The sequence below is a fragment of the Bradyrhizobium sp. HKCCYLRH1034 genome (assembly GCF_051168375.1).
Lineage (GTDB): Bacteria > Pseudomonadota > Alphaproteobacteria > Rhizobiales > Xanthobacteraceae > Bradyrhizobium.
This window is the reverse complement of the sequence record NZ_JBNPUW010000001.1, coordinates 228,613-340,633: the sequence shown is the minus strand read 5'-3', so window position 1 is coordinate 340,633 and position 112,021 is coordinate 228,613. Positions and strand designations below refer to the sequence as shown.

Below are 112,021 nucleotides of genomic sequence, written 5' to 3'. Positions count from 1 at the left end.
TCGACCGCGAGATCACGATCTACTCGCCGATCACCGGTACGGTCGTGCAGCGCAAGGTCGGCCCCGGACAATATGTCAACTCCGGCGCGAGCGACCCGGTCTTCGTGATCGGCGATCTCTCCACCGTCTGGCTCACGGCGTTCGTCCGCGAGAGCGACGCGGCGCTTGTGAACATCGGCGAGGAGATTCTCGTCAACGTGCTGGCGCTGCCCGGCCGACCGCTCAAGGCCAGCATCAACTACGTCGCCGCTTCGATCGATCCGGCGAGCCGCAGGCTGCTCGTCCGCGCGACCATCGACAACAAGGATGGCCTGCTGAAGCCCGAGATGTTCGCCAATGTGACGATCTATTCGCCGGGCGAACAGCCCGCGGTCGCGGTGCCCCGCCAGGCACTGATCTACGAAGGCAATCAGGTCCGCGTCTGGGTCGCCCGTCCCGACAAGTCGATCGAGCTGCGCAAGATCAAGACCGGTTTGATCAACGGCGACCAGGTCGCGGTCGAAAGCAATCTGAGCGCGGGCGAGCAGATCGTCACCAAGGGCAGCCTGTTCATCGATCGCGCAGCCTCGGGCAGCTGAGATGCGCTTCTCCTGCATGCCTTCCTGAAAGTGCCGATCTGAATGGACCGTCTCGTCGCCATCGCCGTTCAGCGGCGCTTCCTGATGGTCGGAATGTTCGTCGCCGTCCTGATCGGGGGTCTGATCGCATTCCGCCAGCTCAACATCGAGGCCTATCCCGATCCGACCCCGCCGATGGTCGACATCGTGACGCAGAGCCCCGGCCTCTCGGCCGAGGAGATCGAGCGTTACATCACGATCCCGATCGAGACCCAGGTCGCCGGCATCAAGAACCTGCGCACCATTCGGACGATCTCGCTGTACGGCCTGTCCGACGTCAAGCTGCAGTTCTCGTTCGACTACACCTACGACGAGGCCCTGCAGCAGGTGCTGAACCGCCTGTCGCAATTGTCGCCGCTGCCCGGCAACGTCACGCCGCAAATCTCGCCCTTGAGCGCGGTCGGCGAGATCTATCGCTACCGGCTGCGCGGTCCGCCCGGCTACAGCGTGCTCGACCTCAAGACCTTGCAGGACTGGGTGCTGCAGCGGCGCTTCCGCGCCGTGCCGGGTGTCATCGACGTTACCGGCTGGGGCGGCAAGACCAAGACCTATGAGATCCAGGTCGACTTCAACAAGCTGGTCGCCAACGGCCTGACCCTGCCGCAGCTCCTGCAGGCGGTCGGCAACTCCAACATCAATGTCGGCGGCAACACGGTCGAGATCGGCACGCAGTCGGCGGTCGTGCGCGGCGTCGGCCTGATCCGCTCGATGGAGGACCTTGCCAGCACCATGGTGTCGCAGAGCGGCGGCAATCCGGTGCTGGTGAAGGACGTCGCCAATGTCACGGTGGCGGAGAAGCCACGGCTCGGTATCGCCGGCCTCAACAACAACGACGACATCGTCCAGGGCATCGTGCTGATGCGGCGCGGCGAGCAGAGCTCGCCGACCATCGCGCGGGTCGAGCAACTGGTCGACCAGATCAACAGCTCCAGCATCCTGCCGCCCGGCGTGCGGATCGAGCGCATCTACGACCGCAAGGACCTGATCGATACCACGACGCACACTGTGCTCCACAACATGGTGGTCGGCATCGGCCTGATCGTGCTGCTGCAGTGGGTGTTTCTCGGCAATCTGCGCAGCGCGCTGATCGTCGGCGCCACGATTCCGTTTGCGTTGTTCTTCGCCGTCATCATCCTGGTGCTGCGCGGCGAGTCCGCCAACCTGCTGTCGGTCGGCGCGATCGATTTCGGCCTGATCGTCGATGCCACCGTCATCATGGTCGAGGCGATCTTCCGCCGGCTGACGCAAACCACGCCATTGTCCGAGGCCGAGGAGAGCCACATCTCGCCGGAGACGATGATGGGCATGAAGAGCCACGCGATCCTGTCGGCGGCTGCCGACGTGTCGCGCTCGATCTTCTTTGCCGCGGCGATCATCATCGCCGCCTTCCTGCCGCTGTTCACCCTGAGCGGCGTCGAGGGCAACATCTTCGGGCCGATGGCGCGCACCTATGCCTATGCGCTCGCCGGCGGTCTGCTTGCGACCTTCACCGTGACGCCGGCGCTGAGCGCGATCATCCTGCCGGCACATGTCGAGGAGACCGAGACCCGGCTGATGCGGCTGCTGCACGCGATCTATTCGCCGGTGCTGCGCTGGGCGGTGGGCAACCGCAATCTGGTGATGACCGGCGCGATCGGTCTCGTGCTGCTGACCGCGGTGGTCGGCCGGCTGCTCGGGCTCGAATTCCTGCCCAAGCTGGAGGAGGGCAATCTCTGGATCCGCGCGACCCTGCCGCCGACGATCTCGCTGCAGGAGGGCAATGCCTATGTCAACGAGATGCGCAAGATCATCCGCGCGCGGCCCGAGGTCGAGGCGGTGGTCTCGCAGCACGGCCGTCCCGACGATGGCACGGACGCGGCCGGCTTCTTCAATGCCGAGTTCTTCGCGCCGCTGAAGCCGGTCAAGGACTGGCCCGGCACCAAGGACAAGGACCAGCTCACCGCGGAGCTCTTGAAGCAGCTCGACGACCGCTTTCCCGGCGTCGAGTTCAACTTCTCGCAATATCTGCAGGACAACGTCTCGGAAGCCGTGTCCGGCGTGAAGGGCGAGAACTCGATCAAGCTCTATGGCAATGATCTGCAGGCGCTGACGGACACCGCCAACAAGATCAAGCAGGTGCTGTCGACGGTGCAGGGCGTCACCGATCTTGCGGTGTTCACCTCGCTCGGCCAGCCGACGGTGCAGATCGACATCGATCGGGCCAAGGCTGCGCGCTACGGGCTGGCGCCCGGTGACATCAACGCCACCATCAAGGTGGCGATCGGCGGCGACACTGCGGGCGATCTCTACGAGCCCGGCTCCGACCGGCATTTCCCGATCATCGTTCGTCTGGCGCCGGAATATCGCAAGAGCGCGGAGGCGATCGAGAATTTGCGCATCGGCGCGCAGGGGCCGAACGGCATCACCCAGATTCCTCTGAGCGAGGTCGCGACCATCAAGCTGGTCTCGGGCGCAGCCTATATCTATCGCGAGCAGCAGGAGCGCTATCTGCCGATCAAGTTCTCGGTGCGCGAGCGCGACCTCGGCAGCGCGATCCAGGAGGCGCAGCAGAAGGTCGCCGAGCAGGTGCAGCTGCCGCCGGGCTCGCGCGTCGAGTGGGTCGGCGAGTTCGGCAATCTCCAGGACGCGATCAAACGGCTGTCGATCGTGGTGCCGATCAGCCTCGCGCTGATCGGCGTGCTCCTGTGGTTCAATTTCGGCTCGATGGCCGACACCTTGCTCGCCATGAGCGTGATCCCGATGGCGATCTTCGGTGGCGTGGTCGGCCTCGTTTTGACCGGCATTCCGTTCAGCGTGTCCGCGGCGATCGGCTTCATCGCGCTGTTCGGCATCGCCGTGATGGACGGCATCATCATCCTTTCGCAGTTCAACCAGCTGATCGACGAGGGCGTCGACCGCATCGAGGCGGTCATCCGCACCGGCGAATTGCAGCTGCGTCCGGTGCTGATGACCTGCGTCGTCGCCGGCATCGGGCTGATGCCGGCCGCGGTGTCGACCGGCATCGGCTCGCAGGTGCAGAAGCCGCTCGCGATCGTCGTGGTCACCGGCATGATGCTGGCGCCGGTGGTCATCCTCATCACGTTGCCGGTCCTGATCTCGCTGTTCTCGCGGCGACGGGTCCGCTAGATGCGCATGTGCTCGTCGATGCGCGCGGCGGAGTCACGATCGACCGCGGCGGCATCGACGATCTCGCCGCGCTTGAACACGAGGTATCTGTCGCTGATCGAGAGCGCGAATGGCAGATGCTGCTCGACCACGATCATGGAAGATGCCGATCTCGCGCCGGACGCGCACCAGCGCCTCGGACAGCCGGTCGACGACGGACGGCTGCAGACCTTCCGTGACCTCGTCGAGCAGCAGCACGTCGGGCTTCGCCATCAGCGCGCGCCACGATCAGCATCTTCTGCTCGCCGCCGGACAGCGTGCCGGCCCGCTGGCTCAGCCGCTTGGTCAGCACCGGAAACCAGCCGCCGACCTGCTCGAAACGCGCGGTCATGTCATCGTCCGTGAGCACGCCAAGTCTGAGATTGTCGCGGACCGACAGGTCCTGGAACAGCGCATGTTCCTGGGGAACATAGACCAGCCCCATCTTCCGCTTCAGATGCGACGCTATTCGCGTCACGTCCTTGCCTGCAAGTTTCACTCGGCCGCGCCAGGCCGGCAGGAAGCCGACGATGGCCTTGAGCAGCGAGGTCTTGCCCATGCCGTTCTTGCCGACGATGGCGAGGGTTTCGGCTTTGCCGAGCGCAGAACCGACATTGCTGATCACCTCCCACGAGCCGTAGCCGCTTGCCAGCTCGTCGACGTCCAGAACGCTGCTCATTTGCTGAGTTTCAGAAGCAGTTTATTTTTCGCGCAGGCTCTTGAAATCGGCGTTGTTGCTGGAACGGCAGACAAAATCGGCATTCTGGAGCATGTTTTCGCCAGCAACATCGCGTCGTGGCAGGGGCCAAAGCCGAATTCGAACGTTGACCATCTCGCGACCAGGCGGCAAACCGTCCGCCGTGGAGGAAGGAACGGTCCAACTCACGGTCCCGGTCCGATAGGAAAGCCAGATGCGTAGCCTCGAAGACCGAGCCCTGCTTCTCTTGCTCGTCGCGATATCGCTGATGTTCGGGTGGATCCTGCTGCCGTTCTACGGCGCGGTTCTGTGGGGCGTCATCGGCGTCATCGTCTTCGTTCCGCTGCACCGCTGGCTGTCGCGATCGATGCACGGCCGACACGGCCTGGCAGCGGCCGTCGTGGTGTTGATCTTCGTCGTGATCGTCATCCTTCCGCTGTCACTGATCGGGGCGTCGCTGGCGCAGGAGGCCTCCGGAGTCTACAAACAGATGCAGTCCGGTCAGCTCGACATCGGACAGTACTTTCGGAAGATGCTGGCCGCGCTTCCGACATGGGTGGTCGATCTGCTCAACCGCTTCGGGCTCGGCAGCCTCGCCGGAATGAAGGACAAGCTGTCAGCCGGCCTGCTGAAGGGCAGCGAGGTCATTGCGAGCCAGGCGCTCGTGATCGGACAGGGGACGTTCGAGGTCTTCGTCAATCTGTTCATCATGGTCTATCTGCTGTTCTTCCTGCTGCGTGACGAAGAGACGCTATCGGAGCGCATCAAGAGCGCCATTCCCCTGCGCCCGGAGCAACGCGATGCTCTGCTGCGCAAATTCACGGTGGTCATCCGCGCGACGGTTAAGGGCAGCCTGCTCGTCGCTCTGGCGCAAGGCGCGCTGGGCGGCCTGATGTTCTGGTTCCTCGGCATCAACGCGCCCCTGCTGTGGGCGGTCGTGATGGCCTTCCTGTCCCTGCTTCCGGCAGTGGGAGCGGGCCTCGTCTGGTTTCCGGTCGCGCTCTATCTCCTGGCCACCGGATCGATCTGGCAGGGCGTAGTCCTGATCGCCTATGGCGCCCTCGTCATCGGCCTCGTCGACAATGTCCTGCGTCCGATCCTGGTCGGACAGGACACCAAGATGCCCGACTATGTGGTGCTGATTTCGACATTGGGCGGGATCGAGGCATTCGGCCTCAACGGGTTCGTCATCGGGCCCGTGATCGCGGCAATGTTTATCGCAATCTGGGACATTTTCTCCACCTCGCGTCGCGAGGGCGCCGTGGCGCAGGATGCCTCGCGCGGGACGGGGTGAGGGGAACGCGGTGCACAATCGAAGCGGCATTTCACCGGGCGGATTAACGGATCGTAACCCGTCCTCTCCTAGCAATGAGGCGTTCGACGGGTTAAGTTTCATTGATCCGCCGCACGCGCTCTTTACCCGTCTCCTGACGGGCGTCCGCATCCCAGACTTTCTCGTCCAGAGCGGTTCATCGCCGGGCGCACGATGAACCATTTGGCTTCGACGGCGGTTAAACCGACGAAAGCTCGTGATTTCGAACTCCTGCAGCCCGTTCGGCGCTGCGCAGAGGTCCATTTGGCCGCGGTCGCGCCATGCGCGATCGCCAAGAACACAAGGTGGAGACGACATTGCAGTTCGATCAGCCAGTCGCGATGGCGACTGTGCCGCCCAAGGACCGCGCCACGCTGCGCGCCGGCGACGACGAGGGCCGCGCGGCGGCCGACGCCCGCTACTGGATGCAGATTCTCAGCAGCTATCGCACGCCAAACCGCGTCCGCAGCGTCACCGAGCTGGTGATCACGGCGGTGCCGCTGGTGGCGCTGTGGGCGGCAGCCTGGTTCGCATTCTCGCTCGGCCATGCCTGGGCGTCGTTGCTCATCGCGATTCCTGCTGGCGCCTTCCTGGTGCGCCTGTTCATGATCCAGCACGATTGCGGCCACGGCACCTTCTTCGCCGGGCGTCAGGCGAACGACTGGGTCGGCCGCGTCCTCGGCGTGCTGACCCTGACACCTTACGACTGGTGGCGGCGCACCCACGCGATCCACCACGCCAGCAGCGGCAACCTCGACCGGCGCGGCATCGGCGACATCGATACGTTGACGGTGCGGGAATATCAGGCGCGATCGACCTGGGGCCGTCTGCGCTACCGGCTGTACCGCCACCCGCTGGTCATGTTCGTCGCCGGACCCGCCTACCTGTTCTTCCTGCAGCACCGCCTGCCGTTCGGCCTCATGCGCGCCGGCTGGTCGCCCTGGGTCAGCACGATGGCGACCAATTTCGGCATCGCCCTGATCGTCGCCGGGTTGGTGTGGCTGATCGGCATCCAGGCGTTCCTGGTCGTGCATCTCCCGATCATGCTGCTCGCCGCCATGGCCGGGGTGTGGCTGTTCTATGTCCAGCATCAGTTCGAGCACACCGTCTGGGAGCGGAGCGAGCGCTGGACGCAGCAGCAGGCCGCGCTCTACGGCAGCTCACATTATGACCTGCCGGCATGGCTGCACTGGCTCACCGCCAATATCGGCATCCACCACGTCCACCATCTCTCGAGCCGGATTCCCTATTACAGGCTGCCGGTGGTGCTGCGCGATCATCCCGAGCTGCGCGAGATCGGCCGCATCACGCTGCCCGAGAGCCTGCGCTGCGTCCGGCTGGTGCTGTGGGACGAGTCGCAGCGCCGGCTGGTGTCGTTCCGCGAAGCCGGAGCGGGAGCATTGGAGCTTCGGACAACGACACCGAAGCTCGCTGGGCCACAACCATAGTACGTAGATCAGGCAGAGGCGCGCGAACGACCTGCCCACATACAAGTTCTGAGCCGGCGGATTGAGCCGTCAGATGGAAACCCAGGCGCGACCGCGCGCGTCTCAGGCCGCGCCGCTTTGTTTGGCCGGTGCCTGTCGTTGGGCCGCCGACCAGGATGCGTGGAACCAGCCGCCGAGGCCCCAGGGGTGAGTCCGTTCCAACCAGATGAACGGTCCCATCGGCGTTTCAAACTTGCCGGGCTGGGGCCCGACCACACCCCGACCATGCAGCAACTCGCCCTGCCAGCCTTCGTTCTTGGAGCCTTCCGCGCCGACATGAAGCCGGTAGGCCCAGGGCTCGGTGTCCATGATGACGTTGCCCTGCGCCGTCTTCATCCAGGCGATGGTGTCGGCGTGGATCGCACCAAAGGGATGGAAAGGACGGTCCTCGGGGACGCCGACGAACACGCCGACGCCGGTCTTGACCGTCGCGCCGGCGGCGATCGTCACGGGCTCGCCTTTCTGATCGTACAGCACGCCGTGCCAGTTCTGCGATTTCGTGCCCGGCGCAGTGACGATGATCTGGTAGGCGAGGCGCGGCTCGTCGAGGAGCGGCTTTTGTGACATGATCGTCTCCCATCCATGCGGGCCGGGCGTGACCGCCGGGACACGTGCGGCCCTATGCTGACGCAGTATCGGCACGGCGCTAGATCGGGCGTTGATCTGAATCAACCATCACGAGTGGAATGCAATTTCAGATTGAGTAAAGGCTGGTGCGGAGTGTCAGCGGACGCACCGTGCCCACCGCCCGTCGGTCGTAGTAATCGACCTCATAGTAGGACGGCGGGCACGCATCTCCCTTCACTCTGTCGAGCGAAGGCAGATGCCTTGTCCGTCCTGCGGGCTAAAGGCTCAATCCCTCACCACGCGCACGGCGCCCTTCGCGGCGCCTGAGGCGAACGCGGCGTAGGCCTTCAGGGCGGCGTAGCATCGTGCGGCGGGTTACGCTGCGCTAACCCGCCCTACGGACTAACAACGCCATCAAAACCCGTACAGCTTCGCCGGATTATCGACCAGGATCTTCTTGCGGACCGCGGCGTCCGGCGCCCAGACCGGGAGCTGGTTCATCAGGCGGCCGTCGTCGATCGGATAGAAGGGCCTGATATCCGTGACCTTCAGTTCGGGATGCGGCGACGAATCCGGGTGGGGCCAGTCGGTGCCCCAGACGATGCGGTCCGGGTTGGCTTCGATCAGGGCCTTCGCGAACGGGATCACATCGGTGTAGTCGGGACCGCGGGTCGAGGCGCGGTAGGCGCCGGAGATCTTCACATAGGCCTTGCCGCTGCGGACGAGCTCGACCAGATCGGCAAAACCCGGCTGCCCGAGGCCGAGATCGGCCTGCGCGCCGCCGAAATGGTCGAACACGGCCGGCACGGGCGATTGCATCACGAGGTCCTTGATGGCCGCGATCATCGCCGTGTTGGTGTAGAGCTGGACGTGCCAGCCCCGCGCCTTCATCCGCTCGACCGCGGCCTGGAAGCGGGCGCGGCCGACATTGGGGTCATTGATGCCACCGGTCGCGAGATTGAGGCGGATGCCGCGGAAGCCCTCGGCATGCATGGCATCCAATTGCGCCTCGGTGGTCTTGTCGTCGATGACGGCGACGCCGCGCGCGTCATTGCCGCGCGCCTTCATCCCGTACAGCGTCGCGGAGTTGTCGGTGCCGTAGACGCTTGGCGTCACGATCACCACGCGCTGGATGTGCAGGGCCTTGTGCAGCGCCGCCATCTCCTCGGGCAGGGCCGGCTCCGGCGTGTAGACGCGGTTCGCTGCAAACGGGAATTGTTTCGGATCACCGTGGATATGGGTGTGGCAGTCGCAGGCTTGCGCCGGCACGTCGAAATCGACCGGGGTCGAAGGTTGCGCCGGCTTGGCGCGGGCGGCTGTCGTGGTCATCGTCACTCCGGCGGCAAGCGAGGCGAGCAGCAGGCTGCGGCGGTTCAGCATGGCGATCCTTCCCAGGGCCTGGCGCGTGCATTGTGGCTGACGCGCTCATTGTCGATGAAGGGAGCCTGAACCCGCTGTCGTCAGTGGGCAACAACGAAGTGCGGCATGGCTGTTCGCAGGACGAGAGCGAGACGAGGAAGTCTATGGTGAGGCCGCGGCCGCCGGCCGCAGCAACCGGTCGGAAAGGACCGGTGCTGCCGACCGAACAGATCGGTCTTACTCCTTGACGATCCGCACCGCGCCCTTGGCGGCGCTCGACGCGAACGCGGCGTAGGCCTTCAGCGCGGTCGAGACCTTGCGGGCGCGCGTCTTCGGCTTCCAGGCTTGATCGCCCCTCGCCTCCATCGCGGCGCGGCGGTTGGCGAGCTCCTCGTCGGACACTGCGAGATGAATGGTGCGGCTGGGAATGTCGATCTCGATGCGGTCGCCGTCCTGCACCAGGCCGATCAGGCCGCCCTCGGCGGCTTCCGGCGAGACGTGGCCGATCGACAGCCCCGAGGTGCCGCCGGAGAAGCGGCCGTCGGTGATCAGGGCACAGGCCTTGCCGAGGCCCTTCGACTTCAGATAGCTGGTCGGATACAGCATCTCCTGCATGCCCGGGCCGCCGCGCGGGCCCTCATAGATGATGACGACGACGTCGCCGGCCTTGATCTTGTTGGTCAGGATCGCTTCGACCGCCGCGTCCTGGCTCTCCATCACGCGCGCAGGACCCGAGAACTTCAGGATCGAGGCATCGACGCCCGCGGTCTTCACGATGCAGCCGTCGCGCGCGATGTTGCCGGTCAGCACCGCGAGGCCGCCATCCTTGGAATAGGCATGCGCGAGGTCGCGGATGCAGCCCTTCTCGCGATCGAGATCGAGCTCCTGATAGCGGCGGTCCTGGCTGAACGCGACCTGCGTCGGCACGCCGCCGGGGGCGGCCATGTAGAAGTTCTTCACGCTCTCGCTCGACGTTTGGCGGATGTCCCAGCGCTCCAGCGCCGATGCCAGCGAGGCCGAATGCACGCTCGGCAATTCGGTGTGCAGCAGGCCGGCGCGGGCGAGCTCGCCGAGGATGCCCATCACGCCGCCGGCGCGATGCACGTCCTCCATGTGCACGTCGGCCACGGCCGGCGCGACCTTGCACAGGCAGGGGACCTTGCGCGAGAGGCGATCGATGTCGGTCATGGTGAACGGGATCTCGCCCTCATGGGCGGCGGCGAGCAGATGCAGCACGGTGTTGGTCGAGCCGCCCATCGCGATGTCCATGCTCATCGCGTTCTCGAACGCCTTGAAGTTGGCGATGTTGCGGGGGAGCACGGACGCATCGTCCTGCTCGTAATAGCGGCGGGCGAGGTCGACGACGAGATGACCGGCCTCGACGAACAGGCCGCGGCGGTCGGCATGGGTCGCCAGCACCGAGCCGTTGCCGGGCAGCGACAGGCCGAGCGCCTCGGTCAGGCAGTTCATCGAATTCGCCGTGAACATGCCCGAGCAGGAGCCGCAGGTCGGGCAGGCCGAGCGCTCCATCACCTCGACATCGGCATCCGACACCTTGTCGTCGGCGGCCACGATCATCGCGTCGATCAGGTCGACCTTGCGCAGCTTGCCTTCGATGTTGACCTTGCCGGCCTCCATCGGGCCGCCGGAGACGAATACCGCGGGGATGTTGAGGCGCATCGCGGCCATCAGCATGCCGGGCGTGATCTTGTCGCAGTTGGAGATGCAGACCATGGCGTCGGCGCAGTGCGCGTTGACCATGTATTCGACGCTGTCGGCGATCAGCTCGCGCGACGGCAGGCTGTAGAGCATGCCGTCATGGCCCATCGCGATGCCGTCGTCGACGGCGATCGTGTTGAACTCCTTGGCGACGCCGCCGGCCTTCTCGATCTCGCGGGCGACCAGCTGGCCGAGGTCCTTGAGGTGAACATGGCCGGGCACGAACTGGGTGAAGGAGTTGACGACGGCAATGATCGGCTTGCCGAAATCCTCGTTGGTCATGCCGGTGGCGCGCCACAGGCCGCGGGCGCCGGCCATGTTGCGGCCATGGGTGGAGGTGCGGGAGCGATAGGCGGGCATGACGGTTTCCTTAGGCGTTCCTCGGGATCAGGCAATGTTGGTCCGCGGGCGGAAGGGTCCCGACAACCGACGGACGGCAATGATGCGGCGAGGCATACAGCGAAGTGCTTGATGATTCGACCCTAAATTTCGCTGTTCCGGGATGCCCTGCGGGCAGGGCCGGGGCCACGTGCCGCTGCCGGAGGGGCCGGCCGGCCCCGGTCACGCGTTTGTGGCTACGTGGGGAACAGGAAGGTCGCTTAGATTAGAACGGTCGAGTTTTGTTCGCCCCGATCCAGCCCGAACGTTCCTGCCGCAGCCTCCGCCGCCCGCGCGTCCCATGCCGTCCGTCATCCGCTTCCGCCACCTGCCGACCCTTGCCGCGCTGCTTCTGGGCGTTCCCGGCGCCGCCTCGGCCCACGCCATCATCGTCTCGTCGCAGCCCGCGGCGGGTGGCACCATCGAGACGCAGACGACAATGATCCGGCTGCGCTTCAACAGCCGCATCGATCACGCCCGCTCGCGGCTGAAGCTGCGCGCGCCCGACGGTGCCGAGCAGGCGCTTTCTCCGGCAGTCGATGCGCCGGCCGACGAGATCGACGCCGAGGCCAAGGCGCTCAGCCCCGGCGCCTGGCACCTGCAATGGCAGGTGCTCAGCGTCGATGGCCACATCACCCGCGGCGACATTCCTTTCAACGTGCGCTAGCCGTGTCGCTGTTGCTCGACATCTTCGGCTATCTCTCGGTGGTGCTGCGCGGCCTGACCCTGCTGGCACAGTCCTTCACCATCGGCGGCTTGGCATTTCTGCTGTTGCTGCTGCGCCCGCTACGGCAAAGGCTGTCCGCTGACGCGATCGTGGTCGGGAAGCGCGGCCAGCGCTTCCTGCGCCGAAGCGCATTCGGCTGGTTCGCGGTCGTGCTGGCTTCGCTCGCAGTCAACATGGGCGCGCTGATCGGGACGCTCGATCTGTCGCTCGGCGCGGCGGCGAGCGCGGATTTCGCACGCTCCGGCCTGGCTGTTGCCGCGTGCGCGCTCGGCATCGCCGTGCTCGCCCGGACCGGCAGCTGGGCCGCCTGGCGCGTCCTGACGCTGACCGTGCTGGCCGTCTCAGCGCTGCTGCTGCAGCTCAACCTGACGCACGCGGCGAGCCGGCTCGAGGTGCGCTGGCCGCTGCTCGCCGCCGACTTCCTTCACATGCTCGGCGCCGGCGTCTGGATCGGCGGCCTGCCGTATTTCATGATGGCGCTGAACGGCTGCAAGGCGGATGACGATCAGCGCAGAATCGGACGGCGCTACTCGTTGATGTCGATGGTCTCGGTGGCGGCGATCGTGCTCGGCGGCATCGTGATGGCGATCGCCTATCTCGGCTCGTTCGCGGCGATCTACGGTACGGCCTATGGTGTGATGACCTCGGCCAAGGTCGCGATGCTGCTGATGCTGCTCGCGCTCGGGGCGGGCAATTTCCTGGCTGTGGAGCGCCTGCGCCGCCGTGATCCCGCAGCGCCGCTGCTGCGGATGAAGCGCTTCGTCGAGGTCGAGCTCGGCATCGGGTTGACGGTGCTCCTGACGGCGGGCTCGCTGACGTCGCTGCCGCCGGGCATCGACCTCAGCCAGGACCGCCTGAACTGGGCCGAGATCGTCGAGCGCGCCGCGCCGCAACGGCCGCGGCTGACCAGCCCCTCGGTCGACCAGCTCACGATCTCGCAGTTGCAGGCGAGGATCGACGCCGCCGACGCGCAGCGCGTGACGGCGCCGCAAGCCTACGTGCCGGGCGAGGGCGTGATCCTGCCGCGCAGCGCCGCCGACATCGCCTGGTCGGAATACAACCACCATTGGGCCGGCATCTTCGTCGTGCTGATCGGCCTGCTGGCGCTGATCGAACGCTTCGCGTGGGGCGGCTTCGCGCGGCACTGGCCGTTGCTGTTCCTGGTGATGGCGGCGTTCCTGTTTCTCCGCGCCGACGAGATGGCCTGGCCGCTCGGCCCGATCGGCTTCTTCGCGTCGCTGCGCGATCCCGAAGTGGCGCAGCACCGGCTGTTCGTGGTGCTGATCGTCCTGTTCGGCCTGTTCGAATGGCGGGTGCGGCTGCGCGGGCAACAGGCGGGGCGGGCGGCGCTGGTGTTTCCGCTGACGGTCGCCGCCGGCGGCGCGCTGCTGCTGACCCATTCGCACGCCATCGCCAACATCAAGGATCAGCTCCTGATCGAGATGAGCCACACGCCGCTGGCGCTGTGCGGCATCATCGCCGGCTGGGCGCGCTGGCTCGAGCTGCGCCTGGACGGCCGCATCAGCCGCGCCGCCGCCTGGGTCTGGCCGGTGGCCTTCGTGCTGGTCGGGCTGATCCTGCTGGATTATCGCGAGGCGTGAGCAGCCTTACTGCTTCTGCAGGAACACGTAGTCCGCGGAATAGGCCACGCTGCGGAGTTGCCCGGCGGTCTCGCAGGCGCCCTCCAGCTTGCCGCCCGACGTGTTGATCCGCTGCACGGTGGTGACGTCCGACAGCACGCCCTTGCTGCCGCGGTGGGAGACGACGGCGAGCTTCAGCCAGGGGATGTCGTTGTCGGTGGCCCCGATGGCGGTGCCCTGGACGCGGCCGCCGACGATCGAGCCGTCCTGGTGCTCCCAGCTCGGGCCGGCGTAGTGCCGACCGACAGTCTTGCCGTCCTCGAACAGACTGGCGATCGGTTCGCGAAAGGTCCAGGCGAGCTTGCCGTCCTTGTCGGTCTTGCAGTCGTAGACCTGCGCGCCTTCGGCATGCAGCGTCAGCACGGCCTTTTCGCCGGCGGCGATCAGCGCGTCGGGAATCGTGGTCTCTGCAGCGTAGGAGGAGCCGATCTGGGCCCCGAGCAACAGCAGGGCGAGCGATGAGGTCAAGCGCATGATCAGGTTCCTCGACAGCAGGAGTGAAACAGAAACGGGCCACGCTTGTAGCGCGGCCCGTTGATAGGTGACGAAACCAGAAGGCGAAAGTGGGGAAACTTACGCCGCCATCGCCTTGGTTAGGTTCTCGGCGATCTTGTCGAGGAAGCCGGTGGTCGAGAGCCAGCGCTGATCGGCGCCGACCAGGAGCGCGAGGTCCTTGGTCATGTAGCCGGACTCGACGGTGTCGACGCAGACCTTCTCCAGCGTGGCGGCGAACTTCGCCAGTTCGGCGTTGTTGTCGAGCTTGGCGCGGTGCGACAGGCCGCGGGTCCAGGCGAAGATCGAGGCGATCGAGTTGGTCGAGGTCTCCTTGCCCTTCTGGTGCTCGCGGAAGTGGCGGGTCACCGTGCCGTGGGCCGCCTCGGCCTCGACGGTCTGGCCGTCCGGGGTCATCAGCACCGAGGTCATCAGGCCGAGCGAGCCGTAGCCCTGCGCCACGGTGTCGGACTGCACGTCGCCGTCATAGTTCTTGCAGGCCCAGACATAGCCGCCCGACCACTTCAGCGCCGCGGCGACCATGTCGTCGATCAGGCGGTGCTCATAGGTGATCTTCTTGGCCTCGAACTTGTCCTTGAACTCCTTCTCGTACACCTCCTGGAAGATGTCCTTGAAGCGGCCGTCATAGACCTTCAGGATGGTGTTCTTGGTCGACAGGTAGACCGAGTAGTTCTTGGCGAGGCCCATGTTGAGCGAGGCGCGGGCGAAGTCGTAGATCGACTCGTCGAGGTTGTACATCTCCATCGCGACGCCGGCGCCGGGCGCCTTGAAGACCTCCTTCTCGATCACGGTGCCGTCGTCGCCGACGAACTTCATCGTCAGCACGCCCTTGCCGGGGAACTTGAAGTCGGTGGCGCGGTACTGGTCGCCATAGGCGTGGCGGCCGATGATGATCGGCTTGGTCCAGCCGGGAACGAGGCGCGGCACGTTCTTGCAGATGATCGGCTCGCGGAACACGACGCCGCCGAGGATGTTGCGGATGGTGCCGTTCGGCGACTTCCACATCTCCTTGAGGCCGAACTCCTTCACCCGGGCCTCGTCCGGGGTGATGGTGGCGCACTTCACGCCGACGCCGACCTTCTTGATGGCGTTGGCCGCATCGATCGTGATCTGGTCGTTGGTCTTGTCGCGGCTTTCCATCCCCAGGTCGAAATACATCAGGTCGATATCAAGGAAGGGGTTGATCAGCTTGTCCTTGATGTACTGCCAGATGATCCGGGTCATCTCGTCGCCGTCGAGCTCGACGACCGGGTTGGTCACCTTGATTTTTGCCATGATCGATGGGGCCTTCTTGGGAACAGCGCGCCAGGAATGGAAAGCGCTTGTGAAATCAAGCGCGTCATAGCACTGCTGCACCGCGGGCGGAAGCGCACCCGGTATGCGTCCGGTGCTGATTTTCGCAGCCCGCTCATGCGGTGGGCAACGGCAGGCCGCGGGCCGGCCTGCCGTTTCGCGCAAACTGCAAAATTCAGGCGTAAGCCGATTATTTTGCTTGAGAATTCTCATCGGCCGGGCCAACGAGCGGGCAGGGCGCGATCGGCGCTTCAACCGGATCTGGAAGTCGAGGATTGAGCGTGTCGGGCACCGACAAGACGAAGGCGGGCGTGGAGATCGCAGGGCCAGTGGTGATCCTGGTCGAGCCGCAGCTCGGCGAGAACATCGGCATGGCCGCGCGCGCCATGGGCAATTTTGCGTTGTCGGAGCTGCGACTGGTCAACCCGCGCGACGGCTGGCCGAACATCGCCGCCCAGCGGGCGGCGGCCGGGGCCGACCACATCATCGATCATGTCCGGCTGTTCGACACCCTGCCGGAGGCGATCGCCGACCTCGACCTGGTGTTCGCGACCACCGCCCGAGCCCACGACCAGGCCAAGCCGGTGATGGGACCAGAGGCGGCCGCCCGCGAGATGCAGGGCCAGATCGCCGGCGGCGGCCGGGCCGGCATCCTGTTCGGCCGCGAGCGGGCGGGGCTCACCAACGAGGAGGTCGCCCGCGCCAACCGCATCATCACCTACCCGGTCAACCCCGGCTTTGCCTCGCTGAACCTCGCCCAGGCGGTGCTGCTGATGGGCTATGAATGGTTCAAGCTGGTGACATCGGGCGCGCTGCCCTTCGCCATGCCCGAACGCTCGGAGCGCGCCAGCCAGGGACAGATGGAGGCGTTCTTCGAGAACCTGGTGCGCGAGCTCGACCGGGTCGAATTCCTGCGGCCCGCCGAGAAGCGCGAGACCATGCTGGTCAACCTGCGCAACATCTTCTTCCGCATGGAGCCGTCGCGGCAGGACATCCACACCCTGCACGGCGTGGTCATGGCGATCGCCGAGGGGCGCAAGGGGCCGGCCAAGGGCGGCGTGCTCGACAGCGAGCAGGCGACGCGGCTGCGGGCGCTGATCGCCGAGCAGGGCACGGTGGCCAACCTGCCGGATTCGCGCGGCTCGCTGCGCGGGCTGGCGCGGCTGCTCCGCCGCAACCCGACCGACGCCGAGCGCGCGCTGTGGCACGCGCTGTCGCGCGACCGCCGCTTCGCCGGCCAGTTCAAGCGCCAGACCCCGGTCGGCCGCCACATCCCCGACTTCGTCTCCTTCATCCACCGCCTCGCGATCGAGCTGGTCGGCCCGGACGAGAGCGAAGGCGTGGTGGCGGATCGCAGCGCAAGGCGGGCGTGGCTGGAAAGCCGCGACTACCGCGTCACCGAGGTGAAGGCGGCGGATGTCGAGGCGAATCTGGAGGCCGAGCTGGTGCGGCTGCAGGCGGTGATCGCCGCAGCCAAGTAGTCGCCGACGGTCGCATCGCGAGCCGCGTGGCGGCTATCAATGGCTTCGCGCGTCCGTTCATCACGCGCAAGCGTCGATTGAGTTGCCGCGTGGCATGCGCGGCCCTCGCAACTCATCCGCGCCCGGCAGGCCCCGAGTCTGCGATCTCGTTTACACCGGCTGAACGATGATTTGTGAACGCAATTCCAGATTGTGGTTCTCCCAATCGGTTCTGGTTAGATCGCAGCACCAAGAGCAAGACCTAAGGGGGCATTCATGGCTACGCGACGATGGCGCTCGATTCTGTGTTGTGCGTTGATCATCGGCTCGATCTTCGGCTTGTCGGCAAGCGCCGAACCGGCGGCACCGAAGCGGTGCACGACGGCGGCCGATCTCGGTGCCGACGAGCGCATCGCCGGCTGCACTGTCGTGATCGAGCGCGGCAAGCCGGCGACGCCGCAGGTGATCGAAGCCCGTTTCGCACGCGCCGGCGCCTACTTCCACAAGGGAGACGTCGAGCATGCGATCGACGACTACAAGATCGTCATCGAGCAGTCCTCGGCTGGTCTTCTTGCCGCATTCGATCGCGCCGCTCCTGATCTGCGCGAGAGCGAGCCGCAGCCGGGGTCGGGTTTCGGGCGGGCGTTCGGTCGCAACGGCTACCGCGCGCAGGCCTATCGCGCGCTGGGGATCGCAAGCTTCCAGGCCGGTCTCCTGGAGGAGGCGCAGGACGATTTCAGATGGCTCAGCGAGATCGATCCCCACAATGCCGAGGCGGCCTTGTGGCTGGATCTGGCGCGCCGCCGTGCCGGGCTGGGGAGCGAGCTCGCCGACCACGCGAAGCGGCTCGACATGGGTAAATGGCCGGCCCCGATCGTCCGTCTCTTCCTCGGGCAGGAAACGCCAGAGGCTGTGCTTGCGGCGGCCGACCGCGGTGCTCCCGTCACGCGCCGGGCACGGCGTTGCGAGGCGAGCTTCTTCGCCGCCGAGCTGATGCTCGACCAGAGTCGTGAGCGCGACGCCATGCAACTGATCGACCGGGCTCTCGCCGAGTGTCCGTTGACATCGCGCGAACGCTCGGTCGCCGAGGCGGAGGCGCGCGCGCTCCGCATCATGCCGTAAAAGTCATGCGGAGAGGCACGGCAATCCCGCAGCGAGCTGTTCTCCGGCCGCATGCTTAACGCGCGCGTGCGCATTTGAGTGAAAATGCCCGGTCAAATCCGCACGCGGCGGGTTACGGAACGCTCGGGTTCGAACGGTATGGTCTGCGCATTGCCCTTTCATCGTTGCAACTGTGCGGCCTTTCATCATGAACGAAACCAGATCCGTGTTGCGGGACCTCGAGGATGCGATTGCGCGGGGGACCGCGGACAGCCGCGAGCGCGCGCTGTGGCATGCGACCGACCTGCTGATCGCGGGGCGCTACTGCGAGGAGGAGATCGCCACCTTCGGCGAGGTGATCGGCCGGCTCGCCGACGAGATCGAGATCGAAGCGCGCGCCAAGCTCGCGGATCGCCTCGCCAGGATCGAATATTCGCCGGCCAGCGTCATCCGCAAGCTCGCCTTCGACGACGAGATCTGGGTCGCCGGCCCGGTGTTGCGCGAATCCGAGCGGCTCGATGACGCCACGCTGGTCGAGAACGCCAGCACCAAGAGCCAGGACCATCTGCTCGCGATCGCCGAACGAAAGACGTTGAGCCCGGCCGTGACCGACGTGCTGGCGACGCGCGGCGACCGTGCCGTCGCCACGGCGGTGGCGCGCAATCAGGGCGCCCAGTTCTCCGGCGCCGGATTCCTGCACATGGTCAAGCGGGCCGAGAACGACTCGATTCTCGCCGAGCATCTCGGCCGCCGGCTCGACATCCCCCGCCATCTGTTCCAGCAACTCATCGCCAAGGCCTCGGACGATGTCGGCAAGCGGCTGGCCAGCGAGCGCCCCGAACTGCTCGGCGAGATCAACAGCTCGGTCGCCAACATCGCCGGCGACCTGCAGTCGAAGTTCGGACCCGGCTCGCGCAACTACTTCGTCGCCAAGCGGACCGTGACGATCCAGCACCGCCTCGGCAATCTGCACGAGAGCACCATCGCCGGCTATGCGACCGCGCACAAGGTCGAGGAGGTGACGATCGGCCTCGCGCTGCTGTCGGGACTGCCGGTCGACGTCGTCGAGCGTGCCTTGTTCGACCGCAACCGCGAGATGCTGCTGATGCTCGCCAAGGCGCTTGGCTTTACCTGGGATACGATGATGGCGCTCGCGTTCCTCGGCGCCCGCGACCACCGCATCACGGCCGGCGAGTTGCAGGAGCTGGAGCGTGACTATGCCAAGCTCCAGTCGCTGACATCGCGCAGCGTGCTCGAATTCTATCAGTCCCGCAAGAATCCAGGCAAAGGCGGCAAGGCATCCGCGCCGCGCGCCGTGGCCTATTGAACCTGCAGCGACGGATGGAGGTGATCGCGGATGAAGGGTATGGGACTTCCTCTTCGCAGAGAGCAACGGCTCGGCCATCGCGAGGCGCCTGCGGACCGCGCGGCGGTCGATGCGGCCTGGCACGTGCTCGAAGCGGCCAACGAGCTCGGCGATGAGGCTGCGGTGGCCGCCTGCCGCCGCGTCATCGATGCCAGCCTCAACGGCGCGGGCGCAGACCAGGCGGACCTGAAGCTGGTGACGGAGTATTTCCGCTAGTTCTGTCGCTCGGTTCGCGGGGCAGGGCGGCTCAGACCGCAGCGAGCTGGGGGCCCGCCGCCTTGCTGTTGCGCTGGCCCGCCTTCAGCTTCGCCGGTTCGATCAGCGCCTTCGCCGCCAGCCCGGCGGTGTCCGCGACCTCGGGATTGCGCGACACCATCGCCGCCACGATCGCGCCGTCGATCAGCAGTGCAAGCTGATGCGAGAAGCTCTCCGGCTCGGCAGCGCCCATCTCACGGGCGAGCTTCTCGATATGCGCCAGCACCACTTTCTTGTGGCGCATTGCGATGGTGCGAAACTGCTTCTGGTCCTTGTCGTGCTCGCCGACCGCATTGATGAAGGGGCAGCCGTAGAAGCGCTCCTCGCCGAACCAGCTCTTCAGCGCCGGAAAGATGCGTGCCAGCTTGGTCTCGGCGTCACCGCCGCCGCTCTCCATTTCCGCGATGAACCATTCGCGCCACTGCTTGCCTTCGCTTTCCAGCACGGCGGTGACCAGCGCGGTCTTCGATCCGAACAGCTTGTAGAGTGTGGTCTTCGCGGTGCCGGCCTCGCTGATGATCGCATCGATCCCGGTGGCATTGATGCCGTTCTTGCAGAACAGCCGCGTGGCGGCGCCGAGCAGGCGGCCGCGCGCGGATTCGTCATCGCCGGCCGAGATCGTCCTCGCGATCGCCTGCTTCTTGCCGGTTTGTTTGCCCGCAACTGACTTTGCCATGCGCGCAAGCTTAATCGCTGTGCGCGTGACTCAGCAAGACTGCTGATGTGCTCGAGGCAGCATTGCGCTCAATTTGATCTCCGAAGGCGGCATTCTGCACTGCGCTTGGGCAGCGGAGGTGACGCAACGGCTCGCCACTTGCCGCGATGATCGCGTAAGCCGCGAGGATCACTCCGGCTTTTGATTTTCGGCCTCTCTGGCACGCTTCGTGCAGGATACAGACCGTTCGGTATCCTCATCCCAGGGAGAGAAATGAGATGACCGCTGTGGTTCAGAAGACGGCGCTGACGGGCTGCCTCGCACCCATCGACAAGAACGGGCTTGAACAGCTCATCGTCAACGGCAAGGCCAACCCCAAGGTCATCAAGACCCTGAAGTGCAAGACCGTCGCCGAGGGCAAGTTTCGTCACGCCAACTACATCCGCAACCTCGCGCCCTACATCGTCGACGAGCCGCCGGGGCTGCTCGGTGACGACACCGCGCCAAATCCGTCGGAAGCCTCGCTCGCCGCGCTCGGCTCCTGCCTGGCCGTCGGCCTGCATGCCAATGCGGTGCATCGCGGCTGGATCGTCAACAAGCTCGAGCTGGAGCTCGAGGGCGATCTCAACATCACCGCAGTCTGGGGCACCGGCGACGTCAGCGAGAAGCCGGTCGGCTTCACCGACGTCCGCGTCAAGGTCGACATGGAGTGCGAGGGCATTCCGCAGGAGGAGGTCAAGGCGCTGATCGACCACGTCAAGAAGTGGTCGCCGGTCGCCAACACCTTCACGCGTCCGGTCAATCTCGAGGTCGGGATCTGAGGCGGCCCTCGAGGTCGGCGTAGCGGAGGACGTCATGAACTCAGTAGTCTCGGGTTCACTCGGACAGCATCTGGCGGTCGATGGCGCGGGCGTCATGCCCATACCGTCGACCGTGGAGCAGGTCACGGCGATCGCGCGCAAGGAACTCGCGCCGCTGGCCGCTGGCATCGACGCCGGGACGGTGTACCCGGCCGACGTGCTCCGCCGCTTCGGCAAGGTCGGCGCGTGGAGCAGCCACGTGCCGGAAAATGGCGCGGCGGATCTCAACTGCGCGATCGACACCATCGGCGCGATCGGTGAGGTCTGCGGCGCCTCTGCCTTCATGGCGTGGTGCCAGAACACGCTGGTCTGGTACATCGCCAACTCGCCCAACAAGGCGCTCGTCGGCCGTCTTCTCGACGACGCCGCCAGCGGCCGGTTGCTCGGTGGCACCGGCTTGTCCAATCCGATGAAGAGCTTCTTCGGCATCGAGAAGCTCAAGCTCAGGGGTCGCAAGGTCGAGGGCGGCTACGTCGTGCGCGGCGTGCTGCCCTGGGTCTCGAACCTCGGGCCGGACCACATGTTCGGTACGATCTTCGAGCGTGAGGACGCGCCCGGCGAGATCGTGATGTTCATCGCCGACTGTGCCGATCCGGCGGTGACCCTGCAGCCATGCCAGCCGTTCCTGGCGATGGACGGCACCGGCACCTACGGCATCCAGTTTCGCGACCTGTTCGTGCCGGACGAACTGATCCTGGCCGATCCCGCCGGTCCCTTCGTCAAGAAGATCCGTGCCGGATTCATCATGTTGCAGGCCGGCATGGCGCTCGGCCTGATCAAGGACTGCATCAAGATCATGCAGGAGGTCGAGGCGCCGCTCGGCCACGTCAACCGCTATCTGCCGCAGCAGCCGGTCGATTTCAGCGCGCTCGCCGATGAACTCGCGAAGGAGACGGCAGAACTCGCCAGCGATCCGTTCAACCCCGACGAGACCTATTGGCGCAAGGTCGTGGCGCTGCGCCTGCGTGCCGGCGAGGCCAGCGTCGCTGCCGCTCATGCCGCGATGCTCCATTGCGGAGCCCGCGGCTACCTCAAGGGCAATCGCGCCGAACGTCGCCTGCGCGAGGCCTATTTCGTCGCGATCGTGACTCCCGCGACCAAGCAGCTCCGCAAGATGCTCGCCGACGGCTGACGCCGGCGAGAACGGCAAACCAACAAATCCCAACCAGGAGAGGCCTGCCATGACGGACGTTCTGATTACAGCCGGCGAACTCGCTGAGTTCATCAAGACCGAGCCGTGTGTCGTGATCGACACCCGCAATCCCGATGCCTACGCCGCGGGACATCTTCCCGGCGCCGTCAACGTCCACGAGATATTCACCTATCTCGCGACGTCCACACCGGAAGGCATGGAGGAATTGAAGACGAAGTTTGCGGACGCGTTCGGCGCCGCCGGCCTTTCGGGCGCCGAGACCGCCGTCGTCTACGAACAGTCGATGAACTCCGGCTTCGGCCAGTCGTGCCGCGGCTATTTCCTGCTCACGATGCTCGGCTATCCCAAGGTCAAGGTGCTGCATGGCGGCTACGATGCCTGGGTGGCCGCCGGCATGCCGGTGACGACCGACGTGCCGTCGCCGGCCAAGGCCTCGTTCGCCATCGTGCCGGAGGCGGGCAGCATCCTGATCGACGCCAAGGCGATGCTGGCGGCGGTTGGCAATCCCGCTATCGCGATCCTCGACGTCCGCGATGTCGATGAGTGGATCGGCGATTCCTCCTCGCCCTACGGCAAGGATTTCTGTCCGCGCAAAGGCCGCATCCCCGGCGCCGTCTGGCTCGAATGGTACCGCATGATGAAGCCGACCGCCGAAGGCCCGCGCTTCAAGTCGAAGGACGAGATCCTCGCCGAATGCGCCACCGTCGGCATCACGGTCGACACGCCGGTTTATCTCTACTGCTTCAAGGGCGCGCGGGCCTCGAACACCTTCCTGGCGCTGAAGAACGCCGGCGTGAAGGATGTGCGGATGTACTTCGGCTCGTGGAACGAGTGGTCGCGCGACCCGTCGCTGCCGATCGAGGAAGGACTTCCGATGCCGGCGATGACCAGCAAGGCGGCATAGAAGCTGCATGTTAAGCACGTCCGGCCGCTGAAAAATGCGGCCGGACGAGCAGTTCGAAGGCGCTGACAGCGCAGGTGTGACAAAGGGGCGCAGCACATGTCGATTTTCGATGATCCGTTCGATGCCGATTCACGCGTGAATGCCGGTTGTATCTGCGGCCAGCATCGCAGCCCGGCCGAACATGAGCACGCCGCGCTGGCGCTGCGCTGCGAGCCCGTGGCGGACTCCACCGAGAAGCGCTACGAGAACGTGGTCGCGTCAGCCGTGCTGCGCGCGGTGTTTCCGCAAGCTGCCACCCGCCGCGCGTTTCTGAAGTCGGTCGGCGCCGCCACCGCGCTCGCCGCAGTGTCCCAGTTCTTCCCGCTGAAGACCGCGACCGAGGCGTTCGCCGAAGCGGGCGCGCCCGAGAAGAAGGATCTCAAGGTCGGCTTCATCCCGATCACCTGCGCGACCCCGATCATCATGGCGGCGCCGCTCGGCTTCTATGCCAAGGCCGGGCTGAACGTCGAGGTCGTCAAGACCGCCGGCTGGGCCGTCATCCGCGACAAGACCATCAACAAGGAATACGACGCCTCGCACATGCTGGCGCCGATGCCGATCGTGATCTCGCTCGGCCTCGGTGCGCAGCCGATCCCGTTCACCGTGCCCGCGATCGAGAACATCAACGGGCAGGGCATTACGCTTGCGATGAAGCACAAGGACAAGCGCAATCCGAAGGACTGGAAGGGCATGAAGCTCGCCATTCCGTTCGACTATTCGATGCACAACTATCTCCTGCGCTATTATCTCGCCGAGCACGGCATCGATCCCGACACCGACGTGCAGCTGCGCTCGGTGCCGCCGCCGGAGATGGTCGCGAACCTGCGCGCCGACAACATCGACGGCTTCCTCGCGCCCGACAACATCTGCCAGCGCGCGATCTTTGACGGCGTCGGCTTCCTGCACATCCTGTCGAAGGAGATCTGGGACGGTCACCCCTGCTGCAGCTTCGCGGCGAGCCGCGAGTTCATCACCACGGCGCCGAACAGCTTTGCCGCTCTCACCCGCGCCATCGTCGATGCCACCGCGTACGCGTCGAAGGCTGAGAACCGCAAGCAGATCGCGGAGGCGATCGCTCCGGCGAACTACATCAACGCGCCGGTGACCGTGATGGAGCAGGTCTTGACCGGCACCTACGCCGATGGCCTCGGCAGCGTGAAGACCGATCCGAAGCGCGTCGATTTCGATCCGTTCCCGTGGCAGTCCTTCGCGGTGTGGATGCTGACGCAGATGAAGCGCTGGGGCCAGATCAAGGGCGACGTCGACTACAAGGCGGTCGCGGAGCAGATCTATCTCGCCACCGACACCCGCAAGGTCATGACCGACATGGGCCTGACGCCGCCGAAGGACTCCTACAAATCGTTCTCGGTGATGGGCAAGCCGTTCGATCCGACCAAGCCGGACGACTACGTCGCCAGCTTCAAGATCAAGAAGGCGTCGTGATGGGGGGAATGGGCGCGGCGCTGCTGGCCGCGACAATCGCGATGGACACGACGCTGCCGATCAAATCATCGGTGTCGTCCCCGCGAACGCGGGGACCCATACGCCGTGAACTCGCTTGTGGCAGGAATGGCGACGACGATCTTTTTTACCAAGTCTGGACGGTGGTTATGGGTCCCTGCGTTCGCAGGGACGACACCGTGAGTGGAGCGCCGGCATGACCGCCTCTCTTCGCCTCCGCGCCGCCGTGGTTTCCATCGTGCTGCTGGCCGTGTTCCTCGGCGCCTGGCATATCGCGACGCGCAGCACGGGCGCCGCGGCCAACATGAGCCCGGAATACGCCAAGCTGATGGGCATGACGGCCACGCAGGGCAAGTCGGCGATGCCCGGGCCGCTCGATGTCGGTGCCAAGCTGTGGGAGCATCTGCGGCGGCCGTTCTACGACAATGGTCCGAACGACAAGGGGCTCGGCATCCAGCTCGCCTTCTCGCTCGGGCGGGTCATGCTCGGCTATTTGATCGCAGTCGCGGTCGCGATCCCGCTCGGCTTCCTGATCGGCATGTCGCCCTTGATGAGCAAGGCGCTCGATCCGTTCATCCAGATTCTCAAGCCCATCTCGCCGCTCGCCTGGATGCCGCTCGCGCTCTACACCATCAAGGATTCCAGCCTGTCGGCGATCTTCGTGATCTTCATCTGCTCGGTGTGGCCGATGCTCATCAACACCGCCTTCGGCGTCGCCAGCGTGCGCAAGGAATGGATCAACGTCGCCCGCACGCTCGAGGTCGGGAATTTCCGCCGGGCCTTCACGGTCATCCTGCCGGCTGCGGCGCCGACGATCCTCACCGGCATGCGGATCTCGATCGGCATCGCCTGGCTCGTCATCGTCGCCGCCGAGATGCTCGTCGGGGGCACCGGCATCGGCTACTTCGTCTGGAACGAGTGGAACAACCTCTCGATCACCAACGTGATCATCGCGATCCTGCTGATCGGCCTGGTCGGCATGGTGCTGGATCAGATCCTGGCCCGCGTGTCGCGGCTCGTGACGTTTCCGGAGTAGGGCATGATCAGGCGAACGGCTGCAAGGTGCGCAACTCCGTTCCCCTCCCCCTTGCGGGGAGGGGTTAGGGGTGGGGGTGCCCCACGCGCGAGTCTTCGTGGGGGACCCCCCTCCCTGACCCTCCCCCACAAGGGGGGAGGGAACGGAAAGACCTTCCTATGACCGACAAGTTCATCTCCATCGAAGGGATCGCCAAGCGCTATGATGGGGCGCGCAGCACGACGATCTTCGAGAATCTCTGGCTCGCGATGGCGCGCGGCGAGTTCGTCTGCGTGATCGGGCATTCCGGCTGCGGCAAGACCACGGTGCTGAATGTTCTTGCCGGCCTCGACGTGCCGAGCGAAGGCGCCGTCATCGTCGACGGCCAGGCCATCGAAGGTCCGAGTCTCGACCGCGCGGTCATCTTCCAGAGCCATGCGCTGCTGCCGTGGCGAACGGTGCTCGGCAACGTCGCCTATGCCGTCTCGTCGAAATGGCGCAAATGGGACCGCGCCAAGGTCAAGGCGCATGCGCTGAAATACATCGAGCTCGTCGGCCTGTCCGGCTCCGAGCACAAGCGGCCGTCGGAGCTGTCCGGCGGCATGAAGCAGCGCGTCGGGATTGCCCGCGCGCTCTCGATCACGCCGAAGATCATGCTGATGGACGAGCCGTTCTCCGCGCTCGATGCGCTGACGCGCGGCACCCTGCAGGACGAGGTCCGCCGCATCTGCGTCGAGACCGGGCAGACCGTGTTCATGATCACCCACGACGTGGACGAAGCGATCTATCTCGCCGACAAGATCGTGCTGATGACCAACGGACCCGGCGCGGTGCTCGCGGAGATCGTCGAGAACCCGCTGCCGAAGGACCGGCTGCGCGGCGACCTGCATCGCCATCCGCTGTACTACGCGCTGCGCAACCACATCATCGACTTCCTGGTCAGCCGCAGCAAGACCTTCACCGCCGAGACGCCCGATTACGACCCGCGCAAGGTGCCGGTGGTGAAGATCGGGCGCAGCGAGCCGACGATCGTCGCGTCCAACCCGGTCGAGAACGACGCGCCGCAGGCGATCGCCCGCTGACGCCCAGCCGGAAGAAACCCATCAACGAAGACTTTCAAGGGAGACCAAGCATGAAGCGATCCGACCTCACCGAGAAGCTGCTCGATATCAAGCGCGAGAAAGGATGGAGCTGGAAGTACATCTGCGAACAGATCGGCGGCTATTCCGAGGTGCTGATCGTCGGCGCCGTTCTCGGCCAGATGAAGCTGACCAAGCCGCAGGCGGCGAACGCCGGCGAGCTGTTCGGCCTGTCCAAATCCGAGATCGCGATGCTGAACGAGACGCCGATGCGCGGCGAGGGCGTGCAGATGCCCCCGACCGATCCCTTGATCTACCGCTTCTACGAACTCGTGATGATCAACGGCCCGGCGTGGAAGGAGCTGATCCAGGAGGAATTCGGCGACGGCATCATGTCGGCGATCGATTTCGACATGGTGATGGAGCGCCTGCCCAATGCCAAGGGAGACCGCGTCAAGATCACGATGTCGGGCAAGTTCCTGCCTTACAAATATTACGGCGCCAGCGGCAACGTGCCGGAATACGGCTTCAAGGAGGAATAGGGGAGGGGCGAGTCGTGAATAGGGAGTAGCGAATAGGGATCTCAGCTATTCGCTACTCGCCATTCACTCTCGTCTCGGATATCTCAAGCCGTGATGGGCCCATATCGGCGGAGACTCGGCGTGAGCGTCATGGAGACCAACTTCCTATTTTCTTATGGCACGCTTCAGCTCGAAAGCGTCCAACTGAAATCTTTCGGTCGACGGCTTGTCGGTCGTCCGGATTCGATGCCGGGCTTCAGAAAGAGCTTCATCGAGATCACGGATCCGGACGTGCTCGCTAGCAGTGGTGAGCGGTTTCACCCTATCGTCGTGCCGAGCCACGATCCTGACGACGCTGTCGACGGGACTGTGTTTGAAATCACGTCAGATGAATTGCGTGCAGCCGACCAGTACGAAGTCGCCGATTACAAGCGCATCGATGTTGTGTTGCGCTCCGGCACGCGGGCGTGGGTGTACGTCAAAGCAGCCGAGTAGCGAATAGGGAGTAGCGAATACGGGAAGGACATCGCTGCCCGCCACTCCCTATTCGCTATTCGCCCACTCGCTATTCGCTTCTTCTCACTGTCCCGCCTTGACCTGCGCCACGGCGGTCACCAGCAGCTCGCTCATCTTCGCGCGCACGTCGGCCTCGGTGACGGCCGCGCCCTTGGCGGTGAGGTCTCCCAGCACCTTGCGCAGCACGTCGGCATCGCCCGCTTCCTCGAAATCGGCCGCGACGACCTCCTTGGCGTAGGCGTCGGCGTCAGCGCCGGACTTGCCGAGCTTTTCGGCTGCCCACAGGCCGAGCAGCTTGTTGCGGCGGGCTTCTGCCTTGAACTTCAATTCCTCGTCATGGGCGAATTGCTTCTCGAAGGCGTCCTCGCGCTTGTCGAACGTGGTCATGGTCGGAACTTCCAGTGTTGCCGAAGAGGGTTAACCGCGCAGGCGGTTGCGGGGCGGTGGCCGCACGCCTAAATAATTGGAACATCTTGCCAATACAACGGGTACGAGGCCGCAGGGAAGGGCGGTAAAACTCCGCTCCCGAGGCCCGGATCGATTGTGCTCGGGACACCAATGAGATAGGTTTCCCACAGGCCCGGTTCTCGTTCTGTTTCCGTCCGTCCGGGCCCTCGCGGCAGCTCCGTCGTGGTCCTGTCCAAAGTCATCCGGAGCCCACCATTTCATGGATTTCAACAAAACACGGTACATCCCAATGAGCCGTCGGCGTCGCATTTATGAAGGCAAGGCCAAGGTCCTGTATGAAGGCCCCGAGCCGGGCACCCTGATCCAGCACTTCAAGGACGACGCCACCGCCTTCAATGCCAAGAAGCACCAGGTGATTGAAGGCAAGGGCGTCCTCAACAACCGGATCTCGGAGTACCTGTTTCAGCACCTCAACGACATCGGGGTTCCGACTCACTTCATCCGCCGGCTCAACATGCGCGAGCAGTTGATTCGCGAGGTCGAGATCGTGCCGCTCGAGGTCGTCGTCCGCAATGTGGCGGCGGGCTCGCTGTCGCAGCGCCTCGGCATCGAGGAAGGCACCCAGCTGCCGCGTTCGATCATCGAATTCTATTACAAGAACGACCAGCTCAACGACCCCATGGTGTCGGAGGAGCACATCACCGCGTTCGGCTGGGCGACGCCCCAGGAAATCGACGACATCATGGCGCTTGCCATTCGCGTCAACGACTTCCTGACCGGGCTTTTCCTCGGCATCGGCATCCGCCTGGTCGACTTCAAGATGGAATGCGGCCGGCTGTTCGAGAACGAGATGATGCGCATCATCGTCGCCGACGAGATTTCCCCCGATTCCTGCCGGCTGTGGGACATCAAGTCGAACGAGAAGCTCGACAAGGACCGCTTCCGTCGTGATCTTGGCGGCCTTCTGGAGGCCTATACCGAGGTCGCCAAGCGGCTCGGCATCCTCATCGAGAACGAGCGCCCGGCGGGCTCCGGCCCGGTCCTGGTCAAGAGCTAAAAGGGAACAAGACGTGAAAGCGCGTGTCACGGTGACGCTGAAAGCCGGCATCCTCGATCCGCAGGGCAAGGCGATCGAGGGCGCCCTGAAATCGCTCGGCGTCGACGGCGTCGCCAGCGTGCGGCAGGGCAAGGTGTTCGACATCGAGCTCGCCGGTGCCGACAAGGCCAAGGCGGAGGCCGCCCTGAAGGCGGCCGCCGACAAGCTGCTGGCGAATACGGTGATCGAGAATTACCGGGTGGAGTTGCTGGGGTAGGGAATGGCCGTGATCGACCGCGAGATCTACGAGCTTCTGCTGGAAATCCCGCGTGATCAGGTCCGTGTCGAACATTCTGTCGATGAGCTGCTTGCTGGTGCGCGAGCGTTGAACAGAGAGCTCTCGTCGGACTCACACACTCTCGCGACGCTGCGAGGGGATCATTATCGAGCAAACACGTAGCATCATGAAATCCGCCGTCCTCGTCTTCCCCGGCATCAACCGCGAACGCGACATGGCCCGCGCGCTGCGCATGATCTCCGGCCATGAGCCTGCGATGGTCTGGCACGCCGAGACGTCGCTGCCGAAGGGCACCGACCTCGTCGTGGTGCCCGGCGGCTTCTCCTATGGCGACTATCTGCGCTGTGGCGCGATCGCGGCACGGGCCCCGGTGATGGACGCAGTACGCGATTTCGCCGCCAAGGGCGGCTTGGTGCTCGGCGTCTGCAACGGCTTCCAGATCCTGTGCGAGTCCGGCCTGCTGCCGGGCGTGCTGATGCGCAACGATAAGCTGAAGTTCATCTGCAAGGACGTGCATCTGCGGGTCGAGCGCTCCGATTCGCCGTTCACCCGCGGCTACAATGCGGGTCAGGTCATCCGCGTGCCGGTCGCTCACGGCGAGGGCAATTATGCGGCCGACGAGGAGACCTTGAAGCGGCTCAATGGCGATGGGCGCGTGCTCTATCGTTACTGCTCAGCCGATGGCGAGGTCGGCGACCTCAGCAACATCAATGGCGCTGCGCATTCCATCGCCGGCATCGTCAACGAGAACGGGAATGTGCTCGGCATGATGCCGCATCCCGAGAATCACGTCGAGGACATCATGGGCTGCACCGACGGCCGTGGCCTGTTCGCCGGCCTCGTCGCCCATCTCGACCGCGCGGCCTGATCGGCGGGCTGCGCCCGTGACGTTTCCGTCGGGCCGCTCGCCCGGCCCGACCCACAAACGACCGATTGGTGATCGAGGTTGCGGGACGTCCTCCATCTCCCGGATCGTCCCTGACGTCCGTCCTGCCTGCCACTTCCTCGATCCCGACGGTGCCTTGATGTCGACGCTGCCTCTCACTCAGCGCGCCCTGCGCTGGCTTCTCCTGTCCGTGTCGCTCTCGCTCGTCACGGGCGTTGGCGCCGCTCGGGCCGAGACCCCGTCGACGACGCCGTCGGTCGCCACACCGCCTCTGCCGTTCACCGTGGGCGGCTGGAAACCGCAGCGGCCGAACGGCACCGATGTGACCTTCTTCCTGTGCGACGATGCGAAATGCGGCCCTGGCTCGAAGGTGAGCTACCGGCTCTACGGACCCAACACGACGATGACGATCGAGCAATTCCGCGCCTCCCAGGACCAGACCGTCAAGCTGCTCGACCAGCGCGTGCCGGGTCAGAGCACGACGATTCTGGGCGTCGAGGGCGGCAAGGGCAGCGGGCTGCCGCGCATGTTCTATGCACGGCGCCTGAAAGTGTCGCCAGGCGGAGAGAAGGAATATCAAGTGAGCGGCATGCTGTTCGGCGCGAGAGGCAGTGCCAGCCTGATCAGCTCCGCGACTGGCGAGGCGAACAGCACGGCCAACTTCAAGCAATTCGCGGTCCCGGTCATGCTTCTGCTCGCGCCACGGTCAAAATGATCGCGTGACGGCGCGCCGAAGCCGTTCATCAAAATCGTTCCGGAGTTTTTTCTCGCGCCGTCCGGCAACGCCGGGCGGCTGTTTGCGTTGTCCGCCAGCGAATGGGGCAGGGATCCAAGGAGGTTCTCATATGACGACGAAACATTGGCTGGGAACGGCCGCGATCATCCTGGCGATCGGCACGGCATCAGGTGCATCGGCGCAAGGCGACATGAAGCGCGAGGGAGGCCCGGCCGCTGCGACGGCGCACGAGGCCACGCGTCCGGCTGCCGAGGCGAAGGGAGAGGCAAAGGGCGGCGCCGTCGCGGCGGAACGTGCCGGCGCCGAGGCAAAGCAGAGCGCGCAGGAGCAGCGCCGTGGCGAGCCTTCATCCGCAGCAGGACGCGAGCAGGCTCAGGAAAGGTCCTCCGAGCGGTCGGCACATGATGCCAAGCAGAGCGCCGATAGCAAGGGCGGTGCGGCCGCCGAGCGTGGCCGCGAGGCCAAGGAGAGCGCCGAGTCGAAGTCGTCGACTGACAGCAAGCAGGCCGACAAGCAGTCTGACAGCAAGAGCAAGGCTGAGTCGAAGCAACAGCAGGGGCGCGCCGACGAGCCGCGCAAGGGCGAGGATCGCGCCGCCGAGAGTAAGTCGGGGGCGACGGACCGGAAGTCCGACCGTGAGGCCGATCGCAATGATCACGATAAGGACAAGACCCGGCAGAGCCAGGACGAGCGCAAGACCGGCACGTCCGACGAGGCCGCGGACAAGCAGACCGGCGACCGCAACAAGCAGGCCAACCAGCCGAACGCGGCCGACAGCAAGAACACGACCGCGCAGCAGAACCAGCCGACCGGCGCCGGTCAGCGTGATCAGACCGGGCAGGCCAACAATCAGACCCAGCCCAATGGCAGCCGCTCCAGCACGCAGGTGTCGGTCAACGAGCAGCAGAAGACCCGCGTGGTCGATCAGCTCAAGCGCGATCACGACTTCGATCAGGCGCGCACCAATCTCAACATCAACATCAATGTCGGCGAGCGCCTGCCGGAGCGCGTGCGGCCGCGTCCGCTGCCGTCGGACATCGTGACGATCGTGCCGGAATATCGCGGCTACGAGTACACCGTGATCCATGACGAGATCGCGATCGTCGACCCGCGCAGCCGCGAGATCGTCGACGTAATCCCGCAGAACGGCATGCGCGCGGACCGCGGCTATGATCGCGGCGGCTATGGCGTCGGCTCGACCCGGATCGTGCTGTCGGACGATCAGCGCCAGATTCTGCGCCGCGCCGCCACCGAGACGGGCACTGTGGGCTCGACGACATCGTCGTCGTCCTCGTCCGGATCGAGCTGCCTGAGCCTGCGCCGCGTGCCCGATGAGCTCGCGCGCAGCAATCCGGAGCTGGCCAACTACCAGTATCTGGCGATCGGCGAGCAGGTCGTGCTGGTCGACCCGCGCGATCAGAAGGTGGTGCAGGTCATCGACCAGCAGCAGTAGGGCCGAGGCGCGGCTGCGCCTTGTCTCATCGATGACCTCCCTTGCCGCTGCGGCATGGGAGGCCATCGAAAGATTGATTTGGACATAGCACGTCCGGCTCTGCTTCAGTTCGCTCACAACGGGGAACGAGATTCCATCTCGTCCACAAGGGGAGCGAAACGAGCCATGGCGATCACCCGCCAGCTGTATGTCCAAGTCCTGATCGCGATCCTGCTCGCGATCGCCGTCGGCCTGCTGGCGCCAGAGGCGGCCGTTCAGATGAAGCCGCTCGGCGATGCGTTCATCGCACTTCTGCGCATGATGCTCGGGCCGATCATCTTCTGCTCGGTGGTGCTCGGGCTGACGCATGTCCGCGATATGAGGCAGCTCGGCCGGCTCGCGTTCAAGTCGCTGCTGTATTTCGAGATCCTGACCACGCTCGGCATGGTCGTCGGCTTCATCGCGGTCAACGTGTTCCAGCCCGGCGACGGGCTCCATGCCGGCAACCTCGCGCTCAATGACAGCGTGACGCGCATCTCCAACGCCGCGAGCAATTTCACGGCTATCGGCTTCTTCCTCAGCATCATCCCGACCACGATCGTCGACGCCTTCGCCAAGGGCGAGATTCTCCAGATCCTGTTCATCTCGGTGATGGTGGGCGCGGCGCTGAGCGTCGGCCTGAAGACGGAGTCGGCGATCCTGCGCGGCATCGAGGAGGGGCAGGACGTGCTGTTCCGCATGCTGGGTTTCATCATGAAGCTGGCGCCACTCGGGGCGTTCGGCGCCATGGCGGCGGCGATCGGCACGCATGGCGGCGCCACGCTGCTCTATCTCGGCAAGGTCGTGCTGCTGTACTGGATCACGGCGGTCGTCTTCGTCGCAGTCGTGCTCGGCGGCGTGTGCGCCATCATGCGGCTGTCGCTGCTCAAGCTGCTGCGGCTGATCCGCGAGGAGCTGCTGCTGGTGCTCGGGACCGCGTCCGGCGAGGTTGCGCTGCCGCGGCTGATGCAGAAGCTCGAGCAGGCCGGCTGCGACGGCGCCATCGTCGGTTTCGTGCTGCCGGCCGGCTACAGCTTCAATCTCGACGGCACGGGCATCTACATGGCGATTGCCGTCGGCTTCATCGCCCAGGCCACCGACACGCCATTCAGCTACGGCCAGCAGCTGGCGGTGCTCGCGGTCATGCTGCTGACCTCGAAGGGCGGCACCACCGTCGCGGGCGGCGCCTTCATCAAGCTCGCGGCGACCCTGCAATCCGTCCGCGTGCTCCCGCTCAACGGCCTCGGCCTGCTGTTCGGCATCGACCGCCTGATGGCGACCTGCACCGCGCTCACCAACGTCGTCGGCAACACCGTTGCCGTGTTCGTCATCGCGCGCTGGGAAAATGCGCTGGATGCCGCCAGGCTCGATGCCTATCTCGCGGGTGGCGCCGCGTCGACGGCCGCGGAGGCGGCCGTCGACGAGGGCCACGCTGCAATCGCCGGTGCGGGCGAATGAGCTCAGCGCACGTAGTCGCCGATGATCTTGGCGCCGGGCCAGGCGCCGTCCGCCACGCTCTGCGCGATCACCTCGCGCATCAGCGCCAGCAGCTCGTCGGCCAGCCAGGTCGGCTGGCGTTCCCGCGGCATGCCGATCGAGACGGTCGAGATCAGCGGCGGCCGCTCGATCGACCGCACGGTGAGCTCGCCGCGCTTCGCCTCGGCAACGACCGCGGCATGGGCGAGGATCGTTGCGCCGAGACCGCGCCGAACCATGGCCTTCGTCATGCTCACGCTGTCGACCTCGAAGGCGACGTTGAGCCGCGTGCCGTTCTGGATCGCCGCCTGCTCGATCAGCCGCCGGTTGCTGTGCGGAAGACTCGGCAGGATCAGCGACAGCCCGGCCAGCTCGCGCCAGCCGATCGTCTCGGCCACGGTGTCGCCGCGCTTGGCCGGCGGCAGGGCGACGACCATCCGCTCGTGCAGGATGGGGGCCAGCGCGATGCCGTCGAGCGGCGGGGGATTGTAGAGCACGGCGATGTCGAGCCGGCGGTCCAGCAGCCATTCCTCCAGCGACGAGCTGATGCCCTCGCGGACCTGCACGGAGGCCTGCGGCCAGCGCCGGCGCAGTTCGACCACCACGGACGGCGCGATGCGCAGGCCCGCGACCGGCGGCACCCCGAGCGCGATGTGACCGGCGAAGCTCGAATCCGGCGAGCGCACCGCGCCCGGCATCTGGTCGATCTGCAGCAGCACGGCATGGGCGTGCTCGAGGAACGTCGTGCCGGCGCGGGTCAGGCGGACGCCGCGGCCGTGCCGCACCAGCAGCGCGACGCCAAGCTCGTCCTCCAGCTTCATCAGCTGCCGGCTGAGCGCGGATTGCGCGACATTAAGCAATGCCGATGCCCGGCTCAGGCTACCGGCGCGCGCCACCTGCACGAAGTAACGAAGCTCGCGGATGTCGATGGCCGTGTCCTCCGCGCCGCTGCCCGCCGCAGTTTATTGCAAGCGGCCCAGGGCGAGTCAAACCGCGCGCCGACAACGATGAGACGGGCGCCTCGCCGATGAACTTCATCCATCTCGACGGCTTGACGCTGCGCTATGAGCTGCGCGGCGGTGGCGCGAGGACGCTGGTGTTGCTGCATGAGCTCGGCGGCAGCATCGAAAGCTTCGATGCCTTGATGCTCGAGCTGCCCGACGACCTGCGGGTGCTGCGCTATGATCTGCGCGGCGCCGGCCTGTCGGAAAAGCCGCGCGCGCCGTTCGGCTTCGCCGATCACGTCGGCGACCTCGACCGGCTGCTGCGGGCGCTCGGCACCGACGGACCGGTCGATATCGCCGGCGTCGCCGCCGGTGCGGCGCTCGCCGTCAGCTTCGCGCTGGCGCATCCGCAGCGCGTGGGCGCGCTGGCGCTGTGCGCGCCGGCCCTCAGCGTCGATGCTGGTCGCGTGCAGTATCTGGCGGCGCGCTCCGCGCTCTGCATGCGCGCCGGCATGCGCGCTGTGGCGGCTGATACGCTCGATCGTTCCTATCCGCCGGTGCTGCGAACCGACCGCAATGCCTACCTCGCTTATCTCGGCCGCTTCCTCGGCAACGATCCGGTCGGATATGCCCATAACAACCTGGCGTTCGCCGAGGTCGATCTGCGCGAACGGCTCGCGGAGGTTCGGCAGCGCTGTCTGCTGCTTGCCGGCGCGCATGATCTGTTGCGGCCGCAGGCGCAGGTCGAGGCGCTCGCCCGTCTCATTCCCGGCGCGGCGTTCGCGACCGTCGACACGGCCGGTCATCTGATGCAGGTGCAGGCCCCGGCCGAGCTGGCGGGGCGGCTGACGGCTTTTCTTGCCACGCCCGCGGCACAGCCGATTCCTCGCGCCTCGTGACCAGGAGCATCGCATGCGCATCGAGGACCTTGCCCTGGCCGAGATGGACGAGACGCAGCGCGCGGTGGCCGAAGAGGCCATCGCCGGCCGGCGCGGCCGGATCCCGGCGCCGCTGCGGGCCTGGCTGCACAGTCCCGAGCTCGGACGCCGGGCCCAGAAGCTCGGCGAGTTCGCCCGCTACGAGACGTCATTGCCGCCTGCGCTGTCCGAGCTCGCGATCCTCGTGACGGCGCGGCACTGGACCTCGCATGTCGAATGGTATGCCCACAAGCGGGATGGGCTCGCGGCGGGCATCGCCCCGTCGGTCATCGACGCGATCGCGCAACGGCGTGATCCAGAGTTCACCGATCCGGCCGCGAAGCTCGTTCACGACTACACCCGGCAGCTGCTCGCCAGCGGCCGCGTGCCGGACGATCTGCACGCGCTGGCGGCCGCAACCCTCGGCACGCGCGGCGTCGTCGATCTCGTCGGCATCATCGGCTATTACGGGCTGGTGGCGCTGACCCTCAACGCGTTCGACATCGGCCTGCCCGATGGCGAGACGCCGGAGCTGGAGCCATGACCATGACGAAGCGCCTGGAGGGCAAGGTCGCGATCATCACCGGGGCCGGCTGCGTCGGTCCGGGCTGGGGCAACGGCCGCGCCGCGGCGGTCATCTTCGCGCGCGAGGGCGCCAGGGTCCTCGCCGTCGACCGCGATGGCAGCCGCATGGACGAGACGCTGGCGCGCGCCCTGGACCACGGCGGCGTCATCCAGGCCCACCGCTGCGACGTCACCGATGCGGCGGATGTCGCCGCGATGGTCGACGCCTGTATCGCAGCGTTCGGCCGCGTCGATATTCTGGTCAACAATGTCGGTGGCTCGGCGCCGGGAGGCCCGGTCGAGCTGAGCGAGCAGGGCTGGGACGCGCAGCTCGATCTCAACGTGAAGAGCGTCTTCCTCACCTGCAAGGCGGTGCTGCCGCACATGGCGGCGCAGGGCGGCGGGGCCATCGTCAACACGGCCTCCACCTCGGGCATCCGCTGGACCGGATCGGCGCAGGTCGGCTACGCCTCGGCCAAGGCCGCGGTGATCCAGTTCTCGCGCGTCGTTGCCGTGCAGTATGCCCCGCAGCGCGTGCGCGTGAACACGGTGGTGCCTGGCCAGATGCACACGCCGATGGTCGAGGCGCGCCTCGCCGGGCAGCGCGCCGGCGGCGATGTCGCGGCGCTGCTGCGGACGCGGCAGGCTCGCATCCCGCTCGGCTTCATGGGCGACGGCCGCGACACCGCCCACGCCGCGCTGTTCCTCGCCTCCGACGAGGCGCGCTTCGTTACCGGCACCGAGATCGTTGTCGATGGCGGCATGAGCGCCCGCTGTGACTGAACCCATGAGCACGGGCATGGCTGCCGTTTCCCGCGCATGGCCGGCGGGGGCCTGCGATGCGCATTGTCACATCTTCGGTCCGTTCGACCGCTTTCCGCTGCCCGACGATCGCAGCTTCACGCCGCCGGAGGCGCCGGAAACGGCGCTGCGCCGTTTGCACGATCGGCTGGGCATCGATCGCGCGGTCATCGTCCACAGCCAGGGTCATGGCCGCGACCATCGCCCGCTGCTCGATGCGCTGGCCGTGGGAGAAGGCCGCTACCGCGGCGTCGCCGTGCTCGGAGCGGAGGTCACGGCTGCGGAGGTCGCGCGCCTCGATAAAGCCGGCGTCTGCGGTGCCCGCTTCAACTTCCTGGCGCATCTCGGCGGCGCGCCGTCGGCGGAGCGCATGCGGGCCGTGCTCGCGCTGGTGAGGCCGTTCGACTGGCATGTCGCCATTCATGTCACGGCCGCCGATCTCATCCGCTATGCCGAGCTGATCGCGGCCATCGAGCTGCGCATGGTGATCGACCACATGGCCCGGCCGGACCTCGGCCGGAATCTCGGCGCCTGTCAGGCGATCCTGTGTCGCTTGCTCGACAGCGGGCGGGTCTGGATCAAGCTCAGCGGTGCCGATCGCATCTCGCGCGAGGGCGCGCCCTATCATGACGTTGTGCCGTTCGCCCGAAGCGTTGCCGCGCACGCCCCTGAGCGCGTGCTGTGGGGCAGCGACTGGCCGCACGTCAACATCACGGGACAAATGCCGGACGATGCGGTGCTGGCCGACCTCGTGGCCGAGATCGCGCCGTCGGAGACGGCGCGACAGCGGCTTCTGGTCGACAATCCCTCGGCGTTCTTTCGCTTCGATGAATCTCGCCGGGGCCCCGTGGGAGCTTAGCTACGAGCGTCGCGGAGGCCGCCGCCACAGGCGTGCGTCCATTGAACCTGCTGTGGCCGTGATGCGTCAAAACGGGATCGTCCGCAACGGCCTGCGTGAGCGCGGGATTGTCCGGGCTGGCCGGCCACGCTATCAACGTCGGCGTGTAAAATCTCGCCGAGTTGGGGATCTGCCGTGCCTATCGCGCTCGTCGTACTGCTGCTCGACATTTCGCTGATCTACCATGCGTCGCGGACTGGCCGTCTGCAGCCCTGGGCCTTCATCATCCTGATGGTGCCGATGATCGGCGCGCTCGCCTACATCGTCGTCGAGCTGGTGCCGGAATGGCTGGGCAGCCACGACGTCCAGAAGGCGCGCAAGCGCGTCGCCAACAAGCTGGACCCCGAGAAAGACTACCGCGAGTTGTCCGATCGTGTCGCGATCACGGACACGATCGCCAACCGCGCGGCGCTGGCCGAGGAATGCGTCGCGGTCGGGCGTTATGAGGAGGCCGAGCAGCATTACGATCACATCCTGAGCCTGCCGATGGGCCACGAGCCGCTGTTCGCGCTCGGCAAGGCCAAGGCGCAGTTCGCGCGCCGCCGCCCAGGGGATGCGCTGGCGACGCTCGACGAGCTGCAGAAGAGCTGGCCGGACTACAATTCGGCCGAGGCGCATCTGCTCTATGCGCGGGCTTTGCAGGAAGCCGGCCGCACCGACGAGGCCATCGAGGAGTACCAGGCGCTGCTGGACTATGCGCCGGGCAGCGAGGCGAAGGTCCGCTACGGCACGCTGCTCAAGCTGGTCGGCCGGATCGATGAGGCCAAGGTCGTGTTCACCGAGCTGCTGATCCAGATGAAGCGCGCACCACGGCATGTGCGCAAGGCGCAGGCCGAGTGGATCGCCCTCGCCGAGAAGCAGCTCGCGGGGTAGCTCCGCAACGGCAGGGTACATCTTCTCCGCGCGTCATTCCGGGGCGCGCGGAGCGCGAGCCCGGAATCCATAACCACGCATGTCTTGGGAGGCGGGATGCGCGTGGCGCAGTTCTTCGACCATTTTGCGGCTGTGGTTATGGATTCCGGGCTCATTCGCGCTGCTTCAAAATGGCTACGCCATTTTGCGCGCGAATGCCCCGGAATGACGGAGAGAGTTGAGCGCGATCCCCCTTGCTCCGTCCCTACGGCGAGTTCGCCGCCTCCGGTGTCCGCCGCCTGATGCGCTTGATGGTGCCGGAAAACGAGAACAGCGGCTTTGGGCCGGAATGCAGCATGCCGCGCAGGAAGATCAGCGAGGCGCCGGCGCGGGTGACCTCGCCGGTAGCCTCGATCAGTTCGCCCTCACGCGCGGCATCGAGGAACTCGGACGAGAACGACACCGTGACACCCGGGCCCTGCATGATCGGCGCGGCGAAGGCGAACAGGCAGTAGTCGGCGAAGGTCATCAGGCAGCCGCCGTGGACGTTACCGCCGCCGTTGAGGTGCTTCTTCTCGACCCGGAAGGCGCAGCGGATCGAGCCATCGTCCTCCATCCGGTGCCAGAATGGCCCGGTGTGGGATTCGTAGCTGTCGCGCATCCAGGTCCGCCAGCCGGCGAACTCGCCGTCGGTCGCGATGTGGATGCCAGGGCGGTTCTCGAAGGCGGAACGGGACAGGTCGTGCACGTGTCAGGGCCTTTAACTGTTGATTTACCGTCTTAAATCCGATTGGTCGCCAATCTGCAAATATCCCTTCTGGCGGTCCGGGCCAAAGCTCTGGACAGGGCGGAATAGGGCCGTAAAAGGCCTTTTCCCGCCCTGGCGATCTTTCTATGAAGCAGGCTTCAAGGGACCAGCGGCCCACGGGCAAAGGCATTTCTCCATGCGCAATGAACCGCAGATCACCCCCGAGCTCGTCGCCGCCCACGGGCTGAAGCCCGATGAATATGAGCGCATCCTGAAGCTGATCGGGCGAGTGCCGACCTTCACCGAGCTCGGCATCTTCTCGGCGATGTGGAACGAGCACTGCTCGTACAAGTCGTCCCGCATCCATCTCAAGGGACTGCCGACCAAGGCGCCCTGGGTGATCCAGGGCCCCGGCGAAAACGCCGGCGTGATCGACATCGGCGACGGCCAGGCCGTCGTGTTCAAGATGGAGAGCCACAACCACCCGAGCTACATCGAGCCGTATCAGGGTGCGACCACCGGCGTCGGCGGCATCCTGCGCGACGTGTTCACCATGGGCGCACGCCCGATCGCGTGCCTGAACGCGCTGTCGTTCGGCGCGCCGGAGCATCCCAAGACCCGGCATCTGGTGTCCGGGGTGGTGGCCGGCATCGGCGGCTATGGCAACTCGTTTGGCGTTCCGACGGTCGGCGGCCAGACCCGCTTCCACACCCGCTATGACGGCAATATCCTGGTCAACGCCATGGCGGTCGGCCTCGCCGACGCCGACAAGATCTTCTATGCGGCGGCTTCCGGCGTGAACATGCCGATCGTCTATCTCGGCTCCAAGACCGGCCGCGACGGCATCCACGGCGCCTCGATGGCCTCGGCCGAGTTCGACGATTCCTCGGAGGAGAAGCGCCCGACGGTGCAGGTCGGCGACCCCTTCGCCGAGAAGCTGCTGCTGGAGGCGTGCCTGGAGATCATGGCCGCCGATTGCGTGATCGCGATCCAGGACATGGGTGCGGCCGGCCTGACCTGCTCGGCGGTCGAGATGGGCGCCAAGGGCGACCTCGGCGTCGATCTCGATCTCGATGCCGTGCCGACCCGCGAGATCGGCATGAGCGCCTACGAGATGATGCTCTCCGAGAGCCAGGAGCGCATGCTCATGGTGCTGAAGCCGGAGAAGGAGAAGGAGGCGGAAGCGATCTTCCGCAAATGGGGGCTCGATTTCGCGGTGGTCGGCTACACCACGCCGAGCAAGCGGTTCGTGGTGAAGCATGGCGGCGACGTCATGGCCGACCTGCCGATCAAGGAGCTCGGCGACGAGGCGCCGCTGTACGACCGCCCGCACGTGGCCTCGTCGGCGCTGCCGGTGATCCATGCCCGCGAGGTCAAGCCGCCCCTGGACATCATCCCGGCCCTGGAGAAGCTCGTCGCAACGCCCGATCTGTGCTCCAAGCGCTGGATCTGGGAGCAGTACGACCATGTGATCCTCGGCAACACCGTGCAGCGCCCAGGCGGCGATGCCGCCGTGGTGCGCGTGCAGGATGGCCCGAAGGGGCTTGCGCTCACCGTCGACGTAACGCCCCGCTATTGCGAGGCCGATCCTTTCGAGGGTGGCAAGCAGGCCGTCGCCGAAGCCTGGCGCAACATCACCGCGGTCGGTGGCCGGCCGCTTGCGATCACCGACAATCTCAATTTCGGCAACCCGGAGCGGCCCGAGATCATGGGCCAGTTCGTCGGCTGCCTGAAAGGCATTTCGGAGGCCTGCCGCGCGCTCGACTTCCCCGTCGTCTCCGGGAACGTCTCGCTCTACAACGAGACCAACGGCCGCGCGATCCTGCCGACGCCCTCGATCGGCGGCGTCGGCCTGCTCGATGATTTCACCAAGTCGGCGAGCATCGCCTTCAAGGCCGAGGGCGAGGCGATCCTGTTGATCGGCGAGACCCATGGCTGGCTCGGCCAGTCGGTCTACTTGCGCGACGTCTGCGGCCGGGAGGAGGGCGCTCCGCCGCCTGTCGACCTCGCCGCCGAGAAGCGCATCGGCGATGTCGTCCGCGGCATGATCCATGCGGGCACGGCGACAGCTGCGCATGATCTGGCCGACGGTGGTCTGCTCGTCGCGCTCGCCGAGATGGCAATGGCCTCCGGCATCGGCGCGCGGCTGCTGGCCGCGCCTGCCTCGATCGTGCCGCATGCCTACTGGTTCGGCGAGGACCAGGCGCGCTATCTCGTGACGGTGCCGGAGACCGAGGCTGGCCGCGTGCTGGCCAAGATGCGCGGCGCCGGCGTGCCGTGCACGCGCATCGGCACGACAGGCGGCACTGCGCTGGCGATCGCCGGCGATGGTGCCGTCGAGGTCGCCGCGCTCAAGACGGGATTCGAAAGCTGGCTGCCCAAATACATGGGCGGGTCAGCCGCCTGACCCCGGACGCACGCCGCGGCTGTCACAGTCAGGCACGCTGGCAAACGACGACGGAGTTCGTCGTGAGAGCGTTGGCCTCGCCCAGCGTCATTGCGGGCGCAGCGTAGCAATCCAGGACCGCCATCCGCGGATGCGGTCTGGATTGCGTCGTCGCTGCGCTCCTCGCAATGACGGAGGAGGCAGGACCGTCCTACAACACGTTCTTCGCCCCCGGAATCTGCCTGAGCACCCAGGTCGCGCCCCAGCTCAGCAGCATGCTGCCGACAAAGGCGATCGTCGCCTTGGCGATGGCTGGCAGGCCGAAGTCGAACAGCCAGTACTGGATCCACAGCACGATCGGATAGTGTACCAGGAACATGCCATAGGCATCGGCCTGCATGCGATCGAGCACGGAGAATTCCGAGCGGCGGTTGTTCAGGAAGTAGGACAGGATCGCAAACAGGATCGCGGCGCTGAAGATGACGAACAAGAAGCCATAGGCCGCCTCGTACCATTGCGGCAACACGGGCGGATTGCCCAGCACTTGGCGCTTGATCGTGATGAGCACCCAGAGCAGCGCATAGGGCACGAGCGTGACCACGATCCAGGCCCCGAGTCCGCGCTGCGACATCTGCCCTTCTGCGGCCAGCAGGCCGCGTTCGAAATTGGCCGAGCCGATGCCAGCCCCGACGTAGAAATAGGCGGCGTAGAGCAAGACGCGGCTGGCCTGCACCGAGAGCGGCCCTGCCTCGAACCACAACGTCGGGCCGAAATAGAGCCGGGACGGGATGTAGAGCCCGCCCGTGATCAGCAGGAAGACGAAGAAGAAGTCGCGCGGATGCTCGAAGGCGCGCTGCGACAGCCGATTGATCGGATCCAGCAGGCGCGGCGAGACGCGGTACAAAAGGGCTGCCGAGGTGTCGAACGCCAGCAGCACCCAGATGAACCAGATCGGCCCGCTCGGCCATGGGCCGACCGTGACCGTCTTCCACCAGAAGGCAGCGAAGCGGGCGTCGGGATTGGCGCGCAGCTCGATCGCGTAATAGGCAAGCGGAATGACGGTCAGGGCCGCGATGGCGAAGGGCAGGCCAAGGCGCAATAGCCGGTCACGCAGGAACTGCAGCGTCGACTTGTGGGCAAGGCCCGACCACACGAACAGGCCCGACAGAAAGAAGAACATGGCCATGAAGAAGCTGTCGGTGGCCAGCACGATGGCGTCGAAACCGAGGAAGGACGTCGGATCGGTGTGCCCGAAATAGGTATAGGGAATCACGGCGTGGTGGAGCAGCACCACCAGCGTCAGGAATGTCCGGGCGTGATCGAGCGCGGCGTTGCGTGCCCGAGCGCGCGGGCGGGCCTGAAGCTCGACCTTTGCGGCCGCCGCCGATTGTGTAACCGATATGACCATACGCCCCCCCCGGCGTCGCTGCTGCCCGGCCCGTGCAGCGGATGTGACGTTCGCATCCTCCTTCGCCGCGGGGCGTCATGCAAACGTCGTCCAAGGCTGCGCGAGCTGGAATGAGTGGATGAGCTCGTGTGACCCTGTGGCACCGCCATTCGCTGGAGTCGCCCAAAAGCGAGCGAATGACGGCGCCGGACTACCAGATGTCGTCGTTGGTGCTGCAAATCAGCAAGTGCCGCGGTCCGCAAGCCGGTTTCTCACACACTCTGCCGATTTCCGCTCCGGATATCCTTACGAACCGACGACCTACGAAGTTACGGCCGGGACTGTCGTGGGTTGCGCATTTCTTCGGCACCGGGACCGATGGCCGAAGGAACCGGTTCCCCGCGTCATCGTTAGTGAGGCGCCGCGCCGGCGCGGCGCAGAACCGGAGGACCATACCGTGACTATTCTCAAATGGGCGCTGCTGTTCTTCGTGATCTCGGTGGTGGCCGGTATTCTCGGCTTCACCGGCATCTCGGCAGCTTCCGCCGACATTGCGCGGATCCTGTTCTATATCTTCCTGGTGATCTTCCTCGTGCTGCTGATTCTCGGGCTTACGATTTTCAGAGTGTAGCACGCCATCAGGTCAGTGACCGAAACGACCGCCGCGCCGGTATGGGCCTCGTGCCGGCCGCGCGGCGGGCTGTCACCGCAGTTCAATCAGCTGCGACCTCCTCGATCCGCACCTTGTCCGGATAGAACGCCAGGTGGCCCGAGATCTCGGTCATCGCCGGGAAGGGCGCCTCGTAGCTCCAGATCGCATTGTCCAATGTCTTGCCGTTGGCGATGACGCTGAAATAGCTCGCATCCCCCTTGTACGGACAATGGGTGACACGATCAGTCTTCTGCAGGGCCGCCATGTTGGCGTCGGCCCGCGGCACGTATTGAACCGCGGGGTAGCTCGCTTCCTTCAGCGTCAACGCGCGGGTGGTGTCGGCAATCACGACGCCGTCGGCGATCACCCGTACGCGTTTCGGATTGGGGGTGACGGTGATCGGATGATCCGGTCCTGGAAGCTTCATGTCGTCGTCCTCGCGATTCGGCCTTTTGGGTGCGTCACCCAGTCCGACACATCTCGTCTGATCCCGGTATATAGTGGTTCCGCGCGTGACCTCGAGAGCGGTTCGCGCTAGATTTCGCCATCACGGTCCCGCGAGAACGCCTTGATTCGCCGTGCTCGGCGGGCCACTGATGGGAGTGCAGCCAAGCCGCGGGCCCTGCGGGCTACATCGTCCACGGGATGCGGCGCCTGCCCGACACAAGGAGATGCACCGGGATGCCCATGGATGCCCACGATATCGAGCAGATGATCAAGTCTGCCATCCCTGACGCACAGGTGACGATTCGCGATCTCGCTGGCGACGGCGACCATTACGCCGCGACGGTGATCTCGGAATCGTTCCGCGGCAAATCCCGCGTTCAGCAGCATCAGCTCGTCTATCAATCGCTGCGCGGCCAGATGGGTGACGTGCTGCATGCTCTGGCCCTGCAGACCGGGGTGCCGGACCAGCGCTGACTGCTTAGGGGGAGATCGCGCATCCGGGGGAGATGGCGGTGGACAATCCGCGTGGTGCGCTGTTTCGCGTCATCGAGCCGAACCGGCACAGCCGGGTCACGTTCGTCGAGCTGTTCTTCGATCTCGTCTTCGTCTACGCGGTCACGCAGATCTCGCACTATCTGATCGGCCATTTCTCGCCGCTCGGCGCCGCCCAGACGGCCGTTCTGTTTCTCGCGGTCTGGTGGGTGTGGGTCTACACCGCCTGGGTTACCAACTGGCTCGATCCCGAGAAGGCGCTGGTCCGAGGTCTCTTGTTCGCGCTGATGCTGGCGGGCCTCGTTCTGTCGATGTCGATCCCGCGGGCGTTCGAGGACCGCGGCCTGTGGTTCGCCATGGCCTACGCCGCCATGCAGGTCGGCCGGACCGCGTTCTGGCTGACCGCGACGCCGCCGCAGCGATCTGCCGTCCGCCGCAACGCCGCCCGCATTCTCTCCTGGCTCAGTGCCTCCGCCGTGCTCTGGCTGCTCGGCGGCCTTGCCGAGGGCCCGGCACGGATGGGGCTGTGGGGGGCGGCGCTCACCCTGGAATATGCGTCGCCGGCCGTCCGCTTCTGGGTCCCCGGGCTGGGTGCCTCCACCGTCGAGGACTGGATGGTCGAAGGCGGCCACATGGCGGAGCGCTGTGCGCTGTTCATCATCATCGCGCTCGGCGAATCCATCGTCGTCACCGGCGCGACCTTTGCCGAGCTCGACTGGACCGGAGCCAACATTGCCGCCTTCGCCAGCGCCTTCATCGGCACGGTGGCGATGTGGGCGGTGTACTTCAACCGCGGCGCTGAGGCGGGATCGGAAGTGATTTCGCAGTCGGCGCAATCCGGGCTGATGGCGCGCTCGGCCTACACCTACTTGCACATGCCGATCGTCGCCGGCATCATCGTGTCGGCGGTGTCGGACGAGATCGTCCTGAAGCACCCCCTCGGGCATACCGACCTGAATATGGCGGCGACGACGATCGGCGGTCCGTTCGTGTTTCTGCTCGGGACCATCCTCTTCAAGTTCAACATCCGCGGCTTCCTGCAGTTGTCGCACGGCGCCGGACTGCTCGCACTGATCGGGCTCGGCTGGTTCGCGACCGAACTGTCGCCTCTCGTGCTTTCGGCGCTGACGAGCGCGCTACTGGCGATCGTCGCGCTGTGGGAGACGCTGTCGTTGCGGTCGAAGCCGGAGCCTCACGCCTCGGCGACGAGCGCCTGAACCGAGAACATCTTCTCGGCATCCGTCCACACGGTCTGGACTTTCCAGCCGGATCCGCGGGCCAGCGCGCCGAAGCGCGCGATGCTGTATTTGTAGCTGTTCTCGGTGTGGATGCTCTCGCCGGCCCGGAACGAGATGGTGGTGCCGAGTAGCCGCACCGTTTGCGGCTTCCGCGCCACCAGATGCATCTCGATGCGGTGCTGCTCGCGATTGTAGATCGCGCGGTGGACGAAGGCGGACAGGTCGAAATTGCCGCCGAGTTCGCGGTTGATCCGCAGCAGCAGGTTGAGATTGAAGCGCGCGGTCACGCCGGCCGCGTCGTTGTAGGCGGCGTGCAGCACACGTTCGTCCTTCTCCAGGTCGACGCCGACGATCATCCGTGCGCCGGTCCCCAAGATCTCGCGTGCCGAGCGCAGGAAGCGGCACGCCTCATGCGGCTCGAAATTGCCGATCGTCGATCCCGGAAAGAAGCCGACCTTCGGCTTGCCTTCGATGGCGTCAGGTAGTTTGAACGACGTCGTGAAGTCGGCGACGACCGGGTGCACGGCGAGCTGCGGGAAGTCGCGGCGCAGGCTGTCGGCCTGTGCGGTCAGGAACTCGCCGGAAATATCGACCGGCACGTAGGCCGCGAAGCGGCAGCTTTCCAGCAGCAGCCGCACCTTGGTGGTGGCGCCGGCGCCGAACTCGACCAGGGCGGCATCGTCGGGAATGACTGCCGCGATCTCGGCGCCGCGATCCCTCAAGATGCCGAGCTCGGTCCGCGTCGGATAGTACTCCGGCAGGCGCGTGATCTGCTCGAACAGATCGGATCCGGCGGCATCGTAGAAATATTTCGGCGATAGCTGCTTGGGCTGCTGGGCGAGGCCTGCGACGGCGTCCGTCGCAAAGGCCGACGTCTTGTCGTCGGGGAGATGGGCGTCGAGCAGCGCGTTGACGTGCACGTTCATGATACTCTCCTGGACGCGCACACACGCGCGACTGTCGGGCAACGAATGCTGATAGCTCAGGTGTAGTCGGCGAGCCGGAGCCCGGTGAATTGCCAGCGATGATGCGGATAGAAGAAGTTGCGATAGGTGACACGGCTGTGGCCCACCGGCGTCGCGAGCGATGAGCCGCGCAGCACCAGTTGATTGACCATGAACTTGCCGTTGTACTCGCCGAGCGCACCCTCCATGGCACGATAGCCGGGATAGGGACTGTAGGCGCTGCGGGTCCACTGCCAGACAATGCCGAAGGCATCGTTGAGCTGGTTGCCGCGCGCGGCGACCTCCCATTCCATCTCGGTCGGCAGATGCTTGCCGCGCCAGCGGGCAAAGGCGTCAGCTTCGTAGTAGCTGACGTGGCACGCCGGAGCAGCGGGATCGACCGGCCGCAGTCCGCCCAGCGTCATGATGCGCCATTCGCCCTCGACCTTGTACCAATGCCCGGGAGCCTGCCAGCCCTCGCGGCTGGCGGTGGCGAAGCCGTCCATGAGCCAGAGTGTGGCGGTCCGGTAGCCGCCGTCATCCATGAAGGCGAGCCACTCGGCATTGGTGACGAGATTGCGCGCGATGCCCACCGGCCCGACCAGCGCGCGATGGGCCGGCTCCTCATTGTCGAAATGGTAACCATCGCCGGCGTGCCCAACGGTATGGATGCCCTCGGGGAGGTGAACCCAATCCTCGCCCGTTTCCGTGGGGGCAGGGAAGGTCCAGGAAGGATCGTAGGCCGGGGCCGTCGGGTTCTGCGCGAACGCATGCAGGATATCGGTCAGCATCAGCTCCTGATGCTGCTGCTCATGGTTGAGGCCCACCTCCACGAGCGGCGCCACCGCGGTCAATGTGGCGGTATCGGCGCTGCCCAGGAAGTCCACCATCGCCGCATCGACATGCCGCCGATATGCCGTGACCTCGGCCACGCCCGGGCGGGTGATCAGGCCGCGCTCGCCCCGCGTGTGGCGCGGGCCGGCACTGACGTAATAGGAATTGAACAGGAACGCGTAATCGGCGTGAAAAGGGGTATATCCCGGGCAGTACTCGCCCAGCACGAACTGCTCGAAAAACCAGGTCGTATGGGCGCGATGCCACTTGGCAGGACTGGCGTCCGGCATCGACTGGATGACCTGATCCTCCGGGCTCAGCGGCGCCGCGCGCCGCTCGGTCTCGCCCCGGACGGCGAGGTACGCCTCGGTCAGGCGCCCGGCGAGGGAGCCGGACCTGCTCTGAAGCGCATCAGTAACGGGGATCGGGGCCGTAGCGGAGGCAGAACTGGTCACGAGGGTCTCCGTTTGCCAGCAGAAAACGATGTTCGACGGAACAAGTTCCTTTCGACAGTTCGTCCTAAATAGGGGCTTGGTTACGGGATGAAACCCTCGTGCCGGCTATAATATTGCTGCCGTCAGCCTATGGTCCGGCCGGGGCCTGGGTCGCCGGCCGATCCTCGGCATTTTACTTTGGTTGAACAACGGTTTGCGCTACATATAGAGAAGTGACGGTCGGCTGCGGACGAAATCCGTCCGGTGGCGATCAGCGCGCACCGAGCCCCAGGCGTTCCTTGAGGCGCCCTAGAGGAAGCGAAGATGAGCATTGAGCAATTCATTGACAATGAAGTGAAGTCGAACGACGTCGTCCTGTTCATGAAGGGGACGCCGCAGTTTCCGCAGTGCGGATTTTCCGGCCAGGTCGTGCAGATCCTGGACCATGTCGGCGTCGGCTATAAGGGCCTCAACGTTCTCGAATCCGCCGAGCTGCGCAACGGCATCAAGACGTTCTCGAACTGGCCGACGATTCCGCAGCTCTATGTGAAGGGCGAGTTCGTCGGCGGCTGCGATATCGTGCGCGAGATGTTCCAGAGCGGCGAGCTGCAGCAGCTGTTCACCGACAAGGGCATCCCGGTCGGCACGGCGGCCTCTGTCTGAGCTATCCGGCTGAGCTATCCGGTCCGAAAGGTCGGCGCGACCCGATTCGAGGTCATCGTCGCCGACATCACCAAGCTCGGCGTTGACGCCATCGTCAACGCCGCGAACTCGTCTCTGCTCGGTGGTGGAGGCGTCGACGGTGCGATCCACCGTGCGGCGGGACCGGACCTCGTCATGGAGTGCCGCATGCTCCATGGCTGCAGGACCGGCGAGGCCAAGATCACCAAAGGCTACCGGCTGCCGGCCCGCCACGTGATCCACACCGTTGGCCCGGTCTGGCAGGGCGGCGACCGCGGCGAGCCGGAGCTGCTGGCCTCGTGCTACCGGCGCTCGATCGAGCTGTGTCACAAGCATCGTTTGGACTCGGTCGCGTTCCCCGCGATCTCGACGGGCATCTTCCGCTTCCCTGCGGATCGTGCGGCATCGATAGCGGTCGCCACTTCGATCGAGACCATCAGCGCGGAGACGTCGCTGTCGCAGATCGTGTTCTGCTGCTTTTCCGATGCGAGTGCCGAGTTGCACGATGAGGCGTTGAGCCGGGCCGTCGAGAGCCGCGCTCGCAAGGGATCGCCGCGCTGACAGCGGCGTGCCCTGTGCGGCATTAGGTCTGCCGGGCGCGCGTGCGATGATCCTCATGCCCTGCGTACGATCTCCCTGACGTGGCCGATCGTCTCTTCGATCATGGCGGCTGTCACGTCGAGATGGGTGCAGGCGCGGATGCGGCCGTCCATCATCGCCAGCAGCACGCCGCGCTTGCGCAATTCACTCACCATCGTCTCGCCGGACACGCCGGCGCCGTCCGGCTTGAAGAACACCAGATTGGTCTCCGGCTCCTGGACCTCCACACCCTGGATCTGCGACAGCCCGCGTGCCAGCGCCCGCGCATTGGCATGATCCTCGGCGAGCCGGTCGACGTGATGATCGAGCGCATAGATGCAGGCCGCGGCGACCACGCCGGCCTGGCGCATCGCGCCGCCGAGCCGCTGCTTCCAGCGCCACACCTCGTCGATGAAGGCGGCGCTGCCGGCGAGCACGCCGCCGATCGGCGCGCCCAGCCCCTTGGAGAAATCGATCCAGGCCGAATCCCAGCCCGCGGTCATCTCGGCCGCCGGAATGCCGGTGGCAACCGTCGCGTTGAGCAGCCTTGCGCCGTCCATGTGCGTCGCCATGCCGTTCGCCTTGGCGATCTCGGCGATCTCGTCGAGCGCGGCCTTCTTCCAGATCGTGCCGCCGCCGATATTGGCGGTCTGCTCGACACTGACGACGGTCTGCGGCGGCTGGTAGCGTGAGCGCGGATGCAGCGCGGCGCGGAACGTCTCCGGTGTGAACTGTCCGTCGGGCCCCTTCAATTGCGTCACCTGGAAACCGCCGAGCGCCGCATGCGCGCCGCCCTCGCGCGAGATGATGTGCGCGGTCTCGTGTGCCAGGATCTCGTCACCTGGGCGGCAATGCACCAGCGTTGCCGCGACATTGCACATCGTACCCGACGGCATCAGCACGGCGGCTTCCTTGCCGAGCAGCGCGGCGACGCGGCCGCACAATTCATGCACGGTCGGATCGTCGCCGATCTGCTCGTCGCCGACCTCGGCCCGCGCGATGGCCTCGCGCATCGCGGGCGTCGGGCGGGTCTGCGTGTCCGACAACAGATTGACGCGCACGGGCGGCGCCTTGGGATCACGCGCAGGCGGGGTGTAATACATCGGCGGTCCTCGTTCGGCTTATCACGACCCGGACCTTACCCAACTCGCATCGCCCCCGCAAAACGCCTCCTCGATTACGCCGCGCGCGGCGGGTTGAGCCAGATGTCCGGCCGCCGCAACGGCTTGCTCTCGATCGGCTCGGCGACCAGCGGCGGCGCCTCGGTGCAATCGAACACCCAGGGTTCGAGCGGGCTCTGCCGTGACGGTGAAAGAAGCAGCGCGGCGCCCGGGCGTTGCCGCTTGATGTTCCAGCCCATGTTCACCGCGGCCCAGCCGACCAGCATGGTGTGCCATTCGTCGGCGAGCTCGCGCGAATCGTCGAAACAGTGGAGGAGCTCGAGCGCGTAGGGATCGTGGCGAAGCTGCGCGTCGGCAAAGGTGAGCCCGGTCCCGACATGGCGGATCACATGGGCTGTCGCATCGGACTGGACGTGCCAGCAGGAGCGTTCGAGAATGTCGAAGACGGTCGAGGGATAGAGGCCGTCGTTGAAGCGATAGCGGACGCCGGAGGTCCGTGCGCGTAACGGCGGAGCGCTGAGCGGCGGCGCCCGCAACGGCGGCAGAGGCGGGGCGCCGACCGCATCGGTCGGCAACGCACCGAAGATGATATTGCGCCTGTTGAACTCCATGGCGAACGCCCCGCTACTTTACAACTGCCGACAGTGAATCACGGGTTAGACTCGCTGTCAGCCCAGGTGGGGCGTTTTCGTGGCAAGTGTGGCATTCGGGAATCGGTTCGCCCCATCCGAAAACAAGCTCAAAAAGAAAAGGCCCCGGCGCATGCCAGGGCCTTCGGATTATCAGATGGGGCCGGACCGCGGTCCGGTCAAGCTCAGCGCGAGTAGAACTCGACGATCAGATGCGGCTCCATCTGCACCGCGAACGGCACGTCCGACAGCGCGGGGATGCGGATGAACTTCGCGGTCATCTTGGAGTGATCGGCCTCGATGTAGTCGGGCACGTCACGCTCGGCGAGCTGGGTCGCTTCCAGCACCACGGCGAGCTGCTTGGAGGCTTCCTTGACCTCGATCACGTCGCCCGGCTTGACTTGGTAGCTCGCGATGTTGACCTTGCGGCCGTTCACCTTGATGTGGCCGTGGTTGATGAACTGGCGCGCCGCGAACATGGTCGAGACGAACTTGGCGCGGAACACGACGGTGTCGAGACGGCGCTCGAGAATGCCGATCAGGTTCTCGCCGGTGTCGCCCTTGAGACGGCCGGCCTCGACATAGATGCCGTGGAACTGGCGCTCGGAGATGTTGGCGTAGTAGCCCTTCAGCTTCTGCTTGGCGCGCAGCTGCACGCCGAAGTCCGAGAGCTTGCCCTTGCGGCGCTGGCCGTGCTGGCCGGGGCCGTATTCGCGGCGGTTGACGGGGCTCTTCGGGCGGCCCCAGATGTTCTGGCCCATGCGGCGATCGATCTTGTACTTCGCCTCACTGCGCTTAGTCATCGCGTCCTCTTCGATCAAGTTAGGGTTTGAGGAAACGCGCCCTCCTGTGTGTCCGGGAAACCCGGTCCACCGACAGGCCCATCCCCAAAGCATGAAGGGAGAAGGCCACGGGTCGCGAAACGCAACGCGGGCCGAAAGCGGCCCGCGAGCAGGGCGGTTCTTAAGCGAGAAACCGCTGCCTTGTCAAACCGCAACCGCCCCTTTGCCGGCAAATCACGCCTGTGGCCCGCTCAGGACGGTCATTTTCTGTCGCGCCGCCTCGCATCCCAGGTCGGCCTCCGCCGGCCCGCGCCCGGGAACCGGGCGGGCCCGCAGCTCGGCCGCGATCTCGCCATTCAGCACCTGCTCGAGCCGGATCGCCGTCCTGGCGATCATGGCGCCGTCGGTAACCCGGTGATCCCAGCGGATCAGGATGGGAATCGTCTGGTCCGGCCCGACGACGTCGTAATTGATGATGAACGGTCCCGGGCTCAGGGCAAGGAGCTGGCCGCCGCCGCAGGCCGCGACGCTGGTGACGGAGAAATTGCCGAACCAGTTGGCGCGCTGGCGGCCGAAATTCAGCCCGACCCACCAGGCGAACCGGCGCAGTGGCAACGGCAGCCGGGTCGCCCGCATGATCTTGCGGAACATAGCGACGTCCCCGACCGGCGCCTCCTTGCCCTGCCGGATCACCGCGTCGATCTCGGCCAGCGACATGTCCTCCGGCCCGGAGACGCGCTGCGGCAGCACGCAATCCTCGCCATTCTCGACCCGGGCAATGGTGACGGTGGCGACGCTGCGCGGCAGCTCGTAGAGGCAGCGCCGCGGCCACCCGGTGTAGAGCGTGCGCAGGACCGGCTCGTCGCGGGCGACCAGGGCGAACGCCTTGACGAAGAGCGCGGCGAAACCGGGCGGGCGGACGGCCGCGGCGCGGGCCTCCAGCAGCGGCCCGATCTGGATCGTCCGGGCTAGCGACACGAACGGTACGCCGCGCGAGGCGTGCATCAGATCGATGATCAGACGGCGGTGCAGCGAAATCGGCCTGGTGGTTCCGCGCATCCTGAACCTGTCGCTCCCGTTCGTTCTGCTTGGCCTGGTCCGGCTCCCCGGCGGCGGCTGCTGTTAACACCGCAGGCCGGGTTACGGAAGCGCCGTTCGAGGGCGCCGGCGAGGCGAGCGGCTTGGCCTCAGACCCCGAGGACGGCCGGCGACAGGCCGAAAATCGTCTTCTTCCTCATGGTCTTCTCCCGCAAAGTTGTTTTTCGTTTGAAACATGAAGCGCGGCTCGAAACGGCGCGAATCAGCGCTTGATCCCCTCGAAGCTCGCGGCGATGCCGCGCTGGAACAAGGACCAGTCGAAGCCGAGCGCCAGCGCCACGTAACCGCGTTCGATCATCGCATTGGCCTGATCGGCCGAGCGCGCGGCGCCGCCGATCGGCACGCCTGATCTGAGGATGCCGGCCTCGGCGCGGGCGATCAGGGATTTCACTTCGGGATCATCGAGCTGGCCGCGCTTGTTGATCGAGGTGGCGAGATCGCCCGGGCCGATCACCGCGATGTCGATGCCGGGCGTGGCCATGATCTCGTCGATCCGCTCGACCGCCTCGACATGCTCGATCGTGACCATGCAGACCATGTCGTCGTCGGCGGTGGCCATGTAGTCGGCCATCGACACGTTCCAGCGGAAGGGGGCGTGGAACGGACCCCACAGGCGGTCGCCGCGCGGCGGATAGCGCACGCTGCGCACGGCCTTCTCGGCGTCCGCGCGGCTGGAAATCATCGGGAAGTTGATGCCGAGCGCGCCGAGGTCCATCGGCGCCTTGGCGAGATGCGGCTCGTTGGCGGCGATGCGCACCAGCGGCACGCAGGGCGTGCCTGCGGTGGCCATGATCATCGCGTGCGCGGTGGAGAGATCGATCGGCCCATGCTCGAGGTCGACGATGATCCAGTCGAGCGACTGCGCCATGATGCGCACGGTCTGGATGCTCGGGATGGTGGCGATGGCGCCGAACGTAGGCCTCTTGTCGCGCCAGGCCTGCTTGAGGCGGTTGAGCGGTTTGGGCGCTGCGGCCATCGGCGGTCTCCGTCAGGCCGGGACGCGGCCGCCGAAATAGGGCGTGAGCGCGCGGCCGAGCTGATGTGGCTTGTTCGAGGTGAAGATCATGGTGGCGCCGCCATCGTCGGGGCCGCCAGCCGGGGGGCCCAGCAGGTCGACGACACGGCGCGCGATGGCGGGCGCGGGATCTATCCAGGTCACCGGCCAGGGCGCCAGGCGTTCGAGCCGATCGAGCAGCAGCGGATAATGCGTGCAGGCGAGCACGACGGTGTCGGTCCGGCCCGCGGGATCGGCGGCGTCGCCCACGAAGCAAGGCGCGATCTCGGCGGCAATGGCCGCGTCGCTGACCTGGGTTCCGCTGAGCGCGGCCTCCGCCAGTGACGCGAGTTCCGGCGAGCCGACCAGCGTGACGGCGCAGCCCCGCGCGAAGTCGCGGATGAGGGCGTGGGTGTATTCGCGCTGCACCGTCGCCTTGGTGCCGAGCACGGAGACGCGCTTCGTCAGGGATTGCGCGCAGGCCGGCTTGATCGCCGGCACGGTGCCGACGAACGGCGTCGCGTAGGCCGCGCGCAGCGGCGCCAGCGTCTGCACCGAGGCGGTGTTGCAGGCGATCACGACGAGGTCCGGCTCGTGCGCGGCGATCAGCTCGCCCATCAGCGGCACCACGCGGGCGATCAGCGCCGCCTCGCTGTGATGGCCGTACGGAAAGAACGCGTCGTCGGCGACATAGACGTAGTGGGCATCGGGCCGCGCCCGCACCACCTCGCGCAGCACGGACAGGCCGCCGAGGCCTGAGTCGAAGACGAGAATCGTAGGGCGATGGGTCACGCGGCGAGTCTACCGGATCGGGGAGGCGGATTCAGTCGGTTTTTCTGCGGGATTTGGCGGGAGTGAGGCGCTTGGGTGTGTTCGGGCAGCGGGGGCGAAGGTTCAAAGCTGCGCATTGGGGCCACGGTGGCTGTCAAAATCTCAGTGTCATCCGGCGAACGCCGGGATCCATAACCACCGGCGGGGTTGGGCGTGCGAGCTGGACGCTCCAGCGTGCGTCACACGACCGCTGCGGAGTATGGTCCCGGGGGCGGCGCCGCGCCAACGCTGACGCGTTGCCGCAGCTTGCCCGGGACGACAGTGGAGACGCAGGCGTCATTGCGAGGAGCGTAGCGACGAAGCAATCCAGAGTCGTCGCGGGACTCTGGATTGCTTCGCTTCGCTCGCAATGACGCCGAGACATGAAGAGCGTGAAACATGCGCTCTCATCCTCGCGCCCGCTTTCGCGTCCGAGTTTTGCTCGTCTGATCGCCCTCTCGAGAATGAGGGCGCGGGAAAGGCCGGGTGCCGGTCGCACCCATGGCCCGCCTGCGAAAAAAATGCAGGCGGCAGGAACCACAGGTACGGGCCGGATCATCCCGGCCTTCCCCGCGCAATGGTTTGAACGGCTTATACGTGATCTCCCCGGGGATCGGCTTTCTTGCCCCCGTCGCCAGCGCGCTCGTCGAACTCGCAGCGCCAGCTTGGCATCAGCACCGGGATGCCAGGACCACACGACTTCGCCGTACGCATCGGATCGTTCGTCGGCATGATCGCTCACGCTGCAACCCGACACGCCCACCGCATCCCGCACCCAACGCTCGTGACGATCGCGAAACGCCCCTCAAGTGAGGCGGGACGGCGCGGATCATAGCATGCAATTCCGAAAAACAGAAGAAGAATCTTCGAGGCCGCCGGCCGAAACCGTGATCCCCTTGTAACGATTTGGCAAACCTGATTTTTGCTGCCGGCAATCTCGCCTTGCTCGGATGGGCGGAGGATGTTTCCTCCCAGGCTGGGAGGAGCCTGCGATGATGGGGCAAGCGCTGGTCGAACTCGACCGCACCGTGACCGAGGCCGAGCGCCGCCGCGTCGCGCAGGGCCTGATGCAGGCGCGGCTCGATGTCGCCCGGCTCGGCGTGCTGCGCGACAGCTTCGCCGATCTCGCCGAGCTGCGGCCGCTGGTGGTGCCGCAAGGCGCCACGCCCAACGACGTCGCGCGCATCCGCGCCGCGCTGCAGGCGCAAGCCGCCGAACAGCTGTCGAAGCTCGCCTCCAACCTGCAGCAGATCGCGCAGAAGCGCGCCGAGGCGCAGTCGATCGAGGCCGCGATCGCCAAGATCGACGCCACCTTGCCGTTCCTGCAGGAGACCGCCGACATCCGCCGCAACGCCAAGGAGATCCAGTACGGCAACCAGATCGCCTTCATCGATGCGCAGTCGCGGCTGATCGATCAGCAGAGCGAGCGCGTCGTTCAGACGCGGCGCTTGGCCGAGATCGAGGCCGCGCGATTGGCGCTGGAACAGCAACTGGCGCAGACCCGCTCGGGCTTCGAGCGCCAGGTGCTGTCCGATCTCACTGATGCCGAGAAGAAGACCGACGAGCTGACGCAGGACCTCGTCAAGGCCGAGCGCAAGGTCGCCGAGCAGGTGCTGCGCGCCCCGATCGACGGCACCGTGCAGCAGCTCGCGCTGCACACCGTCGGCGGCGTCGTCACACCGGCGCAACAACTGATGCTCATCGTGCCTGCCGACAGTCAGCTCGAGACTGAGGTCATGATCGCCAACCGCGACATCGGCTTCGTCAATATCGGCCAGCCGGCCGAGATCAAGATCGACACCTTCAACTTCACCCGCTACGGCCTCGTCCACGGCAAGGTACTGAGCGTCTCGCAGGACTCCATCGTCCGCGAGAAGCCGGCCGACAAGCAGAACGGCGGCAAGTTGGCTGGCGCGCTCGCCGAGACCAGCGAGCCGGCGGGGCAGGAGTTCATCTACTCGGCGCGGGTGTCGCTGGACGAGAAGCAGATGCAGGTCGAGGATAAGATGGTGGCGCTGGCGCCAGGCATGGCGGTGACGGTGGAGATCAAGACGGGGACACGGCGGATCATCGAGTATGTGATGTCGCCGCGCTTGAGGTATCGGCACGAGAGCTTGAGGGAACGATGACCGTCTTGATCGACCTCCTTTCGCGTCATTCACCGCGAATGCAGATATCCATCTTAGTAAACGATTGTAGATTCGTCTCAAATCTCGCTGGAAGACAGTTCGCAGAATCGTTGGCTTCTGGAGTGCTAGGATGAGGAGATTTATCGTTGTCCTCCTTGGAATCGGCGCAGGTATTGTGCTGCTGGGCATGAGCTCGCGAGCTCTTTTTGGTGATTCGAGCTTTACCAAGTCGCGCGAGGTGAGAACTCCCGGAGAGGATCGCGCGACCTATTATCGCCTGAAGGTCAAGCTCGCCTACAAGGGCGAGCCTCTCAATTTCGATATCGTGGTCGGCTGTCGCGTAAGCATCACAACGTACAAGGACAATGACCGAACCGTCGAGGTCAGCGTGGCGCCGATGGCCTTCGGGCTCAAGATGAAGGACGGGCACGGCGTAGTAGTGCGGCCGCCGGAGGCTTGTGGTGGTGAGACGACCGACAATGGAAAGGTCCCAAAGAGCCTGCTGCCACTAATTGTGACTTACGAGAGTGCGGACGCACCTTGGTTCGGCGTAGCTTATGCGTCCGAAGATGCTTACGAGAGCCCGCTTTCCGAATTGAAGTTTTTCGGTGCTACGATCAGCAAGGCGACGCGCGAAGAATGGCAGGAATGGCGGGGTACGGAGGCTTCAAAGAATTTCGTAACGTATGGATTGCTAGGTATCAACGAGGTGGATCGCTGGAAGAAAGTACGATGGAAGCCCGGCTATCGTGCGATGGGGTCTATATGTAGCGGCCTTTCGCGCGTGAAACTGCCGGATACAGTGAGCGAAGCGATCCGGCCATTCTGGCCTGCGAGCAGGCCAGATTATTGGTATCCAAACGGCGACGCGCAACGCGCGCTCTATTCTGCTGGCGACTATCATGGAAGGAAGGTGCTGTTCGAAGATAGCCCCCTCTACGAGTTTTTTCCTACGGAATCGACGTTCTTCCCTGGGCTTCCGCGTCATAAGCCAGGGGCGCTGATCTTCTTCACCGGGCACGTTGTCGGCGACGTGTATCCGGCAGCGTCGGATCTATCGTTGAACCGTCTCGATGCTACCGGGCAGTTGCCGGCCGAGATCAAGGCGAAGCCGAGAAAAAGCTATGTCGACGTCAGCGTACGGCCCGAGCTCAAGGGTTTCGCGTTTTGCGATGTCGTCTGGAACATTGATGGCCTGCCATCTGAGATTAGTTCTAACAGCAACCCTAATGCAAATCGAATTAACGGGCAGCCGATCAACGAGGAGCTGCAGCGGCATACCGGTGATTTTGGTTATGCCTTCGAACGCGCTGAATACGTCTATTTCTTCAAGCGCTACTCGCTTGTAAACATCTTCGGGGGAATATAATGAGCAACAATAGTCTTGATCCGGTTCAGTTCGCCGCCGCATTAGCTGAGATTGTTTATCATCGAGCTTCGGATTTACGGTGACAGTGCACTTAATTGACATGCGCCGTCCGAGTGCGCAAGATGGCGCATGGCCCGCCTTGCCCGTGTCGTCGTTCCTGGTCTGCCGCACCACGTCACCCAGCGCGGCAATGGCCGCGCGCGAACATTCTTCGGCGACGACGACTACGCGCTCTACCGCGATCTGCTCGCGACCCATTGCCGGGCGGCTGACGTCGCGGTGTGGGCGTGGTGCCTGATGCCGAACCACGTGCATCTGATCCTGGTGCCGTCGGATGCCGACGGGCTGCGCCGGGCGCTGTCGCGGGTGCATCGCAGCTATGCCGGCGTCATCTAGGCGCGCCGCAAGCGCAGCGGGCATTTCTGGCAGGGGCGGTTCGGCGCCGTGGCGATAGACGAGGCGCATCTGGCGGCGGCGCTGCGCTATGTCAGTCTCAATCCGGTGCGGGCGCGGCTGGCGGCGCGCGCCCAGGACTGGGGCTGGTCGAGCACGCGCGCGCATCTGCGCGGGCGCGACGACGGCCTGACCGCACGTGAGCCGGTGAAGGCAATGTTCCCGGACATTGCCGGACTCCTGACCCGCGCGCCGGAGGACGAGGAGGCTCTGTTCGCGCGTCTGCGCGCCGCCGAGAGCATCGGCCGGCCGATCGGCAGCGACCGCTTCCTCGCCCGCATCGAGAAATTGACCGGGCGCGTGCTCAAGCCGGCCAAACGCGGGCCGAAGCCCGTAGAGGAGGATTGAGCGGGGGGACGCTGAAACCAGGCTTGCGCAGTTTTGTGCACTGTCACCGTAACTCCGTCAATCGGGTCTAATAGTCGTAACCATGAATGGCTCGCAGAGGCTAATAAGGATATTTTTAGCGTTGTATCCGATCCGCGCGCTGAGCGGTTCGATACTGCTGCCCGCTTTGCTCTGCTTCACATCGGTCGGGCTTTCTCAGGAGCTATCGGCCAAGAATCTGTTGCAGAAGGACGTAAGAGGTTGTTGGGCGTTGAGCGTCGACCGCGGGCTAGATTCGAAGCCCTCCTCAAATAGGCGGTGGCTTGTCAGAATTTGCTTGTTCGAAGGCGGCGCGCTTTCGGGATTTGTACTTGAGCCGACGGGTGAGGCAGAATCTATTCAAGGCGTTTGGCGAATGACAGATAGCGGCATTTTGCTGGATGACGAGCACTGTTCAATTGCTGGCGAGTCCGATGGCCGTCGAATCGTGTTGTCGTCTTGCCGATTTGCGGGGCATTGGGATCTCACATGTCGTCAGCCAAAGAGCTTGTTTAAGTGCTCGAATGAATAGATTTGGATTTAAGGTGACAGTGCACTTAATTTGACATGTGCCGTCCGAGTGCGCAAGATGGCGCATGGCCCGCCTTGGAGAGATAGCTCATTAGTTCAAAGTGGGCCATTCTCTTCCGATGCTTAACTGCTAGAGCAGTCGATCAGTTCGCTCCTTAGAATAACATGGGGGTCGTAATGGCCGAAGAAGAAAAACCAAAATACGTTCTCCACATAACGACTGGCCGTCCGGAGGCTGGTTCGACTGAACATTCGACGGATCGTTGGCAGGAAATTCTACAGCGGAGGGCACTTCGGTCGCGCGAGGAGCTGATGCCTGTAGCGCTCCAGCTTGTTCAGGATCAAGCCGTAGTGCGCCAGTTTCGGGCAGTGCACGGATCCGAGAACAAGGAGCTGGCTAGCCAATTTATCGATCAAATAGAACGAAGCGCGCAGACGATCGATCCAGATGTAACGCATGCGGATGCTGCAAGGATAACCGTGATTCTTATGGAAATGCTGACGGATTTACGGTGACAGTGCACTTAATTTGACATGCGCCGTCCGAGTGCGCATGATGCTGCATGGCCCGCCTTGCCCGTGTCGTTATCCCTGGTCTGCCGCACCACGTCACCCAGCGCGGCAATGGTCGGGCGCGGACATTCTTCGGCGACGACGACTACGCGCTGTACCGCGATCTGCTCGCGACCCATTGCCGGGCGGCTGACGTCGCGGTGTGGGCGTGGTGCCTGATGCCGAACCACGTGCATCTGATCCTGGTGCCGTCGGATGCCGACGGTCTGCGCCGGGCGCTGTCGCGGGTGCATCGCAGCTATGCCGGCGTCATCCAGGCGCGCCGCAAGCGCAGCGGGCATTTCTGGCAGGGGCGGTTCGGCGCGGTGGCGATGGACGAGGCGCATCTGGCGGCGGCGCTGCGCTACGTCAGTCTCAATCCGGTGCGGGCGCGGCTGGTGGCTCGCGCCCAGGACTGGGCCTGGTCGAGCACGCGCGCGCATCTGCGCGGGCGCGACGACGGTCTGACCGCACGTGAGCCGGTGAAGACGATGTTCCCGGACATCGCCGGACTCCTGAGCCGCGCGCCGGACGACGAGGATGCGCTGTTCGCGCGTCTGCGCGCCGCCGAGAGCATCGGCCGGCCGATCGGCAGCGACCGCTTCCTCGCCCGCATCGAGAAATTGACCGGGCGCGTGCTCAAGCCCGCCAAACGCGGGCCGAAGCCGGCCGAGGCGGAGGACGGGTGAGCGTCGCGGCCAAGGCGCCGGCGCGGCTGCGAGCCTGAGTGCCTTGTCGTCAAACGCGCAATCAAAACGCCTAAGAAGTTAAGTGCACTGTCACCGAAATGCCCGCGCGCTCGTCGAACTTGCAGCGCCGGCTTGGCATCAGCACCGGGATGCCAGGACCACACGATTTCGCCGTGCGCATCGGATCGTTCGTCGGCATGATCGCTCACGCTGCAACCCGACACGCCCACCGCATCCCGCACCCAACGCTCGTGACGATCGCGAAACGCCCCTCAATCGAGGCGGGACGCGACACCGTAGCATCAAATTCTGAAAAACGGAAGAATAAAAATTCGGATTTTCGAGTGGGCGATTTAGCCGTGGAGGTTGGCTCCCCTTGCCATGGCGAAACGCCAGGCGGTCTTTCCAATAATATTAGTGTTGACTAATTGATTAGCGATTGCTATTGTTTTTTCATGATCCAGCCTGAACCCATCACTGCCGTCATGCGCGCGCTGGCCGATCCGACGCGGCGTGCGGTGTTCGAGCGCATCGTCGAGGCCGACGAGATCACCGTCGTCGAACTCACCCGCGGCAGCACCGTCACGCAGGGCGCGATCTCCCAGCATCTGAAATCCTTGAAACAGGCCGGCTTGGTCTGCGAGCGCCCCGAGGGCCGCAAGGTCTATTACCGCGCGGAGCCACGCGGCCTGGAGCCGCTGGCCGACTGGATGAGCCATTACGGCGCGTTCTGGCGCGACCGCTTTGCCAATCTGAGAAACCTGCTGAAGGACATCGATCCATGAACCAAGCCGTGAACGCGGATACGCGGGCCATTGTCGTCGAGGACATCTTTCCGCATGCGCCGGAGATCATCTGGAAAGCCTTGACCAACGGCGAGCTGATCGGCCGCTGGCTGATGGCGCCCAAGGGCTTTGAGCCGATCATCGGCAATCGGTTCACCTTTCAAACGACGCCGGCCGGCGAATGGGATGGCACCATTCACTGCGAGGTGCTGGAGGTCGTGCCGAACGAGCGGCTGTCCTACGCGTGGAAGGGCGGCCACGACAGCAATGTCGGCTACGGCGCGAAGCTGGAGACGGTGGTCACCTTCAGTCTTTCCAAGGCGGACACGGGCACGCGCCTTCGCCTGGTGCATTCCGGCTTCGTGCTGCCGACCAATGACACCGCCTATCGCAAGATGGGCGAGGGCTGGAAGACGGTCGTCAAGAAGCTCGATCAGATCGCCGCCGAACAGGCGTCATCGCAGCGGCCGCATTGAACAAGGAGAGCGACATGACGAAGTCCTATGCCGGCGGCTGCGCCTGCGGCGCAGTCCGCTACGAGATTACGGGCGAGCCGGCCGTGATGCTGGACTGCCAGTGCCGGCAATGTCAGCGCGACAGCGGCACCGGGCATCAATCGCATTTGACCTTCGTCGCGGCGGAGGTGAAGGTCGACGGCGAGGTGTCGCATTGGCAGAGCATCGGCGACGGCGGCACCGTCAAGCGGCGCGCCTTCTGCCCGACCTGCGGCTCGCACGTTCACCTGACATTTCCCGCGATGCCCGAGGTGTTCATCGTCCCGCCGGCCAGTCTCGACGACCCCGGCCGCTACAAGCCGCAACTGGTGTCGTGGACATCAGCCGGGTACGCCTGGGATCACCTCGATCCGGCGCTGCCGAAATTCGAGAAGATGCCGCCGCGGTGAGTCTTGGTGCTTGGGGCGAACGAGACGAGCATTTCCTGAGAATCGGCAATTGGCCGTGGGATGAGCTCTCGCCGTCTCCAATGCTGTCATGCTCCGCCAAAAGCGGAGCATCCAGTATTCTGCTGCAGAAGATACCGAACCGAAAAACCTCGGCGTACTGGATCGTCCGCCTTCGACGATGACCAGGGTTACGGCCCCGGGGTTACTGTGCACTACACTAACGACGGCGTGCGCGGCGGTGGGGCAGTGGCGACTGCACGCTCTATCTTGCCCCTCCGATGTTGGACCGGCCCTTTCCTCGGTTGCTGCATCGAGCCGGGCCGCGCTGGCAGGCGATAGGATCGACAGGAAGCTCGCGGCATCACCGGTTCCCTGGCGGAACATTGCGCTTGCGCCTTGAATGTCAACGGTGGGCATCCATATGCCATCCATGCACCATCCCAGTGGATGGTGGAATTGGATGCCGCTGTGCCCGACAACGTCCACCCACTCCGCGGGAAAGTTCCGGACACCGAGAAGATCACCGTCAATCTCGGCTACGTCGATCTCGGTCAGGTCGATCTGATGGTGCGGGAAGGGTTCTATTCCAATCGCACCGATTTCATCCGCACCGCGATCCGCAATCAGCTCGACCGGCACGCCGACGTGGTCAGGCAGTCGACGGTGCGCAACAGCCTGGACCTCGGCTTGCGGCATTACAGCCGCGCCGATCTCGAAGCGGCGCAGCGGGCAGGGCAGATGCTGCAAATCAACGTGCTTGGGCTTGCCACCATCGCCGCCGATGTGACGCCCGAGCTGGCCCGCGCCACCGTCGCCTCGGTCTCCGTGCTGGGCGCACTGCATGCCACCCCCGCGGTCAAGGCCGCTCTCGCCGACAGAATGAGGTAGCGCGATGCTGAACCAAGAGATCATGCGCGAAGCGACGCGCCTGACGCGGGCCGGCCAGTTGGGCGAGGCCACGGCGTTGCTGCAACGTATGCTGCGCGGCGATGGCTCGCCGGCGGCAGCGGCCAGTCCAGTGCGATCAGTGCCGGCGCGGCTCGCGCCTCCGACCATCGAGGGACAGGCGACGCGCGTCAGTGAGCGCGACCGGCCGTCCGCGAAGGTTGCCCCGGCGCAAGCGCGCGCCACGCAGGCCAAGCCATCGCACAAGCCATCGCAAGCCAAGCCATGGCAAGCCAAGCCCGCTCAGGCGCGCCAGCGACCCGTCCGGCGCGAAGATCTCGGCGAGCTGCCGGGCTTCGGCCTGCGAGGTCCGCATCTGCGCGCGCCTTCGGCGCGCGACACCACCCCCGAAGGTGCAAGATTCGTCCAGGCCAGCTTCGGCAATGCGGCGGGACGCCGGAGCTACAAGCTGTTGATCCCCAGCAGGGCCGAGGGCCGTCAGCTTCCGCTCGTCGTCATGCTGCATGGCTGCACACAGTCGGCGGACGATTTCGCGGCCGGCACACGGATGAACTTCCTGGGCGAGGAGCAGAGCTGCTTCGTCGTCTATCCGGAGCAGCCGAGCGGTGCCAATCAGTCCAAATGCTGGAACTGGTTTCGCACCGGCGACCAGCAGCGCGAGGGCGGCGAGCCGTCGCTGATCGCGGGCATCACCCGCCAGGTGATGCGCGACCATGCTGTAGATTCCAGGCGCGTCTATGTCGCCGGCCTGTCGGCCGGAGGCGCCACGGCCGCCATCATGGCCGCGACCTATCCCGATCTCTACGCCGCAGCGGGCGTCCATTCCGGTCTCGCCTGCGGGGCCGCGCGCGATCTTCCCTCGGCGTTGATGGCGATGCGCCAAGGCGCCGGCCACGCGGCGGATCGGAGATCGGCTGTGCCGACGATCGTCTTCCATGGCGATCGCGACACGACCGTGCATCCCGCCAACGGCGACCGGGTCGTTGCGCAGGCGACCGGCGCCATGCGCGGGACATCGTCGGTCGTGCACGGGCGGGTGCCCGGTGGCCATGCCTATACGCGGACGATTCTGACGGAGCCGAGCGGGAAGGTGACGTCGGAGCACTGGACCATCCACGGCGCCGCTCACGCCTGGTCCGGCGGCAGTCCGGCCGGGTCCTACACCGATCCGAAAGGACCGGATGCGACGCGGGAGATGCTGCGGTTCTTCCTCGCGCATTCATGCGCAGACTAGCAAGACAACGGCGCCCGTGAAAATGCCGGTGGCGCTGCATTCCGTCTTGCGAGGTCAAGACATCTGCGCATCGCTGCTACCAGCAACCATGATGCATCTCCCCCGTTAAGCGGGCACGAATATCCTGGCGGGTGTCGTCCTCGGGAGGGCGAATGACCATGTCACGACGAACGCGGGTGGTCCGATGTCGCGATTCCTGAACTGGTTCTTCCGCAATCGCGCGACCGGCGAGATCACGATCGCCCAGATGCCGAACCCCGCTCTTTGGATCGTGCTGGCGGGCAGCCTCGTCGGCTGGGTCTGGCATCCGCCGGGTCAGACAGGCGCCAATCTGGATTGTCTGGTCAAAGCCAGTCTCTTCGTCTGGGCGTTCGACGAACTCCTGCGCGGCGTCAACCCCTGGCGCCGCTGCCTCGGCGCAGCCGTGCTGGTGTATGTGATCGCGACCGCGGTCTGATGGGCATCAGCGCGTTGGCCACGGGATGATGTGGCCCGCTTGACATGCATCAACGGATGGCGATGGCTGCCGACCGATGGTCGGGGATGTCATCCGATGTCGAGGATTCAGGCGTGAGACGTCTCGCACGTTCGATGCGGGCCTTTGGTGCAGGAACCGCAGCCCGATGAGTTCGGCCGTCACCAACGACGGGGGCCTTGCCGCGCCTTCTGATCGGCCCGGCGCCGCACCGGTGTTCCGCGCGCGCAAGCTCTCGAAGACCTATCGGATGGGCGAGGTCGAGGTGCATGCGCTGCGCGATGTCGACCTCGACATCTACGAGGGGGAGCTCGTGGTGCTGCTCGGGCCGTCGGGATCGGGCAAGTCGACCCTGCTCAACATCCTCGGCGGATTGGACAGCCCGACGTCGGGCGAAGCGCAATGGCGCGATCATCAACTGGTCGGCGCCGGCGATGCCGAGCTGACGCGCTACCGGCGCGAGCATGTCGGCTTCGTGTTTCAGTTCTACAACCTGATCCCGAGTCTGACGGTCCTCGAGAACGTCGCGCTGGTCACCGAGATCGCCGACAAGCCGCTCGATCCGCTCGAGGTGCTCAAGCTCGTCGGCCTCGAGCGGCGGATCGACCACTTTCCCTCGCAACTGTCCGGCGGCGAGCAGCAGCGCGTCGCGGTGGCCCGCGCCATGGTCAAGGCGCCCGACGTGCTGTTGTGCGACGAGCCGACCGGTGCGCTGGACTATGAGACGGGGAAGGTCGTGCTCGCCGCGATCGCGCGCGCCAACGCGCAGCTCGGGACGACCACCATCATCATCACGCACAATGCGGCGATCGCCGGCATGGCCGATCGCGTGCTCCGGCTCGGCGGCGGGCGCATCGTCGGCGAGACGCGCAATGCGCGGCGCCTCTCGGCCGATGAGGTGCGCTGGTGAGCCTGCTGGACCGCAAGCTGTGGCGCGACGTCGGCGCGATGCGCGGACAGGTGGTCACGATCGCGCTGCTGGTGGCGGCCGGTGTCGCCGTGTTCGTCGGCTCGGTCTCGACCTATTTGTCCCTGCGCGGCGGCTGCGAGCAGTTCTATGCCGACGGCCGGTTTCCGCAGATCTTCGTCACGCTGAAGCGGGCGCCGCTCGCGCTGGTGCCGCGGCTCAATTCCATTCCTGGCGTGGTCGCGGTCGAGCCGCGCATCGTGCGCGAGGTCATCGTCGATTGGCCGGCCGTCTCGCAACCGGTCTCGGCCCGCCTAGTGTCGCTGACCCACGCCGGCGATGAGCCCCTGGCGCGGTTGCATCTGCGCCGCGGCGCCGCGCCCGAGCCGGGTGCCGCCCGCAGCGCCGCGGTCAACGAGGCGTTTGCCGAGGCCAATGGCGTCAGTCCGGGTGACGAAATCCGCGTGCTGCTCAATGGCCGCGTGCAGGGCTTCCGGGTTTCCGGCATCGCGTTGTCGCCGGAATATGTCTACGCGGTGAAGCCGGGATTGCCGATCCCCGACGATCGCCTCTACGCCATCCTGTGGGTCGACCGGAGCGCGGCCGAGGCCGCCTTCGACATGAAAGGGGCGTTCAACGATGCCGTGGTCGCGCTCGCTCCGGGTGTCGATCCCAAGCCCGTGATCGAGGAGCTCGACCGGCTGCTCGAGCCCTATGGCTCGATCGGCGCGATCGCGCGGCGGGACCAGCCGTCGAACCGCTTTCTCGAGGACGAGCTGAACCAGCAGAAGGTGATGTCGATCACCATCCCCATCATCTTCTTCGGTGTCGCCACGTTCCTGCTCAACGGCGCGCTCGGGCGGCTGGTCGCCGCGCAGCGCGAGCAGATCGCGGCGCTGAAGGCGCTCGGCTTTCCGACGCTGCGGCTCACCTTCCACTATCTCAAGCTGATGCTGGTCATCGTGCTGATCGGATCGGTGCTCGGCATCGCCGGCGGCGTCGGCTTCGGCCATGCCATGATCGCGAGCTATCAGGGGTTCTTCCGTCTTCCGGAGCTGCCGTTTCGGCTGGCGCCATGGGCGGCGGTGGCCGGTGTCGCGATCAGCGTCGCGGCGGGCGCCCTCGGTGTCGTCACGGCGCTTCAGGAGGTCGTCGGCCTTGCGCCGGCGGAGGCGATGCGGCCCGCGATGCCGCTGGGGTTCCGCCGCTCCTGGATCGAGCGCATCCTGCCGGGCACGGCGTTCGGCGCGCGGCGGATGATGATGCTGCGCAACGTCGCGGGGCGGCCGTTCCGTTCGCTGTTCACCATCGTCGGCATCGCCTTCGCGGTGCCGATGATGGTGCTCGGGATCTTCTGGCGCGATGCCATCGGCGAGATGATCGAGCTGCAGTTCAATCTGGTCGAGCGCGGCAACGCCACGATCACTTTCATCCATCCGATGGACCGCGCGATCCTGCGTGACCTGGCGCGCCAGCCTGGTGTGCTCGCGATCGAGGGCCAGCGCATCGTTCCGGTGCGCCTGCGCGCCGGGCACCAAAGCTACCTCACCTCGGTGATCGGACTGGCGGCCGCCGACGAGCTGCGCCGACCGCACGATTCCGCGCGCCGTCCGATCGTCGCTGTGCCCGATGGCATCACGCTGACCCGACGCCTCGCCGAGCGCCTGGCGCTGAGCGCAGGGCAGGTCGTGACGGTGGAGGCGATGGAAGGTTACCGCCGGCGGCGCGACCTGCCGGTGAGCGCCATCGTCGACGAGGCGATCGGCATGGCGTCCTACATGGACATCGACACGCTCAACCGCTTCACCGGCGAAGGCGCGGTGATCTCGGCGGCGAGCCTCCATGTCGAGCCGGCGGCGCTGGCTGCGCTCGGCGCGAGATTCAAGAGCATGCCGAAAATCGAATCCGTGACGATGAAGGCCTACACCCTCGCATCCTTCATCGAGAAGATCGCGGGCCTCGTGTTCGTCACCGCCGGCATCCTCACCGGCTTCGCCGCGATCATCACCGCGGGCGTGGTCTACAACAGCGCCCGCATCAGCCTGCAGGAGCGCGCCTGGGAGCTCGCGAGCCTGCGGGTGCTGGGCTTCACTCGCGGCGAGGTCGCGGGCATCCTGTTCGGCGAGTTCGCGCTGGACATCGCGGTCGGGATTCCGCTCGGCCTGTGGCTGTCGCACGCCATCATCGGGCTGATCGCGCGCCTGCATTCCAGCGAGAGCTTCCAGATCCCGGGCGTGATCGCGCCGCAGACCTACCTGATCGCGACAGCGGTGGTCTTGGCCAGCGCCGCGATCAGCGCCATCATCGTCCGCAGGAGGGTGGATCAGCTCGATCTGGTCGCGGCCCTCAAGACCAGGGAATGAGCATGCCACCCGTTTTGCGCCGCGTCGTCATCGTATCGAGCGTTCTGGCGGCGGCCGCCGTCATCGCCTGGATGATGATGCCGGGCCCCGTCCCGGTGGGGACGGCCGCGGTGACGAAAGGGCGGTTCGTTGCCACCGTCGAGGACGACGGCAAGACGCGGGTGCGCCAGCGCTACGTCGTGGCCGCGCCGCTCGCCGGCCGTCTCGGCCGCATCCGCTTCAAGGCCGGCGACCAGGTCAAGGCCGACGACGTGGTCGCCACAATCATGCCGGCGCCGGCGCCGCTGCTCGATCCGCGGGCCCGCCGCGAGGTCGAGGAGCTGCTCGGTGCGGCAGAGGCCAATGTCGAGCGCGCCAAGGAGGTAGTGGCCCGAGCGCAGGCGCAGAGCGCGCAGGCGAGCGCCGATCTGGCGCGTACCACGGCCCTGGCCGCCAGCGGAGCCGCGACGGCGCAGGCGCGGGAGCGCGCCGAGCTCGCGATGCGGATTGCCGAACGTGACCTGCGCGCCGCCGAATATGCCGACCATGCCGCCGAGCACGAGCTCAGCCAGCTCAGGGCGATGCTGGCGCGCTACGGGAGCAAGACCGATGCCGATGCGCCGGCGGATAGCTGGAGCGTGACCGCGCCGGTCGGCGGGCTGGTGCTGAAAGTGATCCAGGAAAGCGAGACGACGGTGCAGCCAGGCGCGGCGCTGCTCGAGCTCGGCGATCCCCGTGATCTCGAAGTGGTCATCGACGTGCTGAGCACCGACGCGGTCGAGATCCGTCCCGGCGCCGAGGTCACGATCGATCGCTGGGGCGGGGCAGGCCGCCTGTCGGGCCGGGTTCGCCGGGTCGAGCCGGCGGCTTTCACGAAGATCTCCACGCTCGGCGTCGAGGAGCAGCGGGTCAACGTGCTGATCGACATCGTCTCGCCGGCCGAGCAATGGCAGCGGCTCGGCGATGCCTATCAGCTCGATGCGCAGATCGTCGTCTTCACGCAGGAGGATGCGACCATCGTTCCGACCGGCGCGCTGTTCAAGCGCGGTGACGACTGGTCGGTGTTCGCGCTGAAGGATGGGCGCGCCGAGTTGCGCACCGTCCGGCTCATCCGGCGCTCGGGCCGGTTCGCCGCCGTGGCCGACGGCGTCGCCAGCGGCGATGTCGTGATCATCTATCCCAGTGACCGGGTCGCCGCCGGCGTCAAGGTGGCGCCGCGCTGACCTGCGGCGGCCGCAGACGCGTTCCTCAGCGCTGCGACGCCAGTTGCCTGAGCCGGGCATGGCGCGCCAGCGCGTGTGCGACCAGGCTGTCCATCAGCGCCGGCTGGGGCAGGCCGGTGGCCTCCCACATCTTCGGGTACATGCTGATGTTGGTGAAGCCCGGCAGGGTGTTCACCTCGTTGACGTAGACCTCCTCGCCGCGGACGAAGAAGTCGACGCGCGCGAGACTCTCGCAGCAGAGCACGCCGAACACCTCGGTGGCCATTTTGCGAATGCGCGCGGCGAGAGCGGGTTCGACCTGCGCCGGGACGTGCAGCGAGGCGCCCTTGGCATCGGTGTATTTGGCCTCATAGGAATAGAAGCCGTGGCTGTCGGCGGGCACGATCTCGCCGAGCTCGGAGGCGGCGACCTCGCCGTCGGCATGCTCCAGCACCGCGCATTCGATCTCGCGCACCGGGCTGATGCAGCGCTCGATCAGGATCTTCAGGTCGAAGCGCAGCGCCAGGCGGCAGGCGGCTTCGAACTCCTCGGCACTGCGCGCCTTGGAGATGCCGACGGAGGAGCCGAGATTGGCCGGCTTGACGAACAGCTCGGATGACCCGACGGCGTCGACCGCCGCCGCATAGGTCACAGGCGACGCTTCCGTCATGGTGACGAACGGCACGATCGGCAGGCCGGCATCGCGCAGCAGGCGCTTGGCGACGTCCTTGTCCATCGCCGCCGCCGATCCCATCACGCGACCGCCGACATAGGCGACATCGGCGAGCTCCAGCGCGCCCTGCACGGTGCCGTCCTCGCCGTTCGGACCGTGCAGCACCGGAAACACGACGTCGAAGGCGAGCTCGCGCGGGGCGCCGTCGCCGATGACCAGCGCGCGGCCCTGGCCGGCCGGCAGCAGCACGATCTGCGGGCCGTCAGCCGGTACGGTCAGCGCCGCGCCTGTGCCGTCATTCGCAGCGTCGGCGAGCACCCAGCGTCCGTCGGTGGTGATGCCGATCAGCGTGACGGCGTAGCGGCCGGCATCGAGCGAGCGGACGATGTTGGCCGCCGAGGCCCGCGAGACGTCGTGCTCCGCCGAGCGCCCGCCGAACAGGATCGCCACGCGCGTCTTTGTCTCCGTCATCGTCCTCATCCAGCCCTGATCTCTGCGATGCGCGACCGTACAGCCAGAGGCCAACGCGTGGCAATTGAGGTGTTGTGTCGGGTGTGGTGGAAGGCGACGTCGTCATGCGGCGGCGCTCACCGCCAGCCGATCCCGCCGTCCGAGCACACCGACGTCGTGCCGCCGGCATGCATGCAGCTCCGATAGAGCGGCGGCGCGATGAAGCGGCCCGACCAGATGCCGCGGCCGGCGCGGCGGGCGGCGCGCTGATCGGCGGTGTAAACGCCGCGCGAATATTGAGGCTCCTCGACCGCAAGCCCGCGCGACACCATGAACTGGCCGAGATCCGTCGCGCCGGCGGCGCAACGCGCGACGATGCGGCCGTAGCGATCGCCATCGACCGGCAGGCAGCGCAGAACCTTGCTGCGCGTGAACGCGTCCAGCGTGTTGGCGGCCAGCGCGCCGCAGCGATATGGCTTGCGGTCGCGGCCGCGGCAGAGCTGCGCGCTTTCGGGTGCGTCGATGCCCCACAGGCGAATCCGTTCGCCGTGAATGTCCAGCGTGTCGCCATCGACGATGCTGACGCGGCCGACGAGCTCAGCGGCTGTGGCGGGGAAAGCGAGGAGAAGCGGCAGAACGAGGCAGGCGAGACGGGGAAGGAGACGTCGCAAGATCGGCACCTGTGGCGCTGAGAGGGGCGTGATCGCTCGCTGCGCGAATCGATCGCGGATCATCCCGATCTATAGCGAATGGGAGTTGCGCGATTGTGTGGCGAGCACCGCGACAGCAGCGGAGCGCAATCGGCGCAGTTCGTCCGGATAGCTTCGCGGTTCAGCGCAGGCTCGCATTCTCTGCGCGCCCATCCCGTGCGCGCGCCGCGTGCTCGACCTCGGCGGCGAGCATGCTCAGATGCTCGGCCAGGCGCGCGAACAGCTCGCGCTTGTCGCGGTCGGTGGCGAGATCACGAATGAGGGCGCATTCCGCTGCGTCGGCCCGCAGCTTGTCCGGCTGGGTCATCAACTCTGACATGTTCCGCTTCCCTGCCGCGCCGGCAAGTTTTCGAAACAACGGATCGTCATGATTGTTCCGGGTGTCCATGCATTTTTTCGAGCGGCGCCGTCAGCGCCTGATCGGAGTACCTCTATGAGGATGCGAGATGACGCGACGCTCGGCATTCGACTGTCTATCGTTCACCGGGCCACCATGTCGAGGCCGGATGCGCGGCCGAGATCTTGGTCTCGCGCAATGCCACCAGCGCGCTGCGCTTGTAGGGACGACCGCGCAGCCGCGAGCAGTCCTGGCAGCGCATGTAGCGCTCGAGTTCATGGATTGGCGTCGTCTTGGCGCGCCTGATGATGTCGAGCGCAACGGTCTGATTGGTGTCGCAGCCGAGGCAGCGCACTTCGAGATAGTAATAGCCCGCGTTGAGCGCGTCACCGAGCAGCGGCGACGGCTGCGCCGGTCCCTTGTAGCCGAGCATCCGCTTGTTCCAGGCGTCGCAGGCCAGACGATCCGCTTCCTTGCGCGCGCGCGCGGCCTGCTCCTGCGCGATGCGGATGCCGGCACCGTAGAGTCTCTCGCGCGATTTCGTCGTCATGACCGCCATGATCGACGCTGCGGCGCTCAGCGGCAAGCCGCTAGGGTTAGCGCAGCAGGAGGCGCTGGATACAAGCTCTCTCGCGTGCAGCGTTCCGATACCGTTGTCTTTCAGTTCATCGGCGCAGCCGGCGACGAGCTCATCATGCAACGTCCAGCATTCGTGCTGCGCCGACGCGACGCGGAGTAGCGCTGATGGTGTCGAGCAGAGGCGCTGCGGGCGCCAGGGGCCATGTAGTCACGCTCGCCGGTGGCGGCGCAGCGGTCGCTTCTCCCACCACGCGGCATGATGCGTTCCGTCTGGCGCAACAGGGCCGTCGAACGCAACGGCGCGGCAAAAGTTCCTAAAATTTTTGCGCCCATGCGGCAGTTGCTTCAGCTTGTTCCAGCAGGCGTCCGGCGATAGACCTTGCGCTCGGGGTCAATCGTGCGCGCGGGTCGGAGTTTCTCAGATTGGATCGTTCGGGGCAGACAGTGGTCGGCGACCACGTTTCTGCTCACCATGCTCGCCGTCGCGATTTCGACCGCGGGCCGGATCGGGCTGGACTATGCCGGCGCGACGCTGCCCTACGCGACGTTCTACCCTGCGGTGGTGTTCGCCGCGCTGCTCGGCGGCATTCCCGCGGCCATTTTTGCCGCCTGGCTGTCTGCCACCGTGGTGCTCGTCGGCTTCACCGATCGTCCGGATCATGCCGAGGCGATCAACCTCGTCGGATTCCTGAGCACCGCGGCGCTGATCATCTGGCTCGGGCATCTCTGTCGCGGCGCGCTGATGGAGCTGAAGCGCAGCGAGCATGCGCGCGAGTTGCTGCTCGGCGAGCTGAGACATCGCGTGAACAATCAGCTCGCGTTGTTTCAGGCGATCGTCAGATCGAGCCTGTCGGGCGAGGATCGCGCCAAAGGGGAAGCGATCGCGCTGCGGCTCGACGCCGTCGCGCGCGCCAACAGTCTCGCCTGGTCGGACCACCGCCTGATGACCTTGCGCATGCTGCTCGACGTCGAGCTGCAGCCGTATCGCGCCTCCGGCGCCGTGACGGTGGACGGCCCGGACATGCCGTTGGGGCCGGAAGCGGTGCGTAATCTCGCGCTGGTGTTCCACGAACTTGCGACCAACGCCGTCAAATACGGCGCGCTGCGCGGTCAGGGCGGACGGCTCGAGATCCAGATTGCGCAGGAAGGTGGTCGCGGCACCGTGGCCTGGCGCGAGCTCGGTCCGCACGCAATCGAGCCGCCTGGGAGCGAGGGATTCGGCACGCGCATGATCCGGGCGAGCCTCGCGGCGATCGGCGGCAGCATCGAGCAGGATTTTCGCGACGAGGGTCTGGTCTGCCGGATCAGGTTCGAAGCGGCGATGTGACGGCGGACCGGCGGTCGCCGCGCGCGGTTCCTCACAGGCTGTCGCATGTCTCGCGGCGCGTGGCATGGCTGCGATGCGAAACGCGCAGCGGCGCTGCTGCGTATGTGTTCGATGGAACGGCGCGACATGCTGCTGCTGGCTGGATTGCTGCTGCTGGCACTCACCATCACCTGGGTTGGCACGGAATATGTGCTGAACCATGTCGTGATCCCGCTGATCGATGACTGAGAGCCGGGGGCCGGACCATCGGATATGCGCGCGTTCGCGTCGTCTGTCCGCCGCGCGGAACGAGGCTCGGCTTGATCGCCGGCACGAAACGCTTCACCATTCCCGGCAGAACAACGAAGCGGCGGCGCCGCGTGGGCGGGAGACATCGGATGCAATGTTACGAGCTGCAGGGGCCCGGCGGAATCGATGCGCTGGCGCTGGTCGACAAGCCCGTGCCGCAGCCGGGGAGGGGCGAGGTGCTGGTGCGGCTGACGGCCGCGAGCATCAACTATCGTGATCTGATCACGGTGAGGGGCGGCTACGGCTCGCGGCAGAAATTTCCACTGGTGCCGCTGTCCGACGGCGCAGGCGTGGTCGAGGCGGTCGGTGAGGGCGCCACAGCATTCGCGGTCGGCGACCGAGTCATCGGCAGCTTCTTCGAGAGCTGGACCGGCGGCGAGCCGAGCGAAGCGAAGATGCGTGCGGCGCTGGGCGGCGCCGTCGACGGCACGTTGACGGAGTATCGGGTGTTTCCCATGCACGCGCTGGTGCGGACGCCGGCGCATCTCACCGACGTCGAGGCCGCGACATTGCCGTGCGCCGGCGTCACCGCCTGGAGCGCGGTGATCAAGCTTGGCGGCATCAGGCCCGGCCACACCGTGCTGACGCAAGGCAGCGGCGGCGTCTCGATCTTTGCGCTGCTGATCGCGAAGATGGCCGGCGCGCGGGTGGTCGCGACGTCGTCGAGCGACGCCAAGATCGCGCGGCTGACGGCGCTCGGCGCCGACGTGGCGCTGAACTACAAGCAGGTGCCGGACTGGGGCAAGAAGGCGCGCGAGATCACCGGGCAGGGCGTCGATCTCGTGGTCGAGGTCGGCGGCGTCGGCACCTTGAACGAGTCGATCCGCGCCACCCGGATCGGCGGCACCATCGCGTTCATCGGCGTGCTCGCCGGTGCGCCGGCCTCGGAGCTGCGGCTGCCGCTGATGGTGATGCAGCAGCAGCGGTTGCAGGGCGTCACGGTCGGCTCGGTCGACGATCTCCAGGCGCTGGCGAACGCGCTGACGCTGCATCAGGTGAAGCCGGTGGTCGACCGCGTGTTTCCGTTCAGCGAGGCGCGCGAGGCGTTCCACTACATGGCGAGCGGCGCGCATCTCGGCAAGGTGACGATCGCGATCGGGGGATGAGTGACCACGCTGCTGTCGGCGACTGCGTCATCGAAGCAGGGCAGCGCTCTTAGCCTCACTCTCTCCGCCGTCATTCCGGGGCGCGTCGCGCAGCGGCGCGAGCCCGGAATCCATAGCCACAGGATGCTGTGCGACGCGAGCTGGCCGGTATGCTCGTCTTCGCCACATGCACAGTCGTGGTTATGGATTCCGGGCTCGTCGCTTCGCGCCGCCCCGGAATGACGGCGAGAGAAACGGGCTGCTAATGACTTGGCGGTTTGCGGTGCTGTTTTGGCAGCTTCAATTGCCAGCGGCCGTTGCTGCGTTCGACAGAGGCCGGGAATGGCTTCATCTCGGTGCCGACCTTGAAGGTGGCGATGAGCTTGACGCGGTCGTCGCCGTCCCAGCCGTCGAACTCGTAGAAGGTGTAGTCGTCGTCAGGGGTGAGATAGGACCAGCCCCCCAGCTTGAGGTCGAACGGCGCGGCAACGATCTCCATCCCGTTGCCGCAGCCGGAGGGACCTTCGCTGGAGCAGACCGAAAACAGCCAGCGGCGGCTTGGCGAGGCGTGCGGCGGCGAATGGATCTTGGTCTCGATGCCGCGATTGAGCCAGAGCAGCATCCATTGCACGCCTTCCCAATAGCCGATCTCGATCAGCAGGAGTTCGTGCTCCGGAAAGTAGCCGACGAGCTTGTACTCGACCGAGTCGTCCTCATGTCCGGGTAGGTCATCCGGAAGTCGGGTCACGTAGCTTCTGGTGGAACCATCCTTGAATGTGATTTCCAGCGACTTGCCGTTGCGCCTGACGACATCCTTCAACTGAGCGAGGCAGGCCTGCTCGTCGCGGTCGAGGTTGGCCTTGCCGGTGTCTCCTTTGCAGCGGCCGTCTTGTGAAGGATGCTCCGATATCGCGTAGGGGATGTCGGCCGAGGCCGCGGCCGGACCAATCGTGGTTGCCAGCGCGACAAGAAGCAAAACGAAGATGCATTGCATTTTATTGATCCAGCGTTGCCGCTTTGGGTTCAAAGCAGCGCTGGGGCGTGCGGTCAACCTTGGATCGGATCGCCTGTCGCCCCCTTGCGCGCGGGCAGCGTCATCGCGATCACACCAATGAGGACACAGGTGAGGCCGATCCAGGCGGTCGGCGCGAGGTGCTCGTCGAGCCCGGCCACGGCGATCGCAACGCCGATCGGCACCCGCAGATAGGATTGCGCGGTGGCGCCGATCGAGCCGAGCGTCTGCACCAGGCGGAAATAGATCACCATCGCGGCCGCAGTCGAGACGGTCGCGAGCGCGGCCAGCGCCAGCACCGAGCGCAGTGACGGTGCCAGCGTCCACGGATGGTCGACGACCAGCGCAAGCGGGATCAGCACCGCGGCGCCCGACAGCAGCGATCCCGCGGCCGGCAACATCGGATCGAGTCCCTTGAAGCTCTTTCCCAAGATCGCCGCACCGGCATAGCAGATGGTGGCGGCGACGATCGCAATCTGCGCCCACAGCTCGCGGCCAAGCCCGCCCAGCGCCTCGGTGCCGACGATGAGGCAGGTGCCGGCGAGTCCGGCGGCGACGCCGACCAGCTTGCGCAGGGTGACAGGCTCGTGGTGCGTCACCAGCGCGGTCAGCAGGAAGGTGAAGATCGGCGAGGTCGCGTTGAGGATCGTCGCAAGACCCGCCTCGACGGTGCGCTCGGCCCAGGCGATCAGCGTGAATGGCACGACGCTGTTGAGACCGGCCTGGATCACGAAGCGACGCCAAATCGTCCGATCACGCGGCCAAGCGAGGCCGCGGCTGCGGATGATCGCGGCCAGCAGCAGCCCCGCAATCAGCGTGCGCGCGGCGATCAGGGTCAGCGGCGGAATGGTTTCGACGCCGATCTTGATGAAGGTGTATGAGGCGCCCCACAAGGTGGACAGAACGAGCAGGAGGGCGAATTCTGTCGTGAGATCGGAGCGGCTCTGCATGGTGCCTCGCGGGCGGGAGAATGGCTTCTCCTAGCCGGGCGGCGGCGCGCGATGTTTCGATACGGGGCGAACTGTTCGTGGAAGGAAGCCGAAGCCATTCCGATCGGTGCATTGCGTCCCTGGATCGCTTCGCTGGCGCTCGCGATGACGGAGCCTGTGGGGCCGGCGATGTCAGCCACACCCGTCATTGCGAGCGGAGCGCGGAGCGAAGCAATCCAGACTGGCGATCCGATGAAGATCCTGGATTGCTTCGTCGCCTACGGCTCCTCGCAATGACGCCGTTGCGAGCTTGCGCGGTCGCTCCGATCAGTTCGCCGGCATGCTCTTCTCGACCAGCTTCACCCAGTACGATGCGCCGGCGCTGAGGATGTTGTCGTTGAAGCGGTAGGCCGGGTGGTGGCATTCGTTGCCGGGGCCCATGCCGAGGAACACGAAGGCGCCCGGGCGCGCCTCCAGCATGAACGCGAAATCCTCGCCGCCCATCAGCGGAATGGCGTGGTCGTTGACACGCTCAGCGCCGGCGACGTCGCGGGCGACGTCGGCGGCGAAAGCCGCCTGCGCAGGGTGATTCATCGTCACCGGATATTTGCGCTCGTAGATCGCCTCGGCCGAGCCGCCATAGGCGCGCGCGGTGGCCTCGGCGACCTCGACGATGCGCCTCTCGACGAGATCGCGGATCTCCGGATCGAGCGTGCGCACGGTGCCCAGCATCTCGACCGTCTCGGGGATCACGTTGAAGGTGGTGCCGCCATGGATCGAGCACACCGAGATCACCGCCGACTTCAACGGATCGACGTTGCGGGCGACGATCGACTGCAGCGCGTTGACGATCTGCGAGGCGATCAGGATGCTGTCGACCGCCCGGTGCGGGCCGGCGCCGCCATGGCCGCCCTTGCCGGTGACCTTGATGTGGATCGCATCAGCCGAGGCCAGCATCGCGCCGGGCGAGATTTCGAAATGGCCTTCGGGCACGCCCGGCATGTTGTGCATGCCGTAGACCTCCTGGATGCCCCAGCGCGTCATCAGCCCGTCATCGACCATCGCCTTGCCGCCGGCGCCGCCTTCCTCGGCCGGCTGGAAGATGACGATGGCGGTGCCGTCGAAATTGCGGGTCTCGGCGAGATATTTCGCAGCGCCCAGCAGCATCGCGGTGTGGCCGTCGTGGCCGCAGGCGTGCATCAGGCCCGGCGTCTTCGAGGCGTAGGGAACGCCAGAGGTTTCCTCGATCGGGAGCGCATCCATGTCGGCGCGCAGGCCGATGGTCTTGCCCGAGGCCGACTTGCGGCCGCGGATCACGCCGACCACGCCGGTGCGGCCGATGCCCGTCACCACCTCGTCGCAGCCGAATGCGCGCAGCTTGTCGGCGACGATGCCGGCGGTGCGATGCACCTCGTACAGCAGCTCGGGATGTTCGTGGAAGTCGTGGCGCCAGGCGGCCATTTCGTCGGAGAGCGCGGCGATGCTGTTGAGGATGGGCATGAGGACCGGATGACTCGCTGAAGTGGATCGGGACGCTGCAGTGGATGCGGCCAAGCCAGCCGGCAGCACCGCGCGGTGACCGACTATGACCCGGTCAAAAAAGCCAGGCAAGTTGCCGCCGGCCATGGCGCCATGCGCGGATGCGCGGTCACCTCGACGGACCACGCCGGGCGTTCCGGATTGCGGAACGGGAGTCAGGTGAGCGGGGCGGGGGCCGGCACGCGGGGATATTTGCGCTCGGGTGGTACCTCCAGGCGGAAGGCCCGCAGCTTCGGCTCGTCCCACGCCGCCAATGGCGTGCCGCAGACGCCGCAGTCGAACCGCCCGGCAGCGCCAATGGCGGAGGTCGATTCCGCGATCTCGTAGGCGGCACGGCAATGGGGACACGTCACGCTGGATATCTTCATGAGATCACGCTCCCAAACAGCTCGACCAGACGCCTTGAACCAGATCAATGCGGTCCATGAACCGACGTCACCGCGTCCGGTCGTCACGCCTCCTCGGCCTGCCATGGCGTCGGCGCCTTCGTGAAGGCGCGCCACGCCTCGCGCAACGGCTCCTCCACGCCGGCCATGGCATGCGACTGCCATCCGGTGATCGCGGCGGCCGCGATCGCCGCCTCGGTGGAGGTGGTGCCGAGGGTCTCGATCACGCCGGCGGTGACCGCCATGTCGTTGTAGTGGCCAAGCTGTTCCTGGAAGCCGGCGAGCGTCCTGGCATATTTCTTCGCCGATTTGCTCGCGCCGTAGAGCGGCAGCAGGAAGTCGATGCTGTAGCGCAGCTTCTTCAGCGCGAGACGCAGCCGGTGGCGCCGCTCGGCCGACAGCTTCTTGAAGCGGCGGCCGCGCTTGAGCACCTTCTGGTGGCGCTCCGACAGGACAGGCCCGGCAAAATCGATCGCGGGCGCCGCGAGGCGTCGGAGATCGTCGGGGGAGACGTCGTTGCGCCAGCCGCGGGTCTCGATCCATTCGCCGAGGCCGAGCACGAAAGCGGCGCAGCGGCGCTCGGCAAGCGCGATGCGCAGCGTGCGATAGGCGAGATCGCGCCGCCGCTCGGCGAGCGCCCGGAGCGAGTCGAAGCCTGCAACAGTGGGGCAGGCCTCGGCGATCTCGGGCAGCGTATCGGTCAGGAACACGTCGAGGTCGCGCGCCGCCGAGAGGCTCTGTGCCAGCCAGCGCGCATCCGCCTCGAGACCGTCGAGCGTCGCCGAGGTCCCGAGCGGCCGCATCAGGTGCAGCGCGGCGCGCAGGCGGCGCAGCGCCACCCGCAACTGATGCACGCCTTCCGTATCGCGTCCGTCCTCTGCCGCAGGCATGGCCTGCAGCAGATGATGCAGGCTGCCGCGCAGGACGAGGGCGAAGCTCTCGTCGAGAGACACCGCCGGATCGAGGCGCAGCTTGGGCGGCTTTTCGGCCCCCGGCGCTGCGCCGGCTGCGAGGTCGAAACCGCGCGCGGATTTGCTGCGGATCGAAGGTCTGATCGGTCCGTGATCGGCGATGCGCTGCGCGATCTCGTAGATGGCGGCGGGGTTGCCGCTCTTGAGCTCCAGCTCGATCTCGCTCACGATCTCACGGTGCTCGCCGACCTTGATGACACCGCTGTCGAACGCGATCTCGATGGTCGCGCCGGGCACGTCGAGCATGCGCGCGTGACGATGCACGTCGGCCGTGAACACCGCCTCGAGCGTTGCCTCGGCCAGCGCGGAGCGAAGCTCCTCCGGCAGCAGCGCGGCCGCCAGCACCGGATCTGGCGCCAGCGAGCTGACGCTGGCCTCCCACTCTCCGCGCTTGAGCGGGTCGTCGCTGTGCTGCTCTTTCACGGTCTGCACGAAGCGCGAGCCGCTCTGGCGCACCCGCAAGGTGAAGCCGTTCTTCCACAGCATGCGCTTCGGCGTGTCGTAGTAGACCGATGTCAGATGCTTGCGCGAGCCCTTGTTGCGCGCATGCGCGGTGACGACCGGTGCGTTGTTGAAGCCGGCGAGTTTATCGGGCGCGACGAGGAGTTTCAGCTCGATCTCGTGGCCGCTGCCGGCCGCCGGATCCGGCAAGGACGGCGCCGCGACCTCCACGCCAAGCGCTGCGGCATCCTCCTGCGTGGCCGCGTGATCGGCTAGGTGCTGCGCAGTCAAGCGATCGGCGGCGCCACCGGGATCGCTGCTCGCCGACTCACCACTCTCCCGCACGCCGACCGCATGGCCACTGCCGTGGATCGACGCCGGTGCGTTCGAATCCGGCATGTGTCGATTCTGTAACCGTTTAATGACAGTCATCTCTCGTATAGCTGCAGCCGGCACAAAGGGACAGTGGCATTTCTCGCAGGCCGTCGACGACGCGCGACGCGCCAGAGCTTACCGGTCGCATTTTTTGTTGCTGCTTCAATGACAAGTGCTCGCGCTTGCGGCCGGCAGGTGCTCACGAAGATATGTCCGTCGCAGCCGCAATGCACCGTCGTGCGGCCGCGCCGCCACAGGCGGAACTTCAGATCGAGCCGGTGAGCATGAAACGCGTGGCGATGAAGACGGCGGCTGCGGTGGTCGCAATGCTCGCGGCGGCCACGAGGCCGCGGCCGCGACGCGCCAGCGCGCGGGAGCGCTCGCGCGGATCCTGCGCCGGATCGACGGATGCGCGCCGGCTGCGCCGATGGCGTGCCGCCTGCACCCAGAAGGCAAGCGCAGCGATGCCGGTTACCACTGCAAATACGGTTGTCACGCCTGCGGCAAAGCCGAGATCGACACCGACGCTTTCCAGCATCGCCCGCAGATGCACAGCTAAGCGGGCCAGGAGAGTTGCGGCATAGTCGGCTGCTGCGGCGCCGGTGTAGAGCAGAACGGCAGTCCAGACCACCGCAGCCATCGCAATCAGGATCGACACCAGCACGGCGAGGCCGTCGCCTGCCATGAAGCCGATCGAGGCGGCGATCAGCGCCAGCGCCGGCATCACGTTGCCCATCGGGATCGGCAGGATGATGGTGACCGCCATCAGAAGCAGCGGCAGCGCGAGCAGCATCCGCGCCGGCCGGCCGGTCAGCCAGACCAGCCGGTCCTCGCGCAGGCCGCGTTCGGCATAGCCCGCCCAGTCGAGACCGGCGCGGATGATCTTGCGCAGCAGCCGCTGCGGCACCGGCCGGCGGCGCAACTGTTCGGGCAGCCACAGCCGCTCGGCGCCCAACAGGATCTGCAGCGCGACGAGAGCCACCAAGGTGCCGAACACCATGCCAAACGGGCCGGGCAATGGGATCAGCGCCGGCAGGGTCAGCAGCAGCAGGGTCAGGCCGAGACCTTCCGATTCCAGCCGGTCGAACAACTCGCCGATCGACGGCTCCTCGGACCGCACCGTCCGGGCGATCGCGAGCAGCCGGCGGCTGATCGGTCCGTTGTGACGGCGCGGCGCCGAGGAGTCCTCGTCGTCGGATGCGACATCATTCATTGCCACGCAGCAACCTCTTGTCCTTTGACCTGCCTCACTTCATCTGCTCGACCGCAGGCCGCGTCTTCCACAGCGAATAGGCGATGCCGGCGCCGAGCAGACCGAAGGTGATGCCGAGCGAAATCGCGGGCGGAAACTTCTCGAGCCCGAGCAGGTCGGCCAGGAAGATCTTCGAGCCGATGAAGATCAGCACCGCCGCCAGCGCCAGCTTGAGATACTGGAAGCGATCCACCATCGCGGAAAGCGCGAAATAGAGCGCGCGCAGGCCGAGGATCGCGAAGATGTTCGACGTGTAGACCACGAAGGGGTCGGTCGAGATCGCGAAGATCGCGGGCACCGAGTCGACCGCAAAGATGACGTCGGCAAACTCGATCAGGATCAGCGCCAGGAACAGCGGCGTCATGAACCAGGTCGGCTTGCCGCGCGCATCAGGCTGGCGCACGAAGAAGCGCTCTTCGTGCAGGCGGTCGGTGACGTCGAAGCGGCGGCGCACCCAGGCCAGCGCCGGGTTGGCGCCGATGTCGTGCGGCGTGTCCTTGAACACCAGCATCTTGATGCCGGTCGCGACCAGGAACAGCGCGAACAGATAGAGCACCCAGCTCGCCTGGGCGACGATCGCGGCGCCGAGCCCGATCATGATCGCGCGCAGCACGATGACGCCGACGATGCCCCAGAACAGCACGCGGTGCTGATAGGCGCGCGGGATCGAGAAGTAGCTGAAGATCATGGCGATGACGAAGACGTTGTCCATCGCCAGCGCCTTCTCGATCGTGAACGCGGTGAGATAGGCGGTGCCGGCCTCGGCGCCGATTTGCCACCACACCCAGGCGCCGAAGGCGAGGGCGAGCATGATGTAGATGCCGCTCATGACGAGGCTCTCGCGTACCGAGATCTCGCGCGTCTTGCGATGGAGGATGCCGAGATCGAAGACGAGGAGGGCGAGCACGATTGCGAGGAAGGCGAGCCACATCCAGACGGGCTTGCCGGCAAACGCGATGAGCAGGAATTCCACGACGGGTCCCTCTTTCAAGCCGGTGAGATTGATGTCAGGTCCGACATCGTGAGCGCACCGGCAGCTTCACCAGAGGGGCCCGGACCAGGGGTAGGCGACGGACGTATGTGTCTGCCGATTGGTTTTCAAGAGCCTGCGGTTTTCAAGAGCCCGCCGTTCGCATCTGCGTTCGGCAAGATGAACGGCGAGGTGCGACAGAGTGTCTGCTGCCCGGCGGCCGTCTTGCGGCCGTGCGGCGGTGAACTAATTCCAGAGGGCCGGAGATCCGGGCCCCTCTGATAGTCCGTGAGACTATGATGTCGGACTCTCTTTCATGACCGCTGCCGCTGGCGGTATTGCGCACTTCGGGCGCTATTGAGGAGTTTGACGAGATGCGGCCCCACGCGTCGCTTGTTGCTATCGGGCCTTGCGGCTCTCGCCCCCACATCACCATCCCAACAATCGTTACCCCGCTCAAACCTCCCGGCATCGCCTGGAGGGGCGGCGGTGATCGTGATGGAACCGGAGCGCCTGCTCGCCACTTTGTATGGAACCTGCGTGCTGGAGCGCGCTGGCATTTTGTGTACGGGAGACAATCGTGACCACGGGGGGTGACCAGGTATCGATCGCGAAGGCGCCGCCGTCGCGCCCGGCCGTGGCAACGCGCCGCCTCTTGATGATCATCAATCGCGGCAGCCGCTCCGGCGGCGAAGCGGCCGGCGTTGCCGTGTCGCGGCTGAGCGCAGCCGGCTATGATCTCGTGATCTCGGCGCCGCATAGTCCGCGCGAGGTGGCGCCGTGGATCGAAGCACATGCCGACGATGCGGAGGCGGTCGTCGTCGCCGGGGGGGACGGCAGCCTGAACGCGGCTGCGCCCGCACTGCTCAAGACCGGCCTGCCGCTGGGCATCATTCCGGCCGGCACCGCCAATGACCTTGCCCGCACGCTTGGCCTGCCGGCGGATATGGAGGCCGCGGTCGATGTGATTGCGGCCGGCCATCGCCGCCGGATCGATCTCGGCGAGGTCAACGGGCACCCGTTCTTCAACGTCGCCAGCCTCGGCTTGAGCGCCGAGCTCGCGCGGCAGCTGACCAAGGAAACCAAGCGGAGGTTCGGCCGGCTCGGCTATGCGCTCACGGCGCTGAAGGTGCTGACCAATGCACGGCCGTTCCGCGCGATGATCGTATCGTCCGACGGCGCGGTGCGGGTGAAGACACTGCAGATCGCGGTCGGCAATGGCCGCTACTACGGCGGCGGCATGGCGGTCGATCACCGCGCCGAGATCGACGATTCCCATCTCGATCTGTATTCGCTGGAGATCGGCCGCATCTGGAAGCTGCTGGCGATGGCCTATGACTTCCGCAAAGGCCGCCACGGCCTGTGGCAGGAGGTGCGGGCCTCGCGTGATACATCGTTCGAGATCCGCACGCGCCGTCCGCGCCGGATCAATGCCGATGGCGAGCTCGTCACCTTCACGCCGGCGCGCTTCTCCGTGCTGCCGCGTGCGGTCACGGTGTTCGTGCCCGAGGTCGCAGCGCAGGACCGCACCTGACGCGCGGCCGCTTGATCCGCCGTTCGCGGACACTCGATTTCGACTGATCACCCGATTGAGAGACCCATGACCAAGCAGACCCGCTTCAATCTCTGGTACGCAATCGTCGCGATCTTCGTCGCGATGATGATCCACAATGCGTGGACGAGCTATCGCCAGGTCGCCGTCATTCCCTACAGTCAATTCCAGGACCTGCTCGCAGCCGGCAAGGTGAAGGAGGTCGGCGTCTCCGAGAACTACCTGGAAGGCACGCTGAAGGAGCCGCTGCCCAGCGGCCAGTCGCGCTTCGCGACGACGCGCGTCGACCAGGAGTTCGCCAAGGAGCTCAGCAAGGCCAACGTCACCTTCACCGGCCGCGTCGAGAGCAACATCCTCGGCGACATCCTCTCGCTGGTGATGCCGATCGCGCTGTTCTTCGGCGTCTGGTACTGGCTGTCGCGCCGGATGATGGGCGGCGCCGGCGGGCTCGGCGGCGGCCTGATGCAGATCGGCAAGAGCAAGGCCAAGGTCTACGTCGAATCCAACACGGGCGTTCGCTTCGACGACGTTGCCGGCGTCGACGAGGCCAAGGACGAACTGCGCGAGATCGTCTCGTTCCTGAAGGATCCGAAATCCTATGGCCGTCTCGGCGGCCGCATGCCCAAGGGCGTGCTGCTGGTCGGCCCGCCCGGCACCGGCAAGACGCTGCTCGCCAAGGCGGTCGCGGGCGAGGCCGGCGTGCCATTCTTCTCGATCTCGGGCTCGGAATTCGTCGAGATGTTCGTCGGCGTCGGTGCCGCGCGCGTGCGCGACCTGTTCGAGCAGGCCCGCGCCAAGGCGCCCGCGATCATCTTCATCGACGAGCTCGATGCGCTCGGCCGCGCCCGCGGCATGGGCCCGTTCGCCGGCGGCCATGACGAGAAGGAGCAGACCTTGAACCAGTTGCTGGTCGAGCTCGACGGCTTCGATTCCTCGACCGGTCTCGTGCTGCTCGCGGCGACCAACCGGCCGGAGATTCTCGATCCGGCGCTGCTGCGGGCCGGCCGCTTCGACCGCCAGGTGCTGGTCGACCGGCCCGACAAGCCGGGTCGCATCCAGATCCTGCAGGTGCATCTGAAGAAGGCCAAGCTCGCCGCCGACGTCGATCCGGAGAAGGTCGCGGCGCTGACGCCCGGCTTCACCGGCGCTGATCTCGCCAACCTCGTCAACGAGGCGACCTTGCTGGCGACGCGGCGCGGCGCCGACGAGGTCACGCTCGACGATTTCAACAATGCGATCGAGCGCATCGTCGCCGGTCTGGAGAAGCGCAACCGGCTGCTCAATCCGAAGGAGCGCGAGATCGTCGCCTATCACGAGATGGGGCACGCGATCGTTGCGATGAGCCTGCCGGGCACCGATCCCGTGCACAAGGTCTCGATCATCCCGCGCGGCGTCGGCGCGCTCGGCTACACCATCCAGCGCCCGACGGAAGATCGCTTCCTGATGACGCGCGAGGAGCTCGAGAACAAGATGGCGGTGCTGCTCGGCGGCCGCGCCGCGGAGCTCGTGGTCTACGGCCATCTGTCGACGGGCGCCGCCGACGATCTGCGCCGCGTCACCGACATCGCGCGCTCGATGGTGACCCGCTACGGCATGTCGGAGCAACTGGGCTCGGTCGCCTATGAGCGCGACAACCAGTCGTTTCTTGCGCCGGGCGTCTCACGCAGCGCCGAGTATGGCGAGGCCGCAGGGGATGCGATCGACGCCGAGGTGCGTGCGATCGTGACGAACGCGCTGGAGCGCACCCGCAAGCTGCTCCAGGACAAGCGCGACGTGCTGGAGCGCGCGGCGCGCCGCCTGCTGGTCAAGGAGACGCTCGACGAGAGCGAGCTCGCCGCCCTGCTGAAGCAGGACCAGCGCGCCGGCGATCTCGTTGTGGCAGCGAAGCCGATATAGTTGTCGAGTCGGGGAGCAAAGGCGCGGCCGTGCGGTCTCCACGATCGGGATTGTGTAGCGCCGTGCCCATCGTCTTGGCAATGAGCTCGCCGCACGACGATGGGCACGCTGCCGGCTGACGGCGGCTGCTTTGCCCACCCTACGGCGGCCACGCTCACCGCCGCGGCCACATCCGGGCCAGCGCCTCGTCCTTCTTGACAAACGCGTGCCAGAGCGTGGCCGCAATGTGCAGGCCGACCACGAGATAGACCAGATAGGCCAGCGTATCATGCGTGATCTCGCCGGCATGGGCGATCGTCCTGTCGCCGGCGAACAGGCGCGGCCAGCTGAAGGTCCCGAAATAGCGCAGCGAGTAGCCGCCGGCCGACGAGAACATGTAGCCGGTGACGGGCATGATCAGCAGCAGCGCATAGAGCGCCCAATGATTGAGCTGCGACAGCGCGCGGACCATCGGTCCGAACGTGGCCGGAGCGGCCGGCGCCGTGGTGCGAGCCCGCACGATCACGCGGATAATGGCCAGCATAAACAGCGTGACGCCGAGCGATTTGTGAACCTCCAGCAGCTCCCGCCGCGGCGACGTCCCGGCCGGCTGAAGGCCGCAATACAGCCCGATCAGCATCGCTGCGATGAACAGCAGGGCGGTCGCCCAATGAATCCATCGCAGCAGGGGATCGTAGCTCGCGATCGTCTCGGGCATGTCGGGCTCGTCAGTGGTGAATTCCGGCGACCTGCTTAGTCGCGGATCTGACCTCTGTCGAAGGATCAGAGGTCGACGACGAGATGTCGGACAACCGCACAAAGGCATCTGCTGATCATTTTTGAGTGATTCCATGCGTGCCGCTCTGTCAGTCGCGCCTCGATAAGCCGTCCCCCGTTCGATGACCGCATTGGATCAAGCGACGATGTTGCCTTGCGGATGACGGGCGGTGCTGAGAACTGAGCGGGTGGTCCTGCGGGCTCGCGCAGGGATTGTGCCTTGATTTTCCTGCAATTGCGGACCAATCTCCCTGCCGGCATTCTGGTCGGGGGGCCTCGTGTCCAATCCTGTTGCAAAGAACATCGTGCTGTTGTCGGACGGGACCGGCAACAGCGCCAAGGCCGTGTTCAAGACCAATGTCTGGCGCCTGTTCCAGCTGCTGGACCTGCGCGATCCGCGCCGGCAAGTCGCCTTTTATGACGATGGCGTCGGAACGTCCTCCTTCAAGCTGTTCGCAGCCCTCGGCGGCATCTTCGGCTTCGGCCTGAAGCGGAATGTGATTGCGATCTACAGCTTCTGCTGTCGCAACTACAAGCCGGGCGACCGCATCTACTGCTTCGGGTTCAGCCGCGGTGCCTTCACCATCCGTATCGTGGCGGCAATGATCGCGGGGCAGGGGCTCGTCGCCTACGACGACAATGAAGCCGATCTCGCCCGGTTCGCCGCAGACGCCTATCGCCGCTATCGGCGTCGCTACAATAGCGGAATTCTCAGATATCTCGGCAAGATCGGCCTGGACCTGCGCGGAGTGCGCGACTGGGGAATTAGAACGCTGCGCAGAGTGCAGGGCGTGGCGCTGCAGGCTCCGCCAGCAGTCGAGGTCGAGAGCGTGCATTTCGTCGGCATTTGGGACACCGTTGACGCCTACGGCGGGCCGATCGAGGAGATGACGCGCGCCATTGACTATTGGATCTGGCCGCTGTCGATGCCGGACCAGTTCATGAATTCCAAGATCCATCGCGCCTGCCACGCCCTCGCGATCGAGGAGGAGCGTGACGCCTTCCGCCCGGTGATCTGGGATGAGCGCTATGTGTGGGGACGGGACGAGGCTGTTTCAGGCCGCAGTGACAAGAAGGACTGGCTGTTCGGCATCGACCACGATCCGCGCAGCGCGGCTGCGAAACTGGCCGACCCGCCGCCGCATCTGCGCACCGATCTGCCGCCACGTGACCGCGAGCGCATCAGCCAGGTGTGGTTTACCGGCGTGCATTCCGACATCGGCGGCGGCTATCCGCAGGATGGCCTTTCCTATGTGACGCTCGATTGGATGCTCGACCGCGCCCAGGCCTATGGTCTCGTCTATCTCGACGGGCGGCGCAGGCTCCTCTACGATCCCGAGATCGATCCGCTCGACACGCTGAACGACTCGCGCAAGGGGCTTGCGGCCTACTACCGCTACAAGCCGCGCAATCTGCGCGAGATCTATGACGCGCCGCCCTACAAGCTATCGCTCCGGTACGATGTCAGTCGCATCAAGTGGCTGCTTCATTCGCCGTTCAAGGCCCAGACCGGGCTTCTTGCTGACGATCTGCATCCGAGCCTGCCGCAGCCACCTCTGCCGCCGGTGAAGCCGACGATCCACCGCACCGTGTTCGAACGCATTGGGTCGGGTCCCGATCACTATGCACCGGTGGTCGTACCCGCCGCTTACCGCGTCACGGATGAGACCGATACGCCGGTCGATGCGCTGCATCCGCTCGATCACGGGCACGCGCGGACGCGGGTGCAGGACGATGTCTGGAATTGGGTCTGGCTGCGCCGCGTGGTCTATTTCGCCACCATGTTCGCGCTGCTGTTCGTCGCGGCGATCCCATATTTCGTCATCTATTGGCCGCGCGTGCTTTATGAGCCCTTGCATGGGCTGGTAAATCCGCTGGTCAACGGAGCGGCAGCCTTCTTGCCCAAATTTCTCGACCCATGGTTCGTCGCGTTTCGGGATTCGCCGGGTTTGCTAGTGGTGGGTGTGGCCGCTGCACTCGGCTTGACGGCGTGGGGCACCTCACTGCAGCGAACGATCCGCGACGCCGCACGCATCGCCTGGAACGATCCATCCCGGCACAAGCCGGTGACCGGCTGGCGCGCGACGGTCTATTCGCTGCGACGCCAGGGCTGGTACATCGCCGGTTTCTATCTGCTGAAAACGTGGATCTTCCCGTTCGCCATCATGTTCTGGCTGTTCTGGTGGCTCGGGTTCGGCGCGGCCAATACGGCCGGGCTGTTCTGCAAGGAGACGCTGAGGCCGATCGAGGTCGAGGAGACAGAGATCGGCGCATACCCTGGTGGAAGCATCCGGCCAGTATTCGAGACGCGTCACCATTGCTATCCGACAGCGCTGACCGTGGCGCAGGGCGAGACCTATCAGATCGTGCTCGACGTCGGGGAGGCATGGAGCGACGGCGGCATCCCTGCGACTCCGGCCGGCTTCGGTTACGGCACCTGGACCCAATTGCCTGGGATACCCTTCAAGCGGCTGATCTGGTCGAACTGGTTCGCACCGATCGTGCGGGTGGGCAGCACCGGGCTGGAGGAGCATCTCCCGGCTTTCCAGCAGGAAACGCCCGGCAGCAGCCGCTGGACAGCCAGGTTCACGGCCCGCAGCGATGGGGAGGTGTTCGTCTACGTCAACGACACGTCCATCATGCTTCCTTGGCTGCTGTTGTATCGATTCTACTTCAACAACAAGGGCAACGCGGTCGTCTCGTTGAAGAAGCTGTAGCTGCAAGCGCTGCCAGGTCTGGCACTTGCCGAGCGTGACGTCGTCACGCTTCAGATGCTGCGCGGCACGGGCTGGTGTTGGCGTCGGGGCTGGGTAGGATGCAGGCATTGATCGCCTGCGAGGAGTACCATGACCCGACGAAGCTGGACAGGATGGACCGCACGCTTGGCGCTCGCCGCCGTCACGCTCGCCGGTGCCAGCGCCCATGCCGCCGAGCGGACGATGTCCTGGGACAGCGGCTGCCGTTTCACGGTCCGGTACGATCCCGCCAAGCACGACGAGACGCGGCTGCGCAACACCGTCCGTCTGCTGTTTGGCCCGTCCGATTTCGACTCGCCGGGCACGTTGCCGGCATTCGACCCGAAGGCGGTCGCGGCGCTCGACGCCGACAAGATCGACCGCGCCTGCAAGGCCACGCTCGACGCTGCCGCGCGGCTGGAGTTCATCGCGCTGCCCGGCATCGATGACTATCGGCGCGCCAGGGTGGCGGAGCTGAAGGACAGTTGCGATTTCGACCTGGCGCAGACCCGCGGCTTCAAGACGCCCTCTGCGCTGCGCGACTATCAGCCTGCCGCCGCCTGCGCGCGCTTCGTCGACGCGATCGAGGGCAAGACCGACCTGCAACAGATGTTTCGCCAGACCGTGGATAAGGGCTGTGCCGACAACGCCAGCCCGAAGGCCTGCGTCGCCCGCTACGTCGCCGAAGCGCAGAAGCCGGACGGCCAGGAGCGCATGCGGATCTATCTGGTCAATTTCGGCTGGAGCAATTGCGCTATCAACTACAACCTCCGCAACACCGGCGAGAAGAAGATGGAGGCGATGCGGAGCGCGCTCGAGACCCAGTTCCGGAAGATGTTCAAGGTCAAGCAGGACAAGTGCGAGGAGGCGGACTGAGGCGTCCGCCCGCTCGACGCGCGCTCAGCTCTCCCCGAACACGCGCTTGAAGATCGTGTCGACGTGCTTGAGGTGATAGCCGAGGTCGAACTGCTCGTCGATCTCGGCATCGGTCAGGTACTTCTTCACGTCGGCATCGGCCTTCAGCAGGGTGCGGAAGTCGCCTTCGCCGCGCCACACCGGCATCGCGTTGCGCTGGACCAGCTTGTAGGAGTCCTCGCGGCTCGTCCCCTTCTGGGTCAGCGCGATCAGCACGCGCTGCGAGTGCACGAGGCCGCCGAGGCGCTCGAGGTTCTTTTCCATGTTGGCGGGATAGACCAGCAGCTTCTCGACCAGGCCGGCGAGGCGAACCAGCGCGAAGTCGAGCGTCACGGTGGCGTCGGGGCCGATCATGCGCTCGACCGAGGAGTGCGAGATGTCGCGCTCATGCCAGAGCACGACGTTCTCCATCGCGGGCGTCACATAGGCACGCACCATGCGGGCGAGGCCGGTGAGGTTCTCCGACAGCACCGGGTTGCGCTTGTGCGGCATCGCCGACGAGCCCTTCTGCCCCTCGGAGAAGAACTCCTCGGCTTCCAGCACCTCGGTGCGCTGCAGGTGGCGGACTTCGGTCGCAAAGCGTTCGACCGAGGAGGCGATCACGCCGAGGGTCGCAAAGAACATCGCGTGGCGGTCGCGCGGAATCACCTGGGTCGAGATCGGCTCGGGCGACAGGCCCATCGCCTTGGCGACGTGCTCTTCCACGCGCGGATCGATCTGGGCGAAGGTGCCGACGGCGCCGGAAATCGCGCAGGTCGCGACTTCCTTCCGCGCGGCGACCAGGCGCGCGCGCGCGCGGGAGAATTCGGCATAGGCATAAGCGAGCTTGAGGCCGAACGTCACCGGCTCGGCGTGGATGCCGTGCGAGCGGCCGATGGTCGGCGTCATCTTGTGCTCGAAGGCGCGTGTCTTCAGCGCCGCAAGCACGCGGTCGAGATCGGCGAGCAGCAGGTCGGCGGCGCGGGTGAGCTGGACGTTGAGGCAGGTGTCGAGCACGTCCGATGACGTCATGCCCTGGTGCACGAAGCGCGCCTCGGGACCGACGATCTCGGCGAGATGGGTCAGGAAGGCGATGACGTCGTGCTTGGTCTCGCGCTCGATCTCGTCGATGCGGGCGACGTCGAAGGTGGCGTCCTTGGCCTTGGCCCAGATCGTCTTGGCGGCCTCCTTCGGGATCACGCCGAGCTCCGCCAGCGCGTCCGCCGCATGCGCCTCGATCTCGAACCAGATCTTGAACCGGGTCTGCGGCTCCCAGATCGAGGCCATTTCGGGACGGGAATAGCGGGGGATCATCGACGGCGCTCCGAGGCGGGAGGGAAGGTGGGCGGGACCAAGCGTCCGCGCCGGCATTTTACGCCGCGCTTTACCAGAGCGGCCGGATCGACACAAACCGCGGTCTTTCCAGCCGCTCGGCATGCCGTTGCAGGATCATAATACCATTTTCAAAGAATCGCGCTGACAGATATTGAAATCTGTCAGCGCGATGGTGTATATCGATCTTGCCATCTTGCTTAAGATCAACTTCCACTGTCTGACCTTGGGTTCAGCGGTTTCAACTGCGAAGGACCGCTTCGATGAAAATTGAAAAGCGATTGCTGCACTCACAATTTCAGGACTGGCTGAATCTCCAGGTCGCGCGTCACCTGGAGGCCCAGGCCACCAGGTTTCGCGCGCCATCGTCCACCGACCAGGCTGAGACGATCCAGATCAAGGCGAATACGTCCGACGCCGATATGGTGCACGCATGAATGAAGCCGTGGTTCTGACATCCGAGCGCATCCTCGAAGTTACCGAGGACGTGTTGCGCCGTTATGGGCTCGCCAAAGCGACGGTCGTCGACGTCGCGAGAGCGCTCGATGTCAGCCACGGCTCCGTCTACCGTCACTTTCCGAGCAAGGCGTCGCTGCGCGAGGCGGTTGCCAAGCGCTGGCTCGAGCGGGTCAGCGCGCCGCTGGCGCAGATCGCGGCCGAGCCGGGACCGGCGCCGGCGAAGCTGGAGCGCTGGCTGCGCGAGCTGTTCGGCGCCAAGCAGAAACGGGTCTGTGAAGATCCGGAGATGTTCGCGACCTATCTCACCCTGGCGCGCGAGGCGTGCTCGGTGGTCAAGGCGCACAAGCAGAACCTGATCGCCCAGGTCGAGGGCATGATCGCTGAGGGGGTCGCGCAGGGGACGTTCGATGTCGCTGATCCCAAGACCGCGGCCGCGGCGATCTTCGACGCGACCCGAAGCTTCCATCATCCCGCCCACGCTGAAGAATGGGGCGAATGCACCTGCTCGGCCCGCGTCGATGCCGTGCTGACCCTGCTGCTCCGTGGACTTCAGGCGCGCTAGGCGCGCGCTCATCCGGGCTACAAATCCGTCAGCCCGCTGGTCACCGCCAGCCGCACCAGCTGCGCATCCGTCTGCAGTCCCGTCTTGGCCTTCACCAGATAATGATAGTTCTGCACCGTCTTGACGCTGAGGTGCAGGTTCGTGGCGATCTGCTCGGTGGTCAGGCCCGACGCGAACTGGCGCAGGATTTCGATCTCACGCTCGCCGAGCCGGTCGAGCACGGTCTGCTGCGGATCGAGACTGTCGGCGGCCAGCACATGGGCGACGTCGTCGCTGAGCGCGCGCTCCCCGCTGATCACCATGCGGATGGCACGGACCAGCGCCGACGGCTCGCTGCTCTTGGTGACGAAGCCGCTCGCGCCGGCGGCGAACGCCGCCTTCACCAGCGGCGCCTCGCCATGCATCGAGAACACGAGGATGCAGGCGCGATTGTCGCGAGCGCGGATGTTGCGGATCGCCTCCAGCCCGCTGGCGCCCTTCATCGAGATGTCGAGCACGACCACGTCGGGCGCATGCGCCTTGAACGCGGCATAGGCCGCCGCGGCGCTGTCGGCCTCGGCGATGACTCGAAACCCGTCCTGGCTCTCCAGCACGCGGCGATAGCCTTGCCGGACCACCGGGTGGTCGTCGACCAGCAGGATCGAAATGCCAGTGCGCTCGGGCATCCCGGTTGTCTCAGGCGGCCAGTGGAATTGTCGCGGAGACGCTGAGCCCGCGCGCGGCCGGTCCGATCGACAGCGAGCCGCCGACCGCGGCGATGCGCTCGCGGATTCCGGTCAGGCCGAAGCCGCTCGATTGCGCCAGCAGTGTCGCATCGCCGCCGCCGTCGTCCTCGACTGAAATCAGCAGCGCACTGTCGGGCCCGGAGCGCCGCTCGACCCGCAACGACACCTCGCTCGCACTGGTGTGGCGCAGGGCGTTGGTCAGGCACTCCTGCGCCATCCGGTAGGCGGTGACCGCGACCGGGCCCTGGATGTCGGCGAGATCACCGTGGAGGTCGAGCCGGATCGCCGGTCGCGCGGCGTGCTGATAGTTCTCGGTCAGCGCGATCAGGCCTGCGGCGAGGCCGAGCTCCTCGGTGAGCGGACGGCGCAGTCGGCTCAAGGTGCCGCGCAGGCACGCCATCAGATGGCTGACGGACTGCGTGATCATGCGTGCGTCCTGGGCGATCTGATCGTTGCGGCCGTTGCCGGCGCTCTCGATCGTCGAGGCAAAAGCGAGGATCGCAGTGAGGTTCTGCCCGAACTCGTCGTGCAGCTCGCGGGCGAGCGCCCGCCGCTCCTCGTCGCGGATGTCGAGCAGGCGCTCGGTCAGCGCGGCGCGCTGCTCGTTGGCCTGCGCCAGCCGGTCGCCGAGCTCGCCGACGGCGCGGCCGATCATCGCGAGCTCCATCGAGCGGAAGCGCGGCAGTGAGGGGCGGTGGTCGCCCTCGGCCATCCGCTGCAGCGCCGAGACGATGCTGCGCGCCGGCGCCAGCGCATGGGCGATCGCCAGCGAGGCCAGTACGCCGATCGCGACCGCCATCGCCAGCGCCACGCCAAAGCTGTCCTGGATGCGCAGCCAGGCGAGCTGGATCGCCGCATCGGGATCGGCGATCGCCGAGACGGTTCCCGCCGTGGTGGCGCGCGCGCTGATCGGCTGCGCGACCGCCGCGTGATCGCCGAGGATGGCTTCCACGGCGCTTGAGAACCAGCGCGGCGGCGCGGCGCCGAGGCCCTTGCTCTGGCCGCACAGCGGTTTCTCGAACGCCGCCTCCGGCTTGAACTGTACGCAGATGCCGGGCGCGATCAGCTTCATGGTCTCGGTCGTGCGCCAGTCGGGCAGCGGCAGCAGCCGCTCGCGCGATCGGTTGCCGCGCAGCAGCAGCTCGCGCCAGTACAGCGCCTCCAGCGCCTGCGAGACCCGGTCGGCCGATGCCGCGGTGGCGCGGTCGACGCTGCGATAGGCGTCGACGGTGACCCATACGGCCGCGGCGGCCAGACACAGCAGCACGATCAGCGCGAGGCGCGCAATGAGCTGGAGCACGAGACGCATGCGATCCTCTCCACGGCTTTTGCCGCAGCGTAACAATGGGCTGGTGCTCCGCCAAGCAAATGCACTGCAGCAAGCGGCAGGTTGGGAAATTTTCCCGAGAGCCTCGAGGCAGATGTCTTTGGACGCTGTTCCGCCGCTCTGCTTAACTCGCCTGCGAAGCGCCGAACGAAACGGCGCGCATCGGGAGTTCATGCATGAGCGTGGTCAGCAGTGCCGAACGAGTGGAACCTGCGCGCGACGCAGCCGAGCGCGGGCCGCTGCTGCTCTGGATGATCTTCACCGGCCTTACGATATTCGCCGCCGTGGTGCTCGCCCGCTACGGCTATTTCCACCTGATGGTCGCCTCCGACCGCACCTACATCTCCAGCGTCATCGCCGTGCTCTACGTCGCCACGTGCTGCCATTGCTTCTGGCGCACCAGAGCGATCGCGCGCGAGGCGGATGCGGCGCGGCGCTGCCGCGCCGTGCTGATCGGGCCCGATGCGGCGCGCGCGCTCGAACCTGATGCGCAGTTGCTTCCCAAAGGGCTGGTCACCAACCACATCCGCAGCCTCGTCACCAAGGCGCAAACGCAAGGGGCAGGGCGGCTCGACCAGACGCTGCTGCTGCGGACGCTCGCCGACCGCCTGCGCGGCTCCAACGGCTTCGGCGGCTTCGCCTCGGACACGCTGATGAAGCTCGGCCTGCTCGGCACCATCATCGGCTTCATCATCATGCTGGCGCCGATTGCCGGCCTCGACGTCAACGACAAGCTGGCGATGAAATCCTCGATGGGGCTGATGAGCGACGGCATGGCGGTGGCCATGTACACGACGCTCGCCGGCCTCGTCGGCTCGATCCTGGTGCGCATCCAGTACTACATGCTGGATGCGGCGACTGGGCGCGTGTTTTCGGACGCGGTCATGCTCACCGAGACGCGGGTGACGCCGCGGCTCGAGCGCGCGATGGATCGCGCGCCGGAGCAGGGCGCATGATGGACGATTTCGGGCTCTACCCGCGCGAGGAGCAGTTCGACCCGTTCAGCGTCATGCTGTTCAAGGCGCTACAGATCGTCGCGTTCTTCTTCTTCATCGCGGTGCTCGCGATCTCGCCGGACGCCAAGGACGGCAAGGTCGACTCGAAGGCCGAGTTCCTGATCACGATGGACTGGCCGGATAACCATCCCGACGATCTCGACCTGTTCGTGCAGGATCCCGTCGGCAACATCGCCTGGTACCGGCATCGCGAGGCCGGCTTCCTCACCCTCGATCGCGACGACCGCGGCGGCGCCAACGATTTCATCCTGGTCAACGGTCTGAAGATCCCGTCGCCGATCCGCGAGGAGATCGTGACCATCAGAGGCATCGTCGCCGGCGAATACACCGTCAACATCTCGCATTTCCAGAACGTCAGCGGCGCGCCGGTCGAGGCCACCGTGAAGGTGCAGAAGCTCAACCCGACCGCGCAGGTGATCTTCGACGACAAGGTCGTGCTCGACCATTCCGGCGACGAGAAGACGGCGCTGCGCTTCAAGCTCAATGCCGAGGGCAAGGTGATCGACGTGCAGCGCCGACCGAAATCGCTTTTGGAGACGTTCCGCAGCAATTGGCGCAATGGCGCCGATCTCGATCCCAAGACCGGCGTCAGGGTGATCAGGCGATGATGAGCAGTCTGCAGACCGTCATCGTCACGCTGTCCGTGTGCTACGCGCTGATCGGCGCGCTGCTCTTGCTGGTGCTGGTCTATGCAAGGCTGCCTTGGCAGGCCAAGGCGGTCGCCGTGGTCATCACCAGTGCGTTCTATGTCGGCAGCTTCGCCGGCGCCCGCGGCCTGCTCGGCTGGGCCAGCGTCGACCGGCTGCCGAGGAGCTTCAAGGTGCTGCAGGTGCGGATCGTCGATCCGCACTCCGTCGAGGGCGATCCCGGCGCGGTCTATCTGTGGGTCGAGGCGCTGGACGACGACAACCGTCCGAGCGGCGTGCCGCGCGCCTATCGTATTCCCTACAGCGACACACTTGCCGACAAGGCGCAGCACGCCGCCGACCAGATCGCGGCGGGCCATCCGCAGGGCGGTCGCGCCGCCGATTTCGGCACCGGCGACGGCGGGGTCATCGACGCCGCGCGCGAATACATTCTGCCGAAGACGATCATCGAGACCGCCGGCGGTGATCCCTCCACCGGCGAGTTCAAGGCCGCCAAGAACGCCGGCGACGGCGTCTCGTTCACGCCACTGCTGCCGCCGCGCATGCCGCCGAAGGACGAGCAGTAGGCGGCTGCGGCCGTATCCTCCCGCGCGAAGCTCGCGCGCGGGTAATGGCGAGCATCGGGACGTTCCTGGCACGGCGCCTCGAGCTCAAGGTCAACAAGGTCAAGAGTGCGGTCGCCAGACCGAACCACCGCAAGTTCCTGGGCTTCGGCTTTACCCAGGGAAGAAAGCCGCACCGGCGCATCGCAGGGGACCTGCAACGCTGACATTCCGCATCTCTCCGCCTATCTTGTTTGATGTTCCTCAAGTCTCGTGTGGCCACGGCCGCTAGCCTTGAGAACCGGAGGACACGGGTGCTGCTGGCGATTTTCACCGATATCCATGCCAATCGGCAGGCCTTTGCGGCCTGCCTGGAGGCGGCGCGTGCGCGTGGCGCGGATCGTCTCATCTGTCTCGGCGACATCGTCGGCTATGGCGCCGATCCGGAATGGTCGGTCGACACCGTCATGGAGATCGTCGCCGGTGGCGGGCTGGCGGTGCGCGGCAATCACGACAATGCCGTTTCGACGGCGAGCGAGAGCATGAATGCCGAGGCGCAGGCGGCGATGGAGTGGACGCGCGGGCGGCTCAGCGCCGAGCAGCGCCGCTTTCTCGCCGAGCTGCCGATGAGCATCGGTGACGACGACCGGTTGTTCGTGCATGCGGAGGCCTCGAGCCCGCCGCGCTGGCGCTATGTGCAGTCGTCGGCCGATGCCGCGCGCAGCATGATCGCGACCGAGGCGCAGGTGACGTTCTGCGGCCACATCCATCGTCCGGCGCTGTACTCGATGTCCGCCACCGCGAAGATGACGAGCTTCACCCCGACCGCCAACATGCCCATTCAGCTGTTGCGCGGCCGGCAATGGCTGGCCGTGGTCGGCTCGGTCGGCCAGCCGCGCGACGGTGATCCGGCCGCGTCGTTCGTGACCTTCGACACCAGGACCCGCGAGCTGACCTATTGCCGCGTGCCCTATGACGTCGAGGCGGCGGCGCAGCGCATTCGCGACAACGGCCTGCCGCCCTGGCTGGCGCAGCGGCTCTCGATGGGGCGCTAGAGCATGACGAAATCAAGGCTCAAGCCGGGCGTCGTGATCGACGGCTTCACGGTGGGTGAATGCGTGCATTCCGGCGGCATGGCGACGTTGTGGAGCGTCACCCATCCGGACATCGACCGGCCCATCCTGATGAAGGTGCCGCGCGTCTCCGAGGGCGAGGATCCTGCGGCGATCGTCAGCTTCGAGATGGAGCAGATGATTCTGCCAAAACTGTCGGGACCGCACGTGCCGGCCTGTTTCGGCACCGGCGATTTCGCCACCCAGGCCTATGTGGTGATCGAGCAGATTCCAGGCGATACGCTGTACAAGCGGCTGCCCGAGCTGCCGCTGGCTTACGAGGAGGCGCGGGTGCTGGTCGCGAAGATCGCGACCGCGCTCGCCGATATTCACCGGCAGCACGTCATCCATCACGACATCAAGCCCTCCAGCATCATGTTCCGGCCGACGGGGGAGGCGGTGCTGATCGACTACGGCCTGTCCTGCCACAAGCACTTGCCGGATCTCTTGCAGGAGGAGTTCCGCCTGCCTTACGGCACCGCGCCCTACATGGCGCCGGAGCGCATGATGGGCACGCGTAGCGATCCGCGCAGCGACATCTTTTCGCTCGGCGTGCTGCTCTACTTCTTCACCACCGGCGTGCGGCCGTTCGGCGAGACCGAAACCTTGCGCGGCATGCGCCGGCGGCTGTGGCGCGATCCCTATCCACCGCGACAGCTGAAGCCGGACTATCCGCCGTGGCTGCAGGAGATCGTGCTGCGCTGCCTGGAGATCGAGCCGGTCTGGCGCTACCCGACAGCGGCGCAGCTCGCCTTCGATCTCGGCCATCCCGACCAGGTCAAGCTGACGGCGCGTGCGGAGAAGGTCAAGCGCGACCCGATCACGGCCGTGTGGCGCCGCCGCTTCAACCGCGGCCTGGTGCAGCCGGAACAGAAAACATCCGACGTCGCGGTGCAGATCGCCTCCAGCCCGATCGTGGCGGTCGCGATCGACACCGTGGAGGGCGGCGAGGAGCTCAACGGCGCGCTGCGGCTGACGGCGCAGCGCATCCTCGCCACCTTGCCCGCGGCGCGGCTCGCCTGCGTCAACGTGCTGAAGCTCGGGCGCCTCACCATCGACCGCACCCTGGACGAGGAGGGCAACAACAAGCACATCGACCGCATGGTCGCGCTGAAGCACTGGGCGACGCCGCTCAAGCTCGACGCCAGCCGGCTGACGGTGCACGTGCTGGAGGCGGTCGATCCGGCGGCCTCCATCATCGAATTCGCCGAGGCCAACCAGGTCGACCACATCATCATCGGCGCCCGCCGCGATTCCGTGCTGCGCTCGCTGCTCGGCAGCGTCTCGGCGAAGGTCGCCGCGGAGGCGGGGTGTACGGTGACCGTGGTGCGGACACGGCTCGCGGCACGGGAAGCCGAGGGCGACGATGATGATGCGCCGGCAAGGGTCGTGTCGGGGGAATGATGGACATGCGATGAAGATCCACGGCGCCTCCAAGCACGACAGTCAGAACGGCATGCACAGGCTGAAAAGTGAGACGCGGCTGCGGTTGCGTTTCGAAAGTTCCCCCTCCAAAGTGATCCGGCGCGTGCGGAACGTGTCGGTTTTTTTCTGAGGGGGGACGATCAATGGCGGCAACGGATGTGAGCATGGCGGGGACAGCCGCGCCGAAGCGAGGCCTGTTCGGCTCGCTCTTCTTTCAGGTCGTGGCTGCGCTCGTGCTCGGCATCCTGATCGGCGTCTTCGCGCCCGAGACCGCCCAGGGGCTCAAATTCTTCAGCGACGCTTTCCTGCGTCTGATCGCCATGGTGGTCGCGCCGATCGTGTTTTGCGTCGTCGTGCACGGCATTGCGAGCGCCGGCGATCTCAGGAAGGTCGGCCGCGTCGGCGTCAAGTCGCTGGTCTATTTCGAGGGCATGACCACGATCGCGCTGGCCTTCGGCCTCGTGCTGGCGCTGGTCTTCAGCCCCGGCCACGGCATGAACATCGACGTCTCCAAGCTCGACGCCAAGCAGCTCGCGAGCTTCGCCGACAACGCCCACAAGCTGCAGGGCGGCGGCTTCGGCGGCTTCATCCTCAACATCATTCCGCCGACGGCGTTCGACGCCTTTGCCCGCAACGACGTGCTGCAGGTGCTGTTCTTCGCGGTGATCTTCGGCGTCAGCCTGGCGCTGGTCGGCGAGCCCGGCAAGCCCGTGGTCGACCTGATCGAGTCCGTCGCCAAGGTGCTGTTCAAGGCGATGGGGCTGATCGTGCGCGTCGCGCCGCTCGGCGTGCTCGGCGCCATCGGCTTCACCGTCGGCAAATATGGCGTCGGCTCGCTCAAGCAGCTCTTGGCGCTGGTCGTGCTGTTCTACGTCTCGGTGGCGCTGTTCGTCGTGACCGCGCTTGGCCTCGTGATGCGCATGGCCGGCCTCAGCCTGTTCAAGTTCCTGCGCTATTTGAAGGAGGAGCTGCTGATCGTGCTGGCGACGGCCTCGTCCGACTCCGTGCTGCCGCAGATCATGCGCAAGCTCGAGGCGATGGGCGTCAAGCAGGAGGTCGTCGGCCTGGTCATCCCGACCGGCTATTCCTTCAACCTCGATGCGTTCTCGATCTACCTGACGCTCGCCGTCGTCTTCATCGCCCAGGCCACCAACACGCCGCTGTCGGTCAGCGACCTGCTGCTGGTGCTCGGCGTGTCGCTGGTCACGTCGAAGGGCGCGCATGGCGTACCGGGCTCGGCGATCGTCATCCTGGCCGCGACGCTCGGCGCCGTGCCGGCGATCCCCGCGATCGGACTTGTGCTCGTGTTGTCGGTCGACTGGTTCGTCGGCATCGCGCGCGCCGTCGGCAATCTGATCGGCAACTGCGTCGCCACCGTCGTCGTCGCCGCCTGGGAGGACGACCTCGACCATGCCAAGGCGAAGGCCGTGCTCGACCGCGGCACGGCGGAAGAGGTGGAGTATCAGGGGGCGTGAGGGAGGATCACTAGGGGGAGAATGAGGGAGCGAGTACGGCGTGGATTGGTCGATCGCGCGATCGAGCCGGTGTTCGAGGCCGATGAGGAGAAGCTCTTCGTCGGCGGTTGCGGCCGAAGATTCGACGAGCGCATCAGGTGGCAGTCTTGCGATAGCCGATGTCGTGGCCGCATTCATAGCGGCCGCTCGGATCATGATTGCGCAATTCGTAGACCCGCTGCCATGTGCTCTCCCACGCGCCTTCGGCGGTTAGACAGGTCCGGGTTCCGTCAGCATCGATCTTGATCACCTTCCAGATTAGAAGCGCCACGCAGGCGAAAGAATCGAAAAATGCATCCAGAAACGAGGTGAACCAGCCGGAGTCCATGCCCATATGGCGGAACTCCGGTTCGTGCGCAGAACTCACCAGGCCCCAGGGGCAGCCCGGTCCGAAGCCGTGCTCACAATAGGCGATCTCGGCACCGGATTGTGCATCGCGAAGCACGAACCAGCAGGGATATTGCTGCCCCGGTTGGCCATAGTTCCAATCGCGCAGCACCATGTGAGGTGCGACGAGCATGCCGCGGATATGCGAGAGCACACGCTTGTCGGACAGCTCAGCCAATTCCCCTTCGATCAAGCTCTCCAGGCGTTCGGGAACGGTCGACATCAGCCGTGTATCCAGGACTCATTCAGCGGATGCTGCTGGCCTTCACCTGAACGGCCGCAGCTTCATGTGCCGGTTGGCGTCCTTGTAGAGCAGGTAGCGGAAGCGGCCGGGGCCACCGGCGTAGCAGGCCTGCGGGCAGAAGGCGCGCAGCCACATGAAGTCGCCGGCCTCGACCTCGACCCAGTCGCGGTTGAGCTTGTAGACCGCCTTGCCCTCGAGCACATAGAGCCCGTGCTCCATCACATGCGTCTCCAGGAACGGGATCACGGCGCCGGGCTCGAAGGTGACGATGTTGACGTGCATGTCGTGGCGAACGTCGAGCGGATCGACGAAGCGCGTGGTGGCCCAGCGGCCCTGCGTCTCCGGCATCGCGGCAGGGGCGATCGTCGCCTCGTTGGTGACGAAGGCCTCGGGCACGGCGATGCCGGGAACGGCCTCATAGGCCTTGCGGATCCAGTGGAAGGTCGCGGGCGCCTGGCTGTCGTTGCGCAGCGTCCACTTGCAGGACGGCGGCAGGAAGGCGTAGCCGCCATGGCCCAGGCGATGCTCTTTGCCGGCGATGGTGAGCATGATCTCGCCTGACACCACGAACAGCACGCCCTCGGCCTCCGGATCCGGCTCGGGCTGGGCGCTGCCGCCGCCGGGCGACACCTCGACGATGTATTGCGAGAACGTTTCCGAGAAGCCGGAGAGGGGACGCGCGATCACCCAGGTCCGGGTCTTGTCCCAGAACGGCAGCGCCGAGGTGACGATGTCGCGCATCACGCCTTTCGGAATGACGGCATAAGCCTCGGTGAACACGGCGCGCCCGGTGAGCAGGTCGGTCTGCGGCGGGTGGCCGCCATGCGGCACGAAGTAGTTCGGCTTGTCCATCATCGTCTCTCCACGGCGCGGATGATCAACCGGCGCGCCATCGGTCATCAGGGAATGGCAAGGTAGAGCGGCTCGTCGAGCCACAGCTCCTCGAGATTGTCGGGGCTGATGCGGTCGACCACCATGAAGCGCGAGGCCTCGTCGAACACCAAGAGCGGATGATGCCAGACGTTGCGCGCGTAGTTGACGCCCTGGCGGCCGGTTGCCGTGAAGGCGTGGTAGCTCGCGGGATCGCGCGGATCGGCGCAGACCAGCACCAGCCACGGCCGGTCCTGCAACGGCATGAACAGCTGGCTGCCGAGCGGGTGCCGCTCCATCAGCTTGATCTCGATCGGCAACGGCCGCGGCTTGGCCTCGAACAGGCTGATGTTCGCGGCCGCGCCGCCCGATGTCACGTCGACAGCAGCGAGGCCGTTGCAGCGGCGGGCGAAGCCCTGGTTGATGTCGATGGGCTGGGCGCCATCGGTCTCGACGACGTCGCCGAAAGCAGCGAAGGCCGCTTTCGTCAGCGGCTGCGGCGTGAGCGTGTGCATCCCGCCTCGCGTGCCTCAGATCGCTTCGCCGCGCGCCAACGCGGCGGCGCTGCGGATCGCGGCGATGTTGCTGCGATAGGCTTCCATCGTGCCACCCTTGAAGACGGCGGAGCCTGCGACGAAGGCGTTGGCGCCAGCGGCGGCGAGTGCGCCGGCATTGTCGCGGCCGACGCCGCCATCGACCTCGATATCGATCGGCCGGCCCGCGGTCATCGCGCGCAGATCCTGGATCTTGCCAATCGCCGAGGGGATGAAGGCCTGGCCGCCGAAGCCGGGATTGACCGACATGATCAGCACGAGGTCGACGAGGTCGAGCACATATTCGATGACGTTGAGCGGGGTCGACGGGTTGAGCGAGACGCCGGCCTTCTTGCCGAGCGCGCGGATTGCCTGCAGCGAGCGATGCAGATGCGGGCCGGCCTCGGCGTGGACCGTGATGTGATCGCAGCCGGCCTTGGCGAAGGCTTCGAGATAGGGATCGCACGGCGTGATCATCAGATGCGCGTCGAAGATCTTGGTGGTGTGCGGACGCAGCGCCTTGATCACGTCAGGGCCGTAGGAAATGTTCGGCACGAAATGGCCGTCCATGACGTCGAGATGGATCCAGTCGGCGCCGGCGGCATCGACGGCGCGCACCTCCTCGCCGAGCTTGGAGAAATCGGAGGCCAGGATCGATGGTGCGATGACGAGCGGACGCGGCGTGAAGGACTGGGTCATGGGCGGCTGTTCCAGTGCGATCGGGGAGTGTCGCCGTATCATGCAGAGGCGGCTGCGGCAACGCGAGCGGGAAAAATCTGCCGGGCGCGGCATGATCTGCCGGGTTTCGGCGATCGCAACATCGCGAAATGTCGGGAAATATCAGCGATTTGGCGCTGGCATGGCGATTGCGAGGAGAGGGGCGAGGTGTTGTCGCCGCCGCTCGCCGCGGCTTTCTCGGAGTTTCGCCATGTGGTTTGCATTGGGGGCCGCCGCGTCGGTCCTGGATGGCCTGCAGTCGCTGGGCTCGACGAAGTCCAGTTCCGGCAAATCAGACCAGTCCGGCGGCGGGCTGTTCAGCCTGGGCAATACTGGCTCGAGCAGCTCGGGCAATTTCAGCCCGTGGTCGAGCTCAGGCAGCGGCGGCAGCTCGGGGCAGATCGCCCCGGAGACGATGAGCGCGCTGCTGGCGGCGCAGAGCCAGTCGGGGACGACGTCGAGCGCGAGCTCGACCAGCAATCCGCTGCAGGACCTGTTCTCGCAGATCGACGGCGATGGCGACGGCAAGATCACGAAGTCCGAATTCGAGACTGCGCTCGGCGCGGGCGGCACCAACCTCTCGAACGCAGACAAGGTGTTCGGCAAGCTCGACAGCAACAGCGACGGCAATGTCAGCATGGACGAGCTGACCTCGGCGCTGCAGGGCGCCGGACGCCGTCGAGGCCACCATCACCACCAGGCTGGCGCAGGCAACGCCGACGGCTCCGGCAATTCGTCGGGCGCAGGGGCCGATGCGCTGATGCAGGCGCTGTCGGGCGCGTCGAGCTCCTCGTCCACCAACAGCGACGGTTCGACCACGACCACGATCACCTATGCGGATGGGTCGAAGGTGACGCTGACGACGCCGGCAGCCACAACCGCGTCCAACGCTGCGACCTCGTCCTACAACATGATCGAGAAGCTGATCCAGCGGCAGTCCAACATGCTGTCGGCCTCCACGTCTTCAACGACCGCGGTCAGCGCGTAAGCTCAACTGCCGAAGCGGCCTTGCCAGGACGGCAGCGCGCCGGCGAACGGCAGCGGCCTCGCGTGATAGACGCCGCGGGCGATCGCGCGCGCCAGGACGTTGGCCGCGACCATGCCGAGCTCACTCAGCTCGACCAGCGGCTCGATCGGCCTGGTGCAGGTCGCGGCCGCGAACACGATGTCGCCGTCGAGCGGCAGATGCACCGGATAGATCGCGCGCGCCATGCCGGTCTGCGCCATCATCGCGAGCCGCTTGGCCTGCGCCTTAGTCAGGATGGCATCGGTCACGACGAGGCTGATCGTCGTGTTCTCGGAGGCCGATGCTGCCGGGCCGCCCTTGATGCGCATCGCCAGCATGTCCGTCGTGAAGGCGGCCGGCAGGCCGCGGCCGCCGAACTCGCCGTCGATCTCGTACGGTGCCGCCCAGAACCACGGACCGTCGCCGACGGTGACGCTGCCGACCGCATTCACCACAACAATGGCCGCAACCTTGATGCCGCCTGTCGTCGTCGCCGACGCCGAGCCGAGCCCGCCCTGCAGGTTGGCCGTGGTGGCGCCGAGCCCGGCACCGACGCTGCCGAGCGCGAAGGTCGTGCTGGCCGCCGCCGCGGCCGCGTAGCCGAGCTCGCGATACGGCGCGTAGCGGCCCCAGGCCTTGTTGCCGCCGTTCAAGAGGTCGAACACGATCGCGCCGGGGACGATCGGGATCAGCGCGTCGCGCACGGCAAAGCCGCGCCCCTGTTCCGCCAGCCAGGCCTGAATGCCGCTCGCGGCCTCGAGCCCGAACGCCGAGCCTCCCGACAGGGCAATGCCGTCGACCCGTTCCACCGTATTCGCAGGATCGAGCAGCGCATCCTCGCGCACCCCGGGTCCGCCGCCACGGATGTCGATCGCGGCGACCGCCGGCTGATCGAACAGGATCGCGGTCACGCCGGAAGCGAGCGCTGCGTCATGGGCATGGCCTACGCGTACGCCGGGGATGTCGGTGAGGAGATTCTGCACGATCGTCCCTCGCTGCAGATGATGATGCCGGATGGATAGCGCGGCCGGCGCGAGGCCTCAATGCAGGAGGGCACGCGCCTCGGCGCTGGTATGAGCGCCCCGCTTGCGTCCCGCGGGCGCGAGGGGGGGGGAGGCGACATCCGGGTCTCACGTGCCGCGCCGGTAGGCCCGGATGTCGCTTACGCCGATCCGGGCGCGTGCTTCAGCGCTCCAGCGCGATACGGATCATGCGGGCCAGCTCTGGCTTCCGGTAAGGCTTGGGCAGCAGCAGCACGCCGGCGTCGAGGCGGCCGTGGTGCACGATCGCGTTCTCGGTGTAGCCCGAGGTGAACAGCGTCCGCAGCGCCGGCCGCCGCACCCGCGCGGCGTCGGCGAGCTGGCGGCCGTTCATGGCGCCGGGCATGATGACGTCGGTGAACAGCAGGTCGATCTCCGGATGGCGCTCGAGCACGTCGAGCGCCTCGGCGGCATTGGCTGCAGCCAGGGTGGTGTAGCCGAGGCTGCCGACCTGGGCGATCACGTGCTGGCGTACAAGCGGATCGTCTTCCACGATCAGGATCGTCTCATTGCCGCCGCGCGCGTCTGGCGCCTGCAAGCCCGCGCTGGCCGCCGGAGTGGACGCCGAGCGCGGCAGATACAGCTTGATCGAGGTGCCGTGGCCGACCTCGCTGTAGATCTTGATGTGGCCGCCGGACTGCTTGACGAAACCGAACACCATGCTGAGGCCGAGCCCCGTGCCCTTGCCGGTGCCCTTGGTCGAGAAGAACGGATCGAACACCTTCTCGAGATAGGCCGGCGGAATGCCACAGCCGGTGTCGCTCACGGCGATCATCACGTAGTCACCGACGATGACCTCGCTATGGACGTCGGCATAGTCCCGGTCGAGCGTGACGTTCGCGGTCTCCAGCGTGAGCTTGCCGCCCTGCGGCATCGCATCACGCGCATTGAGCGCGAGATTGATGACCGCGGTGGCGAGCTGGTTCGGATCGGCGAGCGCAGTGCAGGGATCGGCGTCAAGGATACGCTCGATCTCGATCTGCGCGCCGAGCGTCGGCTGCAGCAAGGCTGCGGTCTCGTTCAACAGCGCGTTGACGTCGAGATCCGTCGGCTGCAGCGGCTGCTTGCGGGCGAAGGCCAGCAACTGCCGCGTGAGCTGCGCGCCGCGGTCGGCGGAGTCGTCGATCAGCTTGGCGACGGAGGCGAGCTCCGGCCGGTCGGAGACGGCGTCGGCAAGAATGCCGATGCTGCCGGTGATGACGGTGAGGATGTTGTTGAAGTCGTGGGCGACGCCGCCGGTGAGCTGACCGACCGCCTCCATCTTCTGCGCCTGGCGGAACTGCGCCTCGGCCGCGCGCTTCTCGGTGAGGTCGCGGCCGACGAAGAAGTGGCGCTGCACCGGCTCCGACCAGCTCGCCATCCAGTTCAGGACGACGCCGCGGCCTTCCTTGTGCATGAGCTGCGCCTCGAAATTACGGACGTCGCGGCCGCGGCGGCAGGCGCGCATCTGGCTACGGACCGCCTCGAGCTCGGGCGGATAGACGAAGTCGCTGGCATTGCGGCCGACCATCTCCTCCGGCCGGTAGCCGAGCACGTCCAGCGCGCTCGGGCTGACCTGCATCAATTGTCCGTAGGAGTTGGCAACCAGGATCAGGTCCTGCGAGGTCTCGAAGATGCGGCGGCGCTCCTCGGTCTCACGGGTCAGGGCGGTTCGGGTGCGCTTGCTCTCGGTGATGTCGTGCGCCACCTTCGAGGCGCCGATGACCACACCATGCGCGTCGAGGATCGGCGACACGCCGAGCGATACTTCGATCTCGCGGCCGTCCTTGTGGCGGCGGATCGTCTCGTGATGCTCGATCTTCTCGCCGCCGCCGATCCGGCTCAGGATGCGATCGACTTCGCTGCGCCGTTCGGCGGGCACGATCAGGCCGACGTCGTTGCCAAGCGCCTCGTCTGCGCCGTATCCGAACAGGTGTTCGGCGGCGCGATTCCAGGACGTGATCTTGCCCTGCAGCGTCAGCGTGATGATGGCGTCGTTGGAGGATTCCACCACAGCGCTGAACAGCCGCTCCCGCGCGATGAAGCGTGCCCGCTCGCTTTCGCTCTGCCGGCGCTGCTGCTGCAGCAGCCGCGTGAGCCTCGTCTGCAGCCTGACATTGTCGGCGAGCAGGACGCCGAGGACGAAGCTCGCTGCCAGCAAGCCATAGATGCGGCCCGCATAGTAGCCGAGGTCGAACCGGGCGGCGTTGAGCAGCGAGGAGAGCGAGAGATCGAACAGCCAAGCGCACAGCACCACCATGACCCAGAGGTCGAGAATGCTGTGCGGCCTGCGCAACGCCAGGACGAGCAGGGCAGCCGATGTTACGCACCAGATGGCGCCGACCGCGATCTTCAAAGCCGGAGTGGCAGCGTCATCGCGGACGAGCGCAGGCAGCGCCGTATCATGGGCGATCACCGCCCAGGTGAGTGCCGCAAGTGCAACCGCCACGCCGAGCACGGCGACCGAGAGAGACAGCGCAACCGACCCAACGGGCGCCGGACGGAGACGGTCGTGCAGCGCATAGACCAGAACGAACAAGGGGAACGCGCCGTGCCAGATCATGTAGATCCAGGCTGCGGTCTGCGGCCCTGCATCGAGCAGGCCGGTCTGAGAATACAGGCCTGGGAACACCAGCGTGTGCAGCAGCGAGGCTGGCGCGGTAAACAGGTAACCGGAGGCCAACCACAGCAACGGTCGCGAGCGAAGCAGCACGAACTGGGAGAACAGCAGGAACGCGGTGATGAGATCGTTCAGCGCCAGCGCCGACTGGTAGCTCGCGACGAACGCAGGCACCGGCGGCAACTGCACCTTGGCAAAGGGAGCGGCGGCGGCAAACAGCAAGGTCGAGATCGCAACCGCGGCGAGTGCTGCGATTTGGTCTCGGCGCGTCGCGGTGGACGTCGACAGGAGGACTTCGCGATGATCCTTGATGCTCTGCATCTCCAAGGGTCCTGCGCAACAGAGCCGACGTGCAAGAGGGGAGGCTTTACAGCTGGTGCGCGAAGAAAATCACTGTTCTAATGAAGGTTGTATGGTACCAGATCGGATCGTTCTGTAGAATGAGTCGATAGTTGGAGTAACCGCACCTTTACCGCAATTGGGATAAATATACTCATAGTTGTGTCCGATTTCTTTCTACGTCGTAGGCTGTCCAACGGAAAAATTCTGGAGAAGTTGATGCCACGGATTCTGGTGGTCGACGATCAGAAGGATGTGCGCGCCATGATCTGTATGGTGCTGCGCGTCAATCAGTTCGACGTGGTCGAAGCGGGAACCGCTGCGTCCGGACTGCAGTTGTTCCGCGACCAGGCATTCGATGCCGTCATCGTCGACATCTATCTCGATGATTCCAACGGGCTCGATCTGGTCAGCAGTATGCGCGCGCTGGTTCCCGACGTTCCGGTGGTCGCCGTCTCCGGCATGACTGCCTTCGATGGCGCGTCGATGTCGGACGAGCTGACCCGTGTCGTTTACCTGCAGAAACCGTTCCGCCCGGCCGAGCTGATGCGTGCCGTTGAAACGGCCCGTGCAGCAGTGGCGGCGAAGGGGGCCCCATCGCTTTCGGCCTGTGCCGGCTGAGCCGGTCTGTTCCTCTGTACGACGTGGTTCCCCACGGTCGGCGGGCCTCAACGACGAACCAAGCGCTCAGCAGAACGCCCCGGTCCAGGACCGGGGCGTTTGTATTTTGCTGATGATGATCGAGACGGTCAGGAGTTCTATCAGGAGCCCTTGCCGCCGAGCTCGGCGTAGCCGCCCTTGGCGTCCCACTTGTAGACGACGTAGTCGATCTGCTTGATGTCGCCCTTGGCGTCGAAGCCGAGCTTGCCCAGCACCGTGTCCCACTCGCCGGCCTTGATGGTGTCCATCACCTTCTTGGCGTCGGTGGTGTTGGCCTTCTTGACGGCCTGCGACCAGACCTGGATCGCGGCGTAGGTGTAGAGCGTATAGCCCTCGGGATCGATGTTCTTGGCCTTGAACTTGTCCACGATCGCCTTCGCGCTCGGCTTGTTGCGCGGCTCGGGGCCGAAGGTGAACAGCGTGCCTTCCGCGGCCGGACCGGTGATCGAAGCGAACTCCTTGTCGTTCATCGCGTCGCCCGCCATCAGGATGGTCTTGAGGCCCTGGTCGCGCATCTGGCGCAGGATGAGGCCGGCTTCCTGATGGTAGCCGCCGACATAGACGAGATCGATGTTGTCACGCTTCAAGCGGGAGACGATAGCGTTGAAGTCCTTGTCGCCCTTGTTGTAGGACTCGAACATCTTCTCGGTGACGCCGGCCTTGTTCAGCGCCTTCTTGGTCTCGTCGGCGAGACCCTTGCCGTAGGTGGTCTTGTCGTTGAGGATCGCGATGTTCTTGCCCTTGAAGTTCTTCGCGATGTAGTTGGCGGCGACGAGACCCTGCTGGTCGTCACGGCCGCAGACGCGCGCCACGTTCCACAGCTTGCGCTCGGTGAACAGCGGGTTGGTCGAGGCCGGCGTGATCTGCAGCACGTTGCTGTCGGCATAGGCCTCGGAGGCCGGGATCGACGACGACGAGCAGAAATGGCCGGCGACGAACGGAATGCCGGAGCCGGCGAGCTTTTCGGCAACCGAACGCGCCTGCTTCGGATCGCAGGCATCGTCACCGACCTGCAGTGCGAGCTTCTTGCCGAGCACGCCACCGGCGGCATTGAGGTCGGCGACCGCCATCTCGGCGCCGTTCTGCATCTGGCGGCCGAAGGCCGATTCACTGCCGGTCATCGGGCCGGCCACGGCGATGTTGATGTCTTCGGCGAAGGCAGCAGTCGAGAGCGCCAGCGATGCGCCCAGAGCCAAGCCGATGAGTTTGAGTGGTTTCATGAGAAATCCTCGCGGGGGTAGGTCGACACGGAACGGCCCGAACGGCGGGCCGCAGACCGCGCGCATTGTGGCTGATTTTCCGGCGAAGTCACCGGCAATTTTTGACCACACCTACGAAGGACTAAGGCCATTCTGGCCGCGTTTTGAGGGCCCGCCTCAGTGGCGGCCGCCCTCCAGATAGGCAGCGCGGATCTCCGGTCGCTGCAGCAGCTCGGTGCCGGTGCCCGACAGCGTAATCAGGCCGTTGACCAGCACATAGCCGCGATGGGCGAGCTTCAGCGCGTGATTGGCGTTCTGCTCGACGATCAGCACGGTCAGACCGTCCTGGCGGTTGAGTGTCCGAATGGCGTCGAAAATCTGGCG

At 65.9% G+C, this 112,021-nt stretch carries 114 protein-coding genes (2 of these 114 running past the window's edge); 69 read left to right on the top strand and 45 right to left on the bottom strand.

What is annotated here, in order from left to right; translation table 11 throughout:
* Nucleotides 1-578, top strand: partial view of an efflux RND transporter periplasmic adaptor subunit gene (locus ACQR0W_RS01595; RefSeq protein ID WP_409977890.1) — the final stretch only. 661 nt of this gene lie to the left of the window's left edge; the window shows 578 of its 1,239 coding nt (coding positions 662-1,239); its start codon lies beyond the left edge, outside the window; it ends in the stop codon at nt 576-578.
* A 42-nt stretch (nt 579-620) separates the two neighbouring features.
* On the top strand, nt 621-3,743 hold the full coding sequence (locus ACQR0W_RS01590; RefSeq protein WP_315714866.1) for an efflux RND transporter permease subunit: 3,123 nt from the start codon (nt 621-623) through the stop codon (nt 3,741-3,743).
* Here the strand turns inward: ACQR0W_RS01590 and ACQR0W_RS01585 are convergent.
* From ACQR0W_RS01585 to ACQR0W_RS01575, 3 genes are read right to left on the bottom strand one after another with little or no spacing between them, the layout of a single operon-like run.
* Entirely contained in the window at nt 3,740-3,880 is a 141-nt protein-coding gene (locus ACQR0W_RS01585) for a hypothetical protein (RefSeq protein ID WP_316170541.1), read from the bottom strand. The two genes, ACQR0W_RS01590 and ACQR0W_RS01585, sit on opposite strands and share 4 nt — an antisense overlap.
* The gene (locus ACQR0W_RS01580; protein ID WP_316170540.1) at nt 3,877-4,440 is read right to left on the bottom strand and encodes an ATP-binding cassette domain-containing protein; all 564 of its coding nucleotides are present in this window, start codon (nt 4,438-4,440) and stop codon (nt 3,877-3,879) included. The genes ACQR0W_RS01585 and ACQR0W_RS01580 overlap by 4 nt, the downstream gene beginning before the upstream one ends.
* A gap of 21 nt (nt 4,441-4,461) precedes the next feature.
* Nucleotides 4,462-4,647: a hypothetical protein gene (locus tag ACQR0W_RS01575; RefSeq protein ID WP_316170539.1), complete on the bottom strand. Its 186-nt coding sequence runs from the start codon at nt 4,645-4,647 to the stop codon at nt 4,462-4,464.
* 25 nt (nt 4,648-4,672) lie between these two features.
* Between ACQR0W_RS01575 and ACQR0W_RS01570 the strand changes: the two genes are divergently transcribed.
* Nucleotides 4,673-5,752, top strand: a complete 1,080-nt coding sequence (locus ACQR0W_RS01570; RefSeq protein ID WP_316170538.1) for an AI-2E family transporter — start codon at nt 4,673-4,675, stop codon at nt 5,750-5,752.
* 299 nt (nt 5,753-6,051) lie between these two features.
* The gene (locus tag ACQR0W_RS01565; protein ID WP_409998604.1) at nt 6,052-7,218 is read left to right on the top strand and encodes a fatty acid desaturase; all 1,167 of its coding nucleotides are present in this window, start codon (nt 6,052-6,054) and stop codon (nt 7,216-7,218) included.
* Between the two features lie 102 nt (nt 7,219-7,320).
* Here ACQR0W_RS01565 and ACQR0W_RS01560 read toward each other — a convergent pair whose 3' ends face one another.
* The 3 genes from ACQR0W_RS01560 to ilvD form a co-directional block, all read right to left on the bottom strand.
* Entirely contained in the window at nt 7,321-7,824 is a 504-nt protein-coding gene (locus ACQR0W_RS01560) for a hypothetical protein (protein WP_316170537.1), read from the bottom strand.
* Between the two features lie 414 nt (nt 7,825-8,238).
* The gene (locus ACQR0W_RS01555; protein WP_316170536.1) at nt 8,239-9,204 is read right to left on the bottom strand and encodes an amidohydrolase family protein; all 966 of its coding nucleotides are present in this window, start codon (nt 9,202-9,204) and stop codon (nt 8,239-8,241) included.
* A 216-nt stretch (nt 9,205-9,420) separates the two neighbouring features.
* Nucleotides 9,421-11,262, bottom strand: a complete 1,842-nt coding sequence (ilvD, locus tag ACQR0W_RS01550) for a dihydroxy-acid dehydratase (RefSeq protein WP_316170535.1) — start codon at nt 11,260-11,262, stop codon at nt 9,421-9,423.
* 319 nt (nt 11,263-11,581) lie between these two features.
* On the opposite strand from ilvD, the gene ACQR0W_RS01545 reads away from it, so the two are divergent.
* Nucleotides 11,582-11,947, top strand: a complete 366-nt coding sequence (locus ACQR0W_RS01545) for a copper resistance CopC family protein (RefSeq protein WP_315826320.1) — start codon at nt 11,582-11,584, stop codon at nt 11,945-11,947.
* A 2-nt stretch (nt 11,948-11,949) separates the two neighbouring features.
* A complete protein-coding gene (locus ACQR0W_RS01540; RefSeq protein WP_315826319.1) occupies nt 11,950-13,608 on the top strand; it encodes a copper resistance D family protein in 1,659 nt (552 codons plus the stop codon).
* 6 nt (nt 13,609-13,614) lie between these two features.
* On the opposite strand, the gene ACQR0W_RS01535 is transcribed toward ACQR0W_RS01540, so the two are convergent.
* Nucleotides 13,615-14,121, bottom strand: coding sequence for a DUF3455 domain-containing protein (locus ACQR0W_RS01535; RefSeq protein ID WP_315826318.1), 507 nt, complete (start codon nt 14,119-14,121; stop codon nt 13,615-13,617).
* 99 nt (nt 14,122-14,220) lie between these two features.
* Nucleotides 14,221-15,435, bottom strand: a complete 1,215-nt coding sequence (locus tag ACQR0W_RS01530; RefSeq protein ID WP_315714857.1) for an NADP-dependent isocitrate dehydrogenase — start codon at nt 15,433-15,435, stop codon at nt 14,221-14,223.
* 299 nt (nt 15,436-15,734) lie between these two features.
* Between ACQR0W_RS01530 and ACQR0W_RS01525 the strand changes: the two genes are divergently transcribed.
* The 4 genes from ACQR0W_RS01525 to ACQR0W_RS01510 all read left to right on the top strand — a co-directional run bounded on the left by ACQR0W_RS01525 (nt 15,735) and on the right by ACQR0W_RS01510 (nt 19,596).
* Entirely contained in the window at nt 15,735-16,934 is a 1,200-nt protein-coding gene (locus ACQR0W_RS01525; RefSeq protein ID WP_315749285.1) for a TrmJ/YjtD family RNA methyltransferase, read from the top strand.
* A gap of 255 nt (nt 16,935-17,189) precedes the next feature.
* Entirely contained in the window at nt 17,190-18,035 is an 846-nt protein-coding gene (locus ACQR0W_RS01520; RefSeq protein WP_315749286.1) for a hypothetical protein, read from the top strand.
* A gap of 187 nt (nt 18,036-18,222) precedes the next feature.
* Complete coding sequence (locus tag ACQR0W_RS01515; protein WP_315826317.1) at nt 18,223-19,341, top strand: DUF2336 domain-containing protein; 1,119 nt, start codon at nt 18,223-18,225, stop codon at nt 19,339-19,341.
* A 39-nt stretch (nt 19,342-19,380) separates the two neighbouring features.
* Nucleotides 19,381-19,596 (top strand): hypothetical protein, encoded by a 216-nt coding sequence (locus ACQR0W_RS01510; RefSeq protein ID WP_315714853.1) that lies wholly within the window; start codon nt 19,381-19,383, stop codon nt 19,594-19,596.
* Between the two features lie 31 nt (nt 19,597-19,627).
* Here the strand turns inward: ACQR0W_RS01510 and ACQR0W_RS01505 are convergent, their stop codons facing one another.
* Nucleotides 19,628-20,311 carry a TetR/AcrR family transcriptional regulator gene (locus ACQR0W_RS01505; protein ID WP_315714852.1) on the bottom strand — a complete coding sequence of 228 codons (684 nt, stop codon included), beginning with the start codon at nt 20,309-20,311 and terminating at the stop codon, nt 19,628-19,630.
* Between the two features lie 257 nt (nt 20,312-20,568).
* Here ACQR0W_RS01505 and ACQR0W_RS01500 point away from each other — a divergent pair, with 257 nt between their 5' ends.
* The 8 genes from ACQR0W_RS01500 (at nt 20,569) to ACQR0W_RS01465 (ending at nt 27,817) form a co-directional block, all read left to right on the top strand.
* Nucleotides 20,569-21,111: an OsmC family protein gene (locus ACQR0W_RS01500; protein ID WP_172113730.1), complete on the top strand. Its 543-nt coding sequence runs from the start codon at nt 20,569-20,571 to the stop codon at nt 21,109-21,111.
* A gap of 34 nt (nt 21,112-21,145) precedes the next feature.
* A complete protein-coding gene (locus ACQR0W_RS01495; RefSeq protein ID WP_409999220.1) occupies nt 21,146-22,282 on the top strand; it encodes an acyl-CoA dehydrogenase family protein in 1,137 nt (378 codons plus the stop codon).
* 49 nt (nt 22,283-22,331) lie between these two features.
* Nucleotides 22,332-23,207, top strand: a complete 876-nt coding sequence (locus tag ACQR0W_RS01490; protein WP_315749287.1) for a sulfurtransferase — start codon at nt 22,332-22,334, stop codon at nt 23,205-23,207.
* A 96-nt stretch (nt 23,208-23,303) separates the two neighbouring features.
* On the top strand, nt 23,304-24,689 hold the full coding sequence (locus tag ACQR0W_RS01485; protein ID WP_315826316.1) for a CmpA/NrtA family ABC transporter substrate-binding protein: 1,386 nt from the start codon (nt 23,304-23,306) through the stop codon (nt 24,687-24,689).
* Nucleotides 24,690-24,903: 214 nt separating this feature from the next.
* Nucleotides 24,904-25,743, top strand: coding sequence for a nitrate ABC transporter permease (gene ntrB, locus ACQR0W_RS01480; protein WP_315749290.1), 840 nt, complete (start codon nt 24,904-24,906; stop codon nt 25,741-25,743).
* 158 nt (nt 25,744-25,901) lie between these two features.
* On the top strand, nt 25,902-26,804 hold the full coding sequence (locus ACQR0W_RS01475) for an ABC transporter ATP-binding protein (RefSeq protein WP_316170534.1): 903 nt from the start codon (nt 25,902-25,904) through the stop codon (nt 26,802-26,804).
* Between the two features lie 50 nt (nt 26,805-26,854).
* Entirely contained in the window at nt 26,855-27,343 is a 489-nt protein-coding gene (gene cynS, locus ACQR0W_RS01470) for a cyanase (RefSeq protein ID WP_315749292.1), read from the top strand.
* A gap of 129 nt (nt 27,344-27,472) precedes the next feature.
* Nucleotides 27,473-27,817 carry a gamma-glutamylcyclotransferase family protein gene (locus ACQR0W_RS01465; protein WP_315750006.1) on the top strand — a complete coding sequence of 115 codons (345 nt, stop codon included), beginning with the start codon at nt 27,473-27,475 and terminating at the stop codon, nt 27,815-27,817.
* 84 nt (nt 27,818-27,901) lie between these two features.
* Here ACQR0W_RS01465 and ACQR0W_RS01460 read toward each other — a convergent pair whose 3' ends face one another.
* Nucleotides 27,902-28,225 (bottom strand): DUF1476 domain-containing protein, encoded by a 324-nt coding sequence (locus ACQR0W_RS01460; protein ID WP_315714845.1) that lies wholly within the window; start codon nt 28,223-28,225, stop codon nt 27,902-27,904.
* A 310-nt stretch (nt 28,226-28,535) separates the two neighbouring features.
* On the opposite strand from ACQR0W_RS01460, the gene purC reads away from it, so the two are divergent.
* From purC to ACQR0W_RS01425, 7 genes are all read left to right on the top strand, one after another.
* Nucleotides 28,536-29,303: a phosphoribosylaminoimidazolesuccinocarboxamide synthase gene (gene purC / locus ACQR0W_RS01455; protein ID WP_016843454.1), complete on the top strand. Its 768-nt coding sequence runs from the start codon at nt 28,536-28,538 to the stop codon at nt 29,301-29,303.
* Between the two features lie 13 nt (nt 29,304-29,316).
* Nucleotides 29,317-29,559, top strand: coding sequence for a phosphoribosylformylglycinamidine synthase subunit PurS (gene purS, locus ACQR0W_RS01450; RefSeq protein ID WP_316170533.1), 243 nt, complete (start codon nt 29,317-29,319; stop codon nt 29,557-29,559).
* A gap of 3 nt (nt 29,560-29,562) precedes the next feature.
* On the top strand, nt 29,563-29,742 hold the full coding sequence (locus ACQR0W_RS01445; protein ID WP_315749293.1) for a hypothetical protein: 180 nt from the start codon (nt 29,563-29,565) through the stop codon (nt 29,740-29,742).
* Nucleotides 29,743-29,746: 4 nt separating this feature from the next.
* Nucleotides 29,747-30,448, top strand: a complete 702-nt coding sequence (gene purQ, locus ACQR0W_RS01440) for a phosphoribosylformylglycinamidine synthase subunit PurQ (protein WP_315714844.1) — start codon at nt 29,747-29,749, stop codon at nt 30,446-30,448.
* 157 nt (nt 30,449-30,605) lie between these two features.
* Nucleotides 30,606-31,181 carry a hypothetical protein gene (locus ACQR0W_RS01435; protein ID WP_316170686.1) on the top strand — a complete coding sequence of 192 codons (576 nt, stop codon included), beginning with the start codon at nt 30,606-30,608 and terminating at the stop codon, nt 31,179-31,181.
* Nucleotides 31,182-31,392: 211 nt separating this feature from the next.
* Complete coding sequence (locus ACQR0W_RS01430; RefSeq protein ID WP_316170685.1) at nt 31,393-32,655, top strand: DUF1236 domain-containing protein; 1,263 nt, start codon at nt 31,393-31,395, stop codon at nt 32,653-32,655.
* Between the two features lie 165 nt (nt 32,656-32,820).
* Nucleotides 32,821-34,131 carry a cation:dicarboxylate symporter family transporter gene (locus tag ACQR0W_RS01425; RefSeq protein WP_316170532.1) on the top strand — a complete coding sequence of 437 codons (1,311 nt, stop codon included), beginning with the start codon at nt 32,821-32,823 and terminating at the stop codon, nt 34,129-34,131.
* A 2-nt stretch (nt 34,132-34,133) separates the two neighbouring features.
* Here ACQR0W_RS01425 and ACQR0W_RS01420 read toward each other — a convergent pair whose 3' ends face one another.
* A complete protein-coding gene (locus ACQR0W_RS01420; protein ID WP_315826478.1) occupies nt 34,134-35,072 on the bottom strand; it encodes a LysR family transcriptional regulator in 939 nt (312 codons plus the stop codon).
* A 104-nt stretch (nt 35,073-35,176) separates the two neighbouring features.
* Here ACQR0W_RS01420 and ACQR0W_RS01415 point away from each other — a divergent pair, with 104 nt between their 5' ends.
* The 5 genes from ACQR0W_RS01415 to ACQR0W_RS01395 all read left to right on the top strand — a co-directional run bounded on the left by ACQR0W_RS01415 (nt 35,177) and on the right by ACQR0W_RS01395 (nt 39,146).
* Nucleotides 35,177-35,992: an alpha/beta fold hydrolase gene (locus ACQR0W_RS01415; protein WP_316185242.1), complete on the top strand. Its 816-nt coding sequence runs from the start codon at nt 35,177-35,179 to the stop codon at nt 35,990-35,992.
* Between the two features lie 13 nt (nt 35,993-36,005).
* Nucleotides 36,006-36,554 carry a carboxymuconolactone decarboxylase family protein gene (locus ACQR0W_RS01410; protein WP_316185244.1) on the top strand — a complete coding sequence of 183 codons (549 nt, stop codon included), beginning with the start codon at nt 36,006-36,008 and terminating at the stop codon, nt 36,552-36,554.
* Between the two features lie 2 nt (nt 36,555-36,556).
* Nucleotides 36,557-37,357 carry an SDR family NAD(P)-dependent oxidoreductase gene (locus ACQR0W_RS01405; RefSeq protein ID WP_315750012.1) on the top strand — a complete coding sequence of 267 codons (801 nt, stop codon included), beginning with the start codon at nt 36,557-36,559 and terminating at the stop codon, nt 37,355-37,357.
* 16 nt (nt 37,358-37,373) lie between these two features.
* The gene (locus ACQR0W_RS01400; protein ID WP_315749300.1) at nt 37,374-38,234 is read left to right on the top strand and encodes an amidohydrolase family protein; all 861 of its coding nucleotides are present in this window, start codon (nt 37,374-37,376) and stop codon (nt 38,232-38,234) included.
* 174 nt (nt 38,235-38,408) lie between these two features.
* Nucleotides 38,409-39,146 (top strand): tetratricopeptide repeat protein, encoded by a 738-nt coding sequence (locus ACQR0W_RS01395; RefSeq protein ID WP_316186836.1) that lies wholly within the window; start codon nt 38,409-38,411, stop codon nt 39,144-39,146.
* 244 nt (nt 39,147-39,390) lie between these two features.
* Here ACQR0W_RS01395 and ACQR0W_RS01390 read toward each other — a convergent pair whose 3' ends face one another.
* Nucleotides 39,391-39,873 carry a PaaI family thioesterase gene (locus ACQR0W_RS01390; protein WP_315714838.1) on the bottom strand — a complete coding sequence of 161 codons (483 nt, stop codon included), beginning with the start codon at nt 39,871-39,873 and terminating at the stop codon, nt 39,391-39,393.
* A 196-nt stretch (nt 39,874-40,069) separates the two neighbouring features.
* On the opposite strand from ACQR0W_RS01390, the gene purL reads away from it, so the two are divergent.
* On the top strand, nt 40,070-42,280 hold the full coding sequence (purL, locus tag ACQR0W_RS01385) for a phosphoribosylformylglycinamidine synthase subunit PurL (RefSeq protein WP_316186835.1): 2,211 nt from the start codon (nt 40,070-40,072) through the stop codon (nt 42,278-42,280).
* A gap of 190 nt (nt 42,281-42,470) precedes the next feature.
* Here purL and ACQR0W_RS01380 read toward each other — a convergent pair whose 3' ends face one another.
* Complete coding sequence (locus ACQR0W_RS01380; protein WP_316186834.1) at nt 42,471-43,667, bottom strand: acyltransferase family protein; 1,197 nt, start codon at nt 43,665-43,667, stop codon at nt 42,471-42,473.
* 436 nt (nt 43,668-44,103) lie between these two features.
* On the opposite strand from ACQR0W_RS01380, the gene ACQR0W_RS01375 reads away from it, so the two are divergent.
* Nucleotides 44,104-44,277, top strand: coding sequence for a DUF1328 domain-containing protein (locus tag ACQR0W_RS01375; RefSeq protein ID WP_012045337.1), 174 nt, complete (start codon nt 44,104-44,106; stop codon nt 44,275-44,277).
* An 82-nt stretch (nt 44,278-44,359) separates the two neighbouring features.
* On the opposite strand, the gene ACQR0W_RS01370 is transcribed toward ACQR0W_RS01375, so the two are convergent.
* Nucleotides 44,360-44,725, bottom strand: a complete 366-nt coding sequence (locus tag ACQR0W_RS01370; RefSeq protein WP_316170319.1) for a DUF427 domain-containing protein — start codon at nt 44,723-44,725, stop codon at nt 44,360-44,362.
* Between the two features lie 254 nt (nt 44,726-44,979).
* On the opposite strand from ACQR0W_RS01370, the gene ACQR0W_RS01365 reads away from it, so the two are divergent.
* Both ACQR0W_RS01365 and ACQR0W_RS01360 read left to right on the top strand, forming a co-directional pair.
* Nucleotides 44,980-45,219, top strand: coding sequence for a BolA family protein (locus ACQR0W_RS01365; RefSeq protein WP_315714834.1), 240 nt, complete (start codon nt 44,980-44,982; stop codon nt 45,217-45,219).
* A gap of 32 nt (nt 45,220-45,251) precedes the next feature.
* Nucleotides 45,252-46,454, top strand: coding sequence for a low temperature requirement protein A (locus ACQR0W_RS01360; RefSeq protein ID WP_315749305.1), 1,203 nt, complete (start codon nt 45,252-45,254; stop codon nt 46,452-46,454).
* Here the strand turns inward: ACQR0W_RS01360 and egtD are convergent.
* Both egtD and egtB read right to left on the bottom strand, forming a co-directional pair.
* Nucleotides 46,430-47,401, bottom strand: a complete 972-nt coding sequence (egtD, locus tag ACQR0W_RS01355; RefSeq protein WP_315749306.1) for an L-histidine N(alpha)-methyltransferase — start codon at nt 47,399-47,401, stop codon at nt 46,430-46,432. The two genes, ACQR0W_RS01360 and egtD, sit on opposite strands and share 25 nt — an antisense overlap.
* Before the next feature lie 56 nt (nt 47,402-47,457).
* A complete protein-coding gene (egtB, locus tag ACQR0W_RS01350; protein WP_315749308.1) occupies nt 47,458-48,708 on the bottom strand; it encodes an ergothioneine biosynthesis protein EgtB in 1,251 nt (416 codons plus the stop codon).
* A 303-nt stretch (nt 48,709-49,011) separates the two neighbouring features.
* Here egtB and grxD point away from each other — a divergent pair, with 303 nt between their 5' ends.
* Nucleotides 49,012-49,350: a Grx4 family monothiol glutaredoxin gene (gene grxD / locus ACQR0W_RS01345; protein ID WP_315714830.1), complete on the top strand. Its 339-nt coding sequence runs from the start codon at nt 49,012-49,014 to the stop codon at nt 49,348-49,350.
* Between the two features lie 9 nt (nt 49,351-49,359).
* Entirely contained in the window at nt 49,360-49,929 is a 570-nt protein-coding gene (locus ACQR0W_RS01340) for an O-acetyl-ADP-ribose deacetylase (RefSeq protein WP_315714989.1), read from the top strand.
* Between the two features lie 53 nt (nt 49,930-49,982).
* Here ACQR0W_RS01340 and ACQR0W_RS01335 read toward each other — a convergent pair whose 3' ends face one another.
* The 6 genes from ACQR0W_RS01335 to murI all read right to left on the bottom strand — a co-directional run bounded on the left by ACQR0W_RS01335 (nt 49,983) and on the right by murI (nt 55,363).
* Complete coding sequence (locus ACQR0W_RS01335) at nt 49,983-51,050, bottom strand: threonine aldolase family protein (RefSeq protein ID WP_316170318.1); 1,068 nt, start codon at nt 51,048-51,050, stop codon at nt 49,983-49,985.
* Nucleotides 51,051-51,124: 74 nt separating this feature from the next.
* Nucleotides 51,125-51,679, bottom strand: coding sequence for a hypothetical protein (locus ACQR0W_RS01330; RefSeq protein ID WP_316170317.1), 555 nt, complete (start codon nt 51,677-51,679; stop codon nt 51,125-51,127).
* 203 nt (nt 51,680-51,882) lie between these two features.
* Nucleotides 51,883-52,500, bottom strand: coding sequence for a 30S ribosomal protein S4 (rpsD, locus tag ACQR0W_RS01325; protein ID WP_011925811.1), 618 nt, complete (start codon nt 52,498-52,500; stop codon nt 51,883-51,885).
* Between the two features lie 213 nt (nt 52,501-52,713).
* On the bottom strand, nt 52,714-53,538 hold the full coding sequence (locus ACQR0W_RS01320) for an acyltransferase (protein WP_316170316.1): 825 nt from the start codon (nt 53,536-53,538) through the stop codon (nt 52,714-52,716).
* A gap of 241 nt (nt 53,539-53,779) precedes the next feature.
* The gene (locus ACQR0W_RS01315; protein WP_316170315.1) at nt 53,780-54,553 is read right to left on the bottom strand and encodes an HpcH/HpaI aldolase family protein; all 774 of its coding nucleotides are present in this window, start codon (nt 54,551-54,553) and stop codon (nt 53,780-53,782) included.
* A 12-nt stretch (nt 54,554-54,565) separates the two neighbouring features.
* Nucleotides 54,566-55,363 (bottom strand): glutamate racemase, encoded by a 798-nt coding sequence (gene murI / locus ACQR0W_RS01310; RefSeq protein WP_315714825.1) that lies wholly within the window; start codon nt 55,361-55,363, stop codon nt 54,566-54,568.
* 1,010 nt (nt 55,364-56,373) lie between these two features.
* Between murI and ACQR0W_RS01305 the strand changes: the two genes are divergently transcribed.
* The 15 genes from ACQR0W_RS01305 to ACQR0W_RS01235 all read left to right on the top strand — a co-directional run bounded on the left by ACQR0W_RS01305 (nt 56,374) and on the right by ACQR0W_RS01235 (nt 70,246).
* Nucleotides 56,374-57,510, top strand: a complete 1,137-nt coding sequence (locus ACQR0W_RS01305) for an HlyD family type I secretion periplasmic adaptor subunit (RefSeq protein WP_315749317.1) — start codon at nt 56,374-56,376, stop codon at nt 57,508-57,510.
* Nucleotides 57,511-57,640: 130 nt separating this feature from the next.
* Nucleotides 57,641-58,879, top strand: coding sequence for a hypothetical protein (locus tag ACQR0W_RS01300; RefSeq protein ID WP_315749318.1), 1,239 nt, complete (start codon nt 57,641-57,643; stop codon nt 58,877-58,879).
* Nucleotides 58,880-59,008: 129 nt separating this feature from the next.
* Nucleotides 59,009-59,275 (top strand): transposase, encoded by a 267-nt coding sequence (locus ACQR0W_RS01295; RefSeq protein ID WP_315714821.1) that lies wholly within the window; start codon nt 59,009-59,011, stop codon nt 59,273-59,275.
* A gap of 48 nt (nt 59,276-59,323) precedes the next feature.
* Nucleotides 59,324-59,680: a hypothetical protein gene (locus ACQR0W_RS01290; protein WP_316170313.1), complete on the top strand. Its 357-nt coding sequence runs from the start codon at nt 59,324-59,326 to the stop codon at nt 59,678-59,680.
* A 726-nt stretch (nt 59,681-60,406) separates the two neighbouring features.
* A complete protein-coding gene (locus tag ACQR0W_RS01285) occupies nt 60,407-60,745 on the top strand; it encodes a hypothetical protein (protein ID WP_315714819.1) in 339 nt (112 codons plus the stop codon).
* A 47-nt stretch (nt 60,746-60,792) separates the two neighbouring features.
* A complete protein-coding gene (locus tag ACQR0W_RS01280) occupies nt 60,793-61,470 on the top strand; it encodes a transposase (RefSeq protein WP_315714818.1) in 678 nt (225 codons plus the stop codon).
* A gap of 455 nt (nt 61,471-61,925) precedes the next feature.
* On the top strand, nt 61,926-62,255 hold the full coding sequence (locus ACQR0W_RS01275; protein WP_315714817.1) for an ArsR/SmtB family transcription factor: 330 nt from the start codon (nt 61,926-61,928) through the stop codon (nt 62,253-62,255).
* Nucleotides 62,252-62,731, top strand: a complete 480-nt coding sequence (locus tag ACQR0W_RS01270; protein ID WP_315714816.1) for an SRPBCC family protein — start codon at nt 62,252-62,254, stop codon at nt 62,729-62,731. The genes ACQR0W_RS01275 and ACQR0W_RS01270 overlap by 4 nt, the downstream gene beginning before the upstream one ends.
* Nucleotides 62,732-62,745: 14 nt before the next feature.
* The gene (locus tag ACQR0W_RS01265; protein WP_315714815.1) at nt 62,746-63,159 is read left to right on the top strand and encodes a GFA family protein; all 414 of its coding nucleotides are present in this window, start codon (nt 62,746-62,748) and stop codon (nt 63,157-63,159) included.
* Between the two features lie 447 nt (nt 63,160-63,606).
* Nucleotides 63,607-64,047 carry a CopG family transcriptional regulator gene (locus ACQR0W_RS01260; protein ID WP_315714988.1) on the top strand — a complete coding sequence of 147 codons (441 nt, stop codon included), beginning with the start codon at nt 63,607-63,609 and terminating at the stop codon, nt 64,045-64,047.
* A gap of 4 nt (nt 64,048-64,051) precedes the next feature.
* Nucleotides 64,052-65,299, top strand: coding sequence for an extracellular catalytic domain type 1 short-chain-length polyhydroxyalkanoate depolymerase (locus ACQR0W_RS01255; protein WP_316170312.1), 1,248 nt, complete (start codon nt 64,052-64,054; stop codon nt 65,297-65,299).
* A gap of 184 nt (nt 65,300-65,483) precedes the next feature.
* Nucleotides 65,484-65,756, top strand: coding sequence for a hypothetical protein (locus ACQR0W_RS01250; RefSeq protein ID WP_315714813.1), 273 nt, complete (start codon nt 65,484-65,486; stop codon nt 65,754-65,756).
* Nucleotides 65,757-65,922: 166 nt separating this feature from the next.
* Nucleotides 65,923-66,684 carry an ABC transporter ATP-binding protein gene (locus ACQR0W_RS01245; RefSeq protein WP_316170311.1) on the top strand — a complete coding sequence of 254 codons (762 nt, stop codon included), beginning with the start codon at nt 65,923-65,925 and terminating at the stop codon, nt 66,682-66,684.
* A complete protein-coding gene (locus ACQR0W_RS01240; RefSeq protein ID WP_316170336.1) occupies nt 66,678-69,044 on the top strand; it encodes an ABC transporter permease in 2,367 nt (788 codons plus the stop codon). The genes ACQR0W_RS01245 and ACQR0W_RS01240 overlap by 7 nt, the downstream gene beginning before the upstream one ends.
* 2 nt (nt 69,045-69,046) lie before the next feature.
* Nucleotides 69,047-70,246: an efflux RND transporter periplasmic adaptor subunit gene (locus ACQR0W_RS01235; RefSeq protein ID WP_316170310.1), complete on the top strand. Its 1,200-nt coding sequence runs from the start codon at nt 69,047-69,049 to the stop codon at nt 70,244-70,246.
* Nucleotides 70,247-70,271: 25 nt separating this feature from the next.
* Here the strand turns inward: ACQR0W_RS01235 and ACQR0W_RS01230 are convergent, their stop codons facing one another.
* The 4 genes from ACQR0W_RS01230 to ACQR0W_RS01215 all read right to left on the bottom strand — a co-directional run bounded on the left by ACQR0W_RS01230 (nt 70,272) and on the right by ACQR0W_RS01215 (nt 72,945).
* Nucleotides 70,272-71,369, bottom strand: coding sequence for a D-alanine--D-alanine ligase family protein (locus ACQR0W_RS01230; RefSeq protein WP_316170309.1), 1,098 nt, complete (start codon nt 71,367-71,369; stop codon nt 70,272-70,274).
* 116 nt (nt 71,370-71,485) lie between these two features.
* Nucleotides 71,486-72,022: a thermonuclease family protein gene (locus ACQR0W_RS01225; protein WP_315714986.1), complete on the bottom strand. Its 537-nt coding sequence runs from the start codon at nt 72,020-72,022 to the stop codon at nt 71,486-71,488.
* A gap of 157 nt (nt 72,023-72,179) precedes the next feature.
* Complete coding sequence (locus ACQR0W_RS01220) at nt 72,180-72,365, bottom strand: hypothetical protein (RefSeq protein ID WP_316185396.1); 186 nt, start codon at nt 72,363-72,365, stop codon at nt 72,180-72,182.
* A 166-nt stretch (nt 72,366-72,531) separates the two neighbouring features.
* Nucleotides 72,532-72,945, bottom strand: coding sequence for a hypothetical protein (locus ACQR0W_RS01215; RefSeq protein ID WP_315714984.1), 414 nt, complete (start codon nt 72,943-72,945; stop codon nt 72,532-72,534).
* Nucleotides 72,946-73,446: 501 nt separating this feature from the next.
* Between ACQR0W_RS01215 and ACQR0W_RS01210 the strand changes: the two genes are divergently transcribed.
* The 3 genes from ACQR0W_RS01210 (at nt 73,447) to ACQR0W_RS01200 (ending at nt 75,695) form a co-directional block, all read left to right on the top strand.
* Nucleotides 73,447-74,301, top strand: a complete 855-nt coding sequence (locus ACQR0W_RS01210; RefSeq protein ID WP_316170307.1) for an HWE histidine kinase domain-containing protein — start codon at nt 73,447-73,449, stop codon at nt 74,299-74,301.
* 45 nt (nt 74,302-74,346) lie between these two features.
* Complete coding sequence (locus tag ACQR0W_RS01205; RefSeq protein ID WP_315749324.1) at nt 74,347-74,529, top strand: hypothetical protein; 183 nt, start codon at nt 74,347-74,349, stop codon at nt 74,527-74,529.
* Nucleotides 74,530-74,678: 149 nt separating this feature from the next.
* The gene (locus tag ACQR0W_RS01200) at nt 74,679-75,695 is read left to right on the top strand and encodes a zinc-dependent alcohol dehydrogenase family protein (RefSeq protein WP_316170306.1); all 1,017 of its coding nucleotides are present in this window, start codon (nt 74,679-74,681) and stop codon (nt 75,693-75,695) included.
* Nucleotides 75,696-75,936: 241 nt separating this feature from the next.
* Here the strand turns inward: ACQR0W_RS01200 and ACQR0W_RS01195 are convergent, their stop codons facing one another.
* The 7 genes from ACQR0W_RS01195 to ACQR0W_RS01165 all read right to left on the bottom strand — a co-directional run bounded on the left by ACQR0W_RS01195 (nt 75,937) and on the right by ACQR0W_RS01165 (nt 83,552).
* Complete coding sequence (locus ACQR0W_RS01195; protein WP_316170305.1) at nt 75,937-76,725, bottom strand: hypothetical protein; 789 nt, start codon at nt 76,723-76,725, stop codon at nt 75,937-75,939.
* Nucleotides 76,722-77,636 carry a DMT family transporter gene (locus ACQR0W_RS01190; protein WP_316170304.1) on the bottom strand — a complete coding sequence of 305 codons (915 nt, stop codon included), beginning with the start codon at nt 77,634-77,636 and terminating at the stop codon, nt 76,722-76,724. The genes ACQR0W_RS01195 and ACQR0W_RS01190 overlap by 4 nt, the downstream gene beginning before the upstream one ends.
* Before the next feature lie 306 nt (nt 77,637-77,942).
* Nucleotides 77,943-79,115: a M20 aminoacylase family protein gene (locus ACQR0W_RS01185; RefSeq protein ID WP_316170303.1), complete on the bottom strand. Its 1,173-nt coding sequence runs from the start codon at nt 79,113-79,115 to the stop codon at nt 77,943-77,945.
* Between the two features lie 194 nt (nt 79,116-79,309).
* Nucleotides 79,310-79,522 carry an MJ0042-type zinc finger domain-containing protein gene (locus tag ACQR0W_RS01180; protein WP_315749332.1) on the bottom strand — a complete coding sequence of 71 codons (213 nt, stop codon included), beginning with the start codon at nt 79,520-79,522 and terminating at the stop codon, nt 79,310-79,312.
* Between the two features lie 83 nt (nt 79,523-79,605).
* A complete protein-coding gene (locus ACQR0W_RS01175; RefSeq protein ID WP_316170302.1) occupies nt 79,606-81,351 on the bottom strand; it encodes a CHAD domain-containing protein in 1,746 nt (581 codons plus the stop codon).
* 241 nt (nt 81,352-81,592) lie between these two features.
* On the bottom strand, nt 81,593-82,546 hold the full coding sequence (locus tag ACQR0W_RS01170) for an exopolysaccharide biosynthesis protein (protein WP_316170301.1): 954 nt from the start codon (nt 82,544-82,546) through the stop codon (nt 81,593-81,595).
* Between the two features lie 28 nt (nt 82,547-82,574).
* Nucleotides 82,575-83,552: a TerC family protein gene (locus ACQR0W_RS01165; RefSeq protein WP_315826289.1), complete on the bottom strand. Its 978-nt coding sequence runs from the start codon at nt 83,550-83,552 to the stop codon at nt 82,575-82,577.
* 577 nt (nt 83,553-84,129) lie between these two features.
* On the opposite strand from ACQR0W_RS01165, the gene ACQR0W_RS01160 reads away from it, so the two are divergent.
* Nucleotides 84,130-85,083 carry a lipid kinase gene (locus tag ACQR0W_RS01160; protein WP_315749338.1) on the top strand — a complete coding sequence of 318 codons (954 nt, stop codon included), beginning with the start codon at nt 84,130-84,132 and terminating at the stop codon, nt 85,081-85,083.
* Between the two features lie 66 nt (nt 85,084-85,149).
* Nucleotides 85,150-86,997, top strand: a complete 1,848-nt coding sequence (gene ftsH, locus ACQR0W_RS01155) for an ATP-dependent zinc metalloprotease FtsH (RefSeq protein ID WP_315826287.1) — start codon at nt 85,150-85,152, stop codon at nt 86,995-86,997.
* A gap of 154 nt (nt 86,998-87,151) precedes the next feature.
* On the opposite strand, the gene ACQR0W_RS01150 is transcribed toward ftsH, so the two are convergent.
* Nucleotides 87,152-87,694 (bottom strand): cytochrome b, encoded by a 543-nt coding sequence (locus tag ACQR0W_RS01150; protein ID WP_315826286.1) that lies wholly within the window; start codon nt 87,692-87,694, stop codon nt 87,152-87,154.
* A 337-nt stretch (nt 87,695-88,031) separates the two neighbouring features.
* On the opposite strand from ACQR0W_RS01150, the gene ACQR0W_RS01145 reads away from it, so the two are divergent.
* On the top strand, nt 88,032-90,470 hold the full coding sequence (locus ACQR0W_RS01145) for a DUF2235 domain-containing protein (RefSeq protein ID WP_316170300.1): 2,439 nt from the start codon (nt 88,032-88,034) through the stop codon (nt 90,468-90,470).
* Nucleotides 90,471-90,599: 129 nt separating this feature from the next.
* Nucleotides 90,600-91,364 (top strand): hypothetical protein, encoded by a 765-nt coding sequence (locus ACQR0W_RS01140; protein WP_316170299.1) that lies wholly within the window; start codon nt 90,600-90,602, stop codon nt 91,362-91,364.
* A gap of 24 nt (nt 91,365-91,388) precedes the next feature.
* Here the strand turns inward: ACQR0W_RS01140 and purB are convergent, their stop codons facing one another.
* The gene (gene purB, locus ACQR0W_RS01135; protein ID WP_316170298.1) at nt 91,389-92,696 is read right to left on the bottom strand and encodes an adenylosuccinate lyase; all 1,308 of its coding nucleotides are present in this window, start codon (nt 92,694-92,696) and stop codon (nt 91,389-91,391) included.
* A gap of 281 nt (nt 92,697-92,977) precedes the next feature.
* On the opposite strand from purB, the gene ACQR0W_RS01130 reads away from it, so the two are divergent.
* Complete coding sequence (locus ACQR0W_RS01130; RefSeq protein WP_316170297.1) at nt 92,978-93,151, top strand: hypothetical protein; 174 nt, start codon at nt 92,978-92,980, stop codon at nt 93,149-93,151.
* Nucleotides 93,148-93,735: a TetR family transcriptional regulator gene (locus ACQR0W_RS01125; RefSeq protein ID WP_316164442.1), complete on the top strand. Its 588-nt coding sequence runs from the start codon at nt 93,148-93,150 to the stop codon at nt 93,733-93,735. The genes ACQR0W_RS01130 and ACQR0W_RS01125 overlap by 4 nt, the downstream gene beginning before the upstream one ends.
* A gap of 17 nt (nt 93,736-93,752) precedes the next feature.
* Here ACQR0W_RS01125 and ACQR0W_RS01120 read toward each other — a convergent pair whose 3' ends face one another.
* Complete coding sequence (locus tag ACQR0W_RS01120; RefSeq protein ID WP_315714791.1) at nt 93,753-94,400, bottom strand: response regulator transcription factor; 648 nt, start codon at nt 94,398-94,400, stop codon at nt 93,753-93,755.
* 10 nt (nt 94,401-94,410) lie between these two features.
* Nucleotides 94,411-95,769: a sensor histidine kinase gene (locus ACQR0W_RS01115; protein ID WP_316186832.1), complete on the bottom strand. Its 1,359-nt coding sequence runs from the start codon at nt 95,767-95,769 to the stop codon at nt 94,411-94,413.
* A 194-nt stretch (nt 95,770-95,963) separates the two neighbouring features.
* On the opposite strand from ACQR0W_RS01115, the gene ACQR0W_RS01110 reads away from it, so the two are divergent.
* From ACQR0W_RS01110 to ACQR0W_RS01080, 7 genes are all read left to right on the top strand, one after another.
* Nucleotides 95,964-96,743: a MotA/TolQ/ExbB proton channel family protein gene (locus tag ACQR0W_RS01110; RefSeq protein ID WP_316164444.1), complete on the top strand. Its 780-nt coding sequence runs from the start codon at nt 95,964-95,966 to the stop codon at nt 96,741-96,743.
* A complete protein-coding gene (locus ACQR0W_RS01105) occupies nt 96,740-97,411 on the top strand; it encodes a hypothetical protein (protein WP_315714788.1) in 672 nt (223 codons plus the stop codon). Before ACQR0W_RS01110 ends, ACQR0W_RS01105 begins: the two co-directional genes overlap by 4 nt.
* Complete coding sequence (locus tag ACQR0W_RS01100; RefSeq protein WP_315749351.1) at nt 97,408-98,016, top strand: hypothetical protein; 609 nt, start codon at nt 97,408-97,410, stop codon at nt 98,014-98,016. The genes ACQR0W_RS01105 and ACQR0W_RS01100 overlap by 4 nt, the downstream gene beginning before the upstream one ends.
* Nucleotides 98,017-98,060: 44 nt before the next feature.
* Nucleotides 98,061-98,219 carry a hypothetical protein gene (locus ACQR0W_RS01095; RefSeq protein WP_315714786.1) on the top strand — a complete coding sequence of 53 codons (159 nt, stop codon included), beginning with the start codon at nt 98,061-98,063 and terminating at the stop codon, nt 98,217-98,219.
* Between the two features lie 87 nt (nt 98,220-98,306).
* Nucleotides 98,307-99,047, top strand: a complete 741-nt coding sequence (locus ACQR0W_RS01090; protein WP_316170295.1) for a metallophosphoesterase family protein — start codon at nt 98,307-98,309, stop codon at nt 99,045-99,047.
* Nucleotides 99,048-99,050: 3 nt separating this feature from the next.
* A complete protein-coding gene (locus ACQR0W_RS01085) occupies nt 99,051-100,508 on the top strand; it encodes a serine/threonine protein kinase (protein WP_316170294.1) in 1,458 nt (485 codons plus the stop codon).
* A 164-nt stretch (nt 100,509-100,672) separates the two neighbouring features.
* Nucleotides 100,673-102,004: a dicarboxylate/amino acid:cation symporter gene (locus ACQR0W_RS01080; protein ID WP_315714783.1), complete on the top strand. Its 1,332-nt coding sequence runs from the start codon at nt 100,673-100,675 to the stop codon at nt 102,002-102,004.
* Between the two features lie 133 nt (nt 102,005-102,137).
* Here ACQR0W_RS01080 and ACQR0W_RS01075 read toward each other — a convergent pair whose 3' ends face one another.
* The 4 genes from ACQR0W_RS01075 to rpe are packed head-to-tail and all read right to left on the bottom strand — an operon-like array spanning nt 102,138 to nt 104,776.
* Entirely contained in the window at nt 102,138-102,653 is a 516-nt protein-coding gene (locus tag ACQR0W_RS01075; RefSeq protein ID WP_316170293.1) for a hypothetical protein, read from the bottom strand.
* A gap of 42 nt (nt 102,654-102,695) precedes the next feature.
* Nucleotides 102,696-103,526, bottom strand: coding sequence for a bifunctional allantoicase/(S)-ureidoglycine aminohydrolase (locus tag ACQR0W_RS01070; RefSeq protein ID WP_316170335.1), 831 nt, complete (start codon nt 103,524-103,526; stop codon nt 102,696-102,698).
* Between the two features lie 47 nt (nt 103,527-103,573).
* Entirely contained in the window at nt 103,574-104,059 is a 486-nt protein-coding gene (locus ACQR0W_RS01065; protein WP_316170292.1) for an ureidoglycolate lyase, read from the bottom strand.
* 15 nt (nt 104,060-104,074) lie between these two features.
* Entirely contained in the window at nt 104,075-104,776 is a 702-nt protein-coding gene (gene rpe / locus ACQR0W_RS01060) for a ribulose-phosphate 3-epimerase (protein ID WP_315714981.1), read from the bottom strand.
* Nucleotides 104,777-105,005: 229 nt separating this feature from the next.
* Between rpe and ACQR0W_RS01055 the strand changes: the two genes are divergently transcribed.
* Nucleotides 105,006-105,782, top strand: coding sequence for an EF-hand domain-containing protein (locus ACQR0W_RS01055; RefSeq protein WP_316170291.1), 777 nt, complete (start codon nt 105,006-105,008; stop codon nt 105,780-105,782).
* A 2-nt stretch (nt 105,783-105,784) separates the two neighbouring features.
* Here ACQR0W_RS01055 and ACQR0W_RS01050 read toward each other — a convergent pair whose 3' ends face one another.
* Nucleotides 105,785-106,783, bottom strand: coding sequence for a P1 family peptidase (locus tag ACQR0W_RS01050; RefSeq protein ID WP_316170290.1), 999 nt, complete (start codon nt 106,781-106,783; stop codon nt 105,785-105,787).
* A gap of 202 nt (nt 106,784-106,985) precedes the next feature.
* Nucleotides 106,986-109,760 (bottom strand): PAS domain S-box protein, encoded by a 2,775-nt coding sequence (locus tag ACQR0W_RS01045; protein WP_316170289.1) that lies wholly within the window; start codon nt 109,758-109,760, stop codon nt 106,986-106,988.
* A 237-nt stretch (nt 109,761-109,997) separates the two neighbouring features.
* Between ACQR0W_RS01045 and ACQR0W_RS01040 the strand changes: the two genes are divergently transcribed.
* Complete coding sequence (locus ACQR0W_RS01040) at nt 109,998-110,399, top strand: response regulator (protein WP_315750016.1); 402 nt, start codon at nt 109,998-110,000, stop codon at nt 110,397-110,399.
* Nucleotides 110,400-110,539: 140 nt separating this feature from the next.
* On the opposite strand, the gene ACQR0W_RS01035 is transcribed toward ACQR0W_RS01040, so the two are convergent.
* Nucleotides 110,540-111,658, bottom strand: coding sequence for a branched-chain amino acid ABC transporter substrate-binding protein (locus ACQR0W_RS01035; RefSeq protein WP_315714776.1), 1,119 nt, complete (start codon nt 111,656-111,658; stop codon nt 110,540-110,542).
* A 156-nt stretch (nt 111,659-111,814) separates the two neighbouring features.
* On the bottom strand, nt 111,815-112,021 hold the 3' end of the coding sequence (locus tag ACQR0W_RS01030; RefSeq protein WP_315749359.1) for an ABC transporter ATP-binding protein. 525 nt of this gene lie beyond the right edge of the window; 207 of the gene's 732 nt are visible here — the last part of the coding sequence; its start codon lies beyond the right edge, outside the window; its stop codon occupies nt 111,815-111,817.

Coding starts and splice junctions, on each gene's coding strand:
- ACQR0W_RS01250 (WP_315714813.1), top strand. CDS start 65,484: ATGTCGCGATTCCTGAACTGGTTCTTCCGCAATCGCGCGACCGGCGAG.
- grxD (WP_315714830.1), top strand. CDS start 49,012: ATGAGCATTGAGCAATTCATTGACAATGAAGTGAAGTCGAACGACGTC.
- ACQR0W_RS01520 (WP_315749286.1), top strand. CDS start 17,190: ATGGCTACGCGACGATGGCGCTCGATTCTGTGTTGTGCGTTGATCATC.
- ACQR0W_RS01065 (WP_316170292.1), bottom strand. CDS start 104,059: ATGCACACGCTCACGCCGCAGCCGCTGACGAAAGCGGCCTTCGCTGCT.
- ACQR0W_RS01475 (WP_316170534.1), top strand. CDS start 25,902: ATGACCGACAAGTTCATCTCCATCGAAGGGATCGCCAAGCGCTATGAT.
- ACQR0W_RS01210 (WP_316170307.1), top strand. CDS start 73,447: ATGCTCGCCGTCGCGATTTCGACCGCGGGCCGGATCGGGCTGGACTAT.
- rpsD (WP_011925811.1), bottom strand. CDS start 52,500: ATGACTAAGCGCAGTGAGGCGAAGTACAAGATCGATCGCCGCATGGGC.
- ACQR0W_RS01300 (WP_315749318.1), top strand. CDS start 57,641: ATGAGGAGATTTATCGTTGTCCTCCTTGGAATCGGCGCAGGTATTGTG.
- ACQR0W_RS01530 (WP_315714857.1), bottom strand. CDS start 15,435: ATGGCAAAAATCAAGGTGACCAACCCGGTCGTCGAGCTCGACGGCGAC.
- ACQR0W_RS01200 (WP_316170306.1), top strand. CDS start 74,679: ATGCAATGTTACGAGCTGCAGGGGCCCGGCGGAATCGATGCGCTGGCG.
- ACQR0W_RS01515 (WP_315826317.1), top strand. CDS start 18,223: ATGAACGAAACCAGATCCGTGTTGCGGGACCTCGAGGATGCGATTGCG.
- ACQR0W_RS01070 (WP_316170335.1), bottom strand. CDS start 103,526: ATGGACAAGCCGAACTACTTCGTGCCGCATGGCGGCCACCCGCCGCAG.
- ACQR0W_RS01485 (WP_315826316.1), top strand. CDS start 23,304: ATGTCGATTTTCGATGATCCGTTCGATGCCGATTCACGCGTGAATGCC.
- ACQR0W_RS01495 (WP_409999220.1), top strand. CDS start 21,146: ATGAACTCAGTAGTCTCGGGTTCACTCGGACAGCATCTGGCGGTCGAT.
- ACQR0W_RS01580 (WP_316170540.1), bottom strand. CDS start 4,440: ATGAGCAGCGTTCTGGACGTCGACGAGCTGGCAAGCGGCTACGGCTCG.
- egtD (WP_315749306.1), bottom strand. CDS start 47,401: ATGAACGTGCACGTCAACGCGCTGCTCGACGCCCATCTCCCCGACGAC.
- ACQR0W_RS01095 (WP_315714786.1), top strand. CDS start 98,061: ATGGCGAGCATCGGGACGTTCCTGGCACGGCGCCTCGAGCTCAAGGTC.
- ACQR0W_RS01255 (WP_316170312.1), top strand. CDS start 64,052: ATGCTGAACCAAGAGATCATGCGCGAAGCGACGCGCCTGACGCGGGCC.
- ACQR0W_RS01560 (WP_316170537.1), bottom strand. CDS start 7,824: ATGTCACAAAAGCCGCTCCTCGACGAGCCGCGCCTCGCCTACCAGATC.
- ACQR0W_RS01295 (WP_315714821.1), top strand. CDS start 59,009: ATGGCCCGCCTTGCCCGTGTCGTCGTTCCTGGTCTGCCGCACCACGTC.
- ACQR0W_RS01105 (WP_315714788.1), top strand. CDS start 96,740: ATGATGGACGATTTCGGGCTCTACCCGCGCGAGGAGCAGTTCGACCCG.
- rpe (WP_315714981.1), bottom strand. CDS start 104,776: ATGACCCAGTCCTTCACGCCGCGTCCGCTCGTCATCGCACCATCGATC.
- ACQR0W_RS01415 (WP_316185242.1), top strand. CDS start 35,177: ATGAACTTCATCCATCTCGACGGCTTGACGCTGCGCTATGAGCTGCGC.
- ntrB (WP_315749290.1), top strand. CDS start 24,904: ATGACCGCCTCTCTTCGCCTCCGCGCCGCCGTGGTTTCCATCGTGCTG.
- ACQR0W_RS01175 (WP_316170302.1), bottom strand. CDS start 81,351: ATGCCGGATTCGAACGCACCGGCGTCGATCCACGGCAGTGGCCATGCG.
- ACQR0W_RS01320 (WP_316170316.1), bottom strand. CDS start 53,538: ATGCGCGGAACCACCAGGCCGATTTCGCTGCACCGCCGTCTGATCATC.
- ACQR0W_RS01075 (WP_316170293.1), bottom strand. CDS start 102,653: ATGTCGACCGTTCCCGAACGCCTGGAGAGCTTGATCGAAGGGGAATTG.
- purQ (WP_315714844.1), top strand. CDS start 29,747: ATGAAATCCGCCGTCCTCGTCTTCCCCGGCATCAACCGCGAACGCGAC.
- ACQR0W_RS01285 (WP_315714819.1), top strand. CDS start 60,407: ATGGCCGAAGAAGAAAAACCAAAATACGTTCTCCACATAACGACTGGC.
- ACQR0W_RS01180 (WP_315749332.1), bottom strand. CDS start 79,522: ATGAAGATATCCAGCGTGACGTGTCCCCATTGCCGTGCCGCCTACGAG.
- ACQR0W_RS01535 (WP_315826318.1), bottom strand. CDS start 14,121: ATGCGCTTGACCTCATCGCTCGCCCTGCTGTTGCTCGGGGCCCAGATC.
- ACQR0W_RS01215 (WP_315714984.1), bottom strand. CDS start 72,945: ATGACGACGAAATCGCGCGAGAGACTCTACGGTGCCGGCATCCGCATC.
- ACQR0W_RS01040 (WP_315750016.1), top strand. CDS start 109,998: ATGCCACGGATTCTGGTGGTCGACGATCAGAAGGATGTGCGCGCCATG.
- ACQR0W_RS01115 (WP_316186832.1), bottom strand. CDS start 95,769: ATGCGTCTCGTGCTCCAGCTCATTGCGCGCCTCGCGCTGATCGTGCTG.
- ACQR0W_RS01445 (WP_315749293.1), top strand. CDS start 29,563: ATGGCCGTGATCGACCGCGAGATCTACGAGCTTCTGCTGGAAATCCCG.
- ACQR0W_RS01110 (WP_316164444.1), top strand. CDS start 95,964: ATGAGCGTGGTCAGCAGTGCCGAACGAGTGGAACCTGCGCGCGACGCA.
- ACQR0W_RS01565 (WP_409998604.1), top strand. CDS start 6,052: ATGCGCGATCGCCAAGAACACAAGGTGGAGACGACATTGCAGTTCGAT.
- ACQR0W_RS01265 (WP_315714815.1), top strand. CDS start 62,746: ATGACGAAGTCCTATGCCGGCGGCTGCGCCTGCGGCGCAGTCCGCTAC.
- ACQR0W_RS01380 (WP_316186834.1), bottom strand. CDS start 43,667: ATGGTCATATCGGTTACACAATCGGCGGCGGCCGCAAAGGTCGAGCTT.
- ACQR0W_RS01490 (WP_315749287.1), top strand. CDS start 22,332: ATGACGGACGTTCTGATTACAGCCGGCGAACTCGCTGAGTTCATCAAG.
- ACQR0W_RS01230 (WP_316170309.1), bottom strand. CDS start 71,369: ATGACGGAGACAAAGACGCGCGTGGCGATCCTGTTCGGCGGGCGCTCG.
- ACQR0W_RS01045 (WP_316170289.1), bottom strand. CDS start 109,760: ATGCAGAGCATCAAGGATCATCGCGAAGTCCTCCTGTCGACGTCCACC.
- ilvD (WP_316170535.1), bottom strand. CDS start 11,262: ATGCCCGCCTATCGCTCCCGCACCTCCACCCATGGCCGCAACATGGCC.
- ACQR0W_RS01335 (WP_316170318.1), bottom strand. CDS start 51,050: ATGTATTACACCCCGCCTGCGCGTGATCCCAAGGCGCCGCCCGTGCGC.
- ACQR0W_RS01305 (WP_315749317.1), top strand. CDS start 56,374: ATGATGGGGCAAGCGCTGGTCGAACTCGACCGCACCGTGACCGAGGCC.
- ACQR0W_RS01555 (WP_316170536.1), bottom strand. CDS start 9,204: ATGCTGAACCGCCGCAGCCTGCTGCTCGCCTCGCTTGCCGCCGGAGTG.
- ACQR0W_RS01505 (WP_315714852.1), bottom strand. CDS start 20,311: ATGGCAAAGTCAGTTGCGGGCAAACAAACCGGCAAGAAGCAGGCGATC.
- ACQR0W_RS01465 (WP_315750006.1), top strand. CDS start 27,473: ATGGAGACCAACTTCCTATTTTCTTATGGCACGCTTCAGCTCGAAAGC.
- ACQR0W_RS01205 (WP_315749324.1), top strand. CDS start 74,347: ATGTCTCGCGGCGCGTGGCATGGCTGCGATGCGAAACGCGCAGCGGCG.
- ACQR0W_RS01370 (WP_316170319.1), bottom strand. CDS start 44,725: ATGAAGCTTCCAGGACCGGATCATCCGATCACCGTCACCCCCAATCCG.
- ACQR0W_RS01430 (WP_316170685.1), top strand. CDS start 31,393: ATGAAGCGCGAGGGAGGCCCGGCCGCTGCGACGGCGCACGAGGCCACG.
- ACQR0W_RS01125 (WP_316164442.1), top strand. CDS start 93,148: ATGAATGAAGCCGTGGTTCTGACATCCGAGCGCATCCTCGAAGTTACC.
- ACQR0W_RS01510 (WP_315714853.1), top strand. CDS start 19,381: ATGGGACTTCCTCTTCGCAGAGAGCAACGGCTCGGCCATCGCGAGGCG.
- ACQR0W_RS01360 (WP_315749305.1), top strand. CDS start 45,252: ATGGCGGTGGACAATCCGCGTGGTGCGCTGTTTCGCGTCATCGAGCCG.
- ACQR0W_RS01405 (WP_315750012.1), top strand. CDS start 36,557: ATGACGAAGCGCCTGGAGGGCAAGGTCGCGATCATCACCGGGGCCGGC.
- ACQR0W_RS01425 (WP_316170532.1), top strand. CDS start 32,821: ATGGCGATCACCCGCCAGCTGTATGTCCAAGTCCTGATCGCGATCCTG.
- ACQR0W_RS01270 (WP_315714816.1), top strand. CDS start 62,252: ATGAACCAAGCCGTGAACGCGGATACGCGGGCCATTGTCGTCGAGGAC.
- cynS (WP_315749292.1), top strand. CDS start 26,855: ATGAAGCGATCCGACCTCACCGAGAAGCTGCTCGATATCAAGCGCGAG.
- ACQR0W_RS01260 (WP_315714988.1), top strand. CDS start 63,607: ATGGTGGAATTGGATGCCGCTGTGCCCGACAACGTCCACCCACTCCGC.
- ACQR0W_RS01190 (WP_316170304.1), bottom strand. CDS start 77,636: ATGCAGAGCCGCTCCGATCTCACGACAGAATTCGCCCTCCTGCTCGTT.
- purB (WP_316170298.1), bottom strand. CDS start 92,696: ATGATCCCCCGCTATTCCCGTCCCGAAATGGCCTCGATCTGGGAGCCG.
- ACQR0W_RS01410 (WP_316185244.1), top strand. CDS start 36,006: ATGCGCATCGAGGACCTTGCCCTGGCCGAGATGGACGAGACGCAGCGC.
- ftsH (WP_315826287.1), top strand. CDS start 85,150: ATGACCAAGCAGACCCGCTTCAATCTCTGGTACGCAATCGTCGCGATC.
- ACQR0W_RS01100 (WP_315749351.1), top strand. CDS start 97,408: ATGATGAGCAGTCTGCAGACCGTCATCGTCACGCTGTCCGTGTGCTAC.
- ACQR0W_RS01400 (WP_315749300.1), top strand. CDS start 37,374: ATGGCTGCCGTTTCCCGCGCATGGCCGGCGGGGGCCTGCGATGCGCAT.
- ACQR0W_RS01120 (WP_315714791.1), bottom strand. CDS start 94,400: ATGCCCGAGCGCACTGGCATTTCGATCCTGCTGGTCGACGACCACCCG.
- ACQR0W_RS01275 (WP_315714817.1), top strand. CDS start 61,926: ATGATCCAGCCTGAACCCATCACTGCCGTCATGCGCGCGCTGGCCGAT.
- ACQR0W_RS01150 (WP_315826286.1), bottom strand. CDS start 87,694: ATGCCCGAGACGATCGCGAGCTACGATCCCCTGCTGCGATGGATTCAT.
- ACQR0W_RS01330 (WP_316170317.1), bottom strand. CDS start 51,679: ATGGAGTTCAACAGGCGCAATATCATCTTCGGTGCGTTGCCGACCGAT.
- purL (WP_316186835.1), top strand. CDS start 40,070: ATGCGCAATGAACCGCAGATCACCCCCGAGCTCGTCGCCGCCCACGGG.
- ACQR0W_RS01130 (WP_316170297.1), top strand. CDS start 92,978: ATGAAAATTGAAAAGCGATTGCTGCACTCACAATTTCAGGACTGGCTG.
- ACQR0W_RS01140 (WP_316170299.1), top strand. CDS start 90,600: ATGACCCGACGAAGCTGGACAGGATGGACCGCACGCTTGGCGCTCGCC.
- ACQR0W_RS01080 (WP_315714783.1), top strand. CDS start 100,673: ATGGCGGCAACGGATGTGAGCATGGCGGGGACAGCCGCGCCGAAGCGA.
- ACQR0W_RS01055 (WP_316170291.1), top strand. CDS start 105,006: ATGTGGTTTGCATTGGGGGCCGCCGCGTCGGTCCTGGATGGCCTGCAG.
- ACQR0W_RS01085 (WP_316170294.1), top strand. CDS start 99,051: ATGACGAAATCAAGGCTCAAGCCGGGCGTCGTGATCGACGGCTTCACG.
- ACQR0W_RS01235 (WP_316170310.1), top strand. CDS start 69,047: ATGCCACCCGTTTTGCGCCGCGTCGTCATCGTATCGAGCGTTCTGGCG.
- ACQR0W_RS01500 (WP_172113730.1), top strand. CDS start 20,569: ATGACCGCTGTGGTTCAGAAGACGGCGCTGACGGGCTGCCTCGCACCC.
- ACQR0W_RS01585 (WP_316170541.1), bottom strand. CDS start 3,880: ATGATCGTGGTCGAGCAGCATCTGCCATTCGCGCTCTCGATCAGCGAC.
- ACQR0W_RS01245 (WP_316170311.1), top strand. CDS start 65,923: ATGAGTTCGGCCGTCACCAACGACGGGGGCCTTGCCGCGCCTTCTGAT.
- ACQR0W_RS01570 (WP_316170538.1), top strand. CDS start 4,673: ATGCGTAGCCTCGAAGACCGAGCCCTGCTTCTCTTGCTCGTCGCGATA.
- ACQR0W_RS01460 (WP_315714845.1), bottom strand. CDS start 28,225: ATGACCACGTTCGACAAGCGCGAGGACGCCTTCGAGAAGCAATTCGCC.
- purC (WP_016843454.1), top strand. CDS start 28,536: ATGAGCCGTCGGCGTCGCATTTATGAAGGCAAGGCCAAGGTCCTGTAT.
- ACQR0W_RS01365 (WP_315714834.1), top strand. CDS start 44,980: ATGCCCATGGATGCCCACGATATCGAGCAGATGATCAAGTCTGCCATC.
- ACQR0W_RS01220 (WP_316185396.1), bottom strand. CDS start 72,365: ATGACCCAGCCGGACAAGCTGCGGGCCGACGCAGCGGAATGCGCCCTC.
- ACQR0W_RS01545 (WP_315826320.1), top strand. CDS start 11,582: ATGCCGTCCGTCATCCGCTTCCGCCACCTGCCGACCCTTGCCGCGCTG.
- ACQR0W_RS01280 (WP_315714818.1), top strand. CDS start 60,793: ATGGCCCGCCTTGCCCGTGTCGTTATCCCTGGTCTGCCGCACCACGTC.
- ACQR0W_RS01590 (WP_315714866.1), top strand. CDS start 621: ATGGACCGTCTCGTCGCCATCGCCGTTCAGCGGCGCTTCCTGATGGTC.
- ACQR0W_RS01315 (WP_316170315.1), bottom strand. CDS start 54,553: ATGGCCGCAGCGCCCAAACCGCTCAACCGCCTCAAGCAGGCCTGGCGC.
- ACQR0W_RS01035 (WP_315714776.1), bottom strand. CDS start 111,658: ATGAAACCACTCAAACTCATCGGCTTGGCTCTGGGCGCATCGCTGGCG.
- ACQR0W_RS01185 (WP_316170303.1), bottom strand. CDS start 79,115: ATGCCCATCCTCAACAGCATCGCCGCGCTCTCCGACGAAATGGCCGCC.
- ACQR0W_RS01435 (WP_316170686.1), top strand. CDS start 30,606: ATGTCGACGCTGCCTCTCACTCAGCGCGCCCTGCGCTGGCTTCTCCTG.